Below are 113,670 nucleotides of genomic sequence, written 5' to 3'. Positions count from 1 at the left end.
GTTGGTGATCCACCGCTTCACGCCGTTGAGGACGTAGAAGTCGCCGTCCCGGACCGCCTTGGTCTTCATGCCCGCGGCGTCCGAGCCCGCGTCCGGCTCGGACAGGCAGTACGAGAACATCGCGTCGCCCTTGGCCAGCGGGCCCAGGTACTTCTTCTTCAGCTCCTCGGAGCCGGAGAGGATGACCGGGAGCGAGCCGAGCTTGTTGACGGCGGGGATCAGCGAGGAGGAGGCGCAGACGCGGGCCACCTCCTCGATGACGATCACCGTCGCGAGGGCGTCGGCCCCGGCGCCGCCGTAGGACTCGGGGACGTGCACGGCGTGCAGGTCGTTGGAGACCAGCGCGTCCAGGGCCTCCTGCGGGAAGCGGCCCTCTTCGTCCACCTCGGCCGCGAACGGCGCGATCTTGGCTTCGGCGAGGGCGCGCACCGACTCGCGGAGCATGTCGTGCTCCTCGGCCGGGCGGTAGAGGTCGAATCCGACAGTGTTCTTCTCCGCGGAGGCCACGGTGTCCTCACTCCCTGAGTAGGCGTACCCGAGCGTTAATAACCGTTAAGTAACTCAATCCTAGGGGTGGCGGCCAAGACGCGGGTACGTGAGTTAGACGACAGCGGCTCAGTTTCCCGAATGAGGCCCGGACTATGCTCGGGCCACGCAGTCCGGCCCGCCCTCACCACGATTCGTACCCACGGAGCACAGCATGGCCCCCAAGATCACTGTGATCGGCACCGGGTATCTCGGCGCCACCCACGCCGCGGCCATGGCCGAACTCGGGTTCGAGGTGCTGGGCCTCGACGTCGACCCCGCGAAGATCGAACTGCTCTCCTCGGGCCGGGTGCCGATGTACGAACCGGGCCTTGAGGACCTGCTGCGGCAGCACGTCGCCGGCCACGAGGGCAGCAGCGGACGGCTGCGGTTCACCACCTCCTACGAGGAGGTCGCCGACTTCGGCGACGTGCACTTCGTGTGCGTCAACACGCCGCAGAAGCAGGGCGAGTACGCCTGTGACATGCGGTATGTGGACAGCGCCTTCGAGTCCCTCGCCCCGTTGCTGCTCCGCCCCGCGCTGGTCGTCGGCAAGTCCACGGTCCCGGTCGGCAGCGCGAGCCGGCTCGCCGCGCGCCTGAGCGAGCTGGCGCCGGTCGGCGAGGACGCGGAGCTGGCCTGGAACCCGGAGTTCCTGCGCGAGGGCTTCGCCGTCCAGGACACCCTGCGGCCGGACCGCATCGTCGCGGGCGTCACCAGCGAGCGGGCCGAGAAGGTGCTGCGCGAGGTGTACGCGGCGCCACTGGCCGCGGGCACGCCGTTCGTGGTGACCGACTTCCCCACCGCCGAACTCGTGAAGACCTCCGCGAACTCCTTCCTGGCCACCAAGATCTCGTTCATCAACGCGATGGCCGAGGTGTGCGAGGCCGCCGACGGCGACGTGGTCAAGCTGGCCGAGGCGATCGGCCATGACGAGCGGATCGGGAAGAAGTTCCTGCGCGCCGGGATCGGGTTCGGCGGCGGATGCCTGCCCAAGGACATCCGGGCCTTCATGGCCCGCGCCGGTGAACTCGGCGCCGACCAGGCCCTCACCTTCCTCCGCGAGGTCGACTCGATCAACATGCGGCGGCGCGGCCACATGGTCGAACTCGCCCGTGACGCTGTCGGCGGCTCCTTCCTGGGCAAGCGGGTCGCGGTGCTGGGCGCCGCGTTCAAGCCGGACTCGGACGACGTACGGGACTCGCCGGCGCTCAACGTGGCCGGTCAGATCCACCTCCAGGGCGCGCAGGTCACGGTGTTCGACCCGAAGGGGATGAACAACGCGCGTGCCCTCTTCCCCACCCTGGGGTACGCCCCGAGCGCCCTGGACGCGGTGCGCGGCGCCCACGTCGTACTGCACCTGACGGAGTGGCGCGAGTTCCGCGAACTGGACCCGGAGGAGCTGGGCGCCGTCGTCGACGACCGCCGCATCCTCGACGGCCGCAACGCGCTCGACCCCGAGGTCTGGCGCCAGGCCGACTGGACGTACCGCGCCCTGGGCCGCCCCCGCCTCTGAGCCCCCCCCCGGGGCCGCGACGGCGTCATGGCGCGGGACGCACCAGTCGCGTGTCGTACGCCAGGATCACCGCCTGCACCCGGTCGCGGGCGCCCGTCTTGGCGAGGATGCGGCTGATGTGGGTCTTGACCGTGGACTCGGCGAGCCGGAAGCGGGCGCTGATCTCCGCGTTGGACCAGCCCTTGCCGATCACGGTGAGGATCTCCCGCTCCCGCTCGGTGAGGGCCTCAAGCCGCGGGTCAGGCGCGCCCTCGGCACGATTCCCACCCGGCCCGGCGCCCGGCGTCGGCAACCAGTCCGCGTAGGCGTCGAGCAGGCGGCGGGTCAGGCCCGGGGCGACCACGGCGTCGCCGCTGGCCACCGCGCGGATGCCGGCGAGCAACTCCTCCGGCTGGGCGTCCTTGACCAGAAAGCCGCTGGCCCCGGCGCGCAGCCCGGCGTACGCGTACTCGTCGAGGTCGAACGTGGTCAGGATCAGCACGCGGCTACGGTCACCGGCGGCGACGATGCGGCGGGTGGCCTCCACGCCGTCCAGACCCGGCATCCGGACGTCCATCAGGACGACGTCGGGACGTAGTTCGGCGGTCTTGCGGACGGCCGCGGTGCCGTTGTCCGCCTCACCGAGGACCGCCATGTCGTCCTGGCTCTCCAACAACATGCGGAAGCCGAAGCGCTGCAACGGCTGGTCATCGACGATGAGGACGGTCGTCACGACGCACCACCCACCTCTCGCCTCTCGCACGTCCCGGGCACAGTGCCCGTCGCCTGCCCGCCCCACCCCTCGCGTGACCCGCGCTCGATGCCCGTCGCCTGCGCGTCCTGTGTGTCCTGCGCGTCCTGTGCCTCCCGTGTGTCGTGTGCAGCGTGTGGCTCGTGTGTGTTCCGTGCGCTGTGGGACGGCTCGGCGTCCGGCCGGGGCTCGGTGTCCGGCCGCGGTTCGGTGTCCGGCTGCGGTTCGGTGTCCGCGCCGCGGGGGGTTGGTGGGCGTGGGGGTGGGGTGGCGGGGGACGCGGGGAGTTCCAGGCGTACGTGCCAGCCGCCGTCGGAGCGCGGGCCTGCGGTGAGGGCCCCATCGTAGAGCGCGGCGCGCTCGCGCATGCCGCGCAGGCCCCTGCCCTGGTGGCCGCCGCCCGTCGCGAGCTGTCCGTGTCGTAGCTGGCGCACGGGCCCGCCCGTGTCGATGACGGCGACGGAGAGCGCGTGTGGCGCGTGCGTCACCTCGACCAGGGCCGTGGCCTGCGGGCCCGCGTGCTTGAGCGTGTTGGTCAGCGCCTCCTGTACGACCCGGTACACGGTCAGCTCGCGGCCGGGTGAGCCCGGCGCGGGCGTGCCGCGCTCCGACAGGCGCACCGGCAGCCCCGCCTCCCGCACCCGGTCCACGAGTGTGCCGAGGTCGGCGAGCGTGGGCTGCGGGCCGAGTTCGGGTTCGGGTTGCGCGTCCGTGTCGTCGTCGCGCAGCACGCCGAGCAGTCTGCGCAACTCGTCCAGCGCCTGCCGGCTGGTGGCGCCGATCGCCGTCAGCGCCTGGGCCGCGCGCTCGGGGCTCTTGCGCGCCGCGTACGAACCGCCGTCGGCCAGGCCGGTGATGACCGAGAGGTTGTGGCCGATGATGTCGTGCATCTCGCGGGCGATGCGGGCGCGTTCGGCGGCGGCGGCGAGCTGGGCCTGCTGGTCGCGTTCGACCTCGAGCTGTCGGGCCCGTTCCACGAGCGAGGCCGTGTAGTCGCGGCGGCTGCGGACCGCTATGCCGAGCAGCGCCACCACGACACTGCCCGTGACGACGGGGAGGAACGCCTGCCCCCAGTCCCCCTCGGGCCAGCGCGTCGCGCCCACCGCGGCCTGCGTGACGACCAGCGCGCCGGCGACCGTCAGGGCCTTGCCCGGCAGCCGCAGGGCGATGCAGAAGAGCACGATCAACTGCCCCATCTGGCCGACCTGAAGCCGCGTACCCACCCACGCGTCCACCAGGCCGACCGCCGTCATGGCGGCGAACGCGGCCAGCGGGCGTCTGCGGTGCCAAGGCAGTGCCAGGACGAAGCCCGCCGCCATGGCGGCCACCAGCGCCACCGGCACCTCGCCGGAGTGGGCGATCCGCCGCCAGTTGCCGCCGGCCACGTCCACGCTGGCCGCGGCGGCGAACACCAGCGTCAGCAGCGCGTCCCACAGCACCGGGCGGCGGGCGTCGAGGGCACGCACCCGCCGCGCGGCCCGGTGCGCCCATCGGATCGGATACGGGCCACTCGGCGTCCACTCCTGGACGCCCCCCACCGCACTCATCCCCGCCCACCCCTCGTTCGTCGCTCTCCCCCGTGCCGGCCTCACGTCGGCCGACCCCGTACCGGCCCTGCTTCGGCCGGCCCCGTACCGAACCCACGTCATCCGGCCCCGTACCGGCCCTGCTTCACCCGGCCCCGCGCCGGCCCCACGTCGGCCCCACGTCGGCCCCACGTCGGCCCCACGTCGGCCCCACGTCGGCCAGCCCCCGCACCGGCCCCATGTCGGCCGGCTCTTGCCGGCCCTGCTTCGGCCGGCAGGGTGGCGGATGGGCCGCCCGTACGCGCCGCCCACCCGGCACCATCCTCGTACCCCGCGCGCCGGCCGCCCGCCCCGCGGGTGGGCGCACGCCCGGCGTCACGCGCCCGCCCCGCGCGCCGGCCGGGCCCGTCGCTCACACGTCCCGGCGCCGCAGGAACAGCGCCGCCACCGCCAGCGTCGCCGCGACCGAGCAGCACAGGGCGAACAGGGCCGGGCCCGGGGCCAGCAGGTCGGGGCCTCCGTCCACCATCATCAGGGCCTGCGCCGCCTTGCTCGGCAGGCAGGCGACGATGTCGTCCACCACGTCGTACGGCAGCAGTCCGACCACCTCGGGCAGCACGAGCACCGCCCCTATGTACGCGCCGATCGCCGCCGGAACGCTGCGCAGCAGCGCGCCGAGCCCCAGGCACAGCAGGCCGAGGAGGGCGATCCCCACCGCCGCCCCGCACAGCGCCCGCGCCACGCCGGGGTCGCCGAGGCTCGCCGCCATGTCCGTGCCGGACAGGAAGACCTGGGCCAGGGGGAAGGTGAGGAAGACGGTCGCGAACATGACCGCGAGGGCCACACCGCCGAAGACGACCGCCTTGGCCCACAGCACGGGCAGCCGGCGCGGCACGGCGGTGAGGGAGGCCCGGATCATGCCGGACGCGTACTCCCCCGCGGTCACCAGCACGCCGAGCACGGCGAGCAGGATCTGCCCGAACTGCGTTCCCAGCAGCGTGAGTTCGACGGGCTCGACGCCGTCGCCGTCGCCGCTCTGGTACGTCCCCGCGACCACCGCGCCGAGGCCGGCGGTCACCAGCAGGGTGGCGGCGAGGATGCTCCAGGTCGTGCGCAGTGACCACAGCTTGGCCCACTCCGAGCGGACCACGCGCGGCCAGGTGATCCGGTAGTCGACGGGCGGACCGGCCACGGCGACCGCGGGCGGGCCCGCGCTCTGCTGCTGGGACTGGCGCTGCCGCCGGGGCTGACGCTGCCGGGGCTGACGCTGCTGGGACTGGGTGACGAGTTCGTCGGGTCGGCCGGTCACGTGGCGGCTCCTTGGGACGCGGTGGCGTGCTGTGAGGTGGGGGCGGGCTGAGGGGTGGTCGGGTCGTCGTCGTGGGCCACGTACTCCACCGCGTCCCGCGTCAGCTCCATGAACGCCTCCTCCAACGAGGCGCGGCGCGGCGTGAGTTCGAAGACGGGTATGCCGTGTGCCGCCGCGGTGCGGCCGATGCGCTCGCCGTCGGCGCCGGTGACCCGCAGCGTGTCCGGGCGGCCGTCGGTCGCCTCGATCCGCACGTCGGGGCCCGCGAGCAGGGCTCGTAGCCGGTCCGCCTCCGGCGAGACGACCGTGATCTCCCCGAGCCCCGCGTCGCGCACGAACTGCTCCACCGTGGTGTCGGCGAGCAGCCGGCCGCGACCGATGATGATCAGGTGCTCAGCGGTGACCGCCATCTCGCTCATCAGGTGCGAGGAGACGAAGACCGTACGGCCCTCGGCCGCGAGGGACTTGAGCAGGTTGCGTATCCACAGCACGCCCTCCGGGTCGAGCCCGTTGACCGGCTCGTCCAGGATGACCGTGGCCGGGTCGGCGAGCAGCGCGGCGGCGATGCCGAGCCGCTGCCCCATGCCCAGGCTGAACCCCTTGACCCGCCGGTCCGCCGCCTCGCCGAGCCCGACCCGGTCGATGACGGAGGCCACCTGGCGGCGCGGGATGCCGTGAGTGTGGGCGAGGGCCTGAAGGTGCGCCCGCGCCGTGCGGCCGGGGTGGATGGAGCGGGCTTCGAGCAGCGCGCCGACCTGGCGCAGCGGCGCGGGGTGGCTGGCGTACGCGCGGTCGCCGATCGTGGACCGGCCGCTGGTGGGGGCGTCGAGGCCGAGCAGCATCCGCATCGTCGTCGACTTGCCGGCGCCGTTCGGACCGAGGAACCCGGTGACCGTGCCCGGCCGCACGGTGAAGGTCAGGTCCCGCACGACGGTCTTCTCGCCGTACCGCTTGGTGAGCCCGTAAGCCCTGATCATCGCTGTGCTCCCGTCATCCCGGCGCCCCTTGGCTGGGCCACCCCGCGGCCTGGCCCGCGCGTATCGGAGCACGTCAGAGCAGGTGCGTCGGCGCACACCCTGACGTGCGGGCCCAGTGCTCCCGTGGCCCACATCCGACGTTAGGCACGCCGCCGCCCCCACTCGTCAGCCCGCGGTCCGCCACGGGGCGTCCACGCGTAGTACCGGGGTACGACGGGTCCCCTGGGGGATGCCACGGCGGGGCGCGTGCGGGGGGTAGGGGCAGCGGCCGGGCGGGCGGGGCGTGAGCCGGGCGTGACCCGCGAAGCAGGGGGCAGGGCGGGAACAGGGAGGGCTTTGCGGGAGCGCGGGCGCGACCTCCAGTCGAAGCGCGCGAGCCACGGGAGGGCGGGGCGCGGGCCCTCCGAGGAGCGAACTCCGAAGGGGGCGGGCCGGCGGCCCGCCCCGTCAGCCTGGCCGGCCTGGCCCTCAGCGGCGAGGTCAGCCGCTGACGGCCAGGTCAGCCAGGTGCTTGAGCGAGTTGGAGAGGTGGTCCGGGCCGAACATCGGGAACTCCAGGTACTCCCGGATGGACGGCGGCACCGCAGTCCAGTCGTAGGTGAGCGTCACCTTCGTCTCGGACGGGCCCAGCGGCACCAGGTCGTACCGCCAGAACCAGCCGCCGAACGTCAACTGACCGTCCTCCTTCTCCTCCCCTGTCAGCCAACCGATGGCGCGCGGCGCGTCCAGCACGTGCACCTTGTTGGCCACCCGGTAGTGACCGTCGGGGTGGTTGGGGTGGTACATGGCCATCCGGAAGATCTGCCCCTCCTCGGACAGCGGCGCCCGCTCGACGGCCTCGTGCACCCATCCGGTGCCGTCGATCGCCGCGTGCGTCGCCGGGTCCGCCAACACGGCGAACACCCGCTCGGCGGGCGCGGCGACCGTCAGCGTGGCACTCACGTACTCCCGGTCCCCGCCCTTGCCCTGTTCACGACTGTGTTCACGGCTCTGTCCCTGGTCCACGGTCCGCGGCTCCTCGTCGTCTCGTCCGTTGCATTGCGTCTGTCGCGGACACGGTAGGCGACGCGAGGTGTCGATCAACGGCACTCCTCACCCCGGGAGTTGCGCCGGCCGGGTGGGGCTGAGCGTCGAGCGGGCCACTCATGGTCGACGGCGGGAGCGGGGCGGGCAGTCGAGCCACCCGTGGCGGGCGTGTTCACGATGAACGCCGGGATCGCCGCGACCGCCGCGCCCAGGGCCGAGGCCAGCCCCACGTCATCGGCCAGCGCGTCCGTACCGGCCCAGCGTCGCTGGTGCGGGCAGGCGGGTGAGCAGGCGCATCGGGGCCCGTCCGCCGCGCGAACATCGCCCTCGGCCACCCAGCCACCGTCGACGATGACGATCAACTCCTCCGGCTCCCGGCCCGTGGGCGCCCGCTGGTCGATGGCCAGTACGCGGTGGGCGTTCGGCAACGTCAGGCCGAGTGCGTACGCGGTACGTTCCGCCGCGGCCATCAGCGGTTCGCCCGGCCGCAGCAACACGCTGGGCACCTGCCAGGGGTCCGCGCCCGTACGGACCTGCAAGACGCGCGGCCAGCCCGCCGAGAGGTCGCCGGGGTGGTCGGGGTCGCGTGGCCGCCACACCAACAGACTCACGCGTACCTGTCGTTCCGTCACGCCGTCCCTCCCGTACCTCGACGCCACTCCTCCACACCCAGGCCACAGTCCTCGGGGGCCTTGCCGTTGGTCGTCATCACCCCGGCCGCGTGCGCGCCGTCCGACCAGAGGAAGCTGCCCGGACCGGTCAGCGCGTCCAGGGCGAGTTGGACGCGGTGCGCGTTGGGCCGCAGGTCACCGGCGGCAAGGCCGGCGGGGTCGAACAGGCTCAGCTCGTAGGCGTGCTGGAACGCGCAGTCCGACACCGGCCGCCACCCGGGCCCGGCGTCACACCCGGCGTCCGCGAGGAAGAACCGCAACACGCAGCCCAGCGCGGTCCGTACGGTGTGCTGCCCGGTCAGCACGGAGCACCTCCTCCCGCACCGGTGGGTCACTCTGTCCCTGGGTTGATCCATGACTTCCTGTCTCCTCCAGGCGCGGTACGCCCATGGCACGCGCGACGTGGGGCGCTTCTCCGCGCTGTGCGTGGCGGGGGAAAGCCGCAGCGGGCTGGACGCCGCTCGTTCGCGAATCTCCATCTCGCTCTAGGCAACCGATCGCTTACGCTCGGCGGTACCGTCACTGAAGGCGTCGGCTTAAAAGCCGTAAAAAAGCTGCCAGCACGAGGAGTTGAGGGCATGTCTGATCGCCTGCCCAACGCGCACCTGGAGCGGTTGTTCCGCGAGACCGGCTGGACGTTGCGCCAGTTCGCCCTGCAGGTGAACCGGTTGGCGACGGAACGGGGAACGCCCCGGTCCTACAGTCCGCAGACGGCGCGGGCGTGGCTCCAGGGCCACACCCCGAGGGCAGATGCCCGTCCGCTCATCGTTGAGGCTTTGGCGCGCCGCCTCGGCCGTCCGGTGCACCCGGCAGACGCGGGTTTCCCCGCGCCGACCGACGATGAGGCCGGCGCACCCAGCACCGTCGCGGACCTCGTACGTCTCGGCAGTGACGACATGAGCCCTACGCGACGCGGCATCGTGGGAGCCGGACTCTTCTCCGTGGCCCTCGCCATTCCTGACTGGCCCGATGTCGTGGGGCGCATGGAGGCTGCCCGGAAGGGCCAGGTGCGGCGCATAGGGATGCCGGAGGTTCGCATGGTCACGGCCATGACCGAACGCATCTCGGAGTTGGACGACGAATTCGGTGGCCGACATGCCCGTCCCATGGCAGCGGCATTCCTGGTGAACACGGTGGCTCCGTACCTGCATGTGGAGGCACCGGAATCCGTACGCAAGGCGATGCTGTCGGCCGCCGCCGACCTCTGCTATCTGACGGGCTATATGGCAGTGGACGAAGGGCTGAACGGGCTCGCCCAGCAGTACTACCTACAGGCGCTGAAACTCGCCGGTGCCGCCGAGGACCACCTCACGTTCTGCACCACCCTTCGCGGCATGAGTGTGCAGGCGATCGACCTGGGCCACAGCAAGACAGCAATGAGGCTCGCCGACGCCGCCGCGGCGGCATCCCCGCAGGCAGGGCCCCGCATGCGGGCCTTTCTGGCGGGCCAGCAGGCTCACGCGGCGGCAATGGACAACGGAGGGGATGCGCTCACCTACCTCCGCGAAGCCGAAGTGGCCATGGAAAAGGCCGAGGCACGATCCAAGACCTTCGGTGCTTACAGTCCCTCTTCCCTGGCCTACCACGTGGGGCAAGTGCGCTATGGATTGGGCGATATCGCCGGATCGATCGAGGCGCTCCAGGAATCCGACAAGCTCCGGCCCCACTCGCACCAACGCAATCGCGTCCGATATCTGTCCATTCTCGCCGAGCGGCAGTGCGAAGTCGGGCACCTGGAAGCGGCATGCCAGACCTGGGGAATGGCTGTTGACATCTATCCGCAGGTCCAATCGGGGCAGTGTGATCGCGCGATGCGCACCATGCACGAGCGCATTCGCCCCTACCGGAAGAACCAAACAGCGCGTGACCTCTACGAGCGGGCGCGGCTCGTCTGTCCTGCCCCGGCGTGAACCCGTACGGGGCCCGGCGAGGGCTGAGTTGTCGCGCTACGGAGCGCGCCCCCATGCGCCGGGCTCTGCTCGCCGAGCGCCGAGGCGACTCGGTGGAGGGCAGGGAGTCGGCGGCGGGGGCCGTGGAACGATGGATCGCGAACGCTGCCCTCGTTCCTCATGCGAGTAACGCGGCCGATACCTGTCGGCCCGCCCTCGACTCCCCGAACCACCTCCTGCGCGACGCGCGCCAACTCATGCCACGGTCCGCCGGCGCGGTGTAGCCGGTGCGCGCGCCGGGTCGGCCTGGCCACGTAGGCGGCGTGCCCGGTGTACCTGTCACCGCGCGCTGACCAGGGGCACCGACGCCCAACCATCACCCCTCGGCCGGCGGAGGCACCCGCTCGACCCGCCACCGCCTGCCCGTCACCGGGTCGCCGCTCCAGACGTGCTGCTCCTCGCGGGTGCGGGTCATGCCGAAGTCGTACACCGTGGGTGAGCCGGCCTGTTGCCAGTCGCGCCAGGCGGCGTCGAGTTCGGCGGCGAGGCGGCGCGGGCCGCCCTGGTAGGCGAGGGCGGGTCCGGCGGCCGGGCTGACGATGGTCGCCCAGGAGGAGTGGCCGTCGTGCAGCCAGGCGGTCGCTCGCCGGTCGGGGGGCGCCTCGGTGCGCACCCATACGTCGGGCAGGGCGACCCGCAGCGCGAACAGGAGGTTGGCGTCGGTGTGCAGCGAGGCCAGGTCGTCCCGTGCCATGGGGGTCTCCTCGTCCGGCGGGGCGGTTCCCCTGACCGTCTCCCACGGCCGGCCCTGGTCCGTTCCACGGCTGGGCATGAAGGTCGCCAGCCCCTGCATCCAGCCGCTCGCCGAGCGGCCGTCGGCGGCGACGGTGAGGGCGACGTGGCCGAGCCGTCCCCACGGGGCCACGATCCGGCCGCCGGGTCGCGTCTGCTCGACCCAGGCCCAGGGGACGAGGTCGACGGCGTAGGTGGCCATGACCCGGTGGAAGCGGCCGTGCGCGGGCGCTCCGCGCGTTCCGTCGCCGGTCAGCACGGTGACGCGGGCGCCGGCCGCGGACACGTTGTGCCGCGCGAGGTCGGACAGTCGGGGGTCGGCCTCGATGGTGGTGACCCGCCCGTCGGGGCCGACGCCGTGCGCCATGAGCGCCGCGTTGCGACCCGTCGCCGCGCCGAGTTCGAGGGCGACGTGGCCGGGCTCCAGCATCAGGGAGTCGAGCATGTCGGCCACCACCGCCTCGCAGCTCAGGCTGGAGCTGGGGAAGCCGTCCGTCACCTGGATGACGGTGGAGTCGTACGGGCCCCCGTAGACGAGGTCGGCCCACCGGCCCGGGGTCGCGGCCCGATCGACGGGCGCGTACGCGTGGCCGGTCCAGGCGCAGAGCCGGTCCGGGGCGAAGGCGTGGCGCGGTAGGGCCCGCATGGCGGGGCGGACCCACGGGGAGTCCGCCGGCCACAGACCCTCGCTCGCCATGGCGTTGGCCAACCGGTTCTGGCGGCGGCGGAGTCGGGGCGCGGGCACGGCTACTTCCGCCGGTTGCCCGAGGGCGGCGGCGGGTTCGGCACCTTTCCGTCGGAGTTGCCGGGGGGCGGCTTCCCCTGGCCGGGGTCCGGGTCCGGCTTGCGGTGATCGCCCATGGCGGCCCCTTCTGGCTGTCCTGGCTGTCCTCCGGGTCGGAGGCTCACACCAGCATGAGGGTGGGCGGGCGGCCGGGGTTCGCGAAGGACAGAAGTGGTCATCGTCCGATCATCACCGGCCGCGACGGCGCCAAGCCCAACCACCCACGGTCAGAAGGCCGTGCCTGGCCGGGGCCGGGCCAGCGCCAGCCCGGCCAGCATCACCCCAACCCAACCCACCCCAGCCGCAGGCGCAGCCCCACCCCAGCCCCAGCCGCTACCGCCTGCTCTTGCCGTCCAGCGCCTCGAAGGTGGCGATCGACGGACCCCGACGGGCTCGCAGGTCGCGGGAGACGTCCTCCGCCGCGCGGAGTACCCGGACCGCGTTCTTCCAGGTCAGCTTGGCCAGGTCGGCGTCCGACCAGCCGCGGTCGAGGAGTTCGGCGATGAGGGTGGGGTAGCCGGAGACGTCGGCGAGGTCGGCGGGGGTGAAGGCGACGCCGTCGTAGTCGCCGCCGATGCCCAGGTGGTCGACGCCCGCGACCTCGCGCATGTGGTCCAGGTGGTCGGCGACCGTCTTGGCCGTGGCCAGCGGGCGCGGGTTCGCCGCCTCGAACGCGCGCTGCACCCGCATGCCCTCGGCGGAGGTGTCCAGCGGGTGCAGGCCGTTGGCGCTCATGTTGGCGTCGGCGGCCAGGGTCCACTCGATGGCCTCGGGCAGGATGAACTTCGGTACGAACGTCACCATCGCCACGCCGCCGTTGGCGGGCAGTTGCTCGAGGACGCCGTCCGGGATGTTGCGCACGTGGTCGCAGACGGACCGCGCCGACGAGTGCGAGAAGATCACCGGGGCCTCGCTGGTGCGCAGCGCGGCCCGCATCGTCGTGGGGGCCACGTGGGAGAGGTCCACGAGCATGCCGAGGCGGTTCATCTCGCGCACGACCTCGTGCCCGAAGGGGCTGAGGCCGCCCACGCCCGGGTCGTCGGTGGCCGAGTCCGCCCAGGGCACGTTGTCGTTGTGGGTGAGTGTCATGTAGCGGACGCCCAGCTCGTACAGGGCGCGCAGCGTACCCAGCGAGCAGTCGATGGAGTGGCCGCCCTCGGCGCCCATGAGCGAGGCGATCCGGCCCTCGGCGCGGGCCGCCTCCATGTCGTCGGCGGTCAGGGCGAGCCGCAGGTCGTCGGGGTAACGGTCGACGAAGCGGCGTACGACGTCGATCTGTTCCAGGGTCGCGCTGACCGCCTGGTCGCCGGCGTAGTCGGAGCGGACGAACACGGACCAGAACTGCGCGCCGAGGCCGCCGGCCCGCATGCGCGGGATGTCCGTGTGCTGGTGGGCGCTCAGGTCGGTGGCCAGGTCGCGCTCGTCGAGGTCGTAGCCGATCTCCCGCAGCGCCCAGGGCAGGTCGTTGTGGCCGTCGACCACGGGGTACTCGGCGAGCAGTTCGCGGGCGCGGGCCAGGAGTTCGGGGGCGGGGGCGACCACGGCCGGCCCGGATTCCGACTGCTGCCCGTCGCTGGCGCCTTCACGTGACACGGTCACTCACATCCCCATCGTCGCTGTCGCGCGCGCTGTCGCTGGCGCGTGCGGTGGTGCGGTCGCCGGTGGTGGTGCCGGCGGTGGCGGCATCGTTCCGCGCTTCCGCGCTTCCGTGCTGACATCGTTTCCGCGGATGCTGGGTTCCCCGTCGCGGGCGGGCGCTAAACGACGGGCGGCGGGCGGCCGAGGTGCCGCGAGCCGTGCGGGGCGGGTCGCGGCGCGGGGTGCGCGGCAGGTCGCGGGGCGGGCGCGCGGGGCGTACGGCGCGGCGCCGGCGGCTGGCGCGCGTCACCGGAACCGGCCGCCTCGCGACGCCCGGGCCGGCTACTTCGCGAAGCCGAAGCCGCCGGAGCCCTCGACGCGGGCCCGCAGGCGCTTGCCCTTCTCGGTGGCCTGCTCGTTCAGCTCCTCCTGGAACTGCCGCATCCGGGCCAGCAGGTCCGGGTCGTACGCGGCGAGCATGCGGGCCGCGAGCAGGCCCGCGTTCCGGGCGCCGCCGACCGAGACCGTGGCGACCGGGACGCCCGCCGGCATCTGCACGATGGACAGCAGCGAGTCCATGCCGTCCAGGTACTTCAGCGGCACCGGCACGCCGATGACCGGCAGCGGCGTGACGGAGGCCAGCATGCCCGGCAGGTGGGCGGCGCCGCCCGCGCCGGCGATGATCGCCTTGAGCCCGCGATCCGCGGCCCGCTCCCCGTACGCGATCATCTCGCGGGGCATCCGGTGCGCGGAGACGACATCGACCTCGTAGCCGATCTCGAACTCGTCCAGGGCCTTGGCGGCGGCTTCCATGACGGGCCAGTCGGAGTCGGACCCCATGACGATCCCAATGAGCGGCGAAGTCATTCCGTGATCGTTCCTCGCAGGTAACCGGCGGCATGGCTCGCGCGCTCGCGCACGTCGGCCAGGTCGTCGCCGTAGGTATTGACGTGGCCGACCTTGCGGCCGGGCTTCACATCTTTACCGTACATATGGATCTTCAGGCCAGGGTCGCGCGCCATGCAGTGCAGGTACGCCCCGTACATGTCGGGGTAGTCGCCGCCCAGGACGTTGGCCATCACGGTCCACCGGGCGCGCGGGCGCGGGTCGCCCAGCGGCAGGTCGAGCACGGCGCGCACGTGGTTGGCGAACTGCGAGGTGACGGCGCCGTCCTGGGTCCAGTGGCCCGAGTTGTGCGGGCGCATCGCCAGCTCGTTGACCAGCACCGCGGGGCCGTCGGGGCGCTGGACCTCGAAGAGCTCCACGGCCAGGTGGCCGGTGACGTCCAGTTCCTCGGCGATCCGCAGGGCGAGTTGCTGCGCGTGCGTGGACAGCTCGGGGTCCAGGTCGGGCGCGGGGGCGATGACCGTGTCGCAGACGCCGTTCACCTGGATCGACTCGACCACGGGGTACGCGACGGCCTGGCCGTGCGGCGAGCGCACCACGTTGGCCGCCAGCTCGCGGACGAAGGGGACCTTCTCCTCGGCCAGCACCGGAACGCCGGCGCGGAACGGCTCGGCCGCCTCGGCCTCGTCGCGCACGACCCAGACGCCCTTGCCGTCGTAGCCGCCGCGCACCGTCTTCAGGACGACGGGGAAGCCGTCGCCCTCGGCGGCGAACCGGGCGACGTCGGCGGGGTCGGCGACGATCCGGTGGCGCGGGCACGGCGCCCCGATCGCGTCGAGCCTGGCCCGCATGACGCCCTTGTCCTGGGCGTGCACCAGCGCCCGCGAGCCGGGCCGGACCGCGATGCCGTCGGCCTCCAGGGCCCGCAGGTGCTCCATCGGCACGTGCTCGTGATCGAACGTGATCACGTCACAGCCTCGTGCGAAGCTACGAAGGGTTTCCAGATCGCGGTAGTCGCCGACGACGACATCGCCGACGACCTGCGCCGCGGAGTCCGTCGGGGTGTCACTGAGGAGCTTGAACTTGACGCCGAGGGGGATGCCCGCCTCGTGCGTCATGCGCGCGAGCTGGCCCCCGCCGACCATGCCAATTACAGGGAACGTCACCCACCCAGGGTAGCCGTATCAGCCAACGGGCCCCGCGCGCGCTCGTAGGAACCTCCAAGGTCGGCCAGGGCCGTGATCCGCGATACCCGGACGCGCCCCCGGCCGCGGCTGGTTAGCATGAAGCAGATGGAGTAATGCCGACAACCGCGATACGGAGTAAGACGATCACTATGAGTGAACGGCCCGCGCTGCGTATGCGGCTGGAACTGCTCATGCGCGAGGTCGCCAAGTTCGGCGCCGTGGGCGGTGTGGGCCTTCTCGTCAATCTCGCGGTCTTCAACCTTGTCCGGCACATGACCGAGCTGCCCGTGGTGCGCGCGAGCATCCTGGCGACGGTCGTCGCCATCGCCTTCAACTACGTGGGATTCCGGTACTTCACCTACCGGGACCGCGACAAGAGCGGCCGGGCCAAGGAGCTGAGCCTGTTCCTGCTCTTCAGCGCCATCGGCCTGGTGATCGAGAACGGCATCCTCTACACCGCGACGTACGGCTTCGACTGGGACACCCCGCTGCAGAGCAACGTGTTCAAGTTCGTCGGCATCGGCATCGCGACCCTCTTCCGCTTCTGGTCGTACCGCACCTGGGTGTTCCGCGCGCTGCCCGCCCGCGAGGCGGTGCAGACGGCCGAGTCGTTCCTCACCACGGCCGAGCGGCGCGAGCGCGCCCAGGCCGGCCGCGCCAAGTAATCCGGCCGCCGGGACCATCGCCCAGCGCCCCGCGCTGGGCGCCATCCCGCTTCCACGGCTCTCGCCTGGTACGGGCGGCTCTCGCCTGGTACGCGCAGCCCACGCCCGCGTACGTACGGGCCCACGCCCGCGTACGCCGCGCCTCCGTACGCCACGCCTCCGTACGTACGGCTCACGCCTCGTGCGCGGAGTCGGCCTCGCGGCTGAGGAAGAGGGCGAAGATCGGCGGTTGCTGCTGGAGGAGTTCCAGTCGGCCGCCGTCCGCCTCGGCCAGGTCGCGGGCCACGGCGAGGCCGAGGCCCGTGGAGTTGCGACCGCTGACCGTGCGCTCGAAGACGCGGGCGCCGAGATCGGCGGGGACGCCCGGACCCTCGTCCGAGACCTCGACCACGGCCTGGTTGCCGGTGACCCGGGTGCGCAGCGCCACCGTGCCGCCGCCGTGCATCAGCGAGTTCTCGATCAACGTCGCCAGCACCTGGGCCACCGCGCCCGGGGTGCCGACCGCCCGCAGCCCCTTCTTGCCGGAGCGGACGATGGCCCGCCCCTCGCTGCGGGAGGCCGGGCGCCACTCCTCGATCTGCTGCTTGACGACCTCGTCCAGGTCGAAGGCGACGGCCGAGCCGGAGCGCGGGTCACGGGAGTTGGTGAGCAGCCGCTGCACGACATCGGTCAGCCGCTCGACCTGGGCCAGCGCGATGGTGGCCTCCTCCTTGACCGTCTCCGGCTCGTCGGTGAGCGTGATCTCCTCAAGCCGCATGGACAGCGCGGTCAGCGGCGTGCGCAGTTGGTGCGAGGCGTCGGCGGCGAGCCGTCGCTCGGCGGTGAGCATCCGCGCGATGCGCTCGGCGCTGGCGTCGAGCACGTCGGCGACCCGGTCGAGTTCGGGGACGCCGTACCGCCGGTGCCGGGGCCGCGGGTCGCCCGAGCCCAGGCGCTCGGCGGTCTCGGCCAGGTCCGTGAGGGGCGCGGCGAGCCGGTGCGCCTGCCGCACGGCGAGGATGACGGCCGCCGCGACGGCCAGCAGGGCCACCGCCAGGATGATCAGTAACGTGCGGCCGATCTCCCGGCCGACGGTGCCGTGCGACTCCTCGACCCGGACCGTCACGCCCTTCGCGCCCCTCTCCTCCGCGGCGATGACGCCGCCCGACGGGCGGTCGCCGATCTCCAGCGGGGTGGACTGGCCGGGGACGGTGATGCGGGCGTAGCGGTCGGTGGTGATCTGTTCGCTCAGTACCTTGGGGGTGACCGCCTCGCCGCCGATGAGCCGCCCGTCCACGATGCTGAGCAGCCGCAGGGCCTCGGACTCCACGCTCTCCTGGGCGCTGTTCTCGATCGTGCGGGTCTCCACGATGACCAGGGAGACGCCGAAGACGGCGATGACGACGAGCACCACCGCGAGCGTGGAATTGATCAAACGGCGACGCATGGGCCCACTACCGTGTTCGGGTCAGCGCTGAGTGTTCAGCGTTCAGGTGCGGTTCCGGCCAGTCTTCCGCCCGTATTCTGTCGGCTTTTTACTGGCTTTCTGTCGACTTTCGCCATATCCGCGAGTTTCCGGTGCTTACCACCGGTTTTCCCCGCCGGGTCCCGCGCTAGTTCTTCTCGAACCGGAAGCCCACGCCGCGCACCGTGGCGATGTAGCGCGGGTTGGCGGCGTCGTCGCCCAGCTTCTTGCGCAGCCAGGAGATGTGCATGTCGAGCGTCTTGGTCGAGGACCACCAGGTGGTGTCCCAGACCTCGCGCATGAGCTGGTCCCGCGTGACGACCCGGCCCGCGTCCCGGACCAGGACCCGCAGCAGGTCGAACTCCTTGGCGGTGAGCTGCAACTCCTCGTCGCCCATCCAGGCCCGGTGGGACTCGACGTCGATCCGTACGCCGTGGGTGGCGGGCTGCGGCTGCTGCGCCTCGGCGGAGCCACGGCGCAGCAGGGCCCGCACCCGGGCCAGCAGTTCGGCGAGCCGGAACGGCTTGGTGACGTAGTCGTCGGCGCCCGCGTCCAGTCCGACAACGGTGTCTACTTCGTCGGCGCGGGCCGTGAGCACCAGCACGGGGAAGCCGTGGCCCTCGTTCCGCAGCCGCCGGCAGACCTCCAGGCCGTCCATGCCCGGCAGGCCGAGGTCGAGGACGAGCAGATCGACGCCGCCTTGCAGGCCAGCGTCCAGCGCGGTGGGGCCGTCCTGGCGCACCTCGACCTCGTACCCCTCGCGGCGCAGAGCGCGGGCGAGCGGCTCCGAGATGGACGCGTCATCCTCGGCGAGCAGTACTCGGGTCATGCGGGAATGGTAGTCCGCGACCGACCGGAGAAGGGCCGGGCCTGCGCCCTCGTCTCGACGGACGCCTCGCGGGGCCCGGCCCGCCGACCACGGGTGGCCCGCGAGCCGTGGCCACCCCTCCCGCGTACGCCCCCGGCGCCCGCCACGCGCTCCCGCGCGCCCCTGCGGTCCCCCGTGGAACGTGTCCCACGCCACGCGCGGGCGGCCTCGCCCGGACGCCGCCGCCGACACCGTCGACGCCGCCGACCCCGGCTCGCCCCGCGCGGTCGAGCCGCCGCGACGCCTCCCGGGCCGGCCGGAGCCGCGCCTACCGGAGGCCAAACGGCCCCCGCCGGGCCCCTGTTGCCGGCCCCGGCGCGCCGCGGGCGATCTGGTGTGTGTTAGACCGTTATCAGGTCATCGTGAGCGAGTGACTAGTTCTCTTCAAATGCGCGGTAAAAGTTGCGACCATGTGTCGTGAGTTACGTCTCATCGCCTTCCATTCGTGCCCCGCGTCTGGCGTATGGTGACGGAACGTCTGTAGCACTGCCCTGAGACCTTTGGTTCGCAAGACGCGCCAAAGGTTTCTTTGTGCCCGGGACTGGAGCCACCAGCCCCGTCAAGCACAGTGAATGACCTGCCGGCCGGGTCCGCCGCGTGTTCCTCGCGCGGGGGGCGTGGAGCGCGGCGGTGTGACCGCCCTTCCCGGTTCCCCCCATGGGTACCGCCCCCCGCGGGACGGGGGGTGGGCGACGCGTCGTCGAAGCCGGCTACCCGACCGGGCGCGTGATCTTGATTCCGGCTAGCCGTCTTGGCCTCGCGTCCCGAGCCCCCCAAGGAACAACCATGGCGTCCAGCCTGACGAAGGGCGCGGCCAAGCAGGGAACCCCTGCCAACGGCGGCAAGACCTTCTTCGGCCACCCTCGCGGCCTGGCCACTCTCTTCATGACCGAGATGTGGGAGCGCTTCAGCTTCTACGGCATGCGGGCCCTGCTCGTCCTCTACCTGATCTCCGGCGGTCCGGACTCGAAGGACGGCAGCCAAGGCGGCGGCCTGGAGATGACCGAGGCCAACGCGGTCGCGATCTACTCCGTGTACCTGGCCATGGTCTACCTCCTGGCGATGCCCGGCGGCTGGTTCGGTGACCGGGTGTGGGGACCGCGGAAGACCGTGGCCATCGCCGCCGGCATCATCATGGCCGGCCACCTGCTGCTCGCGGTGCCCGGACAGTTGCCGTTCTTCGGCGGCCTGGCGCTCGTCGCGTTCGGCTCCGGCCTGCTGAAGGCCAACATCTCCACGATGGTCGGCCACCTCTACGAGGGCCCGGAAGACCCGCGCCGTGACGGCGGCTTCACGATCTTCTACATCGGCATCAACATCGGTGGCTTCGCCGCGCCGTTGATCATCGGCACGGTGGGCCAGGAGGTCAACTGGCACCTCGGCTTCGCCATCGCCGCGCTCGGCATGGCGCTGGGCCTGATCCAGTTCCTGATCGGCACCCGCCACCTGAGCCCGCTCTCCAGCCAGGTGCCGACCCCGCTCAACATCGAGGAGCGCAAGAGCTGGCTCCGCAAGGGTCTGATCTGGACGGCGGCCACGGCCGCGTTCTACGCCGTGGTCACCCTGACCGGTCACTTCACCCTCAACTGGGCGCTCGTGCCGATCACCATCGCGGGCCTGGTCATCCCGATCGCGGTGCTCGTCCGCATCAAGCGGGACAAGGAACTGACCGAGCTCGAGCAGACCAAGGTCAGCGGCTACATCTGGTTCTTCGCCGCGGCGGCCGTCTTCTGGATGATCTTCGACCAGGGCGGGTCGACACTGTCCGCCTTCGCCGAGACGAAGACGGCGGACAGCGTCTTCGGCATCCGCTTCCCGTCGTCCTGGTTCCAGTCGGTCAACTCGGCCTGGGTCATGGCCCTCGCCCCGGTCTTCGCCTGGATGTGGCTGGCGCTGGCCCGGCGGAACAAGGAACCCAGCACCACGGTGAAGTTCGCCATGGCGCTGGTCCTCACCGGAGCCTCGTTCTTCGTCTTCGTGATCCCGATGAGCATGGCCAACGACGGCTCGACCGTCAGCCCGGGCTGGCTGCTCTCGATCTACATGCTCCAGACCATGGGTGAGCTGTGCCTCTCCCCGGTCGGCCTCTCGGTCACCACGAAGATGGCGCCCGAGAAGTACGCCAGCCAGATGCTGGGCGTCTGGTTCCTCGCGGTCACCGCGGGCGACTGCACGACGGGCCTGCTCTCCATCGCCGGCGTGGACCTCAGTGGTGAAGGGGTGGTCGCCGCGGAAGCCTCGCTGGCGGTCCTTGCCGGTATCGCCATCTGGATGTACCGCAAGAAGGTCGTGCAGATGATGGGCGACGTCCGCTGACGTCCCCGCCCCCCGGCCCGCCCCCAGCGGGCCGACCCACCTGAAACACCCCGAGGGCCTCGGCGCACCAGCGCCGGGGCCCTCGGCGCGTCCACCCCCGGGGAAGGCCGCGCGCCCGTCGTACGGGGGCGCCGGCCGGGGTGGGGGGCATGGGCGCGCGGGCCGGGATGCCGTACGGGGGGCGCGGGAGGCGGAGCGTGCGCCGGGCAGCCTGGGCGGCTCTGCCGCGCGGGCGGCTACGAGGCGGGTACGGCGCGCGGGCCGGAGGCGCCGGTTACGGGGTCAGGCCGGGGTCCGGGGCCGGGTGCGTGTGGTGGCGGGCCCTGAGGAGGGCGCCACGGGGCGCGTGCGACGGGTACGCAGCGGCTGGGTGGCGGGGCCGGGCCCGGGCGCGCGGGGCGCGTAGGCGGCGACTGGGCGGGGCCCGGAAGGGAGCGGACCCTGGAACGCGCGGGAGCCCCGGCCGGGGGAGGTCGGGGCGCGGGGGTGTACGGGGGCGCGTGGTGTCGGCGCGTACGGAGTGCCGGCGCGGGGCGACACGGCGTACGGAGCGGCGCGGACAGCGGTGCTCCGGCGGGAGTGGGGCGATGTCGCCGTGGCGGCACGGCGTACGGAGCGGCGCGGACGCCCGTACGGAAGGGGTACGGGGCCCACGACGGGCGTGCTGCGGCGGAGTGGGCGAACGGGCGGGTCAGCCTGGCGCGGCGAGTTCCGCCCAGACCGTTTTTCCGGCACCGTCGGCGTTCCGTACGACACCCCAGTCCAGGCAGAGGCGCTGCACGATGAACATCCCATGGCCGCCGGGGCGTCCGGCGCGGTGCGGGGTGCGCGGGGCCGGCGTGCCCGTGCCCCGGTCGCGCACCTCAAGGCGGAGCGACTTGGCGTCGCAGCTCACCCGGAGTTCCTCGGGCCCCTCGGCGTGCAGGCACGCGTTGGTGACCAGCTCCGAGACGACGAGCAGCACGTCCTCCGCCGCGGCGCGCTGGTCCGCGTTCGCGGCGGGCAACCAGCCCCAGTCGCGTAGCGCCTCCCGTGCGAAGTCGCGGGCGCGTGGCACGGCACCGCTGGCGTCGATCAGGGCGAGTCGGCGGGTCTGTCCGTTCGACGGGCGGGCCGGAGCAGTGGCACCCGACTCCGGGCCGCGGTCGCCCGGCGAGCACGGCCGCGCGGAGCTCATCAGCGCATCACCTCACCGATTCACCGAATCTAGGACAGGGGCTGCCTGTCGCATCGAGCAGATTTAGCTGTCTCCTGCCCGGATGCGGCGTGAGAACACCCACTTATTCGCCCCGGACTGTGTGACTCAGGTAACGCACGCATGAAGCGCACGCAACAGACCAGCCCCGCGTCATTCGACGAGCGCGGCTTCCAACGTGTCGTGCACCGTGAAAACGGCCTCGGCTCCGGTGATCTCGAAGACCCGAGCCACCACCGGGAGCATGCCCGCCAAGTGGACACCACCCCCAGCCGCCTCCGCCTTGAGTCGTGCCCCGAGGAGCACGTTCAAACCCGTCGAATCGCAGAACTCCAGCCGCGAGCAGTCCACGACCAACCGGGACTGCCCGTCGGTCACGCACTGCTCCAGTGGCTCACGGAGCAACTCGGCGGTGTGGTGATCGAGCTCACCTGCCGGAGTCACCACCGCACTCGCCCCCTGGTGTCGTACCTCGACTCGCAGTCGGCCTCTGCTCGTGCTGCCGACCATCCCGCGGTCCATGCACGCACCTCTTCTGGTGTCTCGTGGCTTTCGATTGCGCGCCTCGAACCCTACGCCTTCGATCCGCCGTGCGGTAGCCGAACAACTGGCATATATCACCAAATACGGACAACACGCACTTGCCACTTCCGGGTCAATGCGGGTAGGCGTAGTAGGACACACCCGAACACGGCCCGGCTTTGGAGGCGCCGCTCACCGCAGCACGACGATATGGCTTCGGCAGCCACATGCCGAGAATGATGGAGGACTCCCATGTCACCCCGGCTCGACGAACCGCGCACCGAACACCTTCGGAACCCCGCCTCGTCGACACCTTCGCCCCCGCACGCCGACCTCGCACCGACCCCGGACGCCCGGACGGACATCGCGCCGGAAGACCCGGCGCACGCCGGCCATTTCGCGGAGCTGCCCGAGATCCCGCCCTTCGACCAGGTCGGAGCGGTCGACGCGAGGGCCCTGTCCAAGACCCTCTTCGAGCGCCTTGAATCGCTTGAGGAAGGCACGCACGAGTACGCGTACGTCCGGAACACTCTGGTCGAACTGAATCTGGCGCTGGTCAAGTTCGCCGCCTCTCGGTTCCGCTCCCGCAGCGAGCCGATGGAGGACATCGTCCAGGTCGGCACCATCGGCCTGATCAAGGCGATCGACCGCTTCGAACTGAGCAGAGGCGTCGAGTTCCCGACCTTCGCCATGCCGACCATCATCGGCGAGATCAAGCGGTTCTTCCGCGACACCAGTTGGTCGGTGCGCGTCCCGCGACGCCTGCAGGAACTGCGGCTCGACCTGGCCAAGGCCGGCGACGAGCTGGCGCAGAAGCTCGACCGCGCCCCCACCGTGAGCGAGCTGGCGTCGCGCCTGGGCATCACCAACGAAGAGGTCGTCGAGGGCATGGCCGCGAGCAACGCGTACACCGCGAGCTCGCTGGACGCCCAACCGGAAGAGGACGACACCGAGGGCGCGCTCGCCGACCGCATCGGCTACGAGGACCACGGACTCGAAGGCATCGAGTACGTCGAGTCGTTGAAGCCGCTGATCGCCGAACTTCCGCCGCGCGACCGCAAGATTCTCTCCCTGCGGTTCGTGGCGAACATGACGCAGTCGGAGATCGGCGAGGAGCTCGGCATTTCCCAGATGCACGTCTCACGTCTGCTCTCTCGCACGCTGACCAAACTTCGCAAGGGCCTGACGCTGGAGGAATAACCACCGCACCACCGCTACGGAGCCGACGGCGCGCCGGTCACAGCCGGCCGCACCTCGGAAGCAGGGCCCATCCCGGACCGCGATCGGGAGGGGCCCTGCTCCGTTTCCGGGCCGCCGCGTCCGTTTCCGGGCCGCCGCGCGGACGGCGGGCGTCGGTGGCGGTGGCGGCGGCCGGTGGGGGCGGCGCCCCGGGGCGCGGGTAGGTCAGGCGCGGACGAGGGTGGCCACGTCGGGGAGCGCCGCGAAGGCCGCGCGCACGCTGGCGCGCAGGGCCTCCCGGTCCCGGCCGGCGTCGGCCGTCGGCGCCGCGTCGTCGGCCGCGGCCGACCACTCCCTGAGCGCGCTGCGCCAGGCGGCCACCATGAGTTCGAGCAGCAGGCGAGCCGGCAGCTCGCCGATCCCGCTGTCGGCCGGGAGCCTGGCGACGACCGTGCGCACCACCGCGTCCGTCACCTCGGCACAGTGCTGGAGGCTGTGCGCGGTCAGGGCCGGCGTGCGGTCGGCGAGGGCACGGCTGATCAGGAACCGACCCTCCCACCCGTCGGACATGTCCGCTATGGCCGCGATGAGCGCGTCCTGGTACGCGTCGAGCAGCGGGCCCGCGAGCGAGGCGGCCTCGATCCGCCGCCGATAGGTGTCCCACAGCTCCTTCTCGGGCGCGAGCGCCACGTCCTCCTTCGAGGAGAAGGCGCGGAAGAACGTGCGCTTGGAGACCTCCACGTCGTCCACGAGCTGGTCGAGCGTGGTCTCCGCGAAACCCTGTTCGGTGAAGAGGCGCAGCGCCGTGTCCACCAACGCCTGCCGGGTGCGCAGCTTCTTGCGCTCGCGCAACGGGAGCTGACGCGCCGGATCGTGCGGGGTCGGGCCGGTGGGGGTGGCGGCTGCGGAGGTCACGTGGGGAGTCTACCCACGCGCCCGCCTTGCGGAGGCAAGAGCCCCTTGCAGGCTTATGCCACTGAGTGGCACTATCGCGCTGCCGGGGTCGCCGACCCCGGATACCGTGAGGAAGTGAGTGAGCCATGCACGCATGGGCAATCGACCCCAGCGCCCCCGACGGACTGCGCCTGACGGAGACCCCCGACCCCGTGCCGGGTCCGGGGCAGGCGCTGGTGCGGGTGGCGGCGTTCTCGCTGAATCGGGGCGAGGTGGACGGAGTCATTCCGGGCGGCACGGCGGGGGCGGTGCCCGGTTGGGACGCCGCCGGCGTCGTCGTACGAGCCGCCGCCGACGGCTCGGGGCCGGGCGTCGGCGACCGGGTGGTGACCCTCGGCGACGGCGGCGCGTGGGCCGAACTCCGCGCCGTGGACACCGATCTCATCGGCGCCGTGCCCGACGGCGTGAACCTCGCCGCGGCCAGCACGCTGCCGGTGGCCGCCGGGTCGGCGCTGCGCGCGCTGCGCCGCCTCGGCCCCCTGCTGGGCCGCCGCGTCCTGATCACCGGCGCGGGCGGCGGCGTGGGACGGTTCGCCGTCCAACTCGCGGCCCTCGGTGGCGCCCACGTGGTGGCCTCCACCAGCACCCCGGCGCACGCCGAGGCGCTGCGCGCGCTGGGCGCCGACGAGGTCTGGCTCACCGGGGCAGCGGGGACGACGGGGACGGCTACGGCGGAAGCGTCGGCCCCGTCACACCCCGGCGAGGGCGCGGGGCTGGTGCCCAGTGGGCCGGTGTACGGCGTGGTCGAGACGGTGGGGGGCGACCAACTGGTGGCCGCCTACGCGGCGTTGGAGGCGCACGGCACGCTGGTGTCGGTGGGCCACGCGTCCGGCGTCGGCGAGACCTTCCCGTTCGGGGCGCTCTTCGGCGACCAGGGCCGGCACAACCGCACGCTGACCACCTTCCACCTGCTCCAGGACGCGACGCGGCTGGACGAGGACCTGACCTGGCTCGCCGGGCTGCTCGCCGCCGGCACCCTCGACCCGCAGATCGCCTGGCGCGGCGACTGGTCCCGGATCGGCGAGGCGACGCGGGCGCTGGCGGGGCGCCGGGTGCCGGGCAAGGCGGTGCTTGAGGTGCCGGCGGCGGCGGACGCGTAAGGGCGACCACCGCCCGGCCCGGCCCGGCTCCCCGGGGGGTCGGACCTCCCCCCGCCGCACGCACGCGCGGGCGGGGCGGTGGCGTCACCCGCCGGCCGGGTCCGTGTGGGCCGTCGCGGTACGGGGGGCGGCCGGGGCCTGGCGTGGCGCGGCCCCGGCCTCGCTCCCCTCGGGGCCCGCCGGGTGCGTGGCGGGCCCGTCGGCGCCGCCGCCCTCGACGCCCGCCGCCGCCAGCAGGGCCTGGGCCGCCGCGCGGGCCGCGCGGGCCGGTTCCGGCGAACCGGTGACGGCGGCCGTGGCGATGGCGCCCTCGGCGAGCAGGGCCAACTGGTCGGCCAGCGGCTCGGGCGCGGGCGCGCCCGTGGCGGCGGTCAGCTCGCCGAGGTAGGCCCGTACCGCCGCCTTGTGGGCGCGCGCCGCCTCGGCCACGGCCGGCGAGGTGCCGCCGAGTTCGGCGAAGCAGTTGAGGAAGGCGCAGCCCCTGAAGTCCGGCTCGGCGAACCACTCGTACAGCCAGTCGAAGACCGCCAGCAGCCGGGCCCGCGGGGTGGGCCGGGCGTCGGCGTGGCGGGCGAGCGCGGCGCGCCAGGCGTGGTCCCGGCGCCGCAGGAACTCCTCCACCAGGTGGTCCTTGGCGGGGAAGAGCTGGTAGAGGCGCTTGAGCGAGACACCGGCGGCGGAGCGCACGGCGTCCATGCCGACCGCGCGCACCCCGCGCGCGTAGAACAGTTCCTCGGCCGCTTCCACCACGCGCGTCCGCGCCTGTTCCTCGGCCGTCCCGCCCACCGTCATCCCTGTCCCGCCTCGCCTCTCACGTGTCCGGGCGGCACTCGGCCACCCGCCGTCATCCTCGCGACCATCGCCCGACGCCCTCGGCCACCGACCACCGACCGTGGGCCGTGGGCACGGTCGCCGCTTGCGCGGAGAACGAGCGTTCTCCTATCGTACGCGGCAACGCGGGAGAACGACCGTTCTCCGTTCCGTGCCCCGGCCGTTCGGGGCCCGGCGCCGCCGCGCCCGGACGAAGGAGAGCGACATGTCCACTCGGCCACCCCTGCCGCCGTTCACGGAGGAGACCGCGCGCCGCAAGGTCCAGGCGGCGCAGGACGCCTGGAACTCCCGCGACCCCGAGCGGGTGGCGCTGGCGTACACCGAGGACTCCGAGTGGCGGAACCGGGACGTCTTCCTGCGCGGACGCGAGGAGATCCGCGCCTTCCTACGCGAGAAGTGGCGCCGCGAACTCGACTACCGGCTGCGCAAGGAGCTGTGGACGTACACCGACCACCGCATCTCGGTCCGCTTCACGTACGAGTGGCACGACGCGGCCGGGCAGTGGTGGCGCAGCTACGGCAACGAGCAGTGGGAGTTCGCCGCGAACGGCCTGATGCGGCGGCGCTACGCCAGCATCAACGACCTGGCCATCGCCGAACGCGACCGGCAGCTCACGGACTGAGCCGTGGCCCGGACCACGCCGCGCGCGGACCTGGCCGGCCGTCACCGGCCACGCGGGCGCGGGGCGCGGGCGCCGGAGCGCGGGCGCCGGGGCGCACGCGCCGGGCTAGGCGGTGTCCGAGGGCGGCGCGCCGGATATCGCGGTGAGCCGCCACAGCGAGGTGACCTCCGCCGCGCGCGCCGCGTGTAGTGGGTCGGTCGGGTCGGTGGCGCGGCTGTGCCGGGGGCGGGTGTCGAGGCGGTCGAGCACGCGCAGGCCGGCCGCGTCGATGAGGTGCAGCAGCTCGGCCCGGGTGCGCAGGCCGAGGTGTTCGGCCAGGTCGGAGAGGATCAGCCAGCCCTCGCCGCCGGGCGCGAGGTGGGCGGCCAGGCCGTCCAGGAAGCCGCGCAGCATGCGGCTGTCCGGGTCGTACACCGCGTACTCGACCGGTGAGCTGGGCCGGGCGGGCACCCAGGGTGGGTTGCAGACGACGAGCGGGGCCCGGCCCGGCGGGAAGAGGTCGGCCGCGCGCACCTCCACGCGCTCCGCGACCCCGAGCCGGGCGGCGTTCTCGCGCGCGCAGGCGAGGGCACGCGGGTCCTGGTCGGTGGCCACCACGCGCCGTACGCCCCGGCGGGCGAGCAGCGCGGCCAGCACCCCGGTGCCGGTGCCGATGTCGAACGCCACCTCGGGCGCGCCCGCCGGCAGCGGCGCCTCGGCCACCAGGTCCACGTACTCCCCACGGACCGGCGAGAACACGCCGTAGTACGCGTGCACGCGCTCGCCGCCCAGCGCCGGGATCGGCACGCCCTTGCGCCGCCACTCGTGGGCGCCGATGAGGCCGAGCAGCTCCCGCAGCGAGATCACCGCGGGCTCGGCCGCGTCGCCGGCGCCCCACGCCTCGCGGCAGGCCGCGCCGACGTCCGGCGCCCGCCGCAGCGGCACCCGGGGGCCGGCGTTCGCGTCGGGCCCCGGTTCGAGGGGGACGAGCAGCATGCCGAGCAGCCGGGCCCGCTGTGCCTGGGCCTTGCGGTGCAGGTGGAAAGCGTGGGCGGGCGACTCGTCGGGCGCGCCCTGGTCGCCCGCCACGGGGGTGGCGGGGCTGGTCGCGCCACGGCGGCGCTTGCGGGCGGGGCGCTTGCGGTCGGCGCGGCGGGCCATGGCCTGCAGGAGCTGGCGCGCGTTGTGGTAGTCGCCGCGCCAGAGCACCGCCGTGCCCTCGCAGACGAGCTTGTACGCGGCGTCCGCGGTCATCCGGTCGTCGCCGACCGCCACGCGCCGGGGCGCCGGCGCACCGCTCTCGGAGCGCCAGCGCGCGGTGTGCGGCACCTCGCCCTCGGTCCAGCCGACGCGGGGGTGGTCCGCGTCGTCGGCGCCGGTCGCGGGCGACCCGGCCGCGCGGGCGTCGCCGGCCGTCGCGCCGGGCGGCGGGGCGCTGACGGCCGACGGGGCGGGGCCGGTGTCGCCGTTGGCGGTATCGCCGGCGGCGGCGGTGGTGCGGCGCGGATCGGGGGTGTGCATCTCTTCCAGCTTCGCGGGGCGGCGGGCGCGCGGCGAGGTCCCGACGCGCTGGGGACACCTTCCCACGGGCCACTGACAACGGCCGCCACGGCGCCCACGGGCGGCGGTCGGGGCCGCCGGGCGCGCCGGAGCCCGCCCCGCCCCGCGCCGCCGCTCCCGGGACGGCAGGCTCCCCGGGTGGAGGGCTTACCGGACGGGAGGCTTCCGGTGGGCGGGGGCGGCGCGGGCCGGGCGCGACGGGTTCAGACGCGCTGGCCGCCCCGCCAGACGGCCGTGACCAGCGGGACGCCGGGACGGTAGGCCAGGTGGACCGGCGACGGGGCGTCGAGCAGGGCCAGGTCCGCGCGGGAGCCCGGGCGCAGGTAGCCGACGTCGTCGCGGCGCAGGGCCCGGGCGCCGCCCGCGGTGGCCGCCCAGACGGCCTCGTCCGGCGTCATGCCCATGTCCCGTACGGCGAGGGCGATGCAGAACGGCATGGAGCTGGTGAAGGACGAGCCCGGGTTGCAGTCCGTGGACAGCGCGACGGTGGCGCCCGCGTCGAGCAGCCGGCGCGCGTCGGGCCACTTCGCGCGGGTGGAGAACTCGGCCCCTGGCAGCAGCGTGGCCACCGTGTCCCCGCTGGCCAGCGCGTCGACGTCGGCGTCGGTGAGGTGCGTGCAGTGGTCGGCCGAGGCGGCGTCCAGCTCGACGGCGAGTTGGACGCCGGGCCCGTACGTGAGCTGGTTGGCGTGCACCCGGGGGGTGAGACCGCGCGCCTTGCCGGCGCTGAGGATGGCGTGCGCCTGGTCCCGGTCGAAGGCGCCCTTCTCGCAGAAGACGTCCACCCAACGGGCGTACGGGGCGCAGGCGTCGAGCATCGGCCCGGTGACGAGGTCCACGTAGCCCGCGGGGTCGTCGGCGAACTCCGGGGCGACGATGTGCGCGCCGAGGAACGTCGTCTCCTCGGTGTGGGCGGCGGCGACCCGCAGCGCGCGGGCCTCGTCGTGCGGTGTGAGCCCGTAGCCGGACTTGGTCTCCAGCGTCGTGGTGCCCTGCCGGGCGGCCTCGCGCAGGTAGCGCAGCAGGTTGGCTTCGAGCTGCTCGTCGCTGGCGGCCCGGGTGGCGGCGACGGTGGTGCGGATGCCGCCCGCGGTGTACGGCCTGCCGGACATGCGCGCGCTGAACTCGGCGGTGCGGTCGCCGGCGAACACCAGGTGCGAGTGCGAGTCCACGAAGCCGGGAATGACCGCCTGACCTGCGGCGTCGAGGTGACTGTCAGTGGCGGGTGCTTTGCTGGTGACACCGACCCAGGCGATGCGGTCGCCGTCGATGACGAGCGCCGCGTCCTGGATCAGACCGAGGGGGCCTTCGCCGAGGGAGGGGTCGTTGGTGACGAGGGTGCTGATGTGGGTGATGGCAGTCGTCGTGCGGGCGTTGTGGGCGCTGCCGGGGGTGGCGGTGGGCCGGCCGGCGGGGGCGCCGGCGCCCGTGGGGGTGTTGGGGGTCATCGCGGGGTGGTTCTCCTTCAGCCGAGCACGGCTGCGATGGACTGGGCCAGTGCGGTGGGCACGTCGGGGAGCAGGGCGTGCGCCCCGTCTCGGACGATATGGCGACCGCCGACGATCGTGTGCCGGACATCCGCGCTGGACGCCGCGAATACGGCGGTCTCCACGCCCAGCGACGGTGGCGGGCCGGCGGTGCGCACCGAGTCCAGCGCCAGCGTGGTGAGGTCGGCGAGCGCCCCGGGAGCGATGCGGCCGGCGTCCTGCCAGCCCAGCGCCGCGTGACCGGCCGCCGTCGCGGCGTGCAGGAGTTCGGTCGCCGTCCAGTGGCCCCGGGCCCGGGTGCGCAACCGCTCGTCCAGCTCCATCGCGCGCGCCTCTTCGAGCAGGTCGATGACGGCGTGGCTGTCGCTGCCGAGGGAGAGCGGCGAGCCGGCTTCCTGGAGGGCCACGGCCGGGCCGATGCCGTCGGCGAGGTCGCGTTCGGTGGTGGGGCACATGCACACGCCGGTGTGGGCGCCGCCCAGGAGGGCGATGTCGGCGCTGGTCAGGTGCGTGGCGTGCACGGCGACGGTGCGCGGCCCGAGCGCGCCGTGTTCGGCGAGCAGTTCGGTGGGGGTGCGGCCGTGCGCGGCGCGGCAGGCGTCGTTCTCGGCGGTCTGCTCGGACAGGTGGACGTGCAGGGGGGCGTTCCGACCGGCCGCCCAGCCGGCGACGGTGGCCAGTTGGTCGGCCGGCACGGCGCGTACGGAGTGGATGGCCGCCCCGAGCCGGGCGTGTTCGGGCGCCCCCAGCGCGCTCGCGCGCTCCGCCCACGCGTCGGCCGTGCCGTCGCTGAAGCGCAGTTGGGGGCGGGTGGGCGGATCGCCGAAGCCCGCGGAGAGATAGGCCGTGTCGAGGAGGGTGATGCGGATGCCGGCGTCGGCAGCCGCCGCGAGGAGGGCCTCGCCCATGGCGTTGGGGTCCTGGTAGCGGGCGCCGCCCGGGGCGTGGTGCAGGTAGTGGAACTCGCCGACGCTGGTGATGCCGGCGAGCGCCATCTCGGCGTAGGTGGCGCGGGCGAGCGCGTGGTAGCTGTCCGGGGTCAGCCGCTCGGCGACGCCGTACATGACCTCGCGCCAGGTCCAGAACGAGTCCGGGGCGCGCCCGCCACCACGGCGGGCACTGGCGGGGCCGGCGCCCGAGGAGGTGGTGGACGAGGAGGCGCTGGATGAGGAGGTGGTGGCGCTCGGGGAGGCGGCCTGGGCGGCCGGGCTGACCTGGGCGGCGCCGCGCAGGGCGCGGTGGAAGGCGTGGCTGTGCGCGTTGGCCAGGCCGGGCACGGTCAGGCCGCGCAGCACCACCGCGCCGGGCGGCGGCGTGGCCACGCCCGGGCGCACGGCGACCACCCGGCCGTCGCGTACCTCGATGAGGACGCCGGCCAGGACACCGCCGCCCGGCGCCGGACCAGCGGGGGTCGCGCCTTCGGAACCCGGGCTTACGGGGGCGGAGCCCACGGAGTCCGCGCCCACGGAGTCCGGTCCCGTGGGGGCCGCGCCCACGGAAGGCGAGGGCTCCGGCTGTAGGGCCGGGGCGGAAGGGGAGGCGGGGCCCGGGGTGGACTCGGGGGTCGAGGTGGGGTGGTTGAGCCAGGCGTGCTCCGCCCAGTACGTCACGCGCACGCGAGCCCCTCCAGTACGTCGGCGAGGGCGTGGACGCCGGCGACGCAGTCGTCCTCGGTGGCGTGCTCGGCCGGGGAGTGGGAGACGCCGGTGGGGTTGCGGACGAAGAGCATGGCGGTGGGGACGGTGCCGGAGAGGATGCCGGCGTCGTGGCCGGCGCCCGTGCCCAGGACGGGGCGGGCGCCGCCCAGGATGCGGCCGAGTTCGTCCCGTAGGGCGTGCTCGAACTCCACGACGGGGGTGAAGGACTCGCGCACCATGCGGACGTCCACGCCGTCGCGCTGGCCGCGCTCGACGGCCGCGCGCTCGATCTCGGCCACCACCGTGTCCAGCGTGGCCTGGTCGGCCGCGCGGGAGTCGAGCCAGCCACGGACCAGCGAGGCGATGGCGTTGACGCCGTTCGGTTCGACGCTGACCTTGCCGAAGGTGGCCAGCGCGCCGGCCAGCGCCGCCTTCTTGCGGGCGGCCAGCACGGTGTTGGCGTAGGTGAGCATCGGGTCGCGGCGGTCCTCGATACGGGTGGTGCCGGCGTGGTTGGCCTCGCCACGGAAGTCGAACCGCCAGCGGCCGTGCGGCCAGATGGCGGAGGCGATGCCGACCGGGTCGCCGGACAGGTCGAGGGCCCGCCCCTGTTCGACGTGGAGCTCCACGAAGGCGCCGACGCGGGCCAGGCGTTCGGGGTCGGGCCCGATCGCCTCCGGGTCGTACCCGGCGCGCTCCATGGCCCGGGGCAGGCTGGTGCCGTCGCCGTCCCGCAGTCGGTGCGCGGCCTCCACGGTGAGCTGGCCGGCGGCGAGCCGGGAGCCCACGCAGGCCAGCCCGAAGCGGGCGCCCTCCTCGTCGCCGAAGTTGACGACGGCCACCGGCTTGGCGAACTCCGCTCCCCTCCGGCGGAGTTCGTCGAGCGCGGCGAAGGCGGAGACGACGCCGAGCGGCCCGTCGAAGGCGCCGCCGTCCGGGACGGAGTCCAGGTGCGAGCCGGTGACGACGGCCTCCCCCGGGGCCACGTCACGGTGGTCGCGGGCACCGAGCCAGGCCCACTGGTTGCCGTTGCGGTCCAGTTCGTAGGCGAGGCCCCGGGAGGTGGCCTGGGCCTGGAACCAGGCCCGGCAGTCGGTGTCGGCGCCGCTCCAGGCGAAGCGGCGGTAGCCGCCGCTGTCCGCGTCGCGACCGATCGGGCGCAGGTCGCGCCACATCTCGTGGAAGGAGGAGCCGGTGCCGGCCGGGCCGGGTGAGCCCGGTGACGCGGGTGAGCCTGTCGGGCCGGGTGAGCCTGGTGACGCGAGTGAGCCTGTCGGTGCGGGTGAGCTGAGTGGCGCGGCCGAGCCTGTCGGGCCGGCCGGTTCGGCGGCGGGTCCCTCCGGGGCGCGTTCGCTCACGACTGGTCACCCTCGCGCATCGGGACGCGGACCGCCTTCTCCTCGGCGACGCGCTCGGCGATGTCGTACCCCGCGTCCACGTGCCGGATCACGCCCATGCCCGGGTCGTTGGTGAGCACCCGGCGGATCTTCTCGCCCGCGAGCGGCGTGCCGTCGGCGACCGTGACCTGGCCCGCGTGCAGCGAGCGGCCCATGCCGACGCCGCCACCGTGGTGCAGCGAGACCCAGGAGGCGCCGGAGGCGACGTTGACCATGGCGTTGAGCATCGGCCAGTCGGCGATGGCGTCCGAGCCGTCGAGCATGCCCTCGGTCTCGCGGTACGGGGAGGCGACCGATCCGCAGTCCAGGTGGTCGCGGCCGATGGCCAGCGGCGCCTGGAGCGTGCCGTCGGCGACCATGTCGTTGAACCGCTCGCCGGCCCGGTCGCGTTCGCCGTAGCCGAGCCAGCAGATGCGCGCGGGCAGCCCCTGGAAGTGCACCCGTTCGCCGGCCAGCTTGATCCAGCGGGCCAGCGACTCGTTCTCCGGGAAGAGTTCGAGGATGGCCTTGTCGGTGGCCGCGATGTCCTTCGGGTCGCCGGAGAGCGCCGCCCACCGGAAGGGGCCCTTGCCCTCGCAGAACAGCGGGCGGATGTACGCGGGGACGAAGCCGGGGAAGTCGAAGGCGCGCGCGTAGCCGGCGAGCTGGGCCTCGCCACGGATGGAGTTGCCGTAGTCGAACACCTCGGCGCCGGCATCCTGGAAGCCGACCATCGCCTCCACGTGCCGGGCCATCGACTCGCGGGCGCGGGCGGTGAAGTCGGCGGGCTTGTCGGCCGCGTACGTCGCCATGTCCGCGAAGTCGACGCCGATCGGCAGGTAGGCCAGCGGGTCGTGGGCGCTGGTCTGGTCGGTGACGATGTCGATGGGCGCGCCGGCGGCGAGCAGTTCGGGCAGCAGCTCGGCGGCGTTGCCGAGGACGCCGATGGACAGCGGCTTGCGGGCGTCGCGGGCCTCGGTCGCCAGTTCCAGGGCGTGCGTGGGGCTGTCGGCCTTGACGTCGAGGTAGCGGTGTTCGATGCGGCGGTCGATGGCGCGCGGGTCGCAGTCGACGCAGATGACCACGCCGCCGTTCATGGTGACGGCCAGCGGCTGGGCGCCGCCCATGCCGCCGAGGCCCGCCGTGAGCGTGATGGTGCCGGCCAGCGAGCCGCCGAACTTTTTGGCGGCGACGGCGGCGAAGGTCTCGTACGTGCCCTGCAGGATGCCCTGGGTGCCGATGTAGATCCAGGAGCCGGCGGTCATCTGGCCGTACATGGTCAGGCCGAGGGCCTCCAGGCGGCGGAACTCCTCCCAGTTGGCCCAGTCGCCGACCAGGTGCGAGTTGGCGATGAGGACGCGCGGCGCCCACTCGTGGGTCTGCATGACGCCCACCGGGCGGCCGGACTGCACGAGCATCGTCTCGTCCTGGCGCAGCGTGGTCAGGGTGCGCACCATCGCGTCGAACGAGCGCCAGTCGCGGGCGGCCTTGCCGGTGCCGCCGTAGACGACGAGCTTGTCGGGGTGTTCGGCGACCTCGGGGTCGAGGTTGTTCTGCAGCATCCGCAGGGCGGCCTCCTGCTGCCAGCCCAGCGTGCTGAGCTCCGTGCCGCGCGGTGCTCGTACGGGTCGCGGTCCCGACATGGGTGCTGCCTCCCTGGCTCGACGGGTGGTACGCCGATTGGATTAGTTCATTCACATAGTCCTGTGATGAATAGTCCCAGTCAACAGGACGGCCCGACCTCGGGCCAGCAGGGGCGAGGTCGGGCCGTCGGGCGAGTCGGGCCACCGGGGCGGGGCGGATCGGGCCGCCGGGGCAGGGCGAGTCGGGCCGCCGGGGCGGGGCGGGTCGGGCCGGTTGGCGCCGGTCAGGCGGCGGGTGGCCTCACTTCACCGCCTCCAGGACCAGCGTGGGCGGGTGCTCGGTGTAGCGCCGCCAGTAGTCCTGTCCGTACTGGGCGATCCCCTCCGGCGAGATGCGCCACGGGTGCCAGCGCACCTGGCCGAAACCGGCCTCGCGCAGGGCGGACTCGTAGGCGCCGGGCGGCCACAGGTAGAACTCGATGTCGACCGGGCGTCCGCCCATCGTGGTGTGCGCGCGCACCGTCGCGCCCTCGGTGCGGGGCCGGGGAACGGTGGCCGTGATGCCGAACGGGCCGTAGTAGTCGGGGTCGGCGGGCATGTCGTAGTTGGCGCAGTTGGCCACCAGTCGCCCGCCGGGCCGCAGCGCCCGACTCGCGGTGCGGCACATGGCCACCAACTCGTCCCGACTGGCGCTGTAGTGCAGGACGTTGACGCCGGTCACCACGTCGAAGGCGGCCGTCTCGACGGCCTCGTGCCCGCGCGCGACGTCGCCGACGTGGTACGTGACGCCCAGCCGTTCGCCCCTCTCGCGCTCGCGGGCCGTCTCGACCATGGACGCCGAGATCTCCAGGCCCTCCACCCGGCCCGCCCCCGCCCGCTTGATCCGACGGGTCCAGATCCCCGTCCCCGCCCCCAGGTCCAGCACGTCCAGCCCGCGCACGTCACCCATCACCGCGCGGAAGGTGGGCTCCTCCGCATGTCGCGCATAGGTGAGGACGTTCAGGGTGTCGTCATAGACATCGGCCGTCTCGTCGTACTGCTTGCTTCCCACGTCACGCCTTCCCGCACGCTCGGCAACCGCTCCCTTACGCTGCGTATGGGTGCCCTCGGGCCGCGCGGGCTACTCAGGGTGTAGGGGGCAAGGGCCCGGACAAGGGTCGGGACGGGCACGGCAGTTCGTTCCTCGACCAGGGGAGCAGCCGCGACCGCCCACGTTCCTCCCCCCACGGGGCGGCTAACCTGCGGACGTGTGACCCGGGTACACCAGCTCGCCGGCGCGGCCGGCTCCCCCACGTGGGAGGCGACGTCCGCCGCGTACTACGCCTCGATCGCGCGGGCCGACGCGCGCGGCGACGGCACCGTGCGGCACCGGCTGCGGCCCGAGGTCGGCGACGGGACGATCGAGGTGACGCCGCTGCACAGCGGGTTCCACCTCGTCCGCTACGACGTCGCGTTCGCCGCCGGGCACCGGATCGACTACCGGTTCCCGGGCGACCACTTCGAGCTGGAGCACTGCGTCGAAGGGCGGGTACGGGTCAGCGAGGCCGCCGCCGGCGCCGACGAGTTGCGCGCCGGCTCGGTGGCGCTCAGCCCGCGGCGCGCCACCGGCGGCGTCGTCGCGCACGACCCGGGCGAGCGGTACCGGGCGGTGTCGGTCACCGGGAGCTGGGCCCGCCTGGACGCCTACCTCGGGGGACTCGGCGCGCGGGAGCTGCCCGCCGTCGGTCCCGAGCACGTCGCGCGCGAGCGGTACCTCGGCCGGTCCGCCGCGCTGCGCCCGGTGGCGGAGCCGCTGGCGGAGATGTACGTGCACCGGCGCACCTCCCCCGGGCGCCTGCTGTACCTGGAGTCGCGGCTGGTGGCGGCGCTCGCCGCGCTGGTCGACGGACTCGCCGCCGCCCCGCCGACGACCGCCCCGCCGACCACCGGCGCGCCGGGCCCCGCGCTGGCCGCGCACGAGGTGGCCGCCCTGCGCCGGGTCCCCGAACTGCTCTGGCAACGGCGCCACGCCCCGCCCACGCTCGCCGAGTTGGCCCGCGCGTCCTCCCTGTCCGTCCGCCGGCTGACCACCGGGTTCCGCGCGCTGTACGGGGACTCGGTGTGGGCGTACCACCGGCGCCGCCGCCTCGACCGGGCCGCGGCGCTGCTCGTCGAGACCGACTGGCCGGTCTCCCGCATCGCGCACGAGGTCGGCTACGCCTCGTCCAGCAACTTCGGCTACGCCTTCCGCCGCGACCGGGGCACCACGCCCGCCCGCTTCCGCCGCGCGCACGCCTGACCGCCTCCGGCCTGCCCGCCGCTCCGCCTGGCCCGCCTGCCTGGCTAGCTGCCTGGCTGCCTGGTTGCCTGCTCGACTGACTGTGTGACTGCCTGCGGGGACGCTCTCCTGTCTGCCGGGGCACGCTCCCGCTCGCGCGCCGGCGCGAGGTCCGCCGCACGCACACCGCGCACCGCCCTCCACACGCCCCGGACCCGCGCTCCACACCACCGTCCGCCTCAGGCGCCGAGGCTGTGACCGGCGGCGGTCGCACCGGCCGTCGCGGCCCACACGAGGAAGGCGCCCGATGCCCCACCCGTACGCCCCCGCCGGCCGGCGCCCTGCCAGCCAGTGCCCAGCCAGCCGGCGCCGCCGGGAACTCGCCAACGTGCCGGCCCCGCAGCCCTCGCCCCGGGGTGAGCGGCGATGAGCGAGCAGGCCGCCGACTCCGCTTCGCTCACGACCGGGACGGTGCGACTGGTGATCGTGTTGGGCGGGTTGTCGGCGATATCGCCGTTCGCCACCGACATGTACGCGCCCGGCTTCCCGGAGATCGTCACCTCGTTCGGCACCTCGGGGACGGCCGTCCAACTGTCCCTGACGGCCTGTCTGGTCGGGCTCGCCGTCGGGCAGGTCGTGCTCGGCCCGGTCAGCGACGCGCTGGGGCGGCGACGGCTGCTGCTCGCGGGGTCCGGCGCGTTCGCCGGCCTGTCCCTGGTCTGCGCGCTCGCGCCGTCGATCGCCGTCTTCGAGGTGGCCCGGCTGCTCCAGGGCGTCGCCGGCAGCGCGGGCCTGGTCATCGGCCGGGCGGTGATCAGCGACCGGTACGCCGGCGCCCGGGCGGCCCGCCAACTCTCCACGCTGAGCGTGATCGGGATGACCGCGCCGGTGCTGGCGCCGGCCGCCGGCGGGCTGCTCCTCGGCGTGGGGTCGTGGCGGCTGGTGTTCATCGCCCTCGCCGGGGCCGGGCTGCTGCTGGTGGCCGCGGTCTGGGCGTGGGTGCCCGAGTCGCTGCCGGTCGAGCGGCGCCGCCGCGGCGGCATGCGGACCGTGCTGGCCGCGATGGGACCGCTGGTGCGGCGGCGGGCGCTGGTCGGCAACCTGCTCGTCGTCGGCTGCGCGCTCGGTGCCCTCTTCGCCTACATCACCGGCTCGCCCTTCGTCTTCCAGGACGGCTACGGCCTGTCGCCCACGGCGTACGGCCTCGTCTTCGCCACCAACGCCGTCGGCACCGTGCTGGCCGGCGTGGTGTTCGGGGCGCTGGCCGGACGCGTACGCCTGGGCACCCTGCTCCTCGGCGGCGTGGCCGTCACCGTGGTCTGCGCGCTCACGTTGGTGGTCCTGCTCGGCACGGGCAGCGACGCGTTCGGCGCCACCTGGGCCTGCCTGTTCGGCCTCACCTTCGGGTTCGGCCTCGTGCTGCCCGCCTCGACGACCCTCGTCCTCGCGCTCGGCGGCGACGCCCCCGGGGCCGCGTCCGGCCTGCTCGGCGGCGCCCAGTTCGTACTCGGCGCGGCGGCGGCGCCACTCCCCGGCGCGCTGGGGCGTACGACCGCCCTGTCGATGGCCTGCGTCGTGCTGGCCTGTGTCCTGCTGTCGGCGCTGGCGCTGGTCGCGCTCGCCCGGCCGTGGCGGGACGAGGGGGACGGGGACGGTCAGGGTTAGGGCGAGGCCGACCGTTCAGGGGGCGCCGGCAGGCACCGAGGCGCGAGGGGCGCGGGGACACGCGGTGCGGGCCCCCGCGCCGCGCGCCCCCGGTCGCCCCTACAGCACGAAGCCGGCCGGGAAGGGGTCGGTCGGGTCGAGGAGGTACTGCCCCATGCCGGTGATCCAGGCCCGGCCGGTGAGGGCGGGGCGGACCGCGGCGCGGTCGCCGACGCGTTCGGCGGCGACGAGGCGGCCGGTGAAGTGGGTGCCGATGAAGGACTCGTTGACGAAGTCCTCGTGCAGGGCGAGTTCGCCGCGCGCGTGGAGCTGGGCCATCCGCGCGCAGGTACCGGTGCCGCACGGCGAGCGGTCGAACCAGCCGGGGTGGATCACCATCGCGTTCCGGGCGTGGCTGCCACCCCCGGCCGGCCCCGCTCCCCCGGTTCCCCCGACTTCCCCAGCTCTCCCGACTTCCCCGGCACCCCCGGCCGGCCCCGCCGCCCCGGCTCCCCCGGCCACGGCCGCAACGCTTGCGTCCGCCCCTCCCCCGGCCTCCGCCGCGCCGACGCCCGGTGTGCCCGGGGCCGTGAACTGCACGTGGCGGCAGCCGGCGATGCCGGGGTCGGTGGGGTGCTCGGGCCGCCGCTGCTCGTTGACCGCCGCCATGATCGCCATGCCGGCGGCGAGGATCTCGTCCTTGTGCCGCCGGTCGAAGGGGATGCCGAGCCGGCTGAGCGGGGTGATGGCGTAGAAGTTGCCCCCGTACGCCATGTCGTAACGGACCCGCCCGATGCCGGGGACGTCCACGGCGGCGTCCAGCTCGTGCGCGTACGCGGCCACGTTGTGCAGCGTCACCCGCTCGGCGCGGCCACCGCTGACGTCCACCCGGGCCTCGACCAGGCCGGCCGGGGTGTCCAGGCGTACGGTCGTGACCGGCTCGGTGACCTCCACCATGCCCGTCTCGACCAGCACCGTGGCCACGCCGATGGTGCCGTGGCCGCACATCGGCAGGCAGCCGGAGACCTCAATGAACAGGACGCCCCAGTCGGCGTCCGGCCGGGTCGGGGGCTGGAGGATGGCGCCGCTCATGGCGGGGTGCCCGCGCGGCTCGTTGACCAGGAACTGCCGTATCGCGTCGAGGTGTTCCACGAAGTAGTGCCGCCGCTCGGCCATCGTCTGGCCCGGCACCGGGCCGATGCCGCCGGTGATGACGCGGGTCGGCATGCCCTCCGTGTGCGAGTCGACGGCGCTCAGGCAGCGCGCGGCGCGCATCAGCGGCCCCCAGCCGCGCGCACGCTGACCGCCGGCGCGGCGGGCGGCCGGGGCCCGGCCGCCACGGGCTCGCCGGGCTGGGGGCCTGCCTCGGTGTCCGCCGCCGCGAGCGCGTCGACGGCGCGTCGTACGTCCGCGTCCAGCGCGGCGAGCTGGTCGCCAGGCAGCGGCCCGCGCGGCGGGCGGCTGGGCCCGCCGTACCGCCCGACCAGGTCCATCGCCCGCTTGATGGCCTGGACGAACTCGGTGCGCGAGTCCCAGCGGAAGGCCGCCACCAGCGGTTCGTACAGCGCCCGCGCCTCCGCGAGGCGGCCCGCGCGGGCGAGGTCGAACAGCCGCACCGACGCGGCGGGGAAGACGTTCGGGAAGCCGGCGAACCAGCCATCGGCGCCCATCAGCAGCGATTCGAGCACCAGGTCGTCGGCGCCGGCGATCATGGCGAGGTCGGGGGCGCACTCCTTGATGTGCCGCACGCGCCGCACGTCGCCGGAGAACTCCTTGACGGCGACGACGTTGTCGATGGCGGCGAGTTCCCCGATCACCTCCGGCGTGAGGTCCACCTTGGTGTCGAGCGGGTTGTTGTAGACCATGACCGGCAGCCCGACCGCCGCCACCTGCTCGAAGTGGTGGACGACCTCGGCGGTGGACGCGCGGTAGAGCGTCGGCGGCAGGCACAGCACCCCGTCGGCGCCGTCCTCGGCGGCGTGCTCCGCCCAGCGCCTGGCCTGGTGCGCGCCGACGCCGTGCACCCCGACCACCACCAGCGCGTCCCGGCCGACGGCCGCGACGGCCGTACGGGCGACCGCGCGCCGCTCGGTGTCGGTGAGCGAGGAGTACTCGCCCAACGATCCGTTCGGGCCGACCCCGTGACAGCCGTTGTCCACCAGCCAGCGGCAGTGTTCGGCGTACCGGTCGAGGTCGGGCCGCAGCCCGGCGGGGGCGGCGGGGTCGTCGGCGTACGGGAGCGCGGTGGCGACCACGACGCCGGTGAGGGCGCGCGCGTGCGGCTTCGAGCGGGCGCCGGGCGCGGCCGACGGCGCGGCGGCGGCGGGCTCCGGAAGGTCGGTGGGCAGATCGGTGCTCATGGGGGTCTCCGTTACGCGTCCGGGGGCTGAGGGTCGCGGTGCTGCGGGGGCGCCAGTTCGTCCGGGGGCGGGGAGGTGAGCGAGGGTGGGGAGGTGAGCGAGGGTGGGGTGAGGTCGGTGGGGATCGGGAGGTCGGCGGGGGCCGGGGAGTCGGTAAAGGCCGGGGAATTGGCCGGGAGTCCGGCGAGGTCGCCGAGGCGGATCGGCTGGGCGATGGGGCGGGCGTCGATGGCGTACCGGTCGGCGTGACCGAGGGGCCGACGCCCACGCGGGGCCGGGGCGCCCGGCTTCGGGGCGCCCGGCGCCGACGCGTCCGGGATGAGGCCCGCCGCCAACTCCGTGACGGCGCGCCCGCAGGTGCGGCCCTGGCAGGCGCCGAGCCCGGCGCGGCAGGCGAGCTTGAGCGCGCGCGGGCCGTCGACGTGCCGCTCGGTGACGGCCGCGCGCAACGCGTCGTACGTCACCTCCTCGCAGCGGCAGACGAGGGTGTCGCCCCGCAGCCAGGTGTGCCAGCCCGGCCGCACCGGGTGGGCCAGGGCGAGCGCGGCGGCGAAGCGGCGACCCGAGCGGACCCGGCGGCGCAGCCAGGCGACGCGGGCCGGGTCGCCCGCGCGGTGGCCGAGCGCGACGGCGGCCATCAGGCCCGCCAACTCGCCCTCGCGTGCGGCGAGTTCGGCGCCGCCCACGCCGGTCAGCTCGCCGGCCGCGTACACCCGGGGCACCGACGTGCGCTGCCCCGCGCGCAGCGCGACGCGCGGCGTGCCGTCGGGACCGTCTTCGAGCGCGCAGCCCGCCGCGAGGGTGAGTTCGAGCTGCGGGGTGAACCCGTAGCCCACGCAGAGCGCGTCCACGCCCTCGACGCGACGTTCGCTCCCGGGCCGCACCGTCCAGTCCGGCGCGAGCCGGGCGGCGGTCACGGCGCGCAGCCGCCCTTCGCCGTGCGCGGCGACGACCGCGCGCCGGGTGCGGTACGGGACCCGGTGCCGGGCCAACGTGCCGGCGTACGCGGCGAGTTCGGGGAGCTTGCCGCGTCCGTCGCGGAGCGCGGCGAGCGGGGAGCGTAGCCAGCCGGCGGGCGAGCCGGCCTCCCAGACGCCGAGCACCCGGGCGCCGGCGCCAAGCAGCGCCGCCGCCACCGGCAGCAGGAACGGGCCGGTGCCGGCCACGATCACCCGCTGCCCCACCGCGAGCCGCTGTCCCTTGGCCAACGCCTGGGCGGCGCCGGCCGTGACCACGCCGGGCAGGTCCCAGCCGGGAAAGGGCAGCGACCGGTCGAACGCGCCCGGGCAGAGCACCAGCGCGTCGGCGGCGAGCGTGCCCGGCGTACGGAAACCGTCGGCCGGCCCGGTCAGGACGTGCACGAGGTGCGGCGCCGGCGCGCCGCCGCCCGCGTCCCGGGCCGGCTCGATCGACCAGGCGGTGGTGTGCGGCCGGTGGTCGATGGCGGGGTGCGCGGCGACGGCCCGCGCCAGGCGTTGGCCCTCCGGGGCGCGGCCGGGGGCGGCTCCGCCGGCGGGTGGCGCGTGGTGGGGGCGTACCGGGGCGTGGCCGGGGCTCGGCTCGTCGGCGGGTGGCGCGTGGCGGTGGTACTGGCCGCCGACGCGTGCGCCGTTGTCCACGAGGGTGACTCGCGCGCCCGCGCGCGCGGCGGCCAGGGCCGCGTGCAGCCCGGCCGGCCCGGCGCCGATGACGACGATCCGCTGCCCGTCCCTCATGCCCGGTCCCCTCCGTCGCCGTGCGCGCCGTCACCGTCGACGGCCGCCGTACGGGTCGACCCGGCCACGCCGCTGGCATCGGCCGCGCCGCCGCCCGCCCGGCCCGCCACCCCGTCGGTACCCGGGCTCGCGTCCGTCGCGGGCCCCGGCAGGACGGCGCCGCGTTGCGTCTCCACCACGTCCCCCGAGGCGACCTCCCGCAGGCAGGCCCGCACGTCGGGCAGCCCGTTCACGACCACGAGGCAGTCGTGGCACACCCCGATGCCGCAGAAGACGCCGCGCGGCCGATCGCCGCCGCGCGTGGTGCGCCACGCGGCCCGGCCCGTGGCCAGCAGGACGGCGGCCACCGTGTCGCCGGGTCGGGCGCGCCGCGCGACGCCGTCCACGGTGAGCGACACGCCCCCGCCCGCCGCCACCCGCGCCACGGGCCCCGGTGGTATCGCCACCACCCCCGCCCCGGCCGCACCGGACCCCGGCCGCACCGCCACCGCCGCTGCCCCCGCCGGTACGCCTCCCGCCGCCTCCGGCGCGCCGCGCAGCCCCGGGCGGTCCACCCGGAACGGGGTCGGGTCCAGGTGGGGCGGCTCGCCCGTGAGGAGTTCGGCGAGCAGGTCGCCGGTGGCGGCGGCGAGGCCGATGCCCGCGCCCTCGTGGCCCGTGGCGTGCCACAGGCCGGCCCGGCGCGGATCGGGGCCGATGACGGGCAGGTGGTCGGGGGTGTACGGGCGGAAGCCGCCGTAGGCGCGCAGCACCGGAACGGCGGCGAGCAGCGGGAACAGCGTGGTGGCGCCGCGGGCCAGCGCGCGCAGCACCGCGACGGGGATCGCCGGGTCGAAGCCCACCCGCTGCCGGCTGGAGCCGATGAGCACGGTGCCCGCCTGGGTGGCCTCCACGACGGTGGAGACCCGCAGGTCGGCTTCGGCGGCGCCGACCGCGCCGACGTAGTCGGCGGCGTAGACCTTGTGCCGTACGGTGCCGGCCGGCAGCGGGGCGGTGACCAGGACCAGGCCACGGCGCGGCGCCACCGGCAGCGGGGCGCCGGCCGCGTCGGCGAACGAACCCGCCCACGGGCCGCAGGCGTTGACGACCGCGCCGCACGGCACGTCCCCGCGCGCGGTGCGCACCGCGCGCACCCGGCCGTGCCGGTCGCGCCGCACGCCGAGCGCGGCGACGCCGCCGCGCACCTCGCCGCCCCGCGCGCGCACCGCGGCCAGCAGCGCCGTCGCCGCCAACACCGGCTGGAGCTGGGCGTCTTGTGGGTAGTGCAGGACGGCGGTGGCCCGTGGCGTCAGGTGGGGCTCGTACGCGGCGACCTCGCCGGGGGCGAGCGCGTGGGCCTCGACGCCGACGGCGCGCTGGGCGGCGGCGAAGGCGTGCAGGGCGGCCGACTGCGCCGCGCCGATCGCGACGACGAGCCCGCCCTTGCGCTCGTACTCGCACGCCGCCCGGCGCGGCCCGAGTTCCTCCCGCAGCTCGGCCAGGAGTGCGGGCCAGCGGCGTAACGAGGCGAGGGCGAGGTCCAGTTCGGGCCCGGGCGGCTTGTCGGACACCAGCAGGTTGCCCTCGCCGCTCGCGGTGGTGGCCGAGGCGACGGCCCCACGGTCGAGCACCAGCACCCGCACGCCGCGCCGGGTCAGCGCCTCGGCACAGGCCGCGCCGATGATGCCGCTGCCGACGACGACCGCGTCGGGGTGTTGTCCGTACGTCCATGAACCGTGCATGAAGCGCACCACCGTTCTCCAGAAAGAACGTTGGCGACGCTAGTGCGGCCTGACAGGGCGGTCAATACCGGTGCCGCCCGGATACTCGATGAGCAACACGGACAGCACCGGCTCCGGGCCCGCCGTCTCGTAGATGTGCGGCTGGGAGCCGGGCAGGCAGACGTAGTCGCCGGGGCCGAGTTCGTACGGGTCCGAGGGCGGTCCGACGCGCAGGACTCCCTGCGTCACCACGACGTGTTCCCGTCCCGGGTGGCCGTTGGAGTGCTGCCTGGCCCCCGGCCGCACCCGCTGGTCGTACAGTTCGAGCACCCCGCCGCGCGGTTCGATCCGGCGCAGCATGCGCAGGTCGACGGCCCGGCTGCGCAGCACCTCAAGGCCGGCCGAGCGGACCAGCAACACGTCGGGCGGCGCCGGCTCGGCGAGCAAATCGGACACGGGGACCTGGAGAGCGTTCGCCAGAGAGAACACCGTTTGGATGGTGGGGTTGCCGAGGCCGCTCTCCAACTGGGACAGCGCGCTCTTGGCGACGCCGGACCGGCGCGCGACCTCCGACAGCGACAGGCCGCGCTCCCCGCGCAGCGCGCGCACGTTGACCCCGAGCATGTGTCCGGCCCGCTGCGCTTCCCTGGCCTCGCCGCCGCCCCGCCGCTCCTGCGACTCGCCGCCCGGGCTCGCGGGCCGGCCCCCGGACTGACTCGCGGGCCGCTCCACGGGAGCCCCTTCGCCCGCTCCCCCGGTGCCCGTCGCGCCGCGCCCGTCGGCTGGCTCTCCGTCCGGCTCCCCCATGGCGGTTCCTCCTCGGCTCTCGGCGGCTGACGGCCGGCGCCACTGTAGCCAGCGCCCGCCGGGCCGGCCCCGAGCGGTGCGCGGCGGGCCGGCCGCTGGCGTACGGAACGAGGCCCCCCGCCACGGCCATCGGCGCCTCGACGCGCGAGGTGGTCCCGCTACGCCGAGTGGCGTGGCCGGCGTAGCCACCGGACGCCGGTCGGCCACGCGTACTGGGCAGCGCCCGGCCCGAGTGGTGGAGTGCTGCCATGACCTCAATCGAGACGGGCCAGGGGCCACGGGACGACGCGACGCGGAGGCGGCCGGGGCCGACGGGCCCGGACACGCCCGCACGGGATCGAGCGACGACGGGCCCGGTGGTCGGGCCGGACGGGGACGGCGAGGCCGACCCGGGCGAGGCCGCCGCGCGCCGGCGCGACCAGGCGGTACGGGCCGCCGTCGAACAGGGCCTGATCGGCCCGGACGCCCCCGTGATCGCGCTCGTCGATGTGGCCGCGATCCGCGCCTCGGCCGCCGCGCTCCAGGCCGCGTTCGCCGAGGTGACCGCGCCCGGCACGCCGGTGCTGCACGCGTTCGCGGTCAAGGCGGCCAACCTCGTACCGGTGTTGCGGCTGCTCGCCGACGCGGGCCTGGGCTGCGAGGTGGCCAGCCCCGGCGAACTCGCCCTGGCCCAGGCGGCGGGCGTGGCCCCGGAGCGCATGGTGCTCGACTCGCCCGCCAAGACCGTGGCCGAGCTGCGGACGGCCCTCGCGCTGGGCATCGCCGTCAACGCCGACAGCTTCCAGGAGTTGGCACGCCTCGACGAGCTGGTGGCCGCGTCACCGACCGCGTCACCGCTCGGGCTGCGCGTCAACCCGCAGGTGGGCGGGGGCACGATCAGCGCGCTGAGCACGGCGACGGCGACCTCCAAGTTCGGCGTGCCGCTGCGCGACGACGGCCCGCGCGGCGGCTCACCGGCCGAGGTGCGGGCCAGGGTCGTGGCCGCGGTCCTGGCCCGGCCCTGGCTCACCCGGCTGCACGCCCACGTCGGCTCGCAGGGCTGTCCGCTGGAGTTGCTGGCGGGCGGCGTCCGCGAGGTCTACGAGTTGGCCGAGGAGATCAACGAGGCGGCCGGCCGGCAGCAGATCACCGGCTTCGACCTGGGCGGCGGGCTGCCGGTCAACTTCGCGTCCGACACCGTCGCCCCGACCTACCGCGACTACGCGCGGTTGCTGCACGCGACCGTGCCCGGGCTGCTCGACGGCCGGTACGCGCTGGTCACCGAGTTCGGCCGGTCCCTGCTGGCCAAGACGGGCACCGTGCTGGCGCGCGTCGAGTACGCCAAGTCGGCCGGGGGCCGCGCCATCGCGATCACCCACGCGGGCGCCCAGGTGGCCACCCGTACCGTCTTCGCCCCGCGCTCCTGGCCCATCCGCGTCGCCGGCTACACCCCGCAGGGCCTGCCCAAGCGCGGCCCGCTGGTGGCCCAGGACGTGGCGGGCCCGTGCTGCTTCGCGGGCGACCTGGTGGCCAAGAACCGGCCCCTGCCGCTGCTGGAGGCGGGCGACCTGACGGCCCTGCTCGACACCGGCGCGTACTACTTCTGCCACCACTTCGCCTACAACAGCCTGCCCAGGCCGGGCGTCTACGGCTTCGTGACGGACCCGGGTGCGTCGGGGGGCGTGCGGTTCGCGACCGTGCGCGAGCCGCAGACCGTGAGCGAGATCGTGGCCGAGAGCGGCGGCGCCCACGGCGAGGCACTGACCGACCTGACCGGCCTCGACTCCTGACGGCCACACCCGCCGCCGCCACGGATGCGGCTACGGGACGCGGTTCGCGTTTGCCTGACGGCCTGTCACGACGTACGGATCGCGGACCCGAGCGACAGGCGAGCACGCCGGCACAGACGGAAGAAGCCCTCCCCCAGCCTGAGCTGGAGAAGGGCTTCCGAAAAGAGCGCCGAGCAGGCCTTGCACCTACATCCCTCGTTTGGAGACGAGTATCTTTCCTTAGACGACCGACGCATCAACCCCCGCCCCTCGGGGCGGCGTTGCGTGATCCACTTTACCCCAAGCCTCACGCTGCGTCGAACCAGCCGCCGTCACCGCGCGACCCGTCCAGACCCCGCCCAGCCCTGCCCCGTACGCCGCCCGTCGCGTCAGAGCGCGGCCCGCTCGTGCGCCTGGCTCGCGATGGCCGCGGCCGTCTCCCGTGGGGTCTGGGTCGCGGTGTCCAGCCACCAGCCGGTGCCGGCCAGCCGCTCGCGCATCTCCCGGTACTGCGGGCCGAAGTCGAAGTGGACCCGGGAGCGGGCGGGGCGGGCGGCGTTGCGCTCCCGGCAGACCGCGAGCGGCGGCGCCAACACCACGAACAGCACGGGCCGGGGCCGCAGCCAACCCACCATGGCGTCGAGCATCTCGCGGTCGGCGATGGTGTGCTCGATGACCGGGAAGATGTCGTTCTCGGCGAAGTTGTCGGCCAGCGCGCACATGTTGCGGGCGCACAGCAGCGCCTGGCGCCGGGACTCCTCGGCTGGCTCACCGAGGAAGCCGACGCGGCCCCGTACCACCATGTACGACAGGACGTCGCCGCTGATGTGGGCCGCGCGTTCGTGGTGGGCGGCCACCAGCGGCGAGACCGTCGACTTGCCCGACCCGGGCATGCCCGAGATGATCAGGCACCCCGTGGAGCGCGGACGCTGTGGCACGAACCCTCCCGCATCGCCTGGCCAGTTGGCCGCGCCGGCCACCAAGCCACCGGGAGCCGGCCCTCTCGCACGGCATCGTCGCAGCCACCCCGGGCCCCCCGCACCCGACTTTCGCCCCGACCGCCGCCCCGGGCCCTACCGATCCGGGCCCTACCGCTCCAGCTCCTCCTCCACGATGAGCAGCGTCCCCGCGCTCCCGGGGCGCACCCGGTGCGGGGCGCCGGCCGGCACGAGGAAGAGTTCCCCGGCGCGTACGTCCACCGACTCGCCCCGCACCTCCAGGGCGAGGAGGCCGTCGAGCACGAGCAGGGCCTCCGCGCTCTCGTGGCGCTCCTCCGCGAGGGGCAACTCGCTCATCCGCACCACCTTGACCGCGCTCGTACCGACCCGGCCCAGCACCCGCGACCGCCACGGCCGCGCCAGCCGGTCGGCGGCCCGGCGCAACGCGATGGCGGCCGGCGGCGGCTCGCCGGGCGCCCCGGGTCCGGCCGCCTCGGGCGCCCCGGGTCCGGCCGCGCCGGGCCACGGCCCGAGGGTGGTCGCCGCTTCCGTCGTGTCGTTCGCCCGCGCTCCGCGCACCGCACGCTCCTCCCGTCGCGCCGGCCCCGGCCCACGAGCCACGGCCGGCTGCCGCTCGCCGCCCCGGTCGGACGGCCCTGACCAGGACGTTAGCCCGGTGCGTCGGCGAGGTGGCTGACCGTTCGGCAAAGGTTCGCGAACCGTCGGGGCACGGCGTACGCCCCGGCGCGCCGGGCCGGCGCCGGTTCAGCGCCGGTTCAGCGCCGGTGGTCCAGCGCCGGTTCAGCGCCATGGCTCAGCGCCGGCGGTTGAGCACCGGTCGTTCAGCATCGGCGGTTCAGCGGGCCGCCTTCGCCTCGACGCGCTTGGCGCCGCCGGGTCGGGCGTCGCCGGCGACCACGCCGGTCGTCAGGTAGCCGCGCACCGCGGAGTGGGCCGGGCCGCCGATCGCCCACGGGCCGGGCAGCGCGTCCGTACGCACCCACAGCAGGCTCTCGTTGGCCTCTTCCCAGCGGCCGATCCACAGCGCCTTCCACCACAGCCCGACGCCGACGCCGGCCAGCAGCATCCCGCCCGCGGCGGGTGCCGCGAAGGACGCGCCGACGGCCAGCAGGAACGCCGCCGCCAGGTGCCAGCGGTGGGCGCGCCGCCAGACGCGCACGCTGACGGCGCGGTCCTGGAGGATGACGGTCTTGCCGGCGCGCGACGCGGAACGGGCGAGCGCCGCGTACCGCTTGCGCCGCACCGTCGCCGCCGCCGCCAGCGCGACCAGGAACAGGGCCGCGCCGGCCAGCACGCCGATCGTGCGGCCGGTCACGCTCGGAACCAGCAGCCCGATGCCGGCCGCGACCACCCCCAGCCACCACAACCACCCGGCCGGTGCCCGTACCAACACCGCCACCCGTGCCACCGCGTACGCGCCGCGCCCCACGACGAACCTCCTCGACTCCGTCATCGCACTCCGCCCGGACCCACCGGCGCGCTCGCGCCCGCCCGGGAACTCTTCCGGCGGGACTGTACTCAGCGCGGATGAGAGTTCGCTGAGATACCGGACAGTCGGGAGAGGGGCGGTACGGGGGGCGCCCCTGGGCGCGGGGCGGCAGGCCCGCTCGCGAGGGCGGGCATGGGCGTGGGGTTCGGCTCTTCCCGGGTGCGGGCGGGACGCTGCTGCGGAGTCAGTCCTCGAAGAGGCCGCGCGCCGCCGCCCTGGCGTCGAACTCCTCAAGGCGGGCCTGCGCGTCCGGCAGCTCGTCGCACATGGCCTCCAGCAACACCCGGCCCAGCAGCATCGGCGCGCAGGCCGTGTCGAAGGCGAGCCCGGTGCCCACGGCGGCCGGCAGCAGCAGGTCGCTGTGGCCGGCGACCGGCGCGAAGGCGCTGTCGGCGACCGTGACGACGGCCAGCCCGGCCGAGCGCGCGTACTCCAGCGCGGCGACCACCTCGCGCGGGTGGCGGGGCAGCGCGAAGCACAGCAGGGCGCTGGCGCCCGCCGCGACGGCGGCGTCGATACGGTCGGCGAGCATCGTGCCGCCCTCGTCGAGGAGCCGTACGTCCGGGTGCACCTTGCGCGCGAAGTAGCTGAACCCGGCGGCCTGCGCCGAGGCCGCGCGCAGCCCGAGCACGGGCAGCGGCCGGGAGGCGGCGAGCAGCCGGCCGGCGCGGGCGACGGGCTCCGGGTCGGCCAGCAGCGTGGCCAGGTGGCGCAGGTTGTCGATCTCGGCCTGGACCGCCTGCTGGTACTCGTTGGCCCCCGTCTGATCGGCACTCCGCTCGGTCGGGGCGACGTCGCGCAGGTGCTTGCGGAGCCCCGGGTAACCGTCGAAGCCGAGCGCCACCGCGAAGCGGGTCACGGACGGCTGGCTGACGCCGGCGAGTTCGGCGAGTTCGACGCTGGACAGGAAGGGCGCGTCGGCGGCCCGGCGCACCATGCAGTGGGCGATGCGCCGCTGGGTGGGCGTGAGCCGGTGCCCCTCGAAGAGCTTCTGGAGCCGCGCGGCTGCCCCACTCGCGTCCGGCGTCTCGTCCATCGTGCCCTCCCGGCGACGTCGGCGCCCCACGGGCGCTCGCCCACCGACGCCGAACCGGCACCGGTCGGACCGGGGCCGGCCAGCGCCGCTCATTCAGCTACGGCTGTCTCTGCATGAATATATGCAGCAGGCGGGGGTGGCGCGAAACGGGCGGGGGTGCGGGGCTGGGCACTCAGCCCCGGGAACCCGTCCGCGCCCCCCACACATCAGCCCCGCTTCTCCAGCCGACTGCCCCGCGGCACGGTGAGGGACATGATGTCGCTCGGGCCGTCCAGGGCGATGCGGTGCCAGCGACCGCGCGGCACGATGACCGCGGAGCCGGCCGCCACCGCGACCTCCTCCTCCGCCTCGTTGGGCCGCTCCGGGCGGAAGTACAGGCGTATCCCGCCGGCGAGGCAGGCCACGACCTCCTCCGCCTCGGGGTGCACCTCCCAGTGGTCGCCGTGGACGTCGGCGTCGGTCTCCACGTGGAAGGTCATCAACTGCCAGCCGTCGCCCTCCCGTTGGAACACCGGCTCCGCGGCCCGGGCGCGGCCGTCCTGGTGCAGGTGGAGGAAGGAGGCGAAGAGGTCGACGGGACGGACAGGGGTGGTGGGGTCGTCGATCGGGGTCGCGGTCATGGCGAGGGTTCCTTGTCTGGGATCGGGGTCGTTCGGGGGGTGGCGGTGGTGGGGTCGGTCGTACGGGGCGGGTGTCAGCCCCCCGGCGGGGCCGGCGCCGCGCGCCGCCGGCCCGGGGCTCGGCTCGTACGGCCGGGACTCGGCCCGCACGGTCAAAGCCGGGCCCGCACGGTCAGGGCCGGGCTCACGTGTCCAGGGCGCGCCGCAGGGCGCCGCCGAGTTCGGCGAACTGTCGTTGGGAGATCTCGGCGGACAGGATGGCCTGCGAGCCGTGGAAGGTGCCGGCCCACTGGTGGAGTTCGACCGACACGCCGGACTGGAGCAGGCGCAGCGCGTAGGCGATGTCCTCGTCGCGGTTCGGGCAGAGTTCCGCGGAGGCGACGTAGGCCGGCGGCAGTCCCGTCAGGTCGGTGGCGCGGGCGGGGGCGGCGTACGGGGTGGCGGGCCGGCCGCCCAGGTAGTGCTGCCAGGCGGCGGCGACCGTGGCCCGGTTCATCCAGGGCGTGTCCGTGAAGTTCCGGCTCGACCAGGTGTCCTGGCGGTCGTCGAGCCCGGCCTGGTTGAGCAGTTGGAAGCGGATCGGCGGGCCCTGCTGGTCGCGGGCGCGCAGCGCGATTCCGGCCGCGAGCCCGCCGCCCGCGCTGTGCCCGCCGACCGCGATCCGGTCCGCGTCGGCGCCGAGTTCGGCCGCGTGCTCGCTGGCCCAGGTCAGCACGGCGTACCCGTCGTCGAGGGCGGCCGGGAACGGGTCCTCGGGGGCCAGTCGGTAGCCCACCGAGACCACCGTGGCGCCGGAGGCCGACGCGAGCCGGGCGGCCCACGGGTGCTCGGTGTCCACGTCGCCCATCACCCAACCGCCGCCGTGCAGCCACACGATGGCGCCGCGCGCCCCGTGCGGGCGGTAGATCCGCACGGGCACGTCCGGGTCAGCGGGCACGGTGCGGTCCTCGACGTCCATGCCGCTGACGTCGGGCCCGGGCACGGAGCCGGCCAGCGCGGCGAAGTTGGCGCGCTCGGCGATCGGGTCGGTCAGCCTGGCCTGGGGAAGCAGCGGCAGGAACGCTTCGAGTTCTGGGTCCATGACGGCCATCCTCGCGACAGCCACCCACCCAGGTCATCCGCCAACCGTCGGACAACTGACGCGGATCGCGCGCCGATCGGCGCCTATCCTGCGGTCATGGAGGCACTGGCCGTACGGCTGTCGCAACTGGACACGCACGTCGAGGGCGCGATCCGGGTCGTCATGTTCTACGACACGCTGATGCGCCGCCGCGTGGACCTGCCGGCGCTCGCCCGCGCGTCGGCCGGCCTGGCCGAGTGCGTGGCGGGGGTGTGGCTGCACAGTACGGGCCGGGCGATCCGGCTCGCGCCCGACGGTCAGCCGGCGCCCGGCCCGCCGGCGCCCGCGTCCAGCCAGGCGCCGATCGTCCTGGACGAGGAGGAGATCGGCACGGTGTGGCTGGAGCGCCCCGGGCCGCCGAACCCGCTGGACGACGTGGTCCTGGACCGGTTGGCCATCGCCGCGGCGGCGGTGGTCGAGCGGTACGGCCCGGCCCGCACCACCATGGCCGACCCCGCCCTGGTCGAGCTGGTGATCAGCGCCGACAGCGACGAGGCGGCCCGCGCCCGGGCACTGCGGCTGCTGGGCTTCGCCGCCGACCAGCCGGTCCACGTGCTGGCCGTACGCGCCCGGCTCCCGCTGGACCGGGTCGCCGGCCTGCTCTGCCCGGCCCACCGGGTGAAGGCCGCGCCGCTGACCGGCGTGGGTGTCATCCTGGCCAGCCACGCGGACCCGGCCCGGCTACCGGCCGACGTGCGCGCGGGCATCGGCGCGGCCGAGCGGCCCGAGCTGTCCTGGCAGCAGGCCCGCACCGCGCTGCGCTTCGCCACGGACCGCCAACCGGTCGTGCGGTACCGGGAGTTGGGGGCGCTCGCGCTGCTCGCGCAGGTGCCGCCGGACGCCCTGCGCGCCAACGCGGACGTGGTCGCCATCGCGCGCGTCGCCGCCAACCCACGGGACCTGGAGACGCTGGACACCTACTGCGCCGCCGGCTCCCTGCGGCGCGCCGCCGACCTGCTCCACCTGCACCACAGCAGCGTCGCCCGCCGCCTCGAACTGCTCGGCAGGGCCCTGGACCTCGACCTCACCGAGCCCGCCGGGCTGATGCGCGCCCGACTCGCCCTCGCCGCCTGGCACCTCACCGACGACCGCACCCCGGAGTAACGAGCTGGCGCGCGGCGCGCCACGCGGGACGACCCGCCACTCGCCGTCGAACCCGCGCCCGGCCCAGGGGCGCCCCGCCGCGCGCAGCGGGCGGCGTCCCCGGGCCAGCGGCTCAGGCCAGCGACCCGGGCCGGCGACTCAGGCCAGCGACCCGGGCCGGCGGCTCAGGCCGGGGGCAGCAGGCGCTTCTGCGGCTTGCCCATGGCGTTGCGCGGCAGCGCCTCCAGGAAGCGCACCTTGCGCGGTCGTTTGTGGGCCGACAGGTGACCGGCGACGAAGTCGATCAACTCCGCCTCGCCCACCCCGTCGGCCACCACGTACGCCACGATCTCCTGCCCGAGGTCGTCGTGCGGCGCGCCGACGACCGCCGCCTCGCGCACGGCCGGGTGGTCGAGCAGCGCGTTCTCCACCTCGCCGGCGCCGATCCGGTACCCCCCGGACTTGATCATGTCCGTCGAGGCCCGGCCGACGATGCGGTGCGTGCCGTCCGGCCCGATGGCGGCGATGTCGCCCGTACGGAACCAGCCGTCGGCGGCGTACGAGGCGGCCGTGGCCTCCGGCCGGTTCAGGTAGCCGTCGAACAGGGTCGGCCCGGTCACCTCCAACTCGCCGATCTCCGCGCCCGGTTCGGCGACGATCCGGGTCCGCACGCCGGGCAGCGGGACGCCGACGTGGCCGGGGCGCCGCTCGCCGTCCGCGCGGGTCGCCACGGTGATCAGCGTCTCGGTCATGCCGTACCGCTCCACCACCTGGTGCCCGGTCAGCTCCGCCAGCCCGCGGAAGACCGGCGTGGGCAGCGGCGCGCTGCCGGAGACCAGCAGCCGGGCGCCGCGCAGCGCCCGGGCCGCGGTCGGGTCGCCGGCGACCCGGTGCCACACGGTGGGCACGCCGAAGTAGAGCGTGCCGCCCGCCGCCGCGTACGCCTCCGGCCTGGGCCGGCCGGTGTGCACCAGGCGGCTGCCCACGCGCAGCGCGCCGAGGACGCCGAGGACCAGGCCGTGCACGTGGAACAGCGGCAGGCCGTGGGCGAGCGTGTCGTCCGGGGTCCAGGCCCAGGCGTCGGCCAGCCCGTCCAGGCCGGCGGCGACGGCGCCCCGCGAGATGAGGGCGCCCTTGGGCGCTCCGGTGGTGCCCGAGGTGTAGAGGATGAGCGCGGTGGCGGCCTCGTCCGGCTCCGGCTTCGCCCAGTCGGCGCGCTCGGACGCGTCGACGGGCACCACCGTGACGCCCGGGCCGCCCCGGCCCCCACCCTGACCGCCCGCGCCGTCGCCCGGCCCGGCGTCGCCGCCCGCCCCGCCGACCCCGGTGAGCAGCAGGGTCGCGCCCGAGTCGCGCAGGATGTGGTCGCGTTCGGCGGGCCCGGAGTCGGGCGGCAGCGGGACCACCGGAACGCCGGCCAGCAGCCCGCCCACCACGGCCACCACGGTCTCCAGGGTGGCCTCCGCCCGCACGGCCACCACCGGCGCGCCCGCGATCCGGGCCGCCACCGCGCCCGCGGCCCCCAGGAGTTCCTCCCGGGAACAGGGGCGCCCGGCGACGGTCAGTGCGTCCGGCCGGTCCTCGCCTGCGCTTGTCAGGGCCGCCAACAGAGCCTTGCTCACCAGCGTTTCCTCTCCTTCGGGCCACATCGCGCCCCGCGTGTGTCGTACGCCGCGTGTGGCGTACGCCGCCGGGGGCGACGTTACCCACACGCCCGCCCGCCCCGTGCGCGGGCCGCTCGCTGGCCGGACCCGTCCGAGCGGCGGGAGGCCGGCGGGCTTCGCCCCGGTGAACGGCGGGCGCCCGGCGGGCCCGGCGCGGCCCGGCGAACGGGGGTCGGCGCGGGGACCGGGACGGGACTGGGACGGGGTCGGGGCGGGGTTTGCCTGGTCACGGGCCGGGCCGGGGGCTGAACCCCCGGCCCGATAGGGGGGCTGACCCTACTTACACCGCTGGCGGTTGCCCGTAGCGTAGGCACCATGGACGCCCGCGACCCAGAGGTAAAGAAGGAACTCGACGCGATCTTGCAGACCCGCAAGGAGCTCGGTCCTGAGTACGAGTCGGAACTGGTCGATTCCTTCATGGAGAAGGTCGAGCAGCGCTTCAACGACACCGCCGACCGGCACGTACGCCGGCAACTGGCCGAACAGCAGATGTCCGCCGCGCGCGGAGTGCGCTCACCGACGGGGGCGGGCACCGCCAACGCCACCGGGATCGGCCTCGGCGAGCGGTTCGGCTTCGTCGCGGTCTCGCTGGTGCTGGCCATCCCGCTGTCGGCGATCGCCGTGGTGAACGAGGGGCTGTCGGGACTGCTCGTCGCCTGGGGCGGGATCGTCGGAGTGAACGCGGTGCACTCCTTCGGCGGCTTCGCGTTCCTGCACCGGGAGCGCAAGAAGTCCACCAGCGACTGGGACTGACGGCCCCGGCGTCCTCCCAGCTCCGCCACGACCTCCCGCAACGCGGCGACGCCCGCGACCACCACCGGGCGCACCGCCTCCCCGCTCCGGTGCGCCCCTAGGACCTTGCGGCGCGGCACGGGGCGGGTGGCGAGCGCGCGGGCCCGCGCCCGGGCCCGCGCCCGGGGCGTACGGCGATAGCCGCCCCGCCGAGCACGGGCCGCCGCCCCGCCGAGCACAGGTCGCCGCCCCGCCGAGCACGGGTCGCCGCACCCCCCGTCGGGCCGCTAACGCGTGGCGAGCCGCTCCAACAGGGTGGCGCTGCGCGCCAGCAACTCCCGCTCCTCGTCCGTGAGTTCGGCCTCGATGGCCCGCGCGAGCCAGCCGACCCGGCGGCCACGCTCGGCTTCGAGCGCGGCCCGGCCCGCGTCGGACAGCTCCACCAGCGACTTGCGGCCGTCCGTGGGGTGCGCCCGGCGCGTGATCAGGCCCTGTTCCATCAGCAGCCCCACCGCCCGGGCCATCGACTGGGGGCGTACGCGCTGGTCGGCGGCGAGGTCGCTGGTGGTCATGGCGCCGTTGCGGTCGAGCGCGCCGAGCACGGCGACCTGGCCGAGCGGGATGCGGTCCTCGTGGGTCACGCGTCGGGTGAGCTTGCCCATCGCGGTGCGCAGTTCAGCGGCGATGGCGGCGGCTTCCGAGGTGGGCATAGGGCACTTTACCCCGCTGGCCAGCACGGCCGCGGAGGCGAACCGTACAGCAAGACTGCGCAGCGATACTGCACAGCCAAACTGCTCAGCATTGCTGTAGAGTCCACCGGGCCGGGGCCAGCGCCAGCGTCGTCGCACCACGGCCCCGGCACCCGACAACGGGAAGGGCTCCCATGTCCGCACAGGCAGCTCCCACCTCCGCACCGGTGGCCCACGCCGCCGACGCCCCCATCGAGACCGTCACCGCCCGCCAGATCATCGACAGCCGGGGCAACCCCACGGTCGAGGTCGACGTCGTCCTGGCCGACGGGTCGCTGGGGCGCGCGGCCGTCCCCTCCGGCGCCTCCACCGGCGCCCGGGAGGCCGTGGAACTGCGCGACGCGGACCCGTCGCGCTGGCACGGCAAGGGCGTCGAGCGCGCGGTGGCCCACGTGAACGGGGAGATCGCGGCGGCCGTGCGCGGCCGGAACGCGACGGACCAGGCCGGGCTCGACGCCCTGCTGATCACCCTCGACGGCACCGCCACCAAGTCCCGGCTCGGCGCCAACGCGATCCTCGGCGTCTCCCTCGCCACCGCCAAGGCCGCCGCCGCCTCCCGCCGCCAGCCCCTCTACCGCCACCTCGGCGGCGCCGACGCCCACCTGCTGCCGCTGCCGATGATGAACATCGTCAACGGCGGCGCCCACGCCGACAACCCGCTGGACTTCCAGGAGTTCATGATCGCGCCGGTGGGCGCGGAGACCTTCGTCGAGGCCGTCCGGATGGGCAGCGAGGTCTTCCACACCCTGCGCCGCGACCTGCTGGCCGCCGGGCACTCCACGGCCGTCGGCGACGAGGGCGGCTTCGCCCCCGCGCTGCGCACCGCCGAGGAGGCGCTCGACTTCGTCATGACCGCCGTCGAACGCGCCGGCTACCGCCCGGGCGCGGACATCGGCCTGGTCATGGACCCGGCGTCGTCGGAGTTCTTCCGCGACGGGGTGTACGACTACGCCGGCGAGGGGCTGCGCCGCACCCCCGCCGAGAACGCCGACTACCTGGCCGGGCTCGTCGACGCGTACCCGATCGTCTCCATCGAGGACCCGATGGCGGAGAACGACCTGGACGGCTGGCGCGAGCTGACCGCCCGCGTCGGCGACCGCTGCCAGCTCACCGGCGACGACGTGTTCTGCACCAACGAGACGCTGCTGCGCGAGGGCATCCGCACCGGTGTCGGCAACTCGGTCCTGGTCAAGGTCAACCAGATCGGCACCCTGACCGAGGCGCTGGCCACCGTGGAGGTGGCCCACCGGGCCGGCTGGACGGCCGTCATGTCGCACCGCTCGGGCGAGACGGAGGACACCACCATCGCGGACCTCGCGGTGGCCACCGGCTGCGGTCAGATCAAGACCGGCTCGCTCTCCCGCTCCGACCGCACGGCGAAGTACAACCAACTCATCCGCATCGAGGAGGAGTTGGGCGACGCGGCACGCTACGCCGGCCGCTCCGCCCTGTCGCGCGGCGTGAACGGGCGGGCTGCGTGAGCGGGCAGGCGGCGTGAGCGGACGGGCGGCGGCGCGGCGGTAGCCGCCGGACCCGGGGCTGGCCCGAGCCTGGAAGTGCCGATACGCGCGCATGGCCCGCGACCGGGAGGGTCGCGGGCCACCGCGGGCGTACGCGGGGACCGCCGCACCCCGACGCACTCGCCGGGGGCGGGACGACGACGGTCCCCGCGGGGGACGCGGGACGGGCCTTGGGCCGGTCTCGCCGCGTCCGGGCGACCATGGAGGTCCGGGAGCCGCTCCGGAGGTCCGTGTCGCCGCACATCGGGTGTCGGTGTCGTCCTGCCGACGTCCACCAATGTGCCGGACGCGTGTTAAATGCGTGCTGCTGGCGCGTGACGCATACGTACCGCTTACGCGAAGGGGCGCCCACGCGGCTTTCCGTAACGCCCTCCTGACGCGGGCGGCGCCTGTGCCTCGGCTACTTGGCCGCCCCCTTGGCCAGGTAGGCCAGCAGGTCCTGCCGGCTGACGACCCCGGTCGGCTTGCCCTCGACCAGCACGACGGCGGCGTCCGCCGCCCCGAGCACGGCCATCAGGTCCGAGACCGGCTCGCCGGAGCCCACGTGCGGCAGCGGCGGGCTCATGTGCTTCTCCAACGGATCGGTGAGCGCCGCCCGCTGCGCGAACAGCGCGTCCAGCAGCTCGCGCTCGACGACCGAGCCGATGACCTCGGCGGCCATCACGTCCGGGTGGCCCGCGCCGGGCTTGACGATGGGCATCTGCGAGACGCCGTACTCGCGCAGCACCTCGATCGCCTCGCCGACGGTCTCCTCCGGGTGCATGTGCACCAGCGACGGCAGCCCGCCTTCCTTGCCGCGCAGCACGTCACCGACGCGCACGGCGGGCCCGGCCTCCTCCAGGAAGCCGTAGTCCGCCATCCATTCATCATTGAAGATCTTCGAGAGGTACCCCCGCCCGCTGTCCGGCAGCAGCACGACCACCACGTCGTCGGGGCCGAGGCGCTCGGCGACGCGCAGGGCGGCCACGACCGCCATCCCGCAGGAGCCGCCGACGAGCAGGCCCTCCTCCTTGGCGAGGCGGCGGGTCATCTGGAAGGCGTCCTTGTCGGAGACCGGCACGATCTCGTCCGCGACGGTCCGGTCGTACGCGCTCGGCCAGAAGTCCTCGCCGACGCCCTCGATCAGATAGGGGCGGCCCGAGCCGCCGGAGTACACCGAGCCCTCCGGGTCGGCGCCGATCACCTTGACCCGGCCGTCGCTGACGTCCTTGAGGTACCGGCCGGTGCCGCTGATCGTGCCGCCGGTGCCGACGCCCGCGACGAAGTGCGTGATCCGCTCATCGGTCTGCTGCCACAGCTCGGGCCCGGTGGACTCGTAGTGCGAGCGCGGGTTGTCCGGGTTGCTGTACTGGTCGGGCTTCCAGGCGCCGGGGATCTCGCGGACCAGGCGGTCGGAGACGTTGTAGTACGAGTCCGGGTGCTCGGGGTCGACGGCGGTCGGGCAGACCACGACCTCGGCCCCGTACGCCCGCAGCACGTTGATCTTGTCCGTGGAGACCTTGTCCGGGCAGACGAAGACGCACTTGTACCCCTTGCGCTGGGCGACCATCGCCAGGCCCACGCCGGTGTTCCCCGAGGTCGGCTCGACGATCGTGCCACCGGGCTGGAGCGCCCCCGACTCCTCGGCGGCCTCGATCATCCGCACGGCGATCCGGTCCTTGACCGACCCGCCCGGGTTGAAGTACTCCACCTTCGCCAGGACGGTGGCCTGAATACCCTCGGCCACGCTGTTGAGCTTCACCAGCGGGGTGTTGCCCACCAGGTCGATCATCGATTCGTGAAACTGCACGCCCTACTCCAGGTTCAGCGGGGTCTCCGCGGGTCAAGGGGCTGCCGCCGGCGCGGGCCCACCCCATAAGCCTATTGCGCCACGGCCCGGCGACCACTGCCCTGTGGATAACTCAGCGCAACCGCATCTCGGCGATCGGGCGACGATGACATCCCCCACCTGGCCCACGCCCCACCCGGACCGACGGCTTCCGGCCGGAACGGCGGGGGCGGATTCCCGCCAGTTGAGCCCCCGGCCTGTCGCCGTACCGTCCCCGTGCCGTCCCCGTACCGCGCCCGTACCGCGCCCCGCCCGCGCCGCGACGTGCGGCGGGACCGCCCGATGGGCGCGTTGCGATCCGGCGCTGACCGGGCAACACAGCAGTAGGCCCGACCGGCGGTGCGCATCCGCCGGACCGGCCCGGGAGACCTACGCACGCGAGAGAGCACGGAGGTGAGCGGGCCCATGTCGATGTCGAGAGCGCGGGTAGCGCGGCGGATCGCGACCGCGGCGGCGTACGGGGGCGGCGGGATCGGGCTGCTGGGCGGGGCGGCCGTCGGGCTGCTGCTCACCGAGGTGCGGCTGGCCAGACGCGTGGTGGGCGGCTCCGATGACGAGCCGCCGCGGGCCGACGGGCGGTACGGCACGGTCTTCGACCGCGAGAGTGCCGCCCCGCCGCTGCGTCTGGCCTTCCTCGGCGACTCGACCGCCGCCGGCCAGGGCGTACGCCACGCGCACCAGACGCCGGGCGCGCTGCTGGCCTCGGGGCTGGCCGCCGTGGCCGAGCGCCCGGTGGAGTTGCGCGTGGCGGCGCGGCCCGGCGCGCAGTCCGACGACCTGGCCCGACAGGTGGCGCTGCTGCTCGGCCCGCCGGCCGATGACGACGGGCCCGGTGCCCTGGCGGTGGGGGCGGCGGTCGAGGCGGCCGAGGCGGGCCCGGCCCTGACGGGCCCCGGGGCGGTGGGTGCGGCGGCGGGCGGTACGGCGGCGGGTGCGGGTGCGGGTGGCACGTCGGTGGGTGCGGGGGTGGACGGTGCCGTGGTCGGGCCGCTCGGCGGCGAGGGTGGCGGGCCGGTGCCCGTCCGGTGCCCCGACATCGCCGTGATCATGATCGGTGCCAACGACGTCACGCACCGGATGCCGCCCGCGAAGTCGGTGCGGCTGCTCGCCGACGCGGTGCGCGCGCTGCGCGCCGCCGGGTGCGAGGTGGTCGTGGGCACCTGCCCCGACCTGGGCACCATCGAGCCCGTCTACCAGCCGCTGCGTTGGGTGGCCAGGCGGCTGAGCCGGCAGTTGGCCGCCGCGCAGACCATCGCCGTCGTCGAGCACGGCGGGCGCACGGTCTCCCTGGGCGACCTGCTCGGCCCCGAGTTCGCCGCCCACCCGACGGAGTTGTTCGGGCCCGACAACTACCACCCGTCGGCCGAGGGGTACATGACGGCCGCGATGGCCATCCTGCCGACCCTGTGCGCGGCGCTCGGGCTGTGGCCGGAGGAGGAGCGGCCGGACCCGGCTCGGCGCGAGGGGTTCTGGCCGGTGGCGCAGGCAGCGGCCAAGGCGGCGGCCGAGGGCGGCACGGAGGTCGCGGCGGCCCGCGGCCCCTGGGCCCAGCTCTTCCGCCGCCGGCGCCGCCACCTGCCGGCCGACCCGGCGTCCGCGACCCTCAGCGGCTGACCGTCCGCCGGCCCGTGGGCGCCCCGTACGTCCTGCCGTGCGGGTCCCCCGCCCGGTGTCCCGTACGGCAGCCACGTACGGGACGTACAGGACGGGCGGGGTGGGCGGGGCGCACGCGGTCTCGGGTGCTGCCCGGGCGGCCGGACTGCGCGCGGCGAGGACGGGTACGGGACGAGGTGGGGGGTGGCTCGAAACCGCCCGTACCGCTGGGTGAGCAAGCGCTTAGAAAAGAGGCCCGCATCACAGCGCGCGGCCCGTGACCTCGCGGCTACGGGCGGGTAGCTTCCGACGCAGTGCCCGCCTTCGCCCTCTGGAGCCGTGATGACCGAAGCAGTGATCGTCTCAGCCGCTCGTTCCCCCATCGGTCGCGCCTTCAAGGGGTCGCTCAAGGAGGTGCGGCCCGACGACCTGACCGCCCAGATCGTCGGGGCCGCGCTCGCCAAGGTGCCCGAGCTCGACCCGCGTGACATCGACGACCTGATGCTCGGCTGCGGCCTGCCCGGCGGGGAGCAGGGCCACAACCTGGGGCGGATCGTCTCCGTCCAGTTGGGCATGGACCACCTGCCGGGCTGCACCATCACCCGTTACTGCGCGTCCTCGTTGCAGACCTCGCGGATGGCCCTGCACGCCATCAAGGCCGGCGAGGGCGACGTGTTCGTCTCGGCCGGTGTCGAGACCGTCTCGCGCAGCGTCAACGGCTCGTCCGACGGCATGCCCGGCACCCACAACCCGCTGTTCGCCGAGGCCGAGGCGCGCACCGCGCACCGGGCCGAGCACGGCGGCGAGGACTGGCACGACCCGCGCGAGGAGGGCCTGGTGCCCGACGCGTACATCGCGATGGGTCAGACCGCCGAGAACCTGGCCCGCGCCAAGGGCGTAACGCGCGAGGACATGGACGCCTTCGGCGTGCGCTCGCAGAACCTGGCCGAGCAGGCCATCGCGGCGGGCTTCTGGGAGCGCGAGATCACCCCGGTCACCACGCCCGACGGCACGGTCGTCAGCGAGGACGACGGCCCGCGCGCGGGCGTGACGCTGGAGGGCGTGCAGGGCCTCAAGCCCGTCTTCCGCCCCGACGGGCTGGTCACCGCCGGCAACTGCTGTCCGCTCAACGACGGCGCCGCGGCGCTGGTGATCATGTCCGACACCAAGGCGCGCGAGCTGGGCCTGACCCCGCTCGCCCGCATCGTCTCCACCGGCGTCTCCGCTCTGTCCCCCGAGATCATGGGGTACGGCCCGGTCGAGGCGTCCCGGCAGGCCCTGGCGCGCGCGGGCCTGACGATCGGCGACATCGACCTGGTCGAGATCAACGAGGCGTTCGCGGCCCAGGTCATCCCGTCCTACCGGGACCTCGGCATCGACCTGGACCGGCTCAACGTGAACGGTGGCGCCATCGCCGTCGGCCACCCCTTCGGCATGACCGGGGCCCGGATCACCGGCACCCTGATCAACTCGCTCCAGTGGCACGACAAGCAGTTCGGCCTGGAGACCATGTGCGTCGGCGGCGGCCAGGGCATGGCCATGGTCATCGAGCGGCTGAGCTGAGCCCGGATCGCGAGGGGCCCGACCACCACGGGCCCCGGCCCGGCGCCCTCCCGGCCACGCGCGGCTCGCACGCCCCGTCGCGCGCCCCCCGTGTGACATGCGCGACTCCCGCGCCCCGCGCCATCCGGCGCGGGGCGGTGCCGGGGCGGCGTCCACCCACCGGGCCGTGACCGAATCTCCCCCAGGATGTGACCTATCACGCCGAGCGGTACCGATCGCGCAGGTCAGGGGTGTCCGGTACAGACTGTCTGGGTCTTTATACCCACCCAATCCATGACGTTGTGCACTGACACGGGGCGACGCCACCCGCCAAGCTGAGGTAGGAATTCGGGGGACCCACAGCAATCGGGAGTATGTCAGTGAGCGCTACGTCCCTAGCCGTACTGCTGGCCGCGGGCATCGCCACGGCCGTCGGCGTCGCGGCCCTGCACACCACTCGCGGGCTGCGCCGCCAGATCGCCGCCCTGCGCGCCGACGTCGCGACCGCCACGGCCGTCGGTGCCCACGTGCCCGCCGCCCGGCAGAGCCCGGCCGAGGAGATACGCGCGGCCGTCGCCGACGCGCTCGCCGAGGAACGCGAGCGCGAACTGGCCGAGGCCCGCGCGTTCTGGGCCGCCCAGGAGGCCCGCGACGCGGCCTCGGGGAACGAGGGCTCCGCGCTGCTCGGCGGGTTGGCCGGGTTCGGCGACGAGCCGTCCATGGACCCGACGCCGTACGTGCCCCGACAGCCCGACCTCGCCGGTCCCCCGTCGGCTCTTGAGGCCGAGTTGCTCGACGCCGCGTTGGAGGCGGCGTTCGATCCCGCGCTGGACGCGGTGCTCGACCCCGCGCTCGACCTGGCCGGCGAGCCGGAGGGCCCGGAGGCGGCCGAGTTGGCCGCCGCCCGCCGCCGCCACCCCTCGCACCCGTCGCACGGCGCGGGCGACGGCGCGCAGCAGTCGGCCGTCGTCGGCCACGAGCGCACGGTCGCGCTCCTCGGCGAACTGGCGGACTCCCGCACCCCGCTGGTCGACGTGCGCCCCGGCCCGCTGGGCACCCTCGACGTCTACGTCTTCGCCGACGGCACCACGGTCTGCATGACCCCCGGTCACCGCGAGACGGCCGACCAACTCGCGCGGGCCCTGCGGGAGGGCGACGCCCCCGTGCTGCTCGGCGGCTCCGGCGTCGCCGGCGCGTACACGCTGACCTTCGGCTACGGCGACACCAGCGTCTACGTGCTGGCCGACCGCGTCATCGCCTCGCTCTGACCCGCGCGCCCGGGCACCGCGTTGCGGGCGCCCCGGCGCCCGCCCCGTGCGCACCGCGGGCCCGTCCGGCCGCCAACCGCCGCGCCCCGCCCGCCGCGACGCGCCGCTAGAGCCCGCAGCGCTCCCGGACCGCCCGCACCAGGGCCGTCGCCTCCCGCGCCGCCTGCCGGGCCGGGGCGGGGAACGTCCGCTGCCGCCCGACGTCGGCCGGCTCCCAGCCGAGGGCGTGAGCGAGATCGTGTCCGACCACGGCCACCTGGTCGGCCACCACGAACATACCCGCGTCCGGCACCGTACGAGGCGCGCTTCCGGGCGCCTCAAGGCGCTGTGCGCGCAGCGCCAACTCGCGGGCCAGCGCCAGCCCTTCGGCGGCCGGGCCCTGGCCGAGTCGGGACTGGGGCAGGGCCCGCAGTCGGTCGGCGAGGCGGTCCACGTCGGCCAGGAAGGCGGTCACATCATCCACGCCGCGACTCTATGCGCCACCCGCGGACTGTTGCCAACGCCCAAACGCTCAGGCACGGTGAGGTGAAGGACTGCTGGGCCACCCTGTGGCGCAGCGATCAGGACAACGCCGGAGGCGCCGATGTCCCAAGTCTTCTCCGAAGAGACCCACCGGAACCTACTCTCCCGAATCCCCCACTGCACCGGCCGCGCCGTGGCCGACTGGCTGCGCACGGTAGACGATGGCCCCGCCCTCTTCCGATTCGAGGAGAAGGTCAACTGGCTGCGCGGCGAGCATCAGCTCGCCTACGGACACGCCAAGGCGATCATCCATGAGCACGACCTGCGGCGTGCGGCACGCAAGCTGCGGTAGACAGCGCCGGCCGCGCGCCGAGCAACGACAGAGCCCCGGAGGCGTGCCTCCGGGGCTCTGTCGTGTGTCACGGGTGGTGCGGGTCCAAGGGGGGCCGCGGGCCGCTGACTCGGGCGGCCGTACCGTCCCTCCTGGTGCGGGGCGCGGCCGGAGCCGGCCGCGCCCGGGCGACTAGTCGCGGAAGATGGCGATCAGCCGCAGCAGCTCCAGGTAGATCCACACCAGCGTCAGCGTGAGGCCGAACGCGGCCAGCCACGACTCCTCACGCGGCGCGCCGTACGCCACGCCGTCCTCGACCTGCTTGAAGTCCATGGCGAGGAAGGCCGCGCCGAGGACCACGCCCACGATGCCGAAGACGATGCCGAGGCCGCCGCTGCGGAAGCCGAGGCCGTCGCCGCCGCCGAAGGCCGCGAACAGCAGGTTGACCGCCATCAGCAGCACGAAGCCGATCGCCGCCGCCATCACGAAGCGCTGGAAGCGGGCGTTGACGCGGATCAGACGGGTGCGGTACGCGATCAGCACACCGGCGAAGACCGCCATGGTGCCGAGCACCGCCTGCATCGGGATGCCGGACCAGCGAGCGTTGAACATCTCACTGATCACGCCGAGGAAGACGCCCTCGAACGCCGCGTACCCAATGATCAGGGCCGGGACGGGCTTGCTCTTGAACGCCTGGACCAGGCCGAGCACCATCGCGATGAGCGCGGAGCCGATCGCGATGCCGTAGCTCTTGCTGGACACCGGCAGTGCGGCCCACGCGACGATGGCACCGACGATGACGGTGCCGAGCGTCATGGCGGTCCGCATGACGACGTCGTCCATCGTCATGCGATCGGCCCGCGGCGGCGCCGCCTGTCCGCCGTAGAGCTGCTGCATCTGCTCGGGGGTCAGGTCCTGCGCGCCCGGGGCATACGGATTGGTGGGCTGAGCACCAGTGGCGTACGGGTTGCCCTGAGTCGCTGTGGGGCCCCCGGCCTGCGGCGGCGTGTTGAAGCCCGCGTAGGCGTTGTCGCGGCTGAAGCCCCGTCGCGAGAAGACCGGGTTGCTGCTCCTCATCTCACTCCTCCATGGCCGCCCTGCGCGACCTTGAGTCAAGGGTAATGGGTAAGCAAAACAATCACCCTAGTGCCAGGGGAGGATCTTTTCGCCCCTCTTCAGCCGCTACCCGCCCTCCACCCGGCCATGCGGCGAACACTCGGCGACGCCCTCACCACGGAGCGTCCGCGCCCCCGCCGACGGCCTCGACGTGCTGGTGCCGCCCGTCGTACGGGGCCCAGCCGGGGTCGCCGTCGCGGGCGAAGGAGACCCAGGCGCGGTGCGTCCGGGCGGCCAGGTCGTGCGCCGGCTCGCCGGGGCCGAGCAGGGCGCTGGGGCCGCGCAGCGCCGGCAGGGCGGTGCGCGCGAAGACGAACGGCAGCTCCACGGTGTGCGCCGCGCCCAGCGCGCCCCCCAGCGCCGGGGAGCGCCAGCCGAACTCGTACGCGTACGTCGCGGCGCGCCCGTGCGCCGCGTGCGCCTGGGCCAGCCGCCTGCTGCCACGGCCGAAGAGTGCCTCGCCGAGGACGGCCGCCCGCAGCTCGCCGTCGCTGGCGCCCGGCCTGCGGGCGCGGGCCGCCGCGATGTCGCGAGCCGCGTCGGCGTCCCGACCGGCGGGGTGGGCCAGGGCGGCGGTGGCGGTCAGCTCCGCGGGCGTGGTGCTGGTCAGGCGGCCCTGCGGGACGAGGTAGAGGTTGCCCTCGTCGGCGGTGGTGCCGACCATCAGGGTGACGTCGGCGCCGGCCGCCGTGGCCGCGAGGGTCTCGGCCGGTTGGCGGTCGAGGGTCAGGCTGAGGGGGCTGAGGCCGAGGAGTGGGTCGCCCGCGGTCGCGGTGCGCAGGTCGAGGCCGGCGAGCGCGTCAAGGGCCGCGACCAGGCGTTCGTCGGGCAGCTCGGCGAAGGCCGCGGCGGTGGGCGCGACGCCGAGCGCGTCGGCCGCCGCCCGGGTGACGCGGGCCGCCTGCTCGGGGGTGTGCGCGCCGAGCCCGTTGCCGCTCTGCACGATCGCCCGCCGGAACAGGCCGGCCGCCTCCTCGTCGGCCAGCAGGGCGGCCACCAGGCTCGCGCCGGCGGACTGGCCGAACAGGGTGATGTTGTCCGGGTCGCCTCCGAGGGCCGCCGCGTGCCGTCGCACCCAGCGCAGCGCCGCCGCCACGTCGAGCAGCCCGCGGTTGGGCGGGGCCCCGGGCAGGTCGAGGAAGCCGGCGACGCCCAGCCGGTAGTTGACGGTGACGAGCACGACGCCGCCACGGGCGAAGCCCGCCCCGTCGTACAGCGGCGCGCGGCCCGAGCCGGCCACGAAGCCGCCGCCGTGCACGAAGACCAGCACCGGCAGCGCGCGGCCGGGGCCGGGGCTGGGTGTCGGGGGCGCGGGGGCCCAGACGTTGAGGGTGAGGTAGTCGGGCCCCGGCACCCAGCCGGGGCCGAAGTAGGGCGTCATGTCGAGGTCGCCGAAGGCGTCCCGGCGCGGCTGCGGTGCCGTCGGGCCGTGCGCGCCGGCATCCCGTACGCCCGGCCACGGCGTGACCGGCGCGGGCGGTGCGAAGCGGGCGGCGCCTCGTGGCGGGGCGGCGTAGGGGACGCCGAGGAAGCGCTGGACGCCGTCGGCGGCGCGCCCGCGCAGCGTGCCGGAGGCGGTCTCGACGGTCGGGGGCGGGGTGGGTGGGGCGTGGTGGGTCATGGCTGCTGGCTCCATCTGGCGTGCCGGGCCGGGCCGGGTGCGCGGGGTCGGCCTGCTCGGCCGGTCGGCGGCCCGGGGGGTGCGTGCTCGGGGCGTGCGTGCTCGGGGGTGCTCGGCGGGGTCAGAGGCGGGAGAAGGGGGCCCACTTCCTGATCGCGAAGCCGGCGCCGCGCCGGCTGACCTCCGCGCCGCCGTGCCCGCCGAGGTGGGCCGGCAGGACCAGGGCGCGGTGGTCGGCGGCCCAGCCCAGGAGTCGGTGCCGGGATGCGCGGGCCAGCGCCGGGTCCTCGCAGAAGCAACTGTTGACGTCGGGCTCGACGAACTGGAGCGGCGTGTGCAGCAGGTCGCCGACGAACACCGCGCGATCCCCGCCCGAGTCGAGCTTCAGCACCGCGGAGCCGGGGGTGTGGCCGGGGGCGAGTTCGAGGCGCAGGTTCGCGTCGATGGTGTGGCCGTCGTCCCACAGCAGGGTCTGCCCCGCCTCGTGCACGGGCGCCACGCTGTCCTCGAACACGTTCTGGTTGCCCCGCCCGAGCCGGGGGGTGTGGCCGCGCGCGGGGTCCCAAAACTCGAAGTCCCGGCGCGGCATCAGATACGTCGCGCGCGGGAAGGTGGGCGTCCACACGCCGCCGTCCAGGAAGGTGTTCCAGCCGACGTGGTCGACGTGCAGGTGGGTGTTGATCACCAGGTCCACGTCGTCGGGGCGTACGCCGGCACGCGCCAGGTTGTCCAGGTACCCGGTGCGCAAATGGCTCCAGACCGGCGCGTAGGGCCGCTCCTTGTGGTTGCCGACACCCGTGTCCACCAGGATGGTCCTGCCCTCGCTGCGCACCACCCAGGTCTGCACCGCGGACTGGCAGATGCCCGTGTCGGCGGCCAGGAAGTCGGGGACCAGCCAGGGTCGGTGGGCCTCCCAGGCGGTCTCGGGGCTGTCCGGGAAGAACTCCCGCGGGCTCATGCGGACGGATCCGTAGTACTCGGTGACCCGGGTGATCGTGACGTCACCGAGGACGATCTCGTGCACGGCCGCCTCGGGCACGACTGTCGCTCCTTCGGCTGCTTCGTTCACGGTCGCTTCGTTCGCGGCCTTCTCGTTCACGGTCGCTCCGTTCATGGCCGTGTCGTTCATGTCTGCGTCGTTCATGGCCGCGTCGTTCATGGCTGTCTCCGGCAGGTGTGGGGCGGGGTGGGTCGGACCCGCTCAGGCTCTGGTGGGCGCGCGCGGCGGACCAGCCCCGCCCGTGCCCACCCCTGGCAGGGGCTGGCTCGTGGCGGCGGGGGGCGCGAGGCTTGGGGGATGGACGACAGGCGGCTCGGTGAGTTTCTGCGCGCGCGACGGGCCCGGGTGCGGCCCGAGGACGTCGGGCTGCCCGACGCGGGGCGGCGCCGGGTGCCCGGGCTGCGACGGGAGGAGCTGGCGTTGCTGGCCGGGGTCGGCGTCTCGTACTACACCCGGCTCGAACAGGGGCAGGCGCACAACGCGTCCCCCGAGGTGCTGGACGCCATCGCCCGGGTGCTCGGGCTCGACGCGCACGGGCGCGCCCACCTCGACCACCTGAGCGGACCGGCGCGGCGGCCGGGGGCGGGCGCGGGCCCCGAACGGGTGCTGCTCGCGACGCGGGAGTTGCTGGGCGCGGTGGGCGAGGTGCCCGCGCTCGTGGTGGGCCGGCGCGCGGACGTGCTCGCGTGGAACGGCCCGGGGCACGCCCTGCTGGCCGGCCACCTCGACCCGGCGAGCCCCGAACGCCAGGACGGCCGGCCGAACCTGGCCCGGCTCCTCTTCCTCGACCCGCACGGCCGCGACCTGTACGTCGACCGGCGGCGCAAGGCCCGCGCCATGGTGAGCAACCTGCGGCACGTCGCCGGCCGCTACCCCGGTGACGCCCGCCTGGCCGCGCTGATCGGGGAGTTGTCGATCGGCAGCCCGGAGTTCGCCGCGCTCTGGGCCGACCATCGCGTGCACCCGTGTGAGGGCGACGTGTACGAGCTGCGCCACCCGGTCGTCGGCTCGCTCACGGTCACCCAGCAGAACCTGCCGCTGCCACGGTCGCCCGGGCAGTCCCTGGTGGTGGTCACCGCCGCCGCCGACTCGACGTCCCAGCACGCGCTGACGCTGCTGGCGCAGGCGCGGCGCCGGCACCCCGTGGCATCCCCCGCGCCCGGCCCGGCCGCCCGGGCCTGAGCCCGCGCGCGGCACGTACGGCAAGCCGGCACCGCCCGTACGGCCGGTGCGGGGCTCCCGGCGGGCCCGTGCGTCATCCGGCGGGCGGCTGTTGGCCCGTCACCTCCTGGGCGAGGGCCGCGAGGTCGGCCACGGCCGGGTGGCTCGGCGGGTCGGTCCAGGCCAGGAAGACCGGCACGGGCGGGGCGTCGGTCAACGGCCGGTAGGTGACGCCGGGGTGGGGGTGGAGGGCGGCGGTGGCCGAGGTGCTCACGCCGACCGCGCGGCCGGCCGCGATGGCGGCCAGCCAGTCGTCGGTGTTGCCGACCCGTACGGTCGCGGACGGCCCGCGCCCGGGCGGCCACAGCTCGCTGCTCGTCGTGCCGGAGACCGTGTTGAGGGTGACGCTCTGGTCGGCGAGGTCGGCCAGCGTCAGCTCGGCGCGCCCGGCCAGCGGGCTGTCGTCGGGCAGCGCCGCGACCCGGTCCTCGCTGAGCAGGTACGCGCTGCGCAGCCCGGGTTCGGTCAGCGGCCCGCGCAGCAGCGCGGCGTCGGCCTTGCCCGCGGTGAGGCCGGCGCTGCGGTCGTCGATGCGCAGCAGTTCCAGCGGCGTGTCGGGGTGGGTCTGGCGCCAGCGGCGGAGCAGCGGCGTGGTGAAGGTGCCGAGCGCCGACCAGGCGTGCCCGAGCCGCAGTGGCCAGGCGCCCAGGCGGCTCGGGTCCAGGGCCGCGTCCACGGCGGCCAGCGCGGTGGCGGCCCTGGCCCGAAAGGCGCGGCCGGCGTCGGTGAGGCGCAGGTGGTGCGTGGAGCGGTCGGCGAGCCGCACCCCGAGGTGCGCTTCGAGCTGGCGCAGGGAGCGGGACAGAGCGGGCTGGGTGAGGTGGAGCCGGGCCGCGGCGCGGGTCAGGTTGGCCTCGTCGGCGATGGCGAGGAAGTGGCGCAGATGACGCAGCTCCATGGTCATGACTGGCAAGCATAACCACCGCTCAACCGGCATTTCCCCGCTCAGCGCCCGCTGCCTAGCGTGGCCGGTATGACCGATGTGCGCGCCCTCGCCCCCACCGCCGACGCGGTTGCGGGTGGCCCCGAAAGCCCGGCCGGCCCGGCTACTCCGCCCGGCCCGACTCGCCCGACTGGCCCGGCTGGCCCGGCTGGCCCTGCCTCGGCTGCCCCGACTGGCCCGGCCGGGGCCGGGCGTGGCAAGCGCGCGGCGGGCGCGGCGGGATTGGTCGGGGTCGGCCTGGTGGCCGGCGGCATCTGCTCCCAACAGTTCGGCGCGGCGGTGGCCGCCTCGCTCTTCCCCCGGGTCGGCGCCCTCGGCGTGGTCTCGCTGCGGCTGGCCGTCTCCGCGCTGGTGTTGCTGCTCGTCTGCCGCCCGGCCGTACGCGGCTACGGGCGCGCCGACTGGGCCGTGGTCGTGGGCTTCGGGGTGGCGCTGGCCGGTATGAACACGCTGATCTACCAGGCCATCGACCGCATTCCGCTGGGCACCGCCGTGACCTTGGAGGTGCTGGGCCCGCTGGCGCTCTCGGTGGTCACGGCGCGCGGCCCGGGCCGCTGGCTGTGGGCCGGGCTCGCGCTGGCCGGCGTGGCGCTGCTCGGCCGTGGCGGGTTCGGCGAGTTGAACGCGGCCGGGGCGGGCTGCGCGCTGGGCGCGGGGGTACTGTGGGCCGCGTACATCCTGCTGTCGGCCCGGGCCGGCAGCCGGTTCCCGCGCGTGGACGGGCTGGCGTGGGCGATGGCCTGCGGCGCGCTGTTGAGCCTGCCGCTCGGGGTGGCCGGCGCGGGCGGCGCCCTGCTCGACCCGGCGGCGCTGGCTCTCGGGGGCGTGGTGGCCCTGCTGTCGTCGGTGCTCCCCTACACCCTGGAGCTGCTGTCGCTGCGCCGCCTGGCGCCCGCCGCGTTCTCCGTACTGATGAGCCTGTCGCCCGCGGTCGCCGCCCTCGCCGGGTACCTGGTTCTCCATCAGGGCCTGGCGCTGCCCGACGTCGCGGCCATCGCACTGGTGGTGGCCGCCAGCGCGGGCGCCGTCCGGACGGCGACGGCTCCGGCTCCGGCTCCGGCTCCGGCGACGAAGCGGCGCACCCGGCCGCGCACGGGACCGCGTTCGGGTTCGCCCACGGGGTGACGTACGGGTTCCCGTACGGGCCCGCGCACGAGGCCGGCGGCGGCGCCGCGTTCGGAACCCGAAGCGAACCGGTCGCCGCCGCGGGCGCGGTGCCGGCGACGCGACGGAGGCCCAGGAGGCAGGCCAAGACGGTTCATTCTTGGGAAAGTTCGGGAAATCCGGCAAATCCCCAGAAGGACGGACCTGTAGCGCCGCGCCCCTCTCGCGGGACGCGGCCATGTGCCGGGTACACCCAACTGGCCGCGGGTGAGGCGCGACACAGGGCGCGCGCCGCACCGAGGGAGCCGCTGAGGCGGGTCGGGCGCCCCATCGCGCGCGGTGGGAGTGCGCCCCGGCGGGAAGTCCGCCCGGACCGGCGGCGGGTGGTGACGGGTGAGGCGTACGGGCGGCGGCGCCACGCAACGCCGCGGGCGTTCGGGCGGGCCCGGGCTACGGGCCGTTTCTCCAGGTCAGACCGGACGAGCGGAGTGGTGCCCGGAGCCGGACTTGAACCGGCACGGCCCGTAGGCCAGCGAGGTTTAAGCTCGCCGTGTCTGCATTCCACCATCCGGGCAGGGGCGCTCTCGCTGCCGCACATACGGCGTACGGCCGTCCCCTCAAAGGAGAGCAGGACGAGCCTAGCCGGGGAAGGCGCCACGAACGGCTGAACGGTCGATCGCCGTTGTCTTATTTTATTGGCAACTGAGGGAGCATCAGCAGGACGAACTCGCCGCTGGCACATGCCGCTGGCCCATCAGCACTGTTGGTGCGGTACGTCACGCCCATCGGACCGAAATGACGGAAACTCGACGCAGCGTTGAGAAAAGTGACGAACGCGCTTCCGGTCCTCCACCCGTAGGCCGTACACCTCCCGTACGCGCCGCGCCCCACCAAGGGCCGCAACCCCGCCCCCGCCAGGGCCTGTCGACACATCCCAAAGCGCCCGCACTAGCAGAAACCGAAACGGAGCGAAAGCCCCCGCTACGAGCCACCGCATCGTACGCAGCGCGGCCCTTCCCCGACCCTCGCCGGTGGCTGCCGCTCCCTCCGCACGGTCTCGCCCCTCTCGCGCCGCCGCGACCTTCGTGGTCGTCGCGGCGTCGCCGGCCCCTCCGCTCCCCCGACCCACCAACCCGCCATCGGCCGCACACAGCACGAGCCGACGCGAGGCGGCGATGCCGGGCGAGGCGGACGGCCCCGGGTGCGGGCCCGTGAGCCCCGGGGCCGGGTCGGCGTCGGGGCGGCGGCAGGCAACGCGCGGCCAGGAGCCGGAGGGCCGGGGGCCGGTCGGGCCGCGCGGATCGGCTCGGGGTGGTGGGGGCCGCTGCCTGCGGCGCGCGGCGGTCTCTCGGGGTTCTCCTCCTACCCAAGGATGAGTCGCCTCCTCCGGCGTACCTCGTGAGTCTCCCCGGGAACGGGCGCAGGGGCTGATGGCTCGGGGCGAAAGGCCGGCGAGGATAGTGAGGTCCCCAGGCACCACACCGACAGGAGTTCGACCGTGACCACCACCTCCACCGCCACCCGCAGCACCGCGGTGGCCGCACGCGCAACGGATCTTCGCAAGGTCTACGGACAGGGCGAGACCCAGGTAGTGGCCCTCGGTGGTGTCAGCGTCGAGTTCCGGCAGGCCGAGTACACCGCGATCATGGGCCCCTCCGGCTCCGGCAAGTCCACGCTCATGCACTGCATGGCCGGCCTGGACTCGGTCTCCGGCGGCTCGGCCCAGATCGGCAACGTCGAGCTGACGACCCTGAAGGACAAGAAGCTCACCCAGTTGCGCCGCGACAAGATCGGCTTCATCTTCCAGGCGTTCAACCTGCTGCCCACGCTGAACGCCATCGAGAACATCACGCTCCCCATGGACATCGCGGGTCGCAAGCCCGACAAGCAGTGGCTCGACACGGTCGTGGAGACGGTCGGCCTCTCCGGTCGTCTCAAGCACCGGCCGAACCAGCTCTCCGGTGGCCAGCAGCAGCGCGTGGCCGTGGCCCGCGCCCTGGCCGGCAAGCCCGAGATCATGTTCGCCGACGAGCCGACCGGAAACCTCGACTCGCGCTCGGGCGCCGAGGTGCTGGGCTTCCTGCGCAACTCCGTGCGCGAGCTGGGCCAGACCGTCGTGATGGTCACCCACGACCCGGTGGCCGCGGGCTACGCGGACCGCGTGGTCTTCCTCGCCGACGGCCAGATCGTCGACGAACTGTACGAGCCGACCGCCGACGCGGTCCTCGACCGCATGAAGCGCTTCGACGCCAAGGGCCGGACCAGCTGATCCAGGCGACACCGACCACCGGCCCCCTCCCCCAGGACTGACAGACCCATGTTCCGTACCGCCCTGCGCAACGTGCTCGCGCACAAGGCCAGACTGCTGATGACCGTCCTCGCCGTGCTGCTCGGCGTGGCGTTCGTCGCCGGCACCCTGGTCTTCACCTCGACCATCTCCGACGCGTACCAGAAGAGCTCCGAGAAGGGGTTCACCAACGTCGACGTCGCGATCAGCCCCGACGACGCCGACGACAAGGACAACCCGGGCGACGCGCCCAAGCTGAGCCAGTCCCTGCTCGACCAGGTGACGAAGCTGCCGGGCGCGGAGTCGGCGACCGGCACCGTGACGGGCTTCGCCGCGATACCCGACAAGGACGGCAAGCTCGTCGGCGACGGGTTCACCTCCTCCGGCGGCAACTACTTCCCGTCCAAGGACGGCAAGGACGCGCGCTACACGATGAAGGAGGGCCGCGGCCCGACCAACGTGCGTGAGGTGGCGCTCGACTCCAGGACCGCGGACCGCGCCGACTACAAGATCGGCGACAGCATCGACGTGTCGGTCGACGGCCCCGTCATGAAGCAGAAGGTCGTCGGCATCTTCACCACCGACGACGGCAACGTCGCGGCGGGCGGCAGCCTCGCGCTGTTCGACACCAAGACCGCGCAGAAGCTGTACGCGGAGCCCGGCAAGTACACCGGCATCGAGCTGAAGGCCAAGCCGGGCACCACGCAGGAGGCGCTCAAGACGCAGGTCGAGAAGGTCCTGCCGGACCGGACCGATGTCGACACCGGCGAGAAGCTCGCGGACGACCAGGCCAAGGACATCGAGAACGAGCTGAGCGGCATGCGGACCGGCATGCTCGCCTTCGCCGGGATCGCCCTGTTCGTCGGCATCTTCATCATCGCCAACACCTTCACCATGCTCGTCGCGCAGCGCACCAAGGAGCTGGCGCTGATGCGCGCGGTCGGCGCCAGCCGCCGCCAGGTGACCCGCTCGGTGCTCATCGAGGCGACGGTCGTGGGCTCGATCGCCGCCGTGACCGGCCTGCTCGCCGGCATCGGCATCGGCGCCGGGCTGCGCTCGCTGCTGAACTCCAGCGGCGCCACCGTCCCGGACGGCCCACTGGTGATCACACCCACCACGATCGGCGCCTCGCTCTTCGTCGGCATCGTGGTGACCGTGCTGGCCGCCTGGCTGCCCGGCCGCCGCGCGGCGAAGATCCCGCCGATCGCCGCGATGGGCAGCGTGCACGCCCCGCCGACCACGCGTGGCCTGGTGGTGCGCAACAGCATCGGCGCGCTCTTCGCCGGTGTCGGCATCGCCCTGGTCCTGGCCGCGACCACCATGGACGACGGCAAGGGCCCGATGGGTCTGGGCGCCGGACTGCTGATGATCGGCGTCTTCGTCCTGACGCCGCTGCTCTCCCGACCGCTGATCGCGGCGGCGGCCCCGGTGCTGCGGATCTTCGGAATGCCCGGCAAGCTCGCCCGGCAGAACGCGGTGCGCAACCCGCGCCGCACGGCCGCCACGGCCTCCGCGCTGATGATCGGCCTGACCCTGATCACCGGCCTGACCGTGATCGCCGGTGGCATACAGAACGCCATCGACAAGATGGCCCGGGACTCGCTCAAGGCCGACTACATCGTCAGCATGGCCAGCATGACCCCGCTCGCCCCCGAGGTCGGCGAGAAGCTGGAGAAGCAGCCCGAGGTCGAGAAGTCCAGCCCGCTGCGGCTCTCGCCGTCCCGGATCGACGGCAAGAAGACGGACCTGGCCGGCGTCAACGGCAAGGCCATCGGCGACCTGACGAAGCTGGAGTTCACCGAGGGCTCCTTCGCCGGGCTCGGCGGCAACCGGGTCGTCGTCGACAAGGACCTCGCCGAGGACCGTGGTTGGAAGGTCGGCTCCTCGCTGACCACGACCTTCGAGGACGGCAAGAAGAGCCGCCTGGTGGTGTCGGGCGTCTACGAGGGCAACGTGATCATCTCCGGCGTGATGATCGACAACGCCACCCTCACCCCGCACGTGAAGGACATCGCCGACTTCCAGGTCCTGCTGAAGACCAAGGGCGGCCTCAGCGACGACACCAAGGAGTCGCTGGAGAAGGCGCTGGGTGACAACCCGGCCGTCAAGGTCCAGACGATGGACGACGTCTCCAACGACATAGCCAAGCTGATCAACCTGATGCTGAACATGCTCTACGGGCTGCTCGCGATGGCCGTGATCGTCGCGGTGCTCGGAGTGGTCAACACGCTGGCGATGTCGGTCTTCGAGCGGTCGCAGGAGATCGGCATGCTGCGGGCCATCGGCCTGGACCGCAAGGGCATCAAGCGGATGGTGCGGCTGGAGTCGCTGGTCATCTCGCTCTTCGGTGGCGTGCTCGGCATCGGTCTCGGCGTGTTCTTCGGCTGGGCCGCCGGCGAGCTGATCGGCCCGAGCCTGGGCACGTACGAACTGGTCCTGCCGTGGGGTCGGATGGGCCTCTTCCTCGTCCTCGCCGCCCTCGTCGGCGTGCTGGCCGCGCTGTGGCCGGCGCGCCGGGCCGCGAAGCTGAACATGCTCGCGGCGATCAAGGCGGAGTAGCCTGCCGAGCGGTACGCACACCCGGGGCCCCGGGGCGACACCACGTCGCCCCGGGGCCCCGGCCGTTTCCGCTCGCGCCGCCCCGGGCCCGCCCGGTACGGCGCGCGCCCCACGGGCCGGCCCGGCGAGGGGCGGTCAGTTCCAGGTGCGGGTGCGCAGTGGCAGACCGGAGGTGCCGGGCTCCGGGGTGCGGACGGCGAGGACCTGGTTGACACCGATGCGGTTGCGCTCGAAGGCCAGCGCGCTCGCGGCCATGTACAGCCGCCAGACCCGGGCCCGCCCCGGCGAGACGTGCCGGAGCGCCTGCGTCCAGTTCCGCTCCAGGTTGCCGACCCAGGCCCGCAGCGTCAGCCCGTAGTGCTCGCGGAGCGACTCCAGGTCGCGCACCTCGAACCCGGCCTCCTCCAACTGGCTCACCGTCCGCCCCACGGGCGCCAACTCGCCGTCCGGGAAGACGTAGCGGTCGATGAACTCGTCCACCCGGTAGGCGTCCTCGTGGCGCTGCGGCGGCCGGGCGATCTGGTGGTTGAGCAGCCGCCCGCCGGGCCGCAGCAGCCCGTACAGCAGCGCCGCGTACTCCCCGTACCGCACGGCGCCGACGTGCTCGGCCATGCCGATGGAGGAGATCGCGTCGTACGGCCCGTCGCTCACCCGGCGGTAGTCCTGGACCCGGATCTCGACCCGGTCGGTGAGCCCCGCGTCGGCGACCCGCTTGCGGGCGTACTCGGCCTGTTCCTGGGAGAGCGTGATGCCGACGGCCCGTACGCCGTACTCGCGGGCCGCGTGCAGCACCATCGAGCCCCAGCCGCAGCCCACGTCGAGCAGCCGCTGCCCGGGCTCCAGGCCCAGCTTCCGGCAGACCAGGTCGAGCTTGGCGCGCTGGGCCTCCGCCAGGCCCGCTCCCGCGTCCGGGGCGGGCTGTGACGCGGCGTCGGGGGCGGGCCAGTACGCGCAGGAGTAGACCATGGAGGGGCCGAGGACCAGTTCGTAGAAGTCGTTGCCGACGTCGTAGTGGTGGCTGATGGCGGCCCGGTCCCGGCGCAGGGTGTGCAGCGGGCCGCGGCGCGCGCGGACCTCCTCGACGGGTGGCTTCGGGGGCGGCCACGGGCCGGCGATGGCGAGCAGGTCGCGGGCGGCGGAGCGGAGCCGGGGGTCGCGGGCCGCGTTCAGAGCGGAGCGCAGGTTACGTCGCGGCGCCGACTCCTCGCCGCGGTCCCACAGCACCCCGGAGAGCAGGTCGAGGGCCGCGTACAGGTCGCCGTCGATGTCCAAGTCGCCGGCCACCCAGCCGCGGGCGAGGCCGAGTTCGCCCGGCCGCCACAGCAGTCTGCGGACGGCCCTGCGGTTGCGCACCACCAGCGTGGGCGGCTTCGGGGAGGCGTCCGCCGTGGGCGGCTTCGGGGAGGCGTCCGCCGTGGCCGCCGCGTCTACCGCGTCCGCTGTGCCCGTCGCGCCTCGGGTGTCTCCGGTGTCTCCGGTGTGGGGGGACGGGCCGGGCGGGGGTCCGGCCTCGCTGCCGTCCCAGGCCCGGATACGGACCGGGAACGGGGCCCCGAGGACCTCCTCAGCGAGCGCGGAGAGCCGTCCAGCGGCATCGGCCATGTCGCACACCTCCAGGGAGACGCGGTGTTGTCGTAGCGGTGCACCTCAGAAAGATTCACCTGCCACGTAAAACACCGATCGCCCGTGCGACAGTCCCGAACACGGTTGAGGAAACGGCAAAATCACCCGACTGCCCCGGCCGGCGGCGGGCCCGCAGCCGGGGGTCTCCGGGCTGCCGCCCCCGTCGTCGCGCGGCGCCGCACCGCGTCACGTGACATCGCACGGCACCGCACGGCGCCACACGACACCGCACGGCGTCAGCGGGCGAACTTCTCGATGGCCGCCGGCGTGACCGGGGTGAAGAAGTTGACGAGGTTGCCGTCGGGGTCGCGGAACAGCAGCGACCGGTTGCCCCAGGGCATCGTGGTGGGCCCGCTGACGAAGTCGGTGACGAGGCCGGTCAGGTTCCGGTGCACGCGGTCCACGTCGTCGACGCGGAACTCGGTGATCACGCTCTGGTTGGCCGCCGGGCGGGCGGAGCCCGGGGCGAACAGCGGCACGGTGCGGGTGCCGGCGATCGCGAGGGTGGCGCCACCGGTGGCGAGTTCGGCGAAGTCCTCGGTGGCCCACCTCGCCCGCACCCCGGTGGCCCGCTCGTAGAAGGCGACGAGGCGCGCCACGTCGCCGGTGATGACGCGGATCGAGACGAACTCCATGGGGATCTCCTTGGCCGTACTGATGGCGTGCACCGCGCAGGCTAGGAGCAATACCGGACAGAAACGGTCCCGTATGCGCGTTAGATTGCGGCCATGCCCCGACCCACCGCCCGCGTGCTGACCCTCCTGGAACTACTGCAGTCGGGCGGCACCCGGACCGTGGCCGAACTCGCCGACCGGCTCGGCGTCGAGGGGCGCACCGTGCGCCGGTACGTGGACCACCTGGTCGACCTCGACGTGCCCGTGGAGTCGGTCCGGGGCCGCTACGGCGGCTACCGCCTCGCGCCCGGGTACCGCCTGCCGCCGCTCATGCTCGGCGACGACGAGGCGCTGGCCGTGCTGCTCGGCCTGGTCGCCGGTCGCCGGGCGGGACTGAGCACGGCGCAGCGCACGGCGAACGAGACGGCGTCGGCGAAGATCCGGCGGGTGCTGCCCCGGCACATCGCCCGCCGGCTCGACACGCTCCTGGAATCCCTGGCCTTCACGGACCAGCCCGGGCGGATCGACCCGCCGGACCCCGAGATCCTGCTGACCGTCGCCGACGCGGTACGCCACCGCCGACCGGTCTCCCTCCGCTACACCGACCGCGCCGGGCGGCGCGGCGAACGCACGCTGCACGCGTACGGGATCGTCGCGCACGCGGGCCACTGGTACGTCACCGGCGAGGACGCCGGGATCGGCGAGGACCGCACCCTCCGGCTGGACCGCGTCGCGGACGCGCGCACCCTGCCCGGCTCCTTCGAGGCGCCCGTGGGCGTCGACCCGGCACAGCGCGTGGTGTCCGCGCTGGCCACGGCCGCGTACCGGCACGCGGTGTCCCTGCGGGTGTACGGGACGGTCGAGCACATCCGCGCCCACCTGCCCGCCACCGTCGCGAGCCTGGCGGAACACGAGCCCGCTCCGGACCGGGACTCGGGTCCGGACCGGTCCCCGGACCGGGCGGCCGAGCGCTGGCTGCGCGTCGAGCTGCGGGCGGAGCGGCTCGACTGGCTGCCTCCGGTGCTCGCCTCGCTCGACCGGCCGTTCGTCATCGAGCGCCCCGACGAGCTTCGCCACCTCGTCACCGCGCTCGCCGATCGCCTCGCGTCCCACGCCCGCCGGACCTGACCGCGAGCACCCCGCGCGCTTGGCCGCGCGGGCTCCTGCCGCGCGTCGGCACGGCAGGGGGCCCACGGAACGCGCGCACGCGCCGAGGGCGCCCACCCCACGGATTGGTGGACGCCCTCGACGCGTGCTGGTCGCGGGCCTGGCGGCCCGCTCGGTGTGCGGCCGGCGGGGAAGCCCGTACGGACGGGCTTCGGCGACCGGGTCGCTACGCCTTGGCCTTGGCGGCCTTGGCGTCGTCCTTGTCCGCCGGCGCGGCGGCGCGGGCCGAGACGGGGGACGCCGCCTCGTAGAACTCCTCGCGCGGGTTCTCGATGGCGCCCAGCGAGACGACCTCGCGCTTGAGGAACATCCCGAGCGTCCAGTCGGCGAACACGCGGATCTTGCGGTTGAAGGTCGGCATGGCCATGCCGTGGTAGCCCCGGTGCATGTACCAGGCGAGCCGGCCCTTGAGCTTGATCTTCATCTTGCCCATGACGATCATCGCGACGCCCTTGTGGAGGCCGAGGCCCGCCACCGCACCCTTGTTGGCGTGCTTGTACTCGCGCTGCGGGAAGCCCCGCATGCCCGAGATCACGTTGTCGCCGAGGACCTTGGCCTGCCGCAGCGCGTGCTGCGCGTTCGGCGGGCACCAGGCGTTCTCGTTGCCGGCCGCGCGCCCCACGAGGTCGGGGATCTGCGCGTTGTCGCCGGCGGCCCAGATGTAGTCGGTGCCCTGCACCTGGAGGGTGGCGGCGGTGTCCACGTGCCCGCGCGGGCCCAGCGGCAGGTTGAAGCGGGCCAGCGCCGGGTTGGGCTTGACGCCCGCGGTCCACACGATGGTGCTGGCGTCGACCTCGAGCCCGTTGTTGAGCACCACGTGACCGTCGACGCAGGAGTCCATGCCGGTCTTGAGGTAGACCTCGACGCCCCGGCTCTCCAGGTGCTCCTTGCCCCAGGCGCCCAGCTTCGGGCCGACCTCGGGGAGGATCTTGTCGGCGACGTCGACCAGCACGAAGCGCATGTCCTCGCGCTTGACGTTCGGGTAGTACTTGGCCGCGTCCCGGGCCATGTCCTCGACCTCGCCGACGGTCTCGGCGCCGGCGAACCCGCCACCGATGAAGACGAAGGTGAGCGCCTTGCGGCGGATCTCCTCGTCGGTCGTCGAGTCGGCCTTGTCGAGCTGCTCCAGGACGTGGTTCCGCAGGCCGATGGCCTCCTCCACACCCTTCATACCGATGCCGTTCTCGGCCAGGCCGGGGATCGGGAAGGTGCGGGAGACGGCGCCGAGCGCGATGACGAGGTAGTCGAAGGGCAGCTCGTACGCCTCGCCGACCAGCGGGGCGACCGTGGCGACCTTGCGGTCCTGGTCGATGGTCGTGACGCGGCCGGTGAGGACCTCCGCCTTCGGGAGCACGCGTCGCAGCGGAACCACGACGTGGCGCGGGGAGATGCTGCCGGCAGCAGCTTCGGGAAGGAAGGGCTGGTAGGTCATGTACGACCGGGGGTCGACGACCGTGACGGTCGCCTCGCCGTACCGCATCTTCTTCAGGATGCGGCGTGCCGCGTACAGACCTACGTACCCACCGCCTACAACGAGGATTCGGGGACGCTCCGTGGTGCTCATGATTCGAGTATCCAGCACCCTCAGGGGGGTTGCTCGTGAGCCCCTTCACAAGGAGGGCGACTGGGTCTGTTACACTGCGCGGCCCTCGTGATCGATCCCATACGACTCCGGGGGAACCGGAAGCCGCCCCGGAGCGTTACCCACCCCCACTGATCAGGCCCTGTCGGGCTACTCCGCAGTAAATAAGCGCCCCCTGCGGACGATCTGCATCTCGCGTTTAACTCGGCCGAAACAGGGCGTGGTCCGACATCGGGCGGCCCCACCGCCAAGAACCGGCCCCCGGGGCGCCTTCAGGGCCCTCACCGGGACCTTTTTCATGTGAAGGATTTCACGAACTTTCTCGCGGACGCGGTTTCGGGGCTGCCCGGAGAGCGCCAAACGCCCCGATTTCGGCCCCGAGTGGGGGTGTTGTCGGGGCCTGCGCGGTCCGCCGGAGGTGGAGGCCCGCCCCTGGCGGGAGAGACGGCGCCCACGGGGCCGCGAACGCGGGCCGGTCGGCGGGCGGGGCGGGGGCTGCGGGCGGCGCGCGCGGATCGGTCGGCGGGCGGGTCGGCGGACCGCGCGGGCAGGGCTACGCGCTTCCCCGGGTGCGGACCCTCGAAGCGGAACCTCGGAGTAGGGCCTCACGCGGGCGCTCCCCGTGCCGAACTCCCTACAACGCGCTGAGCGCCCGCATCGCGTCCCGCTCGACGCGCGACAGTTCGCGGAGGAGGGAGCCCGCCTCCACGAGGCTCCGCTCGTCACCCGACTCGCCCGCTGCCGCGATGAGCGCGGCTACCTGGGTCCAGAGGGCGGCGGCCTCGACGTACAGGCCGTGTCCGGTACGCAGGTGGCCGCTGTCGACGTACTGGGCGCACTCGGCGAGGAAGTCCCGGTAGAGATTGCGGAACAGGGCGCCGCCGGTGCCCGCCTTCTCCATGAGCAGGGCGGCCCGCGCCAGATGCTCGTGCGGGTGGCCGCCGCGCTGGAGCCACTTCGGCACGCGCTCGGCGGCCTTCTCGATGCCCCGGTAGCCCAGGTTCGCGATCGGCGGGTTCAGGAAGGCGCGCGCACAGGCCCTGATCGCGGGCACGATCCGGTCCTGTGGTGGGGCGAGGTCGCGGGGTGCCGTGAGGGTGAACGACCGGTGCCTGGCGGCCATGGGCCCACGCTCGGCCCTGGCCCTGGCGAGCCCGGCCAGACTGGTCGAGACGGCTCCGCCCTGCGGGGCGGTGTCCACCAGGTAGGCGTCCTGTGCGTCGTAGCCGTACATGGCCACGACGTGCCCGGCGAAGTGCACCCTGGTCCGGAAGTAGTCCAGGTGGTAACTGTCGAGCTGAAGGCCGACGGGCCGGCCGGCGTCGATGGACGCCGCCACGTTCTGCCACGCCTTACGCGGCGAGGTGGTCTCCCCCACCACCAACTCAAGCCCGAGCGCGCCAGCCAGATTCCGGGTCAACTCGAACGGCTTGACCCGCCCCCCGAGGAACGGAAAGTCCATCGCCTTGCTGTCCCAGTAGACGAAGCCCAACCCGGACCCGAGCCCGAACAACATGGGCTCCGACAACTCAAGCCCCTCATGCCGCAGCAGTACGCCCAGCGTCGTGGTCTCGCAGTGCTGCATGCCGCGGGCGTCGACGCCTTCCACGATGGTCATGCGGCGCATTCTTCCGCCTTGGCGGGGAGGGTGGCCTGTGGGTGGCTGTCCGGGTGGTGAGTGGGGAGGGTGGTGTGGGTTGCGTGCCTGGCTTGGGTGGGAGGCCGAGGTTCGTGGAAGTTGCGGAAATCCGGGGAGGCGCCGGATAACGTCGCGGGTCAACTGCTCTGGCTCCCCGCGCGTGCGGGGGTGGCCCCTGTGCGATGCCCAGCGCTCCAGCACCACCGTCCTGGTCCCCGCGCGTGCGGGGATGGCCCCAGCAGCGCCAGCCGGTCCGTCGCCGCGCCGCGTTGGTCCCCGCGCATGCGGGGTTGGCGTCCCGAGGACGCCGGCCGTGGGGGCGGGCTGGCGAAGCCGTACAACTGGGCCTCCAGCCGGCGTACATTGCCAGTGTCAGTACGCAATGGGGAGTCAGCATGCCCGACGTCCAGGACAAGCACGCAGGCACCCGCATCCGCGAAATTCGGCTCATCCGCGACTACACGTTGGCCCAACTCAGCCAGCGTTCGCACGTCTCGACGAGTCAACTCTCCCGCGTGGAAAACGGAGAACAACCACCCAGCCCCTCCGTTCTGGCAGCCGTCGCACGCGCCCTTGGGGTCACCCTTTCCGTGTTGCACGGGCAGCCGTACGTCCACATGCTCCAGAAGGACCAGCTCGATCGGCTGCTCGCCCCGATCAGCAGCGCGCTCGACGCATGGGACATCCCGCCGGACGACGACATGCCGCAGGACTCTCTCGACGCGGTGGCCGGACGGGTCTCGGCGCTCTCCCGGTTGCGCGCGAAGGGCGAGTTCGCCCAGGTCGCCGAGGGGCTTCCCGAAGCCATCGCGGCGACCACACTCGCCGTGCAGACCCACACCGCGCCCGGCGCGGCACGGGAGCGAGCGCACTACCTCCAAGCGGAGGTGGCACGGACCACGGCCATCCTGGCGTACCGACTCGGCTACATGGACCTGGCCCGACTCGCCCTCGCCCGCATGGCCGCCGCCGCTCCGCACTCGGGCGATCCGCGACAGGTGGCCGTCGAGCGGTACGAACGCGCCGTGATCACACATGCGGAGACGTCGCGCCCCGACCGTGGCGTGGCCCTGGTGAAGCAGGCACTGCGCGACCTCGAAGAGGACGGCGACCCGCAGACCTCAGCGGTACGCGGCACGCTGCTGCTGCGCGCCTCGGCCCTGTCGGCCGTGCAGCAGCAGAAGTCCGCGGCGAGCGACTGGCTTGAGCAGGCGGCCGAAGTCGTGGCGGCCGGCGAGCGGGCCGACGCCGCCCAGGACCCGCCCGGCACCCGCTACGCCCTGGCCTTCGGGGAACTCAACGTCGCGCTGGGAAGGTTGGACGTCGCTCTCCTCCAAGACGACCACGAGACGGCTGTGCGGGTCGCCTCGGAGGTGCGTCTCCCGGCGACGTACCAACCGACCAGGGCCGCGGGTTTCCTGATTCGCAAGGCCGCCGCGGAGGCGTGGACCGCACGCCACGACGCGGCCCTGAACTCGCTACTCCAAGCCCGCCAAGTGGCCCCCCAGTTGACCCGCTACCACCCGGACGTGCACCAGACCGTCGGCACCCTCCTACGGGCCCGGCAACGTGCCGCCGACCCGCTGCGCCAGTTCGCCGAGTGGAGTGGCGTGTAGCAGCGCGGATGCCCCAGGTCAGGGCTCCCAGGCCCCCCTCCCCGTCGACGCACTCCGTCTCAACTTCCCTACCACAGTCACGCCTTACGGCCAGCGGCCATGGCCCGACAGCTTGGGGCAGAGGTACCGTTCTAGTGACGACTCTGAACGGAGTGTTACATGTCCGAGAGCATCAGCATGGGCGCGACTCTCTGCGACATCCGCAAGCGGCGCGGCCTCTCCCAGAAGGGGCTGTCCGAGGCCAGCGGCGTATCGACCTCCCTCATCAGAAAGCTGGAGCAGGGGCAACTCGATCACACACGCCTGGAGACCGCTCACAAGCTAGCTGCCGCCCTCCGCGTCCCGACGACGCACCTCCTCGACCGTCACGACTCCCCCGACGGCGCCGACCTCAACGCGACTCCGGACGCGGAGGCGTGGGCCCCCGTCCGCCACGCCGTGGAGCGTCCGCCGACGGACACTGTCGCCGAAGCCCCCACCCTCGAAGGAGTCCGAGCGGCGGCCGATGCCGTGGGAGTGGCCCGGGCCACCAACCAACTCGCCACAGCCGCCACGTTGCTTCCGTCCGCACTGCGCGACGCGGAGGCGCTCGGAGACGAGGGGCGCGACGTACACGCCTACGTACTCCAACTCGCTGGTTCGCTTCTTACCCAAACCAGGCAGTACGACGCGGCCGAAACGGCACTTCGGCAAGCCCTGGACGCCGCCCAAGGGCAGCACCGCAGCGCTTCCGTCGCCGCGACTATGTGCTGGTTGGCGATCAGGCAAGGCAAGCTGACACAGGCCCGTACGCTCGCGACGCGGTGGGCAGACGACGTTGAGCCGAGGGTGAGTCGGGCCACGGCGGCGGATTTGGCAGCGTGGGGCACGTTGCTCCTCAACCTGGCCGCAGCCTGTGTGCGTGACAATCGACCGGGCGAGGCCGCCGACGCGTTGAAGTTCGCGCAAGCGGCTGCGGTGATGACCGGCCACGAAATGCCCGTCGGACGCCGCATGGCGTCGTGGGGGCCGCTGACGGTCGCCTACAAGCGCGCGGAGCGGCACATGATCGTGGACAGCCCCGACAAAGTGCTGGAGATCGCGGAAGGCACCGAGGCGCACACGAGTGACGCGGGGCGAGTGGAGAGCAACTTCAACCGCCATCAGCTCGACGTGGCGGCAGCACACATCCGCATGCGTCACCACGCCCAGGCCGTGAAGGTTCTGTCAGGGGTGCACGCTCGGGTTCCGGAGTGGTTGGCCCAGCAGCGGTACGCCAAGGACATACTCGGCGACGTGGTCAAGCGACGCCGCACACTGACGCCCGAGATGCGGCGCCTCGCCGACGCCGTGGGACTGCCCCTGTAAACGACTTGTCACTTAGAGCGATGCTCCGCTCAAGGTGTCATGGCATAGCCACGCACAACCCTCTTACGGTCAGTCATTAAGCGATTACCCTGATGACGCCGGAGGCTGCGCCATGCCCATCGGAGCCGAGTACACCTCTCCCCCGCCCTATGACTGGGTGCCGCCTGGGGGTGGGGTGCGGTGGACGCGGGTGGGTGAACTGGGTTGGCACGCGCTGTCGCTGCCGTGCTACCTGGGCAATCGGGTGCTGGCGGAGCTCGGGGAGGCGAGCGGGGCGGTCATCGAGGAGGACGTGCCGGCGCGACTGGTGTGGCTGATCGAGCCCAAGGCCCCGGCCGTGCAACACCTCGGAGACCACGAGGAGATCACCGTCGCGGGAGACGACGGGTCGTACCTGTTCGTGCCGGGCATGACCCGCGCCCGCCTGGTCTGGTGGCGCATCCCCCTGAGCCCGGACCGCCTCCTGACCGACGCTGATCGGCTGGTCGAGGCCATCGCCGTACTGCGCCCGGGAGTTCGGCCGTGACCCACCCCGACTGGTGCCCACCACCCAGCGACACCGTCTCGCTGCTGCCCGCCGGCCGGGACTGGGACGCCGTACGCACCGACGCCACCACCGCCCGCTGGGCCTTCCCCATCCTCAACGGCCCACACGAGAGCGCGGCCATCGTGGACCCGTACACCTACTCCACCTACTGGCTCCTACCACCAGGCGAAGCACACGACTTCATCCACTGGCAACGCCTACACCCCCACGTGACCGTGCTCCCCGCCAGGCCCGGTACGCACTACGTCGGTATCCCGCCCGCGCGCCGCCGTACGGGGCCGGGGCTGCACTGGTACGTCCCCCACAACTGGTCCGGCCGCTACCTCACCGAACCCGCCTACCTCGCCGCCGCCCTCACCCCCGCCGTCCACGCCGCCCACGGCCCCCACAACAACCGGTAACCGCGATGACCCACCATCGCCGTTACCGCTACGTCGAGATGAGCCTGGCTCCCGATCCGGCAGCCGATCCGTACACCGTCCGCGCCACGTGTCTCACCTGCGCCGAGCAGTCCCCGGAGCCCGAACCGTCGGAGTCCATCACCGGTCAGCACCAGCGGGCTCAGCGCTGGTGCACCAGCCACGCGGCCCGCGACCATCCCGACGGCCGCCACCTGCGCTACACCGCCCACGTGACCTTGCGGTGGCTGGTCACCCCTGCTGAGGACATCGGGCCCGTCGCACCGTAAGTGGGCGAAGATGTGAGGTGTTCAGGCACACGACCCAGCGAACAGTTCATCGATGGCTGGCAGTTGCGTACTCCGAGAGGCTGGTGTTGGCGTCCGGCTCACGTGTGGAGCGGCCTGCGGATACGCTGCGAACACCGTCCTGCCGGGAGGAGAATGTGAGCTGTATGCCGAGCTTGGGCGATAGGTCGGAGTTCGTGGAAGTTGCAAAAAACCGGGGTACCGCGCGCTAAACCCGCAGGTCAATTGCTCTGGTCCCCGCGCGCGCGGGGATGGACCCCAGATGTGCAACTGCCGCATGAGCGCGCCGAACTGGTCCCCGCGCGCGCGGGGATGGACCCGGATCGGCGTGGCCCAGGATCGGTGCCCCGGCCTGGTCCCCGCGCACGCGGGGATGGACCCGGCAAGCCCTACCCCCGCGCGGCCTGGTGACGCTGGGCCCCGCGCGCGGGGATGACCCCCAGTACACGTTCGGCACGACGTTCACGCCGGCCTGGTCCCCGCGCCTGCGGGGAACCCCCACCCACCAAGACCGAGCGCCCCCGCAACCCACCCCCACCCACGACCGAGCGCCCCGGCCGGCCCGCATGGCCAACCAGAGCGCTCACAAACGTTGCCGAAACCAGCTCACCCGCTGACGACGGCGGCAGGGGCCGTCACCCGGCCGCCAGCAGCTCCAGCGTGTCGATCACGCGGTTCGAGAAGCCCCACTCGTTGTCGTACCAGGCAACGACCTTGACGTGGCGGCCGTCCACCCGAGTGAGGGCCGAGTCGAAGATGGACGAGGCGGGGTTGCCCGTGATGTCGGAGGAGACCAGGGGGTCTTCCGAGTATTCCAGGACGCCGGCGAGGGGGCCTTCGGCCGCCTTGCGGTAGGCCGCCAGGATGTCGTCGCGGGACACGTCGCGGGCGACGGTCGTGTTGAGTTCGACGATCGAACCGACCGGTACCGGGACGCGGATCGAGTCGCCCGACAGCTTGCCGTCGAGCTGCGGCAGGACCAGGCCGATGGCCTTGGCGGCGCCGGTCGTGGTCGGGACGATGTTGACGCCGGCGGCGCGGGCGCGGCGGGGGTCGCGGTGCGGGCCGTCCTGGAGGTTCTGCTCCTGCGTGTAGGCGTGCACCGTCGTCATGAAACCGTGCTCGATGCCCGCGAGTTCGTCCAGGACCGCGGCCAGCGGCGCGAGGGCGTTCGTGGTGCAGGAGGCGTTGGAGACGATCGTGTGCGCGGCCGGGTCGTACGCGTCGGTGTTGACGCCGTACGCGAGCGTGATGTCGGCGCCGTCGGACGGCGCGCTGACCAGCACCTTGCGCGCGCCCGCGTCCAGGTGGGCCCGCGCGGCCTTGGCCGCGGTGAAGCGGCCGGTGGCCTCCAGGACGAGGTCGACGTCGAGTTCGGCCCACGGCAACTGCGCCGGCTCGCGCTCGGCCAGCACCTTGATCCGGTGGCCGTCCACGACGAGGACGTCCCCGTCGACGGTCACCGGGCGGCCGAGGCGGCCGGAGGTGCTGTCGAAGGCGAGCAGCCGGGCGAGGGCGGTGGGCTCCGTCAGGTCGTTGATGGCCACGACCTCCAGGGCGCTGTCACGCTCCAGCAGTGCGCGCAGCACGTTGCGCCCGATGCGGCCGAATCCGTTGATGGCGATGCGAGTCATGAGTGACGTCCCTTCCCTTTCACACCCGGGCTCGTTTCCTTCCCCACCAGCCTCGCGCGCGGCCAGCGCCGCTGACAGTGGCGGGATCGCCATGGTTCACAAGGATCGCGCCACCCGCCAGGACAGGCCGCACCACACCGCGCGGATAACGCGGACCAGGCGGACCAGGCCGTACGGGGCAGACCGCGCCGTACGGGGGCTGGCCGCGACGTACCGGATGGGCCGCGCCGTACCGGGCGGGCTACTCGCCCCGGGTGAAGGTGCGTCGGTACTCGCTCGGCGTGGTGCCGAGGATGCGCTGGAAGTGCAAACGCAGGTTGGCGCCGGTGCCGAGCCCGGTGTCGGCGGCGATCTGCTCGACGCTGCGTTGCGAGCGCTCCAGTAGCTCGCGGGCCAGGTCGACGCGGGCGCGCATCACCCACTGCATCGGCGTGTAACCGGTCTCCTCGACGAAGCGGCGGGAGAACGTACGCGGCGAGACTCCCGCCTGCCGCGCCAGTACGTCGAGGGTCAGCGGCTCGCCGAGCCGGTACAGCGCCCACTCGCGGGTTGCGGCGAACCGTTCGCCGCGCGGCTCGGGCACGCTGCGCGGTACGTACTGGGCCTGGCCGCCGCTGCGGTAGGGGGCCGCGACCAGGCGTCGGGCCGCGTGGTTGGACGCGGCCACGCCGAGGTCGCCGCGCAGGATGTGCAGGCACAGGTCGATGCCGGAGGCCGCGCCGGCCGAGGTGAGCACGCTGCCCTCGTCCACGAACAGCACGTTCTCGTCCACCTTGACCTGCGGGTACCTGGCCCTGAGCGCCCGCGTGTAGTGCCAGTGCGTGGTGGCGCGCCGGCCGTCGAGCAGGCCCGTGGCGGCGAGCGCGAAGGCACCCGTCGAGATGGCGGCCAGCCGCGCGCCCCGCCCGTGGGCGTCGACCAGCGCCTCGACCACGGCTGGCGGCGGGTCGTCGCGGTCCGGAAAGCGGTAACCGGGGACGAAGACGATGTCGGCCCAGGCGAGCGCGCCCAGGCCGTGGGCGACGTCGTACGCGAGGCCGTCACCACCGGTCACCCGACCGGGAGCGGCCCCACACACCCGCACCTCGTACGGCATGCTCGCGCGGGTCGTGAAGACCTGCGCGGGAATCCCGACGTCGAGCGGCTTCGCCCCTTCGAGCACGAGGACGGCGACGCGGTGGAGGCGGGCTGCGGGCACAGGGAGAGGTTACGTGGGGTGTCGGCGCGTCCCACGTTTGCCGCTGCGCGGGGCGGGTGCGCCGGGCAGCGTGTCGGCCGTTGAGGCCAGCCCGCCGGAATCCCGCCGCGTGTATCCGCCGCTACGTACGCTGAGCTCATGGTTGAGAACACCGTGACCGTACGGGAAGCTCGCGCGCGTCTGGCGGACCTGTTCATCGAGCGCGATGCGGGCGCGGCGTGAGGTACGCGTTCCGGTTCACTGCGGCAGCGCAGCGGGCGCTTCGGGCCGCACCGTGGGCTGAAGGGCCTTCTCGCTCGTATAGACCCTGCGTGAGCGATTTGGCGAGATGGGGCGATAGGTCGCGATCAGTGGAAGTTGCAGAAAACTGGGGTTCCGCGCGATAAAGGCGCAGGTCAATTGCTCTGGTCCCCGCGCGTGCGGGGGTGGCCCCTTCACGGCGAGGACGTCGCCGGTGTCCGCGTCCTGGTCCCCGCGCGTGCGGGGATGGCCCCTGCCACACCTGTCGCGGTGCCAGCGACTCCAACTGGTCCCCGCGCGTGCGGGGATGGTCCATTGGCCAGCTCGTCGTCGTCGGCGGCATCGAACTGGTCCCCGCGCGTGCAGGGCTGGCCCCCAGTAAGGACGCTCAAGCTCGTCGACCCCGTCCTGGTCCCCGCAAACGCGGGGCTGGCCCCCGCACGCGCCAGCGTCCCGCCCCACCGTCACCCCCCGGCGCGTTCCGCCACTCCGAAGGCGATCCCGTCCAGAATGTCGTGCTCGCTCACGACCACCTCGCGCGCGCCCGCGCGTTCCATCAGGGCCAGCAGGACGAGTGCGCCCGCGCCGATGACGTCCACGCGGCCCGGGTGCATGACCGGGATGGCGGCGCGTTCGGCGTGGGTGGAGTGGAGGAGGCGGTCGGTGATCTCGCGGACGCGGTCGAGCGGGATGACCGCGTGGTGGATGGCGGCCGAGTCGTACGCGGGCAGGTCGAGTGCGATGGCGGCGATCGTGGTGACCGAGCCGGCCAGGCCGACCAGGGTGTAGCCGCCGTCGGTGGGGCGGAGCGGGACCGTCTGCTCGACCGTGTCGAGGGCGGCCTCCACGTCGGCCCGTATCGCGGCGATCTGGGCCTCGGTCGGGGTGCCGGGTTCGGGGACCTTGCCGGTGGCGTCGGCGAGGTGGCGTTCGGTCATGCGGACGCAGCCGACGTTCACGCTGCGCGCGGCGCGCACCGCGCGGTCGCCGACGACGAACTCGGTCGAGCCGCCACCGATGTCCACCACGAGGTAGGGGCCGGCGCCGGCCGGGGACTGGCCTTGGGACTGGGCAGCCGGGTCCTGGTGGGCCGTCAGTTCGCGGGTGGCGCCGGCGAAGGAGAGGGCGGCCTCCTCGTCGCCGGTGATGACCTCGGGTTCGACGCCGAGGATGTCGCGTACGCCACGGACGAAGTCCTCCCGGTTGGAGGCGTCGCGCGAGGCGGAGGTGGCGACGAAGCGAAGGGCGGGGTGCGGGCCGCCCGGGACGCCGTGCTCCCCGATGACCTCGGCGTACTCGCGGCAGGCGGCGAAGGTGCGCTCCAGCGCCTCGGGGGCCAGCCGGCCGGTGCGGTCCACGTCCTGGCCGAGCCGGACGATGGTCATGCGGCGGTCCAGCTCGTGCAGGGCGCCGGTGTCCGGGTCGATGTCGGCGACCAGCAGCCGGATGGAGTTGGTGCCGCAGTCGATGGCGGCGACGCGCTTCACTCGCGGTCTCCTTCGGGGGCTTCGGCTTCGGCACCGGCATCGGCATCGGCGGCGTCGGGGGTCGCGGGCGTCGCGGGGTCGCACGTGCCGCCGTCGGCGCACGGGGCGACGCACGGGCCCTTGCGCCACCACTCGGGCAGCAGCGCGATGGCCTCGTCGCCCAGCGGGTTCACGCCGGGGCCGGCGGCCAGCGAGTGGCCGACGAGGACGTGCAGGCACTTGACGCGGTCGGGCATGCCGCCGGCGCTGGGGAAGTTCTCCAGGACCTCGATGGCGTCCCGGCGGGCGAGGTAGTCCTCGTGGGCCGCGCGGTAGGCGGCGGCCAGTTTCGGGTCGGTGGCCAGCCGCGCCGTCATGTCCTTCATGACGCCCTCGGCCTCCAGCGTGCCGATGGCGGAGGCGGCGCGCGGGCAGGTCAGGTAGTACAGCGTCGGGAACGGTGTGCCGTCCGGCAGCCGGGGCGCGGTCTCGACGACGTCCGGATTGCCGCACGGGCAGCGGTGGGCGATCGCGCGCAGGCCGCGCGGGACCCGGCCGAGCTGGTCACCGACGGCGGCGACGTCCGCGTCGGTCGGGGCGGCGGGTGCGGTCTGCGGAGGGGGCGTTTCCATGCGAGCAGGGTTCTCTTCGGTTCGTCGGGCCGCCGCGCCGGGTGCGAAGGGCGCGGCGGAGGTGGCGGGTGGGGCGGGTACGGCGTGGCGGGTGCGGTGGTGACGGGGTGACGGGCGAGCGGCCGGCGCCGTGGGTCAGCGCTGGGCGTCGGCCGTGTCGACCTCGCCCCACAGGTTGCCGTACCAGGGCTGGTCGGCGGAGCGGTCCTCGTCGGAGCGCTCGGCGTCGTCGTCGCCCGGGCCCAGCATGCTGTACCCGGTCTCGCCGGGGCGCAGGTAGTGCAGGTGCTCACGGGCCAGGCGCTCGATGTACGCGGGGTCCTCAAGGCGGGCCTTGCGGTCGCGCAGCCGCTCGACGTCCTCACGGATCTGCTCGGCCTGCCGACGCTGGTCGGCGATGTCGGAGCGCTGTGACACGTACTGCCGTATCGGGTACGCGAGCGCGACGACGAGCGAGCAGACGACGAGCGCGAGGAGCGCGGCACGGCCGGTGAGCCGGCCGCGGCGGGGTGGCCTGGCCCGGGTGCGGGCCCGGTAGACCCGGGCCGCGGCGTTCTCGCCGAGCGCCCTCAGCCTGGTCGCGGTGGAGAACCGGTCCGCGGGCACGTCTTACCCCTTCATCCGTATGTGGTCCGTGAGCGGTCGTCAGCGGTCGTACGACAGCGGTCAGCCGTCGTCAACAGGTGTCGGCCGTGCGCGTCCGGACGGGTGCGCCTGGTCGGTCGGCGTGCGCCGACCGGCCGAACGCGCGCCGCCAGCACACACGTGCGTCCCCGGCCACGGTACGGGACCGGGGCCGGGGACGGACGGAAAAGCGGTGGGCTCGCCGCGCGGTGGGCGCGGCGTGGCCCGGCTCAGCCCTCGAAGCGGAAGCGCGGGAAGGCGCTGCGGCCCGCGTAGACGGCCGCGTCGTCGAGGATCTCCTCGATGCGCAGGAGCTGGTTGTACTTGGCCACGCGCTCGGAGCGGGCCGGGGCGCCGGTCTTGATCTGGCCGCAGTTGGTGGCGACGGCCAGGTCGGCGATGGTGACGTCCTCGGTCTCGCCGGAGCGGTGGGACATCATGCACTTGAAGCCGTTGCGCTGGGCCAGCTCGACGGCGTCCAGCGTCTCGGTCAGCGAGCCGATCTGGTTGACCTTGACCAGCAGGGCGTTGGCGGTGCCCGAGTCGATGCCGCGGGCGAGGCGCTCCGGGTTGGTGACGAACAGGTCGTCGCCGACGATCTGCACCTTGTCGCCCAGCTCGTCGGTCAGGGTCTTCCAGCCGTCCCAGTCCTCCTCGTTCAGCGGGTCCTCGATGGAGACCAGCGGGTAGGCGGCGACCAGTTCGGCGTAGTACGCGGTCATCTCGGCGGCGCTGCGGGCCTGGCCCTCGAACGCGTACTGGCCGTCCTTGAAGAACTCGGACGCGGCGACGTCGAGCGCGAGCGCGATGTCCTGGCCCGGGGTGTAGCCGGCCTTCTTGATGGCCTCGACGATCAGGTCGAGCGCCTCGCGGTTGGAGTCCAGGTTCGGCGCGAAGCCGCCCTCGTCGCCGAGGCCGGTGGACAGGCCGCGCTCCTTCAGGACGCCCTTGAGGGTGTGGTAGACCTCGGCGCCCCAGCGCAGGGCCTCGGAGAAGGACTCCGCGCCGATCGGGGCGATCATGAACTCCTGGATGTCCACGTTGGAGTCGGCGTGCGAGCCGCCGTTCAGGATGTTCATCATCGGCACTGGGAGCTGGTGCGCGTTCGGGCCGCCCAGGTAGCGGAAGAGCGGCAGGTCGGACGCCTCGGAGGCGGCGTGCGCGACGGCCAGCGAGACGCCGAGGATGGCGTTGGCGCCGAGCGAGGACTTGTCCGGCGTGGCGTCCAGGTCGAACATGGCCTGGTCGATCAGGCGCTGCTCGGTGGCGTCGTAGCCGACCAGCTCCGGGCCGATCTGCTCGATGACCGCGAGCACGGCCTTCTCCACACCCTTGCCGCCGTAGCGGGCCTTGTCGCCGTCCCGCAGCTCAAGGGCCTCGAACTGGCCGGTCGAGGCGCCGGACGGCACGGCAGCACGGCCGGTGCTGCCGTCGTCGAGGCCGACCTCGACCTCGACCGTGGGGTTGCCTCGCGAGTCGAGGATCTCGCGAGCTACGACGACGTCGATAGACGGCACGAGCGGTCTCCTTCGTGTGGGTCTGAGCTTCTGCGACACGAGCCTAACCGGCCCCGGCACCCCGGCTCGCCGCACGCCCGCCGGACGAGACGACAAGAGGGAAAAAAGCGCAGATCGATGGGTGAACGGCGCAACCGAATCGGCCGCGCGGCCCCGGACAGCGCCGGCCGGGACGTCCGCGCGAGGCGCCCGCGGCATGCCTACCGGGCCCAGGCGACCGGGCGCCGTCCAGACGGCGGCGGTACGGCGTCCGTACGGCGGCGGCGTCCGTACGGCGGCGGTACGGCGGCGGCGCGTGGGGACGGCGTGTGGGGGCGGCGCGCGCGGACGGCGCGTCCGGGGGGCAAACGCGGAGCCCCGCCGCGATGCGCTCGGGGGTAGGCGCACCGTGGCGGGGCGGTCTGCGGTCCCTCCGGGCGGGGAGGGACGGACGCCGGGCCGGCTCTGGGCGGAGCCGGCCGGGCGCCGGAGGCGGGGATCAGCTCAGGTGGAGCTGCTGGCCCGGGTAGATCAGGTCGGCGTCGGTGACGACGTCGTCGTTCAGGTCGTACAGCTTCTTCCAGCCGCCCTTGACGTTCTCGGCCTCGGCGATCTTGGCGAGGGTGTCGCCGGCCTCGACCTTGTACTCGCCGTCGCCCTTCTTGATCGTCTTCGGGGCGCTCTGCTGCGGCACGGACTGCTTCGGGGCGGCGTGCTTGGGCACGTACCGCTCGGAGCTGCGGCTCGGGGCCTGCTCGTCCGTGGCGCGCGGGCCGGCGTGCTTCGGGGCGGCCTTCGGCGCGGACTGCTGCGGGGCGGCCTGCTGCTGCTTGGGCGCGGCCTGCTGCGGCGCCTGCTGCTTGGGGGCCTGCTGCTTGGGCGCGGTGTAGCCGCCCTGGGTCAGGTTGACGCCGCAGTGCGGCCAGGCGCCCTTGCCCTGGCTGGCCAGGACCTTCTCGGCGATCTGTATCTGCTGGGCCTTGGACGCCTTGTCGGCGGTCGGGGCGTAGGCGGTGCCGCCGTACGCGGCCCAGGTGGAGGCGGAGAACTGGAGGCCGCCGTAGTAGCCGTTGCCGGTGTTGATCGACCAGTTGCCGGTCGACTCGCACTGGGCGACCTGGTCCCACTGGCCGGTGGTGGCGGCGTTGGCGCCGGTGGCCCCCATCAGCGGCACGGCGACGGCGGCACCGGTGACACCGGCGAGCGTGGCGATGCGAGTGGCCTTGGACGGACGGCGGTGCTTGCCCTTGGAAATCAGCATGTTGGTTTCCTCACCGACGCCTACGAGGTGAGCTGTCGGGTTCGGACTGTGAGTTGCCCGGCCGCGGTCTCCCGCGGCTTCACCCCAAGCCGTTCAGCCCCCTCGTTCCACGGACCGTCCGGCACTTACCTGTGGTTCCCCCGCTCCTGCCTTCGGCGCTTGACGCGTCGGTTTCCCCCGGCCGCCGGCAGGATTCGGCGTGACGACCAGTGGCGCTCGCGGTGGCGAGCGATGAAGACCGTAATCACAGATCCCCGGAGTGCTCAAACCCCAACATCCCTGGAAAGTCAGTGGGGTTTGCCCGCAAGAAAATCACATCACCGCAGGTCAGACAGTGCACCTGAAGGACGGACAAGCGCGACACGCCAGAGATCGAACGAGACCCATGTCTCACTTTCGCGAATCGGTGTACACCGGGGCGAAGCACCCCAAGTGACGGCCGATCAGCGGTCCGCCGCCGCCTCCAGGTCGAGCTTCTGGCCGGGCAGGATCAGGTCGGGGTCGTCCCCGATGACGCTCTCGTTGGCCTCGTAGAGCGCCGGCCAACCGCCCGGTGTCTCGTGCTGCTCGGCGATCGCCCACAGCGTGTCACCGGACCGGACCCGGTGCTCACTCCGCGTCTCCGCGTCCGCCCGGTCGCTCGCGCGCCCGCGCTCGCTGCGGTCGGCGTGCCGGCCCTCGGGGCGCTGTCGGTCGTCCTCCCGGCCGTCGGGGCGGCCCGGGGCGCCGTCGGGCTCGCCGCGGTGCTTGCCGGTGCCCGTGCCGTCCTCACGCGCCTTCTCGCCGGCGCCGGGGCGCTCGGCGCCGCCACGGGGCGCCTCGGGCCGCTCGCCCCCGGCCTCGTCGCGGTCGGCGGGCCGCTCCTCGCCCCGGCTCGGGCTCGGGGTGGTACGGGGCGTCTCGGTGGGCTGCGCGTCATCGCTCGGCGCGGACGCGTCGGGGCCGGGCCTGTCGCCCTGTCTCGGCTTCTTGTCCTGGCCGGGCGTGGCGTCCGGCGTCGGCTCGGCGTCCGGCTCCCGCTCGTCGGTCGGGGTCGGCTTGGCGTCGTCCGGGGAGGGCTTCGCGTCCGGGGTCGCGTCCGGCTTCGGGGTCGGGGCGTGGCCGTAGTCGCCGCGGTCGGTGCCCCGGTCGTCGTGGCTGGGGTCGCCCGGGTTGACGTCCGGTACCTCGCCGTCCTCGGTCAGGCCGGCCGGCTGCGCGCAGTCGCTCCACGCCACGGGGCCGCGCTCGGACAGGATCGTCTGAGCGATGGCTATCTGCTGCGCGCGGCTGGCCAGGTCCGGGCGGGGCGCGTGGTCCGTGCCGCCGTAGAGCTGCCAGGCGTCCAGGCTCAGACCGAGGCCGCCGTAGCGCCCGTTGCCGTCGTTGGCGCTCCAGGTGCCGCCGCTCTCGCACTCGGCAACGCGGTCCCAGGTGGCCGTGTCGGCGGCGCCGGCGCTGGTGGCGCCGAGCAGCGGGAGGGCGATTCCCGCGCCGGTCACCCCCGCGGCGACGACGATGGCCGGGGCCTGACGGGGGCGGCGATGTTTGCCGTTGCCGGATCGCATGCGGTGGCCTCTCAGGTTGGCGGCAGATTTTGACGGTCGAACATACTGCCGGCCCGGGACCGTCACAAGCTGATGTAGCGGAGGTCACGCGGCGATCACACCGGTGACGGAGCGTCAGATGACGGGTGGGGGCGTCCGTTTGCCCGCGCCCTAGCACAGGGGTGTCACGCGCTCGCGGGCGGGCGGCCGGGGACCCGGCGCGCGGCCGTGCCGAGGGGCGCGGGAGGTCAGGAACGGGGCGCGGGGTGCGCGGAGTCGGCAACGGCGGGCGGCGTCGCGCTGCCCGGCACGTCGAACGGCCGGCGCACGGGGCGCCCGCCGCCCCTTTCGGGCACCCGGGCGCGTCAACGGCGCCTCCCCTCATCGCCGTACGCGCCCTACGCAGCCGGGCGCGAGGGCACAGTCCGGCTGGAGGGCGACCCTTCTGGAGCCCAACCCGGCTGGAGCCCACCCCGCTGGGGGCCGACCCGCTGAGGCCGCGCCCTCGCGGGGCGCCGTACTCAGGGGAAGCCGGACCGCCGCGAGCCGCCGCAGTAAAGAAGAGGCCCCGCCGCGAGCCGCCGTACCCAGTACTAAGAGGAGGCCGGGCCGCGAGCCGTACTGAGAAGAGACCTCCTTCACAGGCCGCCGTACTAAGAGGAGGCCGGGCCGCCGGGTGGGGTGAAGGTGACCGGCAGGGTGCGGAGGCCGCGCATGATGAGGCCGCCGCGCCAGCGCAGTTCGTCGGGGTCGGCGTCCAACCGGAGGTCGGGCAGCCGGGTCAGCAGGGTGCCGATCGCGGTGCGGGCCTCGATCCGGGCCAGCGGGGCGCCCACGCAGTAGTGGATGCCGTGGCCGTAGCCCAGGTGCTGGTTGTCGCGGCGGGAGAGGTCGAGCCGGTCGGGGTCGGGGAAGCGGCGCGGGTCGCGGTCGGCGGCGGCGAGCACCACCAGGACCGGGTCGCCCTCGGCGATGTGCTGCCCGTCGATGGTCAGCGGCGCGGTGGCGAACCGCCAGGTGGCCAGCTCGACCGGCCCGTCGTACCGCAGCAACTCCTCCACGCCGGTGTCCAGGAGCGCGGTGTCCCCCGCCGTCAGCGCGGCCTGGAGCCTGGCCCGTTCGCCGGGGTTGCGCAGCAGGGCCAGGGTGCCGTTGCCGATGAGGTTGATGGTCGTCTCGAACCCGGCGAACAGGAGGACGAAGCACATGGCCGCGGCCTCGTTCTCGGTCAGGTGCTCGCCGTGGTCGCTGGCCCGGATGAGCCCGGAGATCAGGTCGTCGCCCAGGTTCTCGCGCTTGCGGTGGATGAGGTCGGCGAGGTAGTTGCGGATCTTCTTGACCGAGCGGGCCACGCCGCCGCGCGGGCCGCCGCCGTGTCGGATCATCATGCCCGCCCAGTCCCGGAAGTCGTCCTGGTCCTCGGGCGGGACGCCGAGCATGTCGCAGATGGCGTAGATGGGGAGCGGGAAGGCGAACTCGTGGATCAGGTCGGCGCTGCCGCGCTCGGCGAACGCGTCGATCAACTGGTCGGTCAGCTCCTGCACGCGCGGCGTGAACTCGGCGGCGCGGCGCGGCGTGAACGCCGCGGAGACCAGCCGGCGCAGCCGCGTGTGGTCCGGCGGGTCGATGTTGAGCAGGTGCGTCATCAGGTCGGCGCTGCGCTCCCCCGGGATGCCGACCCGTCCCTTGGCGTGCGCGGCGGCGCTGTGCCGCAGCGGGTTCTTCGACAGCCGTGGATCGGCCAGCACCCGCCTGGCGTCGGCGTACCGCGTCACGAGCCACGCTTCGACGCCGCTGGGCAGCGTGGTCTTGCGCACGGGGGCGTGCTCGCGCAGCCAGGCGTACGCCGGGTACGGGTCGCTGGCGAACTCCCAGGTGAACAGCGGCGGCATCGGCGGCACGCCGCCCCCGGACGCGCCCGTCTCGGGCCCGGCCAGCCCCGGTACGTCCGCAGGAGACGCGTCGGAGCCCGGGCCGTGCGGCCCTCGCGGGCAGGGCCCGGCGGCGCCCCGTCCCGCCCCGCCGGGCAGCGGCTCGGGCGCCGGCGGCTCGGTGGGCGGGAGGTGCGCGGCGGCCTGTGCGGCGGTCTGGTCGAGAGCCTCTGCGGCGGCTTGATCCGGGGCCCGCACAGCGGCCTGGTCGGGGCCCTGGGTCAGCGGGCAGGTCGGGGCCGGCGGGCGGGGGGCGGTTTCTTCGGGCACCCTCCGACGCTACTCGCCCCGCGCCGGCCCCCGGCGCGAGGCCGGGGTGACCGTGCCGCCGAGGTGACCGTGCGGCGGGGCGGCTACTTGCGGCGGCGCCGGCCGGTGTACTCGCCGTCGCGGGCGGGCCTGGTGCCCTCGTTGCCGTGGTCCTTGAACTCGTACGGCATCATCCGGTGCCGCCCGTCGCTCTTCGGCACCTCGTCCGGGACCCGGTGCTGGGTCTCGTAGCCGATCTCCTCACCCTCCTGGTGGCCGGGGCCGTGGTCGGGTGGGCAGTGGCCGGAGCGGTGTTCGTCGGAGGTCTCCCACGCGCCGGAGCGGCGCTGGGGCTCCTGCGGGGGCGGCGGCTCGCGGTCGCGGCGGCGGAGACCGTAGACCACGGCCAGGATCAGCACGGCGACGACGGCGAGCCCGGCCACGAAGGGCGCGATGCCGACCAGGTGGTCACGTTTGATGGCGAGCTCGACGACCGCGTCGGAGGCCGAACCCGTCGGGAAACCGGTGGTGGAGGCCATGCTCTGGATGTTCATGGGCCACGAGTACCCCTCTTGTCCGTGCTCAGTCGGCCCACCTGGACAAAACGGCCCACGCCCCGCGCGAGCCTCCCCACTCCCCCACGGCCCCCGGCGCCCCACCCACCGGTCGGCGAGCGCGATGGATGGTCGGGGCAATTAAGTGCTGGACGCCCCCGTGGTCGTCGGGGGAGGGTCGGGCGGGCGCCGCGCCCCGACGCGCGGCGCACGAGCGGCCCGACAGGAGGCGCGCGGCGAGGATGGCGGAGGAGAACATGCGGGACGACGGCATACGCGAGACGGCGCCGGGCGCGGACGCGCCGGACGCGACCGGGTCGCGGGGAAGCGGACCGCGCGCGAACGGGTCGCGAGCGGCCGGGACGGGAGGCGCCGTGCGGGACGCGGCCGGGGGAGGCGACGGCGAGGCGGGCGGCGCCGAGCCGGAGGCGGACGCGCCGGGCATCGGGCGCGGCCTGTTGCTGCTGATGTCGGTGGCGGCCGGCCTGTCCGTGGCGGGCAACTACTTCGCCCAGCCCCTCCTCGACACCATCGGCGACGACCTGGGCCTCGGCTCCTCGCTGGCCGCCCTCGTGGTCACGGTGGCCCAGGTGGGCTACGGGCTCGGCCTGGTGTTGCTTGTCCCGCTCGGCGACCTGGTCGAACGGCGCCGGCTCGCGGTCGGCCTCACCGCGGCCACCGCCGCCTTCCTCACCGTCACCGCCAGCGCCCCGAGCGGCGCCCTGCTCCTCGTCGGCACCGCCCTGACCGGCTTCACCTCGGTCGCGGCCCAGGTCGTCGTCCCGTACGCGGCCACCCTCGCCGCGCCGCACGAGCGCGGGCGCACCGTGGGCACCGTCATGTCGGGACTGCTGCTCGGCATCCTGCTGGCCCGCACGGCGGCCGGCGTACTGGCCGACCTCGGCGGCTGGCGCACCGTCTACTGGGTCAACGCCACCCTGATGGCGATCCTCGCGGTGCTGCTCCACCGCTACCTGCCCCGGCTGCGGCCCACCTCCACGCTCCGCTACCCGGCGCTGCTGCGCTCGACGGCCGCGCTGCTCGGGCAGGAGCCGGTGCTGCGGCGGCGGGCGGCGATCGGGGCGCTGACGTTCGGCTCGTTCAGCGTCCTGTGGACCGCGATGACCTTCCTGCTCTCCGGGCCCGACTACCGCTGGTCCGACTCGGCGATCGGACTCCTCGGCCTGGTGGGGGCGGCCAGCTCCCTCGTCGCCTCGATCAGCGGCCGGCTGGCCGACCGTGGCCTGGCCCACCAGGTGAGCCGCGTCGGCGCGCTGCTGTTGCTGCTGTCCTGGGGCCCGCTGCTCGCCGCTGGTCCCGGCGGCCCGTGGGCGGTGGCCGCGCTGCTGCTCGGCGTGCTGACCCTGGACCTGGCCGTGCAGGGCGTCCACATCAGCAGCCAGAACCTGGTGTACGCGGTGCGCCCCGAGGCCCGTAACCGGCTCAACTCCGCCTACATGAGCAGCTACTTCGCCGGCGGCGCGGCGGGCTCGGCGATCACGTCGGGCATGTGGGCCACGGGCGGCTGGCCGGCGACCTGTGTGGCGGGCGCGGTCCTCGCGGCGGGCGCGCTGCTCCTCGCTGCCCCGCCCGCGCCCCGGCCCGCGACGCCGGCCGCGTAGCGGGCCGTGCCGCGCGGGCCCGGGCGGCGGCTACTCGGCCGACTCCCCGGCTCCCTTGGCGCCCGACGCCTCCGCGTCGGACTCCTCCGCCGCGCGGATCGCGTCCCGGTAGGTGCGCGCGGCGGCCCGCAGCGCCGTCTCGGGGTCGGTGCCCGCCGCCTCGGCGCGGGCCGCGAGCGCCAACAGCTCGTAACCGACCCCGGGGCCGTCGGGGAGCGCGGAGATGCCGGCCATCCGGGCCCGCGAGGCGAGCTTGGCGGCCAAGGCCAGCGCGGGCTGGCCGAGCGGCACGCCCTCCGTGACCGAGGTCCGCCGCTTCTCGACCGCCTTCGTCCGCAGCCACAGCTCCTTGACCTCCTCGGGCGTACGCGCGGTCGCGTCCCCGAAGACATGCGGGTGGCGGTGGATCAGCTTGTCCACGATGGTGGCCGCGACGTCGTCGACGCCGAACGGCTCCGCCGGGTCGTCCTGCGCGATACGGGCGTGGAAGACGACCTGGAGCAGCACGTCACCGAGCTCCTCGCGCAGTTCGGCGCGGTCCCCAGCCTCGATGGCCTCGACCAGCTCGTACGCCTCCTCGATGCCGTACTTGGCCAGGTCCTGGTGGGTGCGCTGGCCGCTCCACGGGCAGGCGAGCCGGATCTGGTCCATGATCTGCACCAGGTCGAGGAGGCGCGCCCCGGGCAGGTCGTACGAGCCGGGCAGCAGCTCCAGGTCGGGCACGGCGGCGCGGCCGGAGCCGGCGAGGGCGGCCAGCTCGTTGGTGAGGGCGGACTCGCCGGCGGCCGAGGTCACCACCACGACGGTGCGCCCGCCGGCAGCCGCCTCCGCCTCGCCATCGGCACCACCAGCGGCAGCGGCGTCGGCGACGCAGTACGCGACCAGGGCGCGGGCGTCGGCCTCGGTGATCTCGACGGCGATCCCCGCGTCCCGCAGGTACGGGAGTTGGGGGTGGTCCGCGTCGGCGCACAGCACCCGGTCCGCCGCGCGCAGCGTCTGCCACGCGGGCCAGGACAACAGGCCCGGCGCGACCCGGTGGGTGGTGGTGAGCAGGACGAGTCGGCCGGTGCCGGGGGCGGCCTGGGGGGCCGACGTTCGAGGAGCGTTCACCCCTCGAACGTAACCCACCCGCCGGGGCCGACTACGCCGGGCGCCGCTCCGGCTCGTTGACCTTGATCCACGGTTCCTTGGTCGGCACGGCCCTGCCCTGCAGGCTGTCCCAACTGCCGTAGCGCGGGTTCACGTCGATGCCCAGGCGCTTGGAGGTGGACTGGAACGCGGTCACGGCCGGGCCCTCGCCGAGTTCGTGGATCAGCTTCATGCGCAGCAGCTCGACCCGCATCGTGGCGTTGATCTGCTGCGGGGCGATGCCCTGCTCAAGGAAGACGGTGCGCAGCGCCTTGGCGCCGCCCGGCCGGTTCTCGGCCCGCTTGACCTCCTGCTGCACCTCGCGCGGCGTGACGCTGACCCCGTTGTCCTTCGCGGCGCGCTCCACCACCCGGGTGTGGATCATGCGGATCAGGGTGTCCCGGCTGAGCTGTCCGGACCGCGCGATCAGCTCGGTGGCCTGCGGGGAGTCACGCTGGGCGTCCCGTACGTCCCTGACCTGCGACTGGAGCTGCGAGACGGTGATCCGGTCACCGTCCACGACGGCCGCCGCCCCGGGGTGCGCGTCGCTTCCGCAGCCGGTGAGCAGCGGCACCGTGCCGAGCAGTGCCACGGCGGAGACGGCGAGCGCGGACCTGCGGCCCCGCGCGGTCCTGGGGCTTCGAAGCGAACGCAGCATGGAGCCTCCCGGCAAGGTTCAAGACCTGAGGAGGGGCGGGCGGAACCCCTCCAGGGGTGTGCGCATCGACCTGGCGTTGATCGATGGTAAGGAGTCGCAGCGGCGGTAGCCACTGGTTCGACCAACGATTCGTGTTCGGTTGGGATGCGCGAGCGGGACGTACGGGCGAATTAGCGGACGGATCACCACCCGCGCGCCCACCCCCCGCCCCGCCCCGGCCCGTCCGTCGGCTCAGCGGCCCGGCGCGGCGGCCAGTTCCCCGTCCGCCCCGGCCCGGCCGGCCCGTCGGCTCAGCGGCCCGGCGCGTCGGTGGGGGCGGTGCCGACCGGCAGGGCCGTCCTCGGGCAGCCGCGCAGCACCCGGGCCATCGCGTCCTTCTCGGCGCGCGTGACCCACACCCCGTACTTCTTCTTCACCGCGACCTGCCGCGCCACGTACGGGCAGCGGTAGCCGGTGTTGGCGGGCAGCCAGGTCGCGGCGTCGCCGTCGCTCTTGCGGCGGTTGGCCGACGCCTCGACCGCGATCAGGTTGAGCGGGTCGTTGGCGAAGGCGACCCGCTTGCCGCGCGGCCACCGGCCGGCGCCCTTCTGCCAGGCGTCCGACAGCGCGACGACGTGGTCGATGTCCACCTTGCTGCGGCCCCGCCGGTAGGCGACGTCGCGACCGGTGTACGGGTCGCTCACCAGGGTGCCGGCGACGACGACGCACTCGCCGTCGCGGAACCGCACGTCCTTCAGGTCGCGCCGGAGTATGTCGTCGCGGGTGCCGCACCCGTTGCGGTCGGTGTCGGTCCACGCCCGGCCGAACTCGCCGCGCTCGTACCCGGTCCTGGGCGCGCGGCCCTTGACCGCCAACTCGTCCAGGGCCCGCAGCGCGCTGGCCGTGCCGGCGCTCGGCGCGGGACCGCCGCTCGGCGACCCGCCCTTGTCCGACCCGTCCTGGTCGGGCGAGCAGCCGGTGAGCGCGAGCAGCGCGGCGAGGGCCGCGGCGGGCAGGGCGGTGCGGCGGGCGCGTATCACGGGGTGCTGTCCGTTCGTCAGGCGCGGGGCGGGGATGTGCCGTGGGGCGGCATCACGGTACGGGCTGTCGCGGCGCGAGGGGGCGGGGTCGACGCGATCGGCGCGGACCGCGGCCCGGGCCGGCGAGACCCCTGCTGGGAGCGGGTCCGATTCGCGTATCTTTGCGGCGGGGGTGGGCTCCTTCGTCCCCGCGCGCAGGCACCGCGCACCGTCGCCGCGCACCGTCACCGCCGCTCGCAGCCAAAGGACCGCACCATGGATTCGGCCCCCTCCGTCGCCGCCTCAGCCGAGTCGGCGGTGCCCGACGGCTCCCCCGACGGCACCGCCGACGCACAGCCCGCCGAGCACCGACTGCGGCGCTCCGCGCGGCGGCTGCGGGAGGCCAGGTTCGACCCGTACTGGCTGGCCGCCGCGCTGTTCGTGGCGTACGCGACGCTGTCGGTCACCCGCTACCGCCGGTTCGCGTCGATGTCCTGGGACCTGGGGATATTCGAGCAGGCGGTGCGCTCGTACGCGCACTTCCAGGCGCCCATCGTCGACCTCAAGGGGCCGGGCACCAACGTGCTCGGGGACCACTTCAGCCCGGTCACCGCGCTGCTCGCGCCGTTCTACCGGGTCTTCCCCAGCCCGGTGACGCTGCTGGTGGCGCAGGCCGTCCTGTTCGCGGTCTCGGCCGTGCCGGTCACCCGGGTCGCGGCGCGCCTGCTCGGCCGCCGCCGGGGGCTGGCCGTCGGCATCGCGTACGGCGTGTCGTGGGGCGTGCAGCGGGCCGTGGACTTCGACTTCCACGAGATCTGCTTCGCCGTCCCGCTGATCGCCTTCGCCCTTGAGGCGCTGCTGCGGGAGCGCTGGCTGGCGGCGGCGTGCTGGGCGGCGCCGCTGGTGCTGGTCAAGGAGGACCTCGGGGCCACGGTCGCGGCGATCGGCGTGGTGCTGTTCCTGCGTGGGCGCCGCGCGCACGAGAAGGTGGCGCCGCTGGCCCTCGGCCTGGTCGGATTCGGCGTGCTGGCCTCGGCGTTCGCGCTCAGCGTGGTGATCCCGGAGTTCAACACCAGCGGCTCGTACGACTACTGGAACAAGATCGACGCCGAGGGCGGCGGCCCGGCCCCCACCATTCCGCTGGAGACGGCGCTGCGCACGCTGGCCTGGGTCCTGGTGCCCACCACGGGGCTGCTCGCGCTGCGCTCCCCGCTGCTGCTCGTGGCGCTGCCGACGCTGGGGTGGCGCTTCGTGTCGCACGAGGAGCACTACTGGGGCACCGACTGGCACTACAGCGCGGTGCTGATGCCGGTAGTCTTCCTCGCCCTCGTGGACGCGGTCCACCGCTCGCGGCGCAGCCAGCGCGGATGGCTGCGCGGCTACGCCGACCAGTTGCCGGCCGCGGTCGCCGCCGCGAGCCTGGCGCTGTGCACGGCGCTCCCCATGGCCGGGCTCACCGAGGCGGACACCTACCGCAAGCCGGCCTGGGTCAACGAGGCGGAGGGCCTGCTCGACCGCGTCCCCGACGACGCCACGGTGGAGGCCAACATAGGGCCGATCAGCCGTCTCACGCAGCGCTGCCGGGTGCTGTGGATCGGCGACACCCGCGGCGTGCTGCCGGACTACATCGCCCTGCACGAGCCGAACGGCCGCACCCCGGACCAACTCGTCGACTACGCCCGCCAACTCCACCCCACCGCGCACTACGCCCACGTCGACAGCGCGGGCGGCGTCCACCTGCTGGCCCGGGTCGGTGGCGGGGACCGGGTCACGGCGTAGCGGCCGGACGGCGGCGGGGGCGGCGGCCGGGGCCTACGGGGCGGCGGCGTTGGGCGCGTACGAGGCACGGCGTACGGGGCACGTGCGCGGGCGCGTGGCCCGGGCGCTGTGCGCAGGGCCACACCGCCCGGCGTTTGCCTCGCGCCCTGGCACCGGCGATAGTCACGGGTGGTCAACCGATCACGCAGGACGGGCAGATCGGGCCGGGACGGCCCGGCGGACGAGAACCGAACGAGGGGTCCCATGCAGCCGATCACCGTGCCGATCACCGTACGTGGCTATGAGACGGACTCGCAGGGACACCTCAACATGAGCGTGTACATCCAGTACGCGGAGCACGCCCGGTGGGGCCTGTTCCAGGCCGCGGGGCTGAGCCAGGCGAAGCTGCTGAAGGCGGGTATCGGGCCGGTCAACCTGGAGACCAACATCAAGTACCTGCGCGAACTGCGCGCCGGCGACGAGGTCGAGGTGAGCTGCGCGGTCGTGTGGGGCGAGCGGAAGACGTTCGGCATCGAGCAGACCATCACCAAGCGGGACGGCACGGTCGCCGCCGAGCTGCGCAGCGTGGTCGGGATGCTCGACCTCACCGAGCGCCGCATGGTGGCCGACCCGCGCGGCTGCCTGCGCGACCTCGGCGCCGACCCGAAGGTCCTCGACCTCTGAGCCAGCCGCTGGCCCGGCGATGCCTGCGGCCAGCGCTTTCCCGGGACCCGTGCTTTCCCGGGACCCGTGCTTTTCCGGGGTCGGTGGTTTCCCTTGATCGGGAGCGCGGCCGACGAGGCGGCTAGCGCAGCCGCGCCTCGTCGGCCGCCGCGAGGCCCGAGGCCCAGCCGTGCGCGTCGCGCCCCCTGAGCCGGTGCGAGACGGTCCGTGGGAACATCCGCTCGGCCGCGTCGCCCACGCTCACCTCGCGCGCCGCGAGCACCGGCAGCGGGTCCGCCGTCCGCTCCCGCGCCGCATCGTGCGCCGCCTCCCGCTCGGCCTGCCGGGCGGCGCCCGCCAACCGTTCGCGGATGCGGCCCGCGTAGGCGATCAGGAACGACTCGCGGAAGTCACGGGTGCGCCGGGCCCGGCCGCCGGCGTGGTGGCGGTCGCCGGCTCGCCGCATCGCGGTCGTCGCCTGCACCAGCAGCGAGGTGTGCAGCAACTCCACGAGTTTCAGGTCCGCGGGGTAGCCGACGACCGTGGAGAAGGCGAACTCGGCGGACCACACGGCCTGGCAGCGGTTCGCCTCGGCCACCGCGTCGAGCAACAGCGCCTTGGCCGACTCGTACGGGCCCTCCACGCCGATCCGGCACGCCTGCGGCCCGTCGTCGTCCAGGGCACCGGGGCCGCCGGGCCGCGCCGGGTCCCGGGCCGCGAGCAGGGCCTCGTCGATGCTGTGCCGGGCCATCAGTTGCTGGGCCTTGACCGTGAGCGCCTCGGCCTCCTCGGGGAACTCCGTCGACTCCGCCTTGGCCAGCAGCGCCCGCACCCGCTCCAGGAAGCGCGGATCGGCGCCCCGTTTAGCATCGCGCGCGGGAGCGCCGCCGGTGGGGCGCGGACCGCCGCGCGCGCCGGCGTACGGGCCGGGCGGCGGGCCGATGGGGGTCAGCGGCGGCAACTGGCCGACGAACCGCAGCACGTCGAGGGCGCGGCGCGCCACCTCGAAGCGGCTGGCCCGCTCCCGGCCCGCCAGGGCGTCCAGGTAGCCGGCGGCGCCGCCGTCCCACCACACCTGGGCCTCCAGCGCCCGCAGTTGAGCCGACCAGCGCTCGGGGAGTTCGGCCGGCGGGTGGCGGCGGGCGTCGTCGGCGATCAGGTCGAGGGCCAACCCGGCCCGGCCGGCGGGGCGTTCGCGGCGCAGCAGCCGCACCACGTCGGCGGGGTACCAACCGCTCCCCCAGCACCGGGCGAGGCTGGCGCGCGCGGCGCGCAGCAGCGCGCGGCTGACCGCCGGGGCGCCACCGGGCGCGGCGGCGAGGGCGGACGCCCCGGCGTCCAGCGCCAGGTCCACCGCGTCCGCGTCGGCGCCGGCCGGCACGCTCAGCACCTCCCGCAGCACCCGCTCCACCAGCGCGCCCGTCTCCTCGCGCTCACCCACCACAGCCTCCTGCCGTCACCACGTCCGTCCGCCCCGCCGCCTGCCCGCCCCGCCCGTAGGCCCGCGCGCTCCGCCGCTCCCCCCACTCCACCACGCCGCCGCCCCACCGGTTCCCGGCCGCCCGGGGCGCCGCGTACGCCCGGGGCGCCGCGTACGCCCCCTCGCGCCCCTGGGGCCGCCCACGCGCCGCTCGCACCACCCCACCGCGCTCGGCGGGTGCCGGCCCGTCTCCCGTGCGCCGCCGCCGGGGGCGATACGACGTCCGCCGGGCGGCGATCGGCGGGGTGCCGATCGCCGCCCGGCGGCGGGGAGGGGGTCGGGCCGTCGGCCCGGGGTGGGTCAGCGCGCGGGGGCGCCGACCCGGGTGGAGTTCAGCGGGTGGGGTTCAGCGGGGGACTCAGACGGCGCTGCCCGCGACCCACTCGTCCCAGTCCATGTTCCAGCCGTTGAGCCCGTTGTCCGGCTTGATGGTCTTGTCCGGGGAGTTCTTCATCACGACGACGTCGCCGAGGATGGTCTGCTCGTAGAACCAGGCGCCGTCCTGCGAGGGGTCGCCCGCGCCCTTGGCGTCGTTCAGGCCGATGCAGCCGTGGCTGGTGTTGGCGGCGCCGAAGATCGAGTCGGAGCCCCAGTAGTTGCCGTGGATGAAGGTGCCCGACGTGGACAGCCGCATGGCGTGCGGCACGTCCTTGATGTCGTACTCGCCCTTGCCGTCCTTGCCGGTGAAGCCGACGGTCGAGCCGTCCATCCGGGTCTCCTTGAACTTCTCGGAGATCACCATCTGGCCGTTGTAGGTCGGGTTCTCCGCGCTGCCCGCGGAGATCGGGATGTCCTTGATCTTCTTGCCGTCGCGGACCACGGTCATCCGCTTGGTCTTCGCGTCCACCGTGCTGACCTGCGAGCGGCCGATCTTGAAGCTGACGGTCTTGTCCTGGACGCCCTTGACGCCGTTGGACGCCTCGACGCCGTCGAGCTTCATCTTCATCGTCACCTCGGACCCGGCCTTCCAGTACTCCTTGGGCCGGAAGTCGAGGCGGTTGGCGCTGAACCAGTGGCCGACGATCTCCTGGCCACCGGTGCTCGTGACGTTGATCGCGGACTGCACGTCCTTCTTGTTCGTCACGGGCTTGTCGAAGTTGATCGACACGGGCATGCCGACGCCGACCGTCGAGCCGTCCTCGGGCGTGAAGTTGCCGATGAAGCTGTTCTTCGGGGAGACGGTCGTGAAGGACGTGTTCTCCGTGGCCTTGCGGCCCTCGGAGTCCTGCGCGGTCGCCTTGATCTTGTACACGGTCGAGCGCTCAAGCTGCCCGCTCGGCTTCCAGGAGGTGCCGTCCGGGGATATCACGCCGGGAACCTCGGTCCCCGCGGCGCTGGTCATGGTGACCTCGGACAGCTTGCCGCCACTCACGGTGACCTTGGCGTCACTGTTGATGCCGGCGTTGTTGGCGCCGTCCTTCGGCGTGATCTTGATGTGCGCGTCGGACGCGTCCTCCGCCGCGGCCTTGTCCACCTGGGCCTGCGACTTGCCCGGCTTCTCCTTGTCGCCACCGCCGCCGTCGCCACCGTCGTCCCCGCCACAGGCGGAGAGGGTCAGTACGCCGCCGAGCAGCGCAGCCACGGCCACGAGGCCCTTGCGGCGCTTGCCGTCCGTCATCACACGCTTCTCCATTACTGCTGAACCCCGTCAATCCCCGAGCCGGACGGTCGGGCAGACACGCGTACCGGCCACTGCATATGAACGCGTGCACCTTTTGGCCCGTTCCACTACCAGTGAAACTGTGGGCAAGGCCACTCACCAAAAGACCCCGGTCAGACCATATGCCTGACCGGGGCTCCGGTGGTACGGGTCAGCGTCCGCCGCCCCCTTCCCGCATCGGTTTCGTTATCCTCCCCACCCCGCCCGCCCGGCATCCTCCCGCCCCGCGCCGCCGTCGCCCAGCCGCGCGGCGCGCGGGCCCGGCTTCGCGCCGCCCGGCGCGGGTGCGGGGCGGACCGGCGCGCGGGGGGCGCCTCACGGCTGCCGGTAGCCGCCGGCGGCCCAGCCGCCGGCCGGGTCGTAGGTGGCGTCGGGGTCGTCCGCCGCGGCGTCGATCCGCCCGCCGAGCCCCACGTCGTGGCCGGCGCCTTCCTCATCCCGCGCCCGTTCCGCCACCTCGTCGGCGTCGGCGTCGTCGTCGTCGTCGTACAGGTCCTCGTCGTCGTCCAGGCCCCACACCTGGGCGTCCGGGTCGTAGTCGATGGGCTCGCTGCTCCACGACGCCTGGGCCAGCTCGATCCCGGGCACCTCCTTGACCAGGGCGTACGGGTCGATGAGGTAGGCGAGCGCCTCGGCCTGGTCGTCGCGGATGGCCACCCGCGCGTGCGCGCGCTCCTCCTCGGGCATGAACGCGTCGCCGTCGATCTGTTCCCGCGCGGCGACGGCGAGTTGTTCGGCGTCGTTGATGTCGAGTACGAGCTCCACGCGAAGCCGTACGAACGTGGATGTTTCCGGTGTGCTCATGTTCCGGAGCGTAGGCGGCCCGCGCCCAGCCTTCCGCGCGACCCGCAGCGGTCACTACCATCGGCCGATACAGGGCCAATTGGCCGCCAGCACAAGGGGGATCTCTTACGTGACCACCGCACGCCGACCACTGCTGACCGCCGCTGCCGCTGGCGCGTTGCTGTGTGCTCTGTGGTTCGTGCCCTCCGCCAAGGCGACGGAGGACGGCCCCGAGAGCCGTCAGCCGTCGTCGCGACCGACCCCCGCCGCGAGCCCGAACACCCCCGCCAGCCAGGCGCGGCTGGCCGAGTCCGGCAGCATCGACACCACCCCGTACGTGGTGGGCGGCGTCGGTTTCCTCGGTCTCGGCGCGGCGATGGTCACCGTCTCGCTGCGCCGCTCGCGCGCCCTCTGAGCGTTTCCGACACGTACCCCGCGTGGCGCGGCACCCGGCCGGGCCCGGCTGTCCGCCGGACCCGGCCGTGTCGGGACGCGCCTCGCGGGGGTCAGGCCAGCGGGCCCGTCACCGGCTCCACGGCCTCGATGAGCGCGCCCGAGCGCACGAACGCCTCGGCCGCGGCCAGGTCGGGGGCGAGGAAACGGTCCGCCCCGGGGCCCTCGACACCCGCCGCGCGCACGGCGGCCAGCACGGCCTGGGTGGCCGGCGCCGGGATCATGCCCGTACGCAGCTCGATGGCGCGGGTCGCGGTGACCAGCTCGACCGCGATGATCCGGGTCAGGTTGTCCACCGCGGTACGCAGCTTGCGCGCGGCCGACCAGCCCATGGAGACGTGGTCCTCCTGCATCGCGGAGGACGGGATGGAGTCGACCGAGGCCGGCACCGCCAGCCGCTTCAGCTCGCTGACCAGGGCGGCCTGCGTGTACTGAGCGATCATCAGCCCGGAGTCCACGCCCGCGTCGTCGGCGAGGAACGGCGGCAGGCCGTGCGAGCGGTTCTTGTCCAGGAGCCGGTCGGTGCGCCGCTCGGCGATGGAGCCGAGGTCGGCGACGGCGATGGCGAGGAAGTCCAGGACGTAGCCGACCGGCGCGCCGTGGAAGTTGCCGTTGGACTCGACCCGGCCGGTGCCGTCGGCCCCGCGCAGCACCACGGGGTTGTCCACCGCGGCGGCCAGTTCGCGCTCGGCCACCAGGCGCGCGTGCGCGAGGGTGTCCCGGCCGGCGCCGGCGACCTGCGGCGCGCAGCGGATGGAGTACGCGTCCTGCACCCGGGGCGCGTCGTCCTGGTGATGGCCCGTCAGTCCGGAGCCGGCCAGCACGCGCAGCATGTTGTCGGCGCTGACCGCCTGCCCCGGGTGCGGGCGGATGGCGTGCAACTCGGGGGCGAGCACCCGGTCCGTGCCGAGCAGCGCCTCAAGCGAGAGGGCGGCCGTGATGTCGGCCGAGGTGAACAGGCGGGCCAGGTCGGCGCAGGCCATGACGAGCATGCCCAGCATGCCGTCGGTGCCGTTCAGCAGCGCGAGCCCCTCCTTCTCGCGCAGCTCGACCGGCGCGATGCCGTGCTCGGCCAGCAGCTCGGCGGCGGGCCGCAGCACGCCGTCGGGGCCCTCCGCCTCGCCCTCACCGAGGAGGGTGAGCGCGCAGTGCGAGAGCGGCGCGAGGTCGCCGGAGCAGCCGAGCGAGCCGTACTCGTGCACCACCGGGGTGATCCCGGCGTTCAGGATCGCGGCCATCGTCTCGACCACCACGGGGCGGACCCCGGTGTGCCCGGAGGCCAGCGTCTTCAGGCGCAGGAACATCAGCGCGCGCACCACCTCGCGCTCGACGTGCCGCCCCATGCCGGCCGCGTGCGAGCGCACGATGTTGCGCTGCAACTGGGCGCGCAGCTCGGGGCTGATGTGCCGGACGGCGAGCGCCCCGAAGCCCGTCGAGACCCCGTACACGGGGTCGGGCTTGGCCGCGAGGTCGTCGATGACCTGGCGCGAGGCCGCGACACTGGCCAGGGACTGCGGCGACAGCTCGACGCGCGCCAGCCCGCGCGCCACAGCGATCACGTCCTCGGCGGTCGTACCGGACGTCCCCACCACCACAGAGTGCATATCCATATTCAGGCACCCTAGAGACTGAATCGCGGCCTGTCACCATCCGTTCGGCGCGACCTCCGCTTCCGCCGCCTCGTCCGTCCCACGCCCCGCGAGCCCCGGTATCCTGCGGACGAACTCCCGCTGCCGCTGCCTGCGCTCGCGCCGCAGACCATCTCTGGCCACCTGGTCCAGGGCCTTCTTCCGCTTCTTGCGCGCCGCCTTGCGCAGCCGGGTGAACTCGGCCAGCTCCCCGGCGTCCCCCTGGCGCAGCGCGTCCAGCAGGCACTGCTCGTACGCGGCGGTCTCGGCGGAGGAGGCCGCGAGCGCGACCGCCAGCCTGACCCGCTCCGGGACCGGCGCGCCCAGCGCCACGTCCCGTACGAGCAGCTCCGCGAGCCGCTCGTCCCGGTGCACCAGGTAGGACAGCAGGCTCAGGAACCGGGCGCGGTCGCCGCTGCCCGCCTGGGCCAGCAT

94 protein-coding genes, 2 tRNA genes, 4 pseudogenes and 1 riboswitch (2 of these 101 only partly in view) are annotated in these 113,670 nt (G+C 74.0%); of the genes and pseudogenes, 31 read left to right on the top strand and 69 right to left on the bottom strand.

All coding sequences use genetic code 11. The annotated features are described in order from the left end of the window. Window positions 1-444: the beginning of an acyl-CoA dehydrogenase gene (locus AC3CHW_RS22105; protein WP_176166104.1), read on the bottom strand. It extends 678 nt beyond the left edge of the window; only the first 444 of its 1,122 coding nucleotides appear in the window; it begins with the start codon at window positions 442-444; the stop codon falls past the left edge of the window. Window positions 445-700: 256 nt separating this feature from the next. Between AC3CHW_RS22105 and AC3CHW_RS22100 the strand changes: the two genes are divergently transcribed. Next, window positions 701-2,041 carry a UDP-glucose dehydrogenase family protein gene (locus tag AC3CHW_RS22100; RefSeq protein WP_488467618.1) on the top strand — a complete coding sequence of 447 codons (1,341 nt, stop codon included), beginning with the start codon at window positions 701-703 and terminating at the stop codon, window positions 2,039-2,041. A 25-nt stretch (window positions 2,042-2,066) separates the two neighbouring features. Here the strand turns inward: AC3CHW_RS22100 and AC3CHW_RS22095 are convergent, their stop codons facing one another. The 7 genes from AC3CHW_RS22095 to AC3CHW_RS22065 all read right to left on the bottom strand — a co-directional run bounded on the left by AC3CHW_RS22095 (window position 2,067) and on the right by AC3CHW_RS22065 (window position 8,585). Then, the gene (locus AC3CHW_RS22095; protein WP_459249337.1) at window positions 2,067-2,753 is read right to left on the bottom strand and encodes a response regulator; all 687 of its coding nucleotides are present in this window, start codon (window positions 2,751-2,753) and stop codon (window positions 2,067-2,069) included. Beyond that, complete coding sequence (locus AC3CHW_RS22090; protein ID WP_488467617.1) at window positions 2,750-4,318, bottom strand: histidine kinase; 1,569 nt, start codon at window positions 4,316-4,318, stop codon at window positions 2,750-2,752. The genes AC3CHW_RS22095 and AC3CHW_RS22090 overlap by 4 nt, the downstream gene beginning before the upstream one ends. 391 nt (window positions 4,319-4,709) lie before the next feature. Beyond that, a complete protein-coding gene (locus AC3CHW_RS22085) occupies window positions 4,710-5,489 on the bottom strand; it encodes an ABC transporter permease (RefSeq protein ID WP_488471133.1) in 780 nt (259 codons plus the stop codon). Between the two features lie 113 nt (window positions 5,490-5,602). After that, on the bottom strand, window positions 5,603-6,583 hold the full coding sequence (locus AC3CHW_RS22080) for an ATP-binding cassette domain-containing protein (RefSeq protein WP_488467616.1): 981 nt from the start codon (window positions 6,581-6,583) through the stop codon (window positions 5,603-5,605). A gap of 480 nt (window positions 6,584-7,063) precedes the next feature. Further along, complete coding sequence (locus AC3CHW_RS22075) at window positions 7,064-7,588, bottom strand: SRPBCC family protein (protein ID WP_488467615.1); 525 nt, start codon at window positions 7,586-7,588, stop codon at window positions 7,064-7,066. Window positions 7,589-7,662: 74 nt separating this feature from the next. Continuing rightward, window positions 7,663-8,241, bottom strand: coding sequence for an NUDIX hydrolase (locus AC3CHW_RS22070; protein WP_488467614.1), 579 nt, complete (start codon window positions 8,239-8,241; stop codon window positions 7,663-7,665). Continuing rightward, entirely contained in the window at window positions 8,238-8,585 is a 348-nt protein-coding gene (locus AC3CHW_RS22065; protein ID WP_488467613.1) for a hypothetical protein, read from the bottom strand. The genes AC3CHW_RS22070 and AC3CHW_RS22065 overlap by 4 nt, the downstream gene beginning before the upstream one ends. A 273-nt stretch (window positions 8,586-8,858) precedes the next feature. Between AC3CHW_RS22065 and AC3CHW_RS22060 the strand changes: the two genes are divergently transcribed. Continuing rightward, window positions 8,859-10,190 (top strand): NsdA family TPR-like regulatory protein, encoded by a 1,332-nt coding sequence (locus AC3CHW_RS22060; RefSeq protein ID WP_488467612.1) that lies wholly within the window; start codon window positions 8,859-8,861, stop codon window positions 10,188-10,190. Between the two features lie 355 nt (window positions 10,191-10,545). Here the strand turns inward: AC3CHW_RS22060 and AC3CHW_RS22055 are convergent, their stop codons facing one another. The 4 genes from AC3CHW_RS22055 to AC3CHW_RS22040 form a co-directional block, all read right to left on the bottom strand. Then, a complete protein-coding gene (locus AC3CHW_RS22055; RefSeq protein WP_488467611.1) occupies window positions 10,546-11,706 on the bottom strand; it encodes a methyltransferase domain-containing protein in 1,161 nt (386 codons plus the stop codon). Between the two features lie 372 nt (window positions 11,707-12,078). Continuing rightward, entirely contained in the window at window positions 12,079-13,287 is a 1,209-nt protein-coding gene (locus AC3CHW_RS22050) for a dipeptidase (protein WP_381163474.1), read from the bottom strand. 378 nt (window positions 13,288-13,665) lie between these two features. Next, window positions 13,666-14,190 carry a 5-(carboxyamino)imidazole ribonucleotide mutase gene (gene purE / locus AC3CHW_RS22045; protein WP_398611474.1) on the bottom strand — a complete coding sequence of 175 codons (525 nt, stop codon included), beginning with the start codon at window positions 14,188-14,190 and terminating at the stop codon, window positions 13,666-13,668. Next, entirely contained in the window at window positions 14,187-15,335 is a 1,149-nt protein-coding gene (locus AC3CHW_RS22040) for a 5-(carboxyamino)imidazole ribonucleotide synthase (protein WP_488467610.1), read from the bottom strand. The genes purE and AC3CHW_RS22040 overlap by 4 nt, the downstream gene beginning before the upstream one ends. A 170-nt stretch (window positions 15,336-15,505) precedes the next feature. On the opposite strand from AC3CHW_RS22040, the gene AC3CHW_RS22035 reads away from it, so the two are divergent. After that, the gene (locus AC3CHW_RS22035) at window positions 15,506-16,021 is read left to right on the top strand and encodes a GtrA family protein (RefSeq protein ID WP_398611473.1); all 516 of its coding nucleotides are present in this window, start codon (window positions 15,506-15,508) and stop codon (window positions 16,019-16,021) included. A gap of 172 nt (window positions 16,022-16,193) precedes the next feature. Here AC3CHW_RS22035 and AC3CHW_RS22030 read toward each other — a convergent pair whose 3' ends face one another. Together AC3CHW_RS22030 and AC3CHW_RS22025 are read right to left on the bottom strand one after the other, a co-directional pair. After that, entirely contained in the window at window positions 16,194-17,447 is a 1,254-nt protein-coding gene (locus AC3CHW_RS22030; RefSeq protein ID WP_398611472.1) for an ATP-binding protein, read from the bottom strand. Window positions 17,448-17,613: 166 nt separating this feature from the next. Continuing rightward, window positions 17,614-18,294 (bottom strand): response regulator transcription factor, encoded by a 681-nt coding sequence (locus tag AC3CHW_RS22025; protein WP_187062624.1) that lies wholly within the window; start codon window positions 18,292-18,294, stop codon window positions 17,614-17,616. A gap of 825 nt (window positions 18,295-19,119) precedes the next feature. Between AC3CHW_RS22025 and AC3CHW_RS22020 the strand changes: the two genes are divergently transcribed. Continuing rightward, on the top strand, window positions 19,120-20,649 hold the full coding sequence (locus AC3CHW_RS22020; RefSeq protein WP_398611471.1) for a peptide MFS transporter: 1,530 nt from the start codon (window positions 19,120-19,122) through the stop codon (window positions 20,647-20,649). Window positions 20,650-21,340: 691 nt separating this feature from the next. Here AC3CHW_RS22020 and AC3CHW_RS22015 read toward each other — a convergent pair. Together AC3CHW_RS22015 and AC3CHW_RS22010 are read right to left on the bottom strand one after the other, a co-directional pair. Then, window positions 21,341-21,826 carry an ATP-binding protein gene (locus AC3CHW_RS22015; protein WP_398611470.1) on the bottom strand — a complete coding sequence of 162 codons (486 nt, stop codon included), beginning with the start codon at window positions 21,824-21,826 and terminating at the stop codon, window positions 21,341-21,343. A 171-nt stretch (window positions 21,827-21,997) separates the two neighbouring features. Beyond that, window positions 21,998-22,366 carry an STAS domain-containing protein gene (locus tag AC3CHW_RS22010; RefSeq protein WP_381163397.1) on the bottom strand — a complete coding sequence of 123 codons (369 nt, stop codon included), beginning with the start codon at window positions 22,364-22,366 and terminating at the stop codon, window positions 21,998-22,000. Between the two features lie 252 nt (window positions 22,367-22,618). Between AC3CHW_RS22010 and AC3CHW_RS22005 the strand changes: the two genes are divergently transcribed. Then, on the top strand, window positions 22,619-23,566 hold the full coding sequence (locus AC3CHW_RS22005; protein WP_488467609.1) for an RNA polymerase sigma factor SigF: 948 nt from the start codon (window positions 22,619-22,621) through the stop codon (window positions 23,564-23,566). Between the two features lie 204 nt (window positions 23,567-23,770). On the opposite strand, the gene AC3CHW_RS22000 is transcribed toward AC3CHW_RS22005, so the two are convergent. Next, a complete protein-coding gene (locus AC3CHW_RS22000) occupies window positions 23,771-24,460 on the bottom strand; it encodes a TetR/AcrR family transcriptional regulator (RefSeq protein WP_488467608.1) in 690 nt (229 codons plus the stop codon). A gap of 125 nt (window positions 24,461-24,585) precedes the next feature. Here AC3CHW_RS22000 and AC3CHW_RS21995 point away from each other — a divergent pair, with 125 nt between their 5' ends. Continuing rightward, window positions 24,586-25,599 carry a zinc-binding dehydrogenase gene (locus AC3CHW_RS21995; protein ID WP_488467607.1) on the top strand — a complete coding sequence of 338 codons (1,014 nt, stop codon included), beginning with the start codon at window positions 24,586-24,588 and terminating at the stop codon, window positions 25,597-25,599. Window positions 25,600-25,818: 219 nt separating this feature from the next. On the opposite strand, the pseudogene AC3CHW_RS21990 reads toward AC3CHW_RS21995, so the two are convergent. Further along, a pseudogene (locus tag AC3CHW_RS21990) lies at window positions 25,819-26,391 on the bottom strand (TetR/AcrR family transcriptional regulator); the annotation flags it as partial. Between the two features lie 244 nt (window positions 26,392-26,635). Here AC3CHW_RS21990 and AC3CHW_RS21985 point away from each other — a divergent pair. Continuing rightward, window positions 26,636-27,052, top strand: coding sequence for a nuclear transport factor 2 family protein (locus AC3CHW_RS21985; RefSeq protein WP_176161984.1), 417 nt, complete (start codon window positions 26,636-26,638; stop codon window positions 27,050-27,052). Window positions 27,053-27,157: 105 nt separating this feature from the next. On the opposite strand, the gene AC3CHW_RS21980 is transcribed toward AC3CHW_RS21985, so the two are convergent. The 6 genes from AC3CHW_RS21980 to AC3CHW_RS21955 all read right to left on the bottom strand — a co-directional run bounded on the left by AC3CHW_RS21980 (window position 27,158) and on the right by AC3CHW_RS21955 (window position 35,725). Next, a complete protein-coding gene (locus tag AC3CHW_RS21980) occupies window positions 27,158-28,552 on the bottom strand; it encodes a methyltransferase (RefSeq protein WP_488467606.1) in 1,395 nt (464 codons plus the stop codon). A 242-nt stretch (window positions 28,553-28,794) separates the two neighbouring features. Beyond that, a complete protein-coding gene (gene hutI, locus AC3CHW_RS21975; RefSeq protein ID WP_488467605.1) occupies window positions 28,795-30,039 on the bottom strand; it encodes an imidazolonepropionase in 1,245 nt (414 codons plus the stop codon). 17 nt (window positions 30,040-30,056) lie between these two features. Beyond that, on the bottom strand, window positions 30,057-31,529 hold the full coding sequence (locus AC3CHW_RS21970; protein ID WP_488471132.1) for a formimidoylglutamate deiminase: 1,473 nt from the start codon (window positions 31,527-31,529) through the stop codon (window positions 30,057-30,059). A 155-nt stretch (window positions 31,530-31,684) separates the two neighbouring features. Next, window positions 31,685-33,073, bottom strand: a complete 1,389-nt coding sequence (locus AC3CHW_RS21965; protein WP_488467604.1) for an allantoate amidohydrolase — start codon at window positions 33,071-33,073, stop codon at window positions 31,685-31,687. Then, window positions 33,070-34,734 (bottom strand): urocanate hydratase, encoded by a 1,665-nt coding sequence (hutU, locus tag AC3CHW_RS21960; RefSeq protein WP_459249353.1) that lies wholly within the window; start codon window positions 34,732-34,734, stop codon window positions 33,070-33,072. The genes AC3CHW_RS21965 and hutU overlap by 4 nt, the downstream gene beginning before the upstream one ends. Before the next feature lie 241 nt (window positions 34,735-34,975). Continuing rightward, window positions 34,976-35,725 carry a class I SAM-dependent methyltransferase gene (locus AC3CHW_RS21955; RefSeq protein ID WP_488467603.1) on the bottom strand — a complete coding sequence of 250 codons (750 nt, stop codon included), beginning with the start codon at window positions 35,723-35,725 and terminating at the stop codon, window positions 34,976-34,978. Window positions 35,726-35,923: 198 nt separating this feature from the next. On the opposite strand from AC3CHW_RS21955, the gene AC3CHW_RS21950 reads away from it, so the two are divergent. Beyond that, entirely contained in the window at window positions 35,924-36,952 is a 1,029-nt protein-coding gene (locus AC3CHW_RS21950) for a helix-turn-helix transcriptional regulator (protein ID WP_488467602.1), read from the top strand. Between the two features lie 405 nt (window positions 36,953-37,357). After that, window positions 37,358-38,596: a multidrug effflux MFS transporter gene (locus tag AC3CHW_RS21945; RefSeq protein WP_488467601.1), complete on the top strand. Its 1,239-nt coding sequence runs from the start codon at window positions 37,358-37,360 to the stop codon at window positions 38,594-38,596. 99 nt (window positions 38,597-38,695) lie between these two features. Here the strand turns inward: AC3CHW_RS21945 and AC3CHW_RS21940 are convergent. The 7 genes and pseudogenes from AC3CHW_RS21940 to AC3CHW_RS21910 form a co-directional block, all read right to left on the bottom strand. Next, window positions 38,696-38,995, bottom strand: a pseudogene (locus AC3CHW_RS21940) (proline racemase family protein); the annotation flags it as partial. Between the two features lie 153 nt (window positions 38,996-39,148). Then, window positions 39,149-39,850, bottom strand: a pseudogene (locus AC3CHW_RS21935) (proline racemase family protein); the annotation flags it as partial. Then, complete coding sequence (locus AC3CHW_RS21930) at window positions 39,850-40,935, bottom strand: dihydrodipicolinate synthase family protein (RefSeq protein WP_488467600.1); 1,086 nt, start codon at window positions 40,933-40,935, stop codon at window positions 39,850-39,852. The gene AC3CHW_RS21930 and the pseudogene AC3CHW_RS21935, both read right to left, overlap by 1 nt. An 11-nt stretch (window positions 40,936-40,946) precedes the next feature. Continuing rightward, window positions 40,947-42,650 (bottom strand): FAD/NAD(P)-dependent oxidoreductase, encoded by a 1,704-nt coding sequence (locus AC3CHW_RS21925; RefSeq protein WP_488467599.1) that lies wholly within the window; start codon window positions 42,648-42,650, stop codon window positions 40,947-40,949. After that, the gene (locus tag AC3CHW_RS21920; protein WP_488471131.1) at window positions 42,647-42,997 is read right to left on the bottom strand and encodes a 2Fe-2S iron-sulfur cluster-binding protein; all 351 of its coding nucleotides are present in this window, start codon (window positions 42,995-42,997) and stop codon (window positions 42,647-42,649) included. Before AC3CHW_RS21920 ends, AC3CHW_RS21925 begins: the two co-directional genes overlap by 4 nt. 177 nt (window positions 42,998-43,174) lie before the next feature. Continuing rightward, window positions 43,175-44,371: pseudogene (locus AC3CHW_RS21915) on the bottom strand (NAD(P)/FAD-dependent oxidoreductase); the annotation flags it as partial. Window positions 44,372-44,410: 39 nt separating this feature from the next. Further along, the gene (locus AC3CHW_RS21910) at window positions 44,411-45,157 is read right to left on the bottom strand and encodes a helix-turn-helix domain-containing protein (RefSeq protein WP_488467598.1); all 747 of its coding nucleotides are present in this window, start codon (window positions 45,155-45,157) and stop codon (window positions 44,411-44,413) included. 248 nt (window positions 45,158-45,405) lie between these two features. Here AC3CHW_RS21910 and AC3CHW_RS21905 point away from each other — a divergent pair, with 248 nt between their 5' ends. Continuing rightward, a complete protein-coding gene (locus AC3CHW_RS21905; protein WP_488467597.1) occupies window positions 45,406-46,926 on the top strand; it encodes a type III PLP-dependent enzyme domain-containing protein in 1,521 nt (506 codons plus the stop codon). Between the two features lie 165 nt (window positions 46,927-47,091). Here AC3CHW_RS21905 and AC3CHW_RS21900 read toward each other — a convergent pair. From AC3CHW_RS21900 to AC3CHW_RS21870, 7 genes are all read right to left on the bottom strand, one after another. Continuing rightward, window positions 47,092-47,160, bottom strand: a tRNA-OTHER gene (locus AC3CHW_RS21900). Between the two features lie 134 nt (window positions 47,161-47,294). Further along, a complete protein-coding gene (locus tag AC3CHW_RS21895) occupies window positions 47,295-47,843 on the bottom strand; it encodes an AAA family ATPase (RefSeq protein ID WP_488467596.1) in 549 nt (182 codons plus the stop codon). Between the two features lie 150 nt (window positions 47,844-47,993). Continuing rightward, window positions 47,994-48,422 (bottom strand): cupin domain-containing protein, encoded by a 429-nt coding sequence (locus AC3CHW_RS21890; protein WP_488467595.1) that lies wholly within the window; start codon window positions 48,420-48,422, stop codon window positions 47,994-47,996. A 277-nt stretch (window positions 48,423-48,699) separates the two neighbouring features. Continuing rightward, window positions 48,700-49,317: a hypothetical protein gene (locus tag AC3CHW_RS21885; RefSeq protein WP_488467594.1), complete on the bottom strand. Its 618-nt coding sequence runs from the start codon at window positions 49,315-49,317 to the stop codon at window positions 48,700-48,702. A 220-nt stretch (window positions 49,318-49,537) separates the two neighbouring features. Next, window positions 49,538-50,389 (bottom strand): MurR/RpiR family transcriptional regulator, encoded by an 852-nt coding sequence (locus tag AC3CHW_RS21880; RefSeq protein ID WP_387592597.1) that lies wholly within the window; start codon window positions 50,387-50,389, stop codon window positions 49,538-49,540. 206 nt (window positions 50,390-50,595) lie between these two features. Further along, on the bottom strand, window positions 50,596-51,009 hold the full coding sequence (locus AC3CHW_RS21875) for a cupin domain-containing protein (RefSeq protein WP_488467593.1): 414 nt from the start codon (window positions 51,007-51,009) through the stop codon (window positions 50,596-50,598). Between the two features lie 184 nt (window positions 51,010-51,193). Beyond that, window positions 51,194-52,090: an alpha/beta hydrolase gene (locus AC3CHW_RS21870; RefSeq protein ID WP_398611448.1), complete on the bottom strand. Its 897-nt coding sequence runs from the start codon at window positions 52,088-52,090 to the stop codon at window positions 51,194-51,196. Window positions 52,091-52,186: 96 nt separating this feature from the next. Between AC3CHW_RS21870 and AC3CHW_RS21865 the strand changes: the two genes are divergently transcribed. Continuing rightward, a complete protein-coding gene (locus AC3CHW_RS21865) occupies window positions 52,187-53,233 on the top strand; it encodes a helix-turn-helix domain-containing protein (RefSeq protein ID WP_488467592.1) in 1,047 nt (348 codons plus the stop codon). Between the two features lie 164 nt (window positions 53,234-53,397). On the opposite strand, the gene AC3CHW_RS21860 is transcribed toward AC3CHW_RS21865, so the two are convergent. Further along, a complete protein-coding gene (locus AC3CHW_RS21860) occupies window positions 53,398-54,834 on the bottom strand; it encodes an acyl-CoA synthetase (protein ID WP_488467591.1) in 1,437 nt (478 codons plus the stop codon). A gap of 357 nt (window positions 54,835-55,191) precedes the next feature. Here AC3CHW_RS21860 and AC3CHW_RS21855 point away from each other — a divergent pair, with 357 nt between their 5' ends. Further along, on the top strand, window positions 55,192-55,629 hold the full coding sequence (locus tag AC3CHW_RS21855) for a hypothetical protein (RefSeq protein WP_176162002.1): 438 nt from the start codon (window positions 55,192-55,194) through the stop codon (window positions 55,627-55,629). A gap of 266 nt (window positions 55,630-55,895) precedes the next feature. Here the strand turns inward: AC3CHW_RS21855 and AC3CHW_RS21850 are convergent, their stop codons facing one another. Next, window positions 55,896-56,318: a MarR family winged helix-turn-helix transcriptional regulator gene (locus AC3CHW_RS21850; RefSeq protein WP_488467590.1), complete on the bottom strand. Its 423-nt coding sequence runs from the start codon at window positions 56,316-56,318 to the stop codon at window positions 55,896-55,898. A gap of 173 nt (window positions 56,319-56,491) precedes the next feature. Between AC3CHW_RS21850 and eno (AC3CHW_RS21845) the strand changes: the two genes are divergently transcribed. After that, the gene (gene eno, locus AC3CHW_RS21845) at window positions 56,492-57,838 is read left to right on the top strand and encodes a phosphopyruvate hydratase (RefSeq protein WP_488467589.1); all 1,347 of its coding nucleotides are present in this window, start codon (window positions 56,492-56,494) and stop codon (window positions 57,836-57,838) included. 439 nt (window positions 57,839-58,277) lie between these two features. On the opposite strand, the gene AC3CHW_RS21840 is transcribed toward eno (AC3CHW_RS21845), so the two are convergent. Beyond that, window positions 58,278-59,666, bottom strand: coding sequence for a cystathionine beta-synthase (locus AC3CHW_RS21840; protein ID WP_459249370.1), 1,389 nt, complete (start codon window positions 59,664-59,666; stop codon window positions 58,278-58,280). Window positions 59,667-60,110: 444 nt separating this feature from the next. Between AC3CHW_RS21840 and AC3CHW_RS21835 the strand changes: the two genes are divergently transcribed. From AC3CHW_RS21835 to AC3CHW_RS21825, 3 genes are all read left to right on the top strand, one after another. Beyond that, a complete protein-coding gene (locus AC3CHW_RS21835; protein WP_488467588.1) occupies window positions 60,111-61,319 on the top strand; it encodes an SGNH/GDSL hydrolase family protein in 1,209 nt (402 codons plus the stop codon). A gap of 321 nt (window positions 61,320-61,640) precedes the next feature. After that, window positions 61,641-62,861, top strand: coding sequence for an acetyl-CoA C-acetyltransferase (locus tag AC3CHW_RS21830; RefSeq protein ID WP_488467587.1), 1,221 nt, complete (start codon window positions 61,641-61,643; stop codon window positions 62,859-62,861). Between the two features lie 359 nt (window positions 62,862-63,220). Continuing rightward, window positions 63,221-64,108, top strand: coding sequence for a hypothetical protein (locus tag AC3CHW_RS21825; RefSeq protein WP_488467586.1), 888 nt, complete (start codon window positions 63,221-63,223; stop codon window positions 64,106-64,108). Window positions 64,109-64,214: 106 nt separating this feature from the next. On the opposite strand, the gene AC3CHW_RS21820 is transcribed toward AC3CHW_RS21825, so the two are convergent. Next, window positions 64,215-64,571 (bottom strand): hypothetical protein, encoded by a 357-nt coding sequence (locus AC3CHW_RS21820; RefSeq protein WP_398611439.1) that lies wholly within the window; start codon window positions 64,569-64,571, stop codon window positions 64,215-64,217. A 120-nt stretch (window positions 64,572-64,691) separates the two neighbouring features. On the opposite strand from AC3CHW_RS21820, the gene AC3CHW_RS21815 reads away from it, so the two are divergent. Continuing rightward, the gene (locus AC3CHW_RS21815; RefSeq protein ID WP_176162010.1) at window positions 64,692-64,922 is read left to right on the top strand and encodes a DUF4287 domain-containing protein; all 231 of its coding nucleotides are present in this window, start codon (window positions 64,692-64,694) and stop codon (window positions 64,920-64,922) included. A gap of 171 nt (window positions 64,923-65,093) precedes the next feature. Here AC3CHW_RS21815 and AC3CHW_RS21810 read toward each other — a convergent pair whose 3' ends face one another. The 3 genes from AC3CHW_RS21810 to AC3CHW_RS21800 all read right to left on the bottom strand — a co-directional run bounded on the left by AC3CHW_RS21810 (window position 65,094) and on the right by AC3CHW_RS21800 (window position 68,662). Beyond that, complete coding sequence (locus AC3CHW_RS21810; protein WP_176162011.1) at window positions 65,094-65,978, bottom strand: Bax inhibitor-1/YccA family protein; 885 nt, start codon at window positions 65,976-65,978, stop codon at window positions 65,094-65,096. 151 nt (window positions 65,979-66,129) lie between these two features. Next, a complete protein-coding gene (locus AC3CHW_RS21805) occupies window positions 66,130-67,638 on the bottom strand; it encodes a carboxylesterase/lipase family protein (RefSeq protein ID WP_488467585.1) in 1,509 nt (502 codons plus the stop codon). Between the two features lie 121 nt (window positions 67,639-67,759). After that, window positions 67,760-68,662 carry an MBL fold metallo-hydrolase gene (locus AC3CHW_RS21800; protein ID WP_488471130.1) on the bottom strand — a complete coding sequence of 301 codons (903 nt, stop codon included), beginning with the start codon at window positions 68,660-68,662 and terminating at the stop codon, window positions 67,760-67,762. A gap of 273 nt (window positions 68,663-68,935) precedes the next feature. Between AC3CHW_RS21800 and AC3CHW_RS21795 the strand changes: the two genes are divergently transcribed. Beyond that, on the top strand, window positions 68,936-69,820 hold the full coding sequence (locus AC3CHW_RS21795; RefSeq protein ID WP_488467584.1) for a helix-turn-helix domain-containing protein: 885 nt from the start codon (window positions 68,936-68,938) through the stop codon (window positions 69,818-69,820). A 73-nt stretch (window positions 69,821-69,893) separates the two neighbouring features. On the opposite strand, the gene AC3CHW_RS21790 is transcribed toward AC3CHW_RS21795, so the two are convergent. Beyond that, window positions 69,894-70,763 carry a LysR family transcriptional regulator gene (locus AC3CHW_RS21790; protein WP_488467583.1) on the bottom strand — a complete coding sequence of 290 codons (870 nt, stop codon included), beginning with the start codon at window positions 70,761-70,763 and terminating at the stop codon, window positions 69,894-69,896. 69 nt (window positions 70,764-70,832) lie between these two features. On the opposite strand from AC3CHW_RS21790, the gene AC3CHW_RS21785 reads away from it, so the two are divergent. Beyond that, window positions 70,833-71,927: an EamA family transporter gene (locus AC3CHW_RS21785; protein WP_488467582.1), complete on the top strand. Its 1,095-nt coding sequence runs from the start codon at window positions 70,833-70,835 to the stop codon at window positions 71,925-71,927. 468 nt (window positions 71,928-72,395) lie between these two features. Here AC3CHW_RS21785 and AC3CHW_RS21780 read toward each other — a convergent pair. Next, window positions 72,396-72,480 (bottom strand) — tRNA-Leu (locus AC3CHW_RS21780). 924 nt (window positions 72,481-73,404) lie between these two features. Between AC3CHW_RS21780 and AC3CHW_RS21775 the strand changes: the two genes are divergently transcribed. Continuing rightward, the gene (locus AC3CHW_RS21775; protein ID WP_488467581.1) at window positions 73,405-74,175 is read left to right on the top strand and encodes an ABC transporter ATP-binding protein; all 771 of its coding nucleotides are present in this window, start codon (window positions 73,405-73,407) and stop codon (window positions 74,173-74,175) included. A 48-nt stretch (window positions 74,176-74,223) separates the two neighbouring features. Continuing rightward, the gene (locus AC3CHW_RS21770; protein ID WP_488467580.1) at window positions 74,224-76,752 is read left to right on the top strand and encodes an ABC transporter permease; all 2,529 of its coding nucleotides are present in this window, start codon (window positions 74,224-74,226) and stop codon (window positions 76,750-76,752) included. A 135-nt stretch (window positions 76,753-76,887) separates the two neighbouring features. On the opposite strand, the gene AC3CHW_RS21765 is transcribed toward AC3CHW_RS21770, so the two are convergent. Continuing rightward, on the bottom strand, window positions 76,888-78,354 hold the full coding sequence (locus AC3CHW_RS21765; RefSeq protein WP_488467579.1) for a class I SAM-dependent methyltransferase: 1,467 nt from the start codon (window positions 78,352-78,354) through the stop codon (window positions 76,888-76,890). Window positions 78,355-78,611: 257 nt separating this feature from the next. Further along, on the bottom strand, window positions 78,612-79,010 hold the full coding sequence (locus AC3CHW_RS21760) for a VOC family protein (RefSeq protein ID WP_459249377.1): 399 nt from the start codon (window positions 79,008-79,010) through the stop codon (window positions 78,612-78,614). A 93-nt stretch (window positions 79,011-79,103) separates the two neighbouring features. Between AC3CHW_RS21760 and AC3CHW_RS21755 the strand changes: the two genes are divergently transcribed. Next, entirely contained in the window at window positions 79,104-80,117 is a 1,014-nt protein-coding gene (locus tag AC3CHW_RS21755) for a helix-turn-helix transcriptional regulator (protein ID WP_488467578.1), read from the top strand. A 205-nt stretch (window positions 80,118-80,322) separates the two neighbouring features. Here AC3CHW_RS21755 and AC3CHW_RS21750 read toward each other — a convergent pair whose 3' ends face one another. Both AC3CHW_RS21750 and AC3CHW_RS21745 read right to left on the bottom strand, forming a co-directional pair. After that, complete coding sequence (locus AC3CHW_RS21750) at window positions 80,323-81,720, bottom strand: NAD(P)/FAD-dependent oxidoreductase (protein WP_176162019.1); 1,398 nt, start codon at window positions 81,718-81,720, stop codon at window positions 80,323-80,325. A 652-nt stretch (window positions 81,721-82,372) separates the two neighbouring features. After that, entirely contained in the window at window positions 82,373-83,356 is a 984-nt protein-coding gene (locus AC3CHW_RS21745) for a BtrH N-terminal domain-containing protein (protein WP_488467577.1), read from the bottom strand. 416 nt (window positions 83,357-83,772) lie between these two features. Between AC3CHW_RS21745 and AC3CHW_RS21740 the strand changes: the two genes are divergently transcribed. The 5 genes from AC3CHW_RS21740 to AC3CHW_RS21720 all read left to right on the top strand — a co-directional run bounded on the left by AC3CHW_RS21740 (window position 83,773) and on the right by AC3CHW_RS21720 (window position 87,575). Next, entirely contained in the window at window positions 83,773-84,993 is a 1,221-nt protein-coding gene (locus AC3CHW_RS21740) for a helix-turn-helix domain-containing protein (protein WP_488467576.1), read from the top strand. A 159-nt stretch (window positions 84,994-85,152) separates the two neighbouring features. Next, on the top strand, window positions 85,153-86,340 hold the full coding sequence (locus AC3CHW_RS21735; RefSeq protein ID WP_488467575.1) for a helix-turn-helix domain-containing protein: 1,188 nt from the start codon (window positions 85,153-85,155) through the stop codon (window positions 86,338-86,340). A gap of 112 nt (window positions 86,341-86,452) precedes the next feature. Next, window positions 86,453-86,866: a hypothetical protein gene (locus AC3CHW_RS21730; RefSeq protein ID WP_488467574.1), complete on the top strand. Its 414-nt coding sequence runs from the start codon at window positions 86,453-86,455 to the stop codon at window positions 86,864-86,866. Further along, window positions 86,863-87,288: a hypothetical protein gene (locus tag AC3CHW_RS21725; RefSeq protein WP_488467573.1), complete on the top strand. Its 426-nt coding sequence runs from the start codon at window positions 86,863-86,865 to the stop codon at window positions 87,286-87,288. The genes AC3CHW_RS21730 and AC3CHW_RS21725 overlap by 4 nt, the downstream gene beginning before the upstream one ends. A 5-nt stretch (window positions 87,289-87,293) precedes the next feature. Then, a complete protein-coding gene (locus AC3CHW_RS21720; RefSeq protein ID WP_488467572.1) occupies window positions 87,294-87,575 on the top strand; it encodes a DUF7848 domain-containing protein in 282 nt (93 codons plus the stop codon). Between the two features lie 653 nt (window positions 87,576-88,228). Here the strand turns inward: AC3CHW_RS21720 and gap are convergent. From gap to AC3CHW_RS21670, 10 genes are all read right to left on the bottom strand, one after another. Next, the gene (gene gap, locus AC3CHW_RS21715; protein WP_488467571.1) at window positions 88,229-89,227 is read right to left on the bottom strand and encodes a type I glyceraldehyde-3-phosphate dehydrogenase; all 999 of its coding nucleotides are present in this window, start codon (window positions 89,225-89,227) and stop codon (window positions 88,229-88,231) included. 241 nt (window positions 89,228-89,468) lie between these two features. After that, window positions 89,469-90,425 (bottom strand): GlxA family transcriptional regulator, encoded by a 957-nt coding sequence (locus tag AC3CHW_RS21710; protein ID WP_488467570.1) that lies wholly within the window; start codon window positions 90,423-90,425, stop codon window positions 89,469-89,471. A gap of 704 nt (window positions 90,426-91,129) precedes the next feature. Beyond that, window positions 91,130-92,152, bottom strand: a complete 1,023-nt coding sequence (locus AC3CHW_RS21705) for a Ppx/GppA phosphatase family protein (protein WP_488467569.1) — start codon at window positions 92,150-92,152, stop codon at window positions 91,130-91,132. Continuing rightward, window positions 92,149-92,763 (bottom strand): DUF501 domain-containing protein, encoded by a 615-nt coding sequence (locus tag AC3CHW_RS21700; RefSeq protein ID WP_488467568.1) that lies wholly within the window; start codon window positions 92,761-92,763, stop codon window positions 92,149-92,151. The genes AC3CHW_RS21705 and AC3CHW_RS21700 overlap by 4 nt, the downstream gene beginning before the upstream one ends. A 135-nt stretch (window positions 92,764-92,898) precedes the next feature. Continuing rightward, window positions 92,899-93,369, bottom strand: coding sequence for an FtsB family cell division protein (locus AC3CHW_RS21695; protein ID WP_398610232.1), 471 nt, complete (start codon window positions 93,367-93,369; stop codon window positions 92,899-92,901). A gap of 248 nt (window positions 93,370-93,617) precedes the next feature. Beyond that, complete coding sequence (gene eno / locus AC3CHW_RS21690) at window positions 93,618-94,904, bottom strand: phosphopyruvate hydratase (RefSeq protein ID WP_176162032.1); 1,287 nt, start codon at window positions 94,902-94,904, stop codon at window positions 93,618-93,620. Window positions 94,905-95,382: 478 nt separating this feature from the next. Continuing rightward, window positions 95,383-96,144, bottom strand: coding sequence for a transglycosylase family protein (locus AC3CHW_RS21685; protein WP_398610233.1), 762 nt, complete (start codon window positions 96,142-96,144; stop codon window positions 95,383-95,385). 2 nt (window positions 96,145-96,146) lie between these two features. Further along, window positions 96,147-96,312: riboswitch (cyclic di-AMP (ydaO/yuaA leader) on the bottom strand. 275 nt (window positions 96,313-96,587) lie between these two features. Beyond that, a complete protein-coding gene (locus AC3CHW_RS21680; protein WP_488467567.1) occupies window positions 96,588-97,691 on the bottom strand; it encodes a transglycosylase family protein in 1,104 nt (367 codons plus the stop codon). 632 nt (window positions 97,692-98,323) lie between these two features. Continuing rightward, window positions 98,324-99,562 carry a cytochrome P450 family protein gene (locus tag AC3CHW_RS21675; protein WP_398610235.1) on the bottom strand — a complete coding sequence of 413 codons (1,239 nt, stop codon included), beginning with the start codon at window positions 99,560-99,562 and terminating at the stop codon, window positions 98,324-98,326. A 392-nt stretch (window positions 99,563-99,954) separates the two neighbouring features. Continuing rightward, complete coding sequence (locus tag AC3CHW_RS21670) at window positions 99,955-100,404, bottom strand: DUF6479 family protein (RefSeq protein WP_488467566.1); 450 nt, start codon at window positions 100,402-100,404, stop codon at window positions 99,955-99,957. A gap of 242 nt (window positions 100,405-100,646) precedes the next feature. Here AC3CHW_RS21670 and AC3CHW_RS21665 point away from each other — a divergent pair, with 242 nt between their 5' ends. Beyond that, entirely contained in the window at window positions 100,647-102,026 is a 1,380-nt protein-coding gene (locus AC3CHW_RS21665; RefSeq protein WP_488467565.1) for an MFS transporter, read from the top strand. 30 nt (window positions 102,027-102,056) lie between these two features. Here AC3CHW_RS21665 and AC3CHW_RS21660 read toward each other — a convergent pair whose 3' ends face one another. The 3 genes from AC3CHW_RS21660 to AC3CHW_RS21650 form a co-directional block, all read right to left on the bottom strand. Continuing rightward, entirely contained in the window at window positions 102,057-103,136 is a 1,080-nt protein-coding gene (locus AC3CHW_RS21660) for a nucleoside triphosphate pyrophosphohydrolase (RefSeq protein WP_488467564.1), read from the bottom strand. 31 nt (window positions 103,137-103,167) lie between these two features. Beyond that, a complete protein-coding gene (locus AC3CHW_RS21655) occupies window positions 103,168-103,812 on the bottom strand; it encodes a SurA N-terminal domain-containing protein (protein WP_488467563.1) in 645 nt (214 codons plus the stop codon). A gap of 290 nt (window positions 103,813-104,102) precedes the next feature. Next, window positions 104,103-104,831: an HNH endonuclease family protein gene (locus tag AC3CHW_RS21650; RefSeq protein ID WP_488467562.1), complete on the bottom strand. Its 729-nt coding sequence runs from the start codon at window positions 104,829-104,831 to the stop codon at window positions 104,103-104,105. 255 nt (window positions 104,832-105,086) lie between these two features. Between AC3CHW_RS21650 and AC3CHW_RS21645 the strand changes: the two genes are divergently transcribed. Both AC3CHW_RS21645 and AC3CHW_RS21640 read left to right on the top strand, forming a co-directional pair. Then, window positions 105,087-106,589: a DUF2079 domain-containing protein gene (locus AC3CHW_RS21645; RefSeq protein WP_488467561.1), complete on the top strand. Its 1,503-nt coding sequence runs from the start codon at window positions 105,087-105,089 to the stop codon at window positions 106,587-106,589. Between the two features lie 243 nt (window positions 106,590-106,832). Next, window positions 106,833-107,252 (top strand): acyl-CoA thioesterase, encoded by a 420-nt coding sequence (locus tag AC3CHW_RS21640; RefSeq protein ID WP_398610241.1) that lies wholly within the window; start codon window positions 106,833-106,835, stop codon window positions 107,250-107,252. A gap of 121 nt (window positions 107,253-107,373) precedes the next feature. Here AC3CHW_RS21640 and AC3CHW_RS21635 read toward each other — a convergent pair whose 3' ends face one another. The 3 genes from AC3CHW_RS21635 to AC3CHW_RS21625 form a co-directional block, all read right to left on the bottom strand. Next, window positions 107,374-108,672, bottom strand: coding sequence for a DUF2786 domain-containing protein (locus AC3CHW_RS21635; protein ID WP_488467560.1), 1,299 nt, complete (start codon window positions 108,670-108,672; stop codon window positions 107,374-107,376). Window positions 108,673-109,069: 397 nt separating this feature from the next. Beyond that, window positions 109,070-110,344, bottom strand: a complete 1,275-nt coding sequence (locus tag AC3CHW_RS21630) for a L,D-transpeptidase (protein ID WP_488467559.1) — start codon at window positions 110,342-110,344, stop codon at window positions 109,070-109,072. Between the two features lie 342 nt (window positions 110,345-110,686). Further along, on the bottom strand, window positions 110,687-111,175 hold the full coding sequence (locus AC3CHW_RS21625; protein ID WP_488467558.1) for a hypothetical protein: 489 nt from the start codon (window positions 111,173-111,175) through the stop codon (window positions 110,687-110,689). 109 nt (window positions 111,176-111,284) lie between these two features. Here AC3CHW_RS21625 and AC3CHW_RS21620 point away from each other — a divergent pair, with 109 nt between their 5' ends. Beyond that, window positions 111,285-111,569: a hypothetical protein gene (locus tag AC3CHW_RS21620; RefSeq protein WP_187060496.1), complete on the top strand. Its 285-nt coding sequence runs from the start codon at window positions 111,285-111,287 to the stop codon at window positions 111,567-111,569. A 91-nt stretch (window positions 111,570-111,660) separates the two neighbouring features. Here the strand turns inward: AC3CHW_RS21620 and hutH are convergent, their stop codons facing one another. Both hutH and AC3CHW_RS21610 read right to left on the bottom strand, forming a co-directional pair. Then, window positions 111,661-113,217, bottom strand: coding sequence for a histidine ammonia-lyase (gene hutH, locus AC3CHW_RS21615; protein WP_488467557.1), 1,557 nt, complete (start codon window positions 113,215-113,217; stop codon window positions 111,661-111,663). 33 nt (window positions 113,218-113,250) lie between these two features. Beyond that, window positions 113,251-113,670: the 3' portion of a coiled-coil domain-containing protein gene (locus AC3CHW_RS21610; protein ID WP_488467556.1), read on the bottom strand. The gene runs 1,950 nt beyond the window's last position; only the last 420 of its 2,370 coding nucleotides appear in the window; its start codon lies beyond the right edge, outside the window; the stop codon is at window positions 113,251-113,253.

This window comes from Streptomyces sp. MGP-BFMKR1, from assembly GCF_057766585.1.
The sequence above is the reverse complement of the archived record's forward strand: the minus strand, read 5'-3'. Positions and strand labels throughout refer to the sequence as shown.

Bases quoted from the DNA above. Each gene is read 5' to 3' on its own strand.
- AC3CHW_RS22100 (WP_488467618.1), top strand. From the start codon at position 701: ATGGCCCCCAAGATCACTGTGATCGGCACCGGGTATCTCGGCGCCACC.
- AC3CHW_RS21885 (WP_488467594.1), bottom strand. From the start codon at position 49,317: ATGACGGAGTCGAGGAGGTTCGTCGTGGGGCGCGGCGCGTACGCGGTG.
- AC3CHW_RS21805 (WP_488467585.1), bottom strand. From the start codon at position 67,638: ATGACCCACCACGCCCCACCCACCCCGCCCCCGACCGTCGAGACCGCC.
- AC3CHW_RS22015 (WP_398611470.1), bottom strand. From the start codon at position 21,826: ATGAGCTCCGCGCGGCCGTGCTCGCCGGGCGACCGCGGCCCGGAGTCG.
- AC3CHW_RS21930 (WP_488467600.1), bottom strand. From the start codon at position 40,935: ATGAGCACCGATCTGCCCACCGACCTTCCGGAGCCCGCCGCCGCCGCG.
- AC3CHW_RS21640 (WP_398610241.1), top strand. From the start codon at position 106,833: ATGCAGCCGATCACCGTGCCGATCACCGTACGTGGCTATGAGACGGAC.
- AC3CHW_RS21980 (WP_488467606.1), bottom strand. From the start codon at position 28,552: ATGCACACCCCCGATCCGCGCCGCACCACCGCCGCCGCCGGCGATACC.
- AC3CHW_RS22080 (WP_488467616.1), bottom strand. From the start codon at position 6,583: ATGATCAGGGCTTACGGGCTCACCAAGCGGTACGGCGAGAAGACCGTC.
- AC3CHW_RS21685 (WP_398610233.1), bottom strand. From the start codon at position 96,144: ATGCTGATTTCCAAGGGCAAGCACCGCCGTCCGTCCAAGGCCACTCGC.
- AC3CHW_RS22090 (WP_488467617.1), bottom strand. From the start codon at position 4,318: ATGAGTGCGGTGGGGGGCGTCCAGGAGTGGACGCCGAGTGGCCCGTAT.
- AC3CHW_RS22010 (WP_381163397.1), bottom strand. From the start codon at position 22,366: ATGGACCGCGGGATGGTCGGCAGCACGAGCAGAGGCCGACTGCGAGTC.
- AC3CHW_RS21830 (WP_488467587.1), top strand. From the start codon at position 61,641: ATGACCGAAGCAGTGATCGTCTCAGCCGCTCGTTCCCCCATCGGTCGC.
- AC3CHW_RS21750 (WP_176162019.1), bottom strand. From the start codon at position 81,720: ATGAGCACCACGGAGCGTCCCCGAATCCTCGTTGTAGGCGGTGGGTAC.
- AC3CHW_RS21865 (WP_488467592.1), top strand. From the start codon at position 52,187: ATGGAGGCACTGGCCGTACGGCTGTCGCAACTGGACACGCACGTCGAG.
- hutH (WP_488467557.1), bottom strand. From the start codon at position 113,217: ATGGATATGCACTCTGTGGTGGTGGGGACGTCCGGTACGACCGCCGAG.
- AC3CHW_RS21910 (WP_488467598.1), bottom strand. From the start codon at position 45,157: ATGGGGGAGCCGGACGGAGAGCCAGCCGACGGGCGCGGCGCGACGGGC.
- AC3CHW_RS21655 (WP_488467563.1), bottom strand. From the start codon at position 103,812: ATGCTGCGTTCGCTTCGAAGCCCCAGGACCGCGCGGGGCCGCAGGTCC.
- gap (WP_488467571.1), bottom strand. From the start codon at position 89,227: ATGACTCGCATCGCCATCAACGGATTCGGCCGCATCGGGCGCAACGTG.
- AC3CHW_RS21790 (WP_488467583.1), bottom strand. From the start codon at position 70,763: ATGACCATGGAGCTGCGTCATCTGCGCCACTTCCTCGCCATCGCCGAC.
- AC3CHW_RS21720 (WP_488467572.1), top strand. From the start codon at position 87,294: ATGACCCACCATCGCCGTTACCGCTACGTCGAGATGAGCCTGGCTCCC.
- AC3CHW_RS21735 (WP_488467575.1), top strand. From the start codon at position 85,153: ATGTCCGAGAGCATCAGCATGGGCGCGACTCTCTGCGACATCCGCAAG.
- eno (WP_488467589.1), top strand. From the start codon at position 56,492: ATGTCCGCACAGGCAGCTCCCACCTCCGCACCGGTGGCCCACGCCGCC.
- AC3CHW_RS22005 (WP_488467609.1), top strand. From the start codon at position 22,619: ATGTCACCCCGGCTCGACGAACCGCGCACCGAACACCTTCGGAACCCC.
- purE (WP_398611474.1), bottom strand. From the start codon at position 14,190: ATGACTTCGCCGCTCATTGGGATCGTCATGGGGTCCGACTCCGACTGG.
- AC3CHW_RS21630 (WP_488467559.1), bottom strand. From the start codon at position 110,344: ATGGAGAAGCGTGTGATGACGGACGGCAAGCGCCGCAAGGGCCTCGTG.
- AC3CHW_RS21760 (WP_459249377.1), bottom strand. From the start codon at position 79,010: ATGGAGTTCGTCTCGATCCGCGTCATCACCGGCGACGTGGCGCGCCTC.
- AC3CHW_RS21785 (WP_488467582.1), top strand. From the start codon at position 70,833: ATGACCGATGTGCGCGCCCTCGCCCCCACCGCCGACGCGGTTGCGGGT.
- AC3CHW_RS21925 (WP_488467599.1), bottom strand. From the start codon at position 42,650: ATGAGGGACGGGCAGCGGATCGTCGTCATCGGCGCCGGGCCGGCCGGG.
- AC3CHW_RS22020 (WP_398611471.1), top strand. From the start codon at position 19,120: ATGGCGTCCAGCCTGACGAAGGGCGCGGCCAAGCAGGGAACCCCTGCC.
- AC3CHW_RS21815 (WP_176162010.1), top strand. From the start codon at position 64,692: ATGTCCCAAGTCTTCTCCGAAGAGACCCACCGGAACCTACTCTCCCGA.
- AC3CHW_RS21730 (WP_488467574.1), top strand. From the start codon at position 86,453: ATGCCCATCGGAGCCGAGTACACCTCTCCCCCGCCCTATGACTGGGTG.
- AC3CHW_RS22025 (WP_187062624.1), bottom strand. From the start codon at position 18,294: ATGACCCGAGTACTGCTCGCCGAGGATGACGCGTCCATCTCGGAGCCG.
- AC3CHW_RS21745 (WP_488467577.1), bottom strand. From the start codon at position 83,356: ATGACCATCGTGGAAGGCGTCGACGCCCGCGGCATGCAGCACTGCGAG.
- AC3CHW_RS21905 (WP_488467597.1), top strand. From the start codon at position 45,406: ATGACCTCAATCGAGACGGGCCAGGGGCCACGGGACGACGCGACGCGG.
- AC3CHW_RS22035 (WP_398611473.1), top strand. From the start codon at position 15,506: ATGAGTGAACGGCCCGCGCTGCGTATGCGGCTGGAACTGCTCATGCGC.
- AC3CHW_RS21770 (WP_488467580.1), top strand. From the start codon at position 74,224: ATGTTCCGTACCGCCCTGCGCAACGTGCTCGCGCACAAGGCCAGACTG.
- AC3CHW_RS21645 (WP_488467561.1), top strand. From the start codon at position 105,087: ATGGATTCGGCCCCCTCCGTCGCCGCCTCAGCCGAGTCGGCGGTGCCC.
- AC3CHW_RS21765 (WP_488467579.1), bottom strand. From the start codon at position 78,354: ATGGCCGATGCCGCTGGACGGCTCTCCGCGCTCGCTGAGGAGGTCCTC.
- AC3CHW_RS21680 (WP_488467567.1), bottom strand. From the start codon at position 97,691: ATGCGATCCGGCAACGGCAAACATCGCCGCCCCCGTCAGGCCCCGGCC.
- hutU (WP_459249353.1), bottom strand. From the start codon at position 34,734: ATGTCGGGACCGCGACCCGTACGAGCACCGCGCGGCACGGAGCTCAGC.
- AC3CHW_RS21875 (WP_488467593.1), bottom strand. From the start codon at position 51,009: ATGACCGCGACCCCGATCGACGACCCCACCACCCCTGTCCGTCCCGTC.
- AC3CHW_RS22060 (WP_488467612.1), top strand. From the start codon at position 8,859: ATGTCTGATCGCCTGCCCAACGCGCACCTGGAGCGGTTGTTCCGCGAG.
- AC3CHW_RS21995 (WP_488467607.1), top strand. From the start codon at position 24,586: ATGCACGCATGGGCAATCGACCCCAGCGCCCCCGACGGACTGCGCCTG.
- AC3CHW_RS21740 (WP_488467576.1), top strand. From the start codon at position 83,773: ATGCCCGACGTCCAGGACAAGCACGCAGGCACCCGCATCCGCGAAATT.
- AC3CHW_RS21870 (WP_398611448.1), bottom strand. From the start codon at position 52,090: ATGGACCCAGAACTCGAAGCGTTCCTGCCGCTGCTTCCCCAGGCCAGG.
- AC3CHW_RS21795 (WP_488467584.1), top strand. From the start codon at position 68,936: ATGGACGACAGGCGGCTCGGTGAGTTTCTGCGCGCGCGACGGGCCCGG.
- AC3CHW_RS21665 (WP_488467565.1), top strand. From the start codon at position 100,647: ATGGCGGAGGAGAACATGCGGGACGACGGCATACGCGAGACGGCGCCG.
- AC3CHW_RS21855 (WP_176162002.1), top strand. From the start codon at position 55,192: ATGGACGCCCGCGACCCAGAGGTAAAGAAGGAACTCGACGCGATCTTG.
- AC3CHW_RS21755 (WP_488467578.1), top strand. From the start codon at position 79,104: ATGCCCCGACCCACCGCCCGCGTGCTGACCCTCCTGGAACTACTGCAG.
- AC3CHW_RS21880 (WP_387592597.1), bottom strand. From the start codon at position 50,389: ATGGACGAGACGCCGGACGCGAGTGGGGCAGCCGCGCGGCTCCAGAAG.
- AC3CHW_RS21700 (WP_488467568.1), bottom strand. From the start codon at position 92,763: ATGGAAACGCCCCCTCCGCAGACCGCACCCGCCGCCCCGACCGACGCG.
- AC3CHW_RS21945 (WP_488467601.1), top strand. From the start codon at position 37,358: ATGAGCGAGCAGGCCGCCGACTCCGCTTCGCTCACGACCGGGACGGTG.
- AC3CHW_RS21850 (WP_488467590.1), bottom strand. From the start codon at position 56,318: ATGCCCACCTCGGAAGCCGCCGCCATCGCCGCTGAACTGCGCACCGCG.
- AC3CHW_RS21835 (WP_488467588.1), top strand. From the start codon at position 60,111: ATGTCGATGTCGAGAGCGCGGGTAGCGCGGCGGATCGCGACCGCGGCG.
- AC3CHW_RS21670 (WP_488467566.1), bottom strand. From the start codon at position 100,404: ATGAACATCCAGAGCATGGCCTCCACCACCGGTTTCCCGACGGGTTCG.
- AC3CHW_RS21625 (WP_488467558.1), bottom strand. From the start codon at position 111,175: ATGAGCACACCGGAAACATCCACGTTCGTACGGCTTCGCGTGGAGCTC.
- AC3CHW_RS22030 (WP_398611472.1), bottom strand. From the start codon at position 17,447: ATGCGTCGCCGTTTGATCAATTCCACGCTCGCGGTGGTGCTCGTCGTC.
- hutI (WP_488467605.1), bottom strand. From the start codon at position 30,039: ATGACCCCCAACACCCCCACGGGCGCCGGCGCCCCCGCCGGCCGGCCC.
- AC3CHW_RS21810 (WP_176162011.1), bottom strand. From the start codon at position 65,978: ATGAGGAGCAGCAACCCGGTCTTCTCGCGACGGGGCTTCAGCCGCGAC.
- AC3CHW_RS21985 (WP_176161984.1), top strand. From the start codon at position 26,636: ATGTCCACTCGGCCACCCCTGCCGCCGTTCACGGAGGAGACCGCGCGC.
- AC3CHW_RS21675 (WP_398610235.1), bottom strand. From the start codon at position 99,562: ATGCCGCCGCTGTTCACCTGGGAGTTCGCCAGCGACCCGTACCCGGCG.